This is a genomic window from Paenarthrobacter nitroguajacolicus, from assembly GCF_051027655.1.
GTDB classification, from domain to species: Bacteria; Actinomycetota; Actinomycetes; order Actinomycetales; family Micrococcaceae; genus Arthrobacter; species Arthrobacter nitroguajacolicus.
Genome location: NZ_CP073234.1, coordinates 2045981 through 2161323, shown reverse-complemented (window position 1 = coordinate 2161323; position 115343 = coordinate 2045981). Strand labels below are relative to the sequence as shown.

The 115343-nt window shown below is 60.6% G+C and carries 105 protein-coding genes and 4 pseudogenes (2 of these 109 running past the window's edge); 56 read left to right on the top strand and 53 right to left on the bottom strand.

Annotated elements, in window-relative coordinates:
- The 3 genes from KCX59_RS10340 to KCX59_RS10330 form a co-directional block, all read left to right on the top strand.
- Positions 1-935 carry the 3' portion of an Lrp/AsnC family transcriptional regulator gene (locus tag KCX59_RS10340; RefSeq protein WP_434122664.1) on the top strand. It extends 70 nt beyond the left edge of the window, so only the last 935 of its 1005 coding nucleotides appear in the window; its start codon lies off the left edge, out of view; it ends in the stop codon at positions 933-935.
- 45 nt (positions 936-980) lie between these two features.
- Positions 981-1874, top strand: a complete 894-nt coding sequence (locus tag KCX59_RS10335; protein WP_179018236.1) for a LysR family transcriptional regulator — start codon at positions 981-983, stop codon at positions 1872-1874.
- Positions 1875-2005: 131 nt separating this feature from the next.
- A complete protein-coding gene (locus KCX59_RS10330) occupies positions 2006-3376 on the top strand; it encodes an L-serine ammonia-lyase (protein ID WP_179018237.1) in 1371 nt (456 codons plus the stop codon).
- 491 nt (positions 3377-3867) lie between these two features.
- Here the strand turns inward: KCX59_RS10330 and KCX59_RS10325 are convergent, their stop codons facing one another.
- On the bottom strand, positions 3868-4686 hold the full coding sequence (locus KCX59_RS10325) for a carbon-nitrogen hydrolase family protein (protein ID WP_256871523.1): 819 nt from the start codon (positions 4684-4686) through the stop codon (positions 3868-3870).
- A 51-nt stretch (positions 4687-4737) separates the two neighbouring features.
- A complete protein-coding gene (locus KCX59_RS10320; RefSeq protein ID WP_370629214.1) occupies positions 4738-6057 on the bottom strand; it encodes an MFS transporter in 1320 nt (439 codons plus the stop codon).
- A gap of 198 nt (positions 6058-6255) precedes the next feature.
- On the opposite strand from KCX59_RS10320, the gene KCX59_RS10315 reads away from it, so the two are divergent.
- The 3 genes from KCX59_RS10315 (at position 6256) to KCX59_RS10305 (ending at position 8338) form a co-directional block, all read left to right on the top strand.
- Positions 6256-6939 (top strand): DUF2848 domain-containing protein, encoded by a 684-nt coding sequence (locus tag KCX59_RS10315; protein WP_179018238.1) that lies wholly within the window; start codon positions 6256-6258, stop codon positions 6937-6939.
- Between the two features lie 99 nt (positions 6940-7038).
- Positions 7039-7680 carry a GntR family transcriptional regulator gene (locus tag KCX59_RS10310; RefSeq protein WP_131134350.1) on the top strand — a complete coding sequence of 214 codons (642 nt, stop codon included), beginning with the start codon at positions 7039-7041 and terminating at the stop codon, positions 7678-7680.
- Between the two features lie 16 nt (positions 7681-7696).
- Positions 7697-8338: a GntR family transcriptional regulator gene (locus KCX59_RS10305; protein ID WP_179018239.1), complete on the top strand. Its 642-nt coding sequence runs from the start codon at positions 7697-7699 to the stop codon at positions 8336-8338.
- A 241-nt stretch (positions 8339-8579) separates the two neighbouring features.
- Here KCX59_RS10305 and KCX59_RS10300 read toward each other — a convergent pair whose 3' ends face one another.
- The 8 genes from KCX59_RS10300 to KCX59_RS10265 form a co-directional block, all read right to left on the bottom strand.
- On the bottom strand, positions 8580-10154 hold the full coding sequence (locus KCX59_RS10300) for an amino acid permease (RefSeq protein ID WP_179018240.1): 1575 nt from the start codon (positions 10152-10154) through the stop codon (positions 8580-8582).
- An 82-nt stretch (positions 10155-10236) separates the two neighbouring features.
- The gene (locus KCX59_RS10295) at positions 10237-10485 is read right to left on the bottom strand and encodes a hypothetical protein (protein ID WP_370629215.1); all 249 of its coding nucleotides are present in this window, start codon (positions 10483-10485) and stop codon (positions 10237-10239) included.
- Positions 10486-10496: 11 nt separating this feature from the next.
- Positions 10497-11315, bottom strand: a complete 819-nt coding sequence (locus KCX59_RS10290) for an alpha/beta fold hydrolase (protein ID WP_256871524.1) — start codon at positions 11313-11315, stop codon at positions 10497-10499.
- A gap of 35 nt (positions 11316-11350) precedes the next feature.
- Positions 11351-11653, bottom strand: a complete 303-nt coding sequence (locus tag KCX59_RS10285; protein WP_179018242.1) for a DNA-directed RNA polymerase subunit alpha C-terminal domain-containing protein — start codon at positions 11651-11653, stop codon at positions 11351-11353.
- A complete protein-coding gene (locus KCX59_RS10280) occupies positions 11650-12810 on the bottom strand; it encodes a pyridoxal phosphate-dependent aminotransferase (protein ID WP_179018243.1) in 1161 nt (386 codons plus the stop codon). Before KCX59_RS10280 ends, KCX59_RS10285 begins: the two co-directional genes overlap by 4 nt.
- Positions 12811-12822: 12 nt before the next feature.
- A complete protein-coding gene (locus tag KCX59_RS10275) occupies positions 12823-13413 on the bottom strand; it encodes an RraA family protein (RefSeq protein WP_179018244.1) in 591 nt (196 codons plus the stop codon).
- Positions 13410-14075 (bottom strand): RraA family protein, encoded by a 666-nt coding sequence (locus KCX59_RS10270; RefSeq protein WP_179018245.1) that lies wholly within the window; start codon positions 14073-14075, stop codon positions 13410-13412. The genes KCX59_RS10275 and KCX59_RS10270 overlap by 4 nt, the downstream gene beginning before the upstream one ends.
- Positions 14075-14740, bottom strand: a complete 666-nt coding sequence (locus KCX59_RS10265; RefSeq protein ID WP_179018246.1) for an RraA family protein — start codon at positions 14738-14740, stop codon at positions 14075-14077. The genes KCX59_RS10270 and KCX59_RS10265 overlap by 1 nt, the downstream gene beginning before the upstream one ends.
- A gap of 74 nt (positions 14741-14814) precedes the next feature.
- Between KCX59_RS10265 and KCX59_RS10260 the strand changes: the two genes are divergently transcribed.
- Positions 14815-15705, top strand: coding sequence for a LysR substrate-binding domain-containing protein (locus KCX59_RS10260; protein WP_179018247.1), 891 nt, complete (start codon positions 14815-14817; stop codon positions 15703-15705).
- Positions 15706-15778: 73 nt separating this feature from the next.
- On the opposite strand, the gene KCX59_RS10255 is transcribed toward KCX59_RS10260, so the two are convergent.
- Genes KCX59_RS10255 through KCX59_RS10240 form a run of 4 tightly spaced genes read right to left on the bottom strand, consistent with a single transcriptional unit; the run spans position 15779 to position 21234 of the window.
- Positions 15779-17524 (bottom strand): biotin carboxylase N-terminal domain-containing protein, encoded by a 1746-nt coding sequence (locus KCX59_RS10255; RefSeq protein ID WP_179018248.1) that lies wholly within the window; start codon positions 17522-17524, stop codon positions 15779-15781.
- Complete coding sequence (locus KCX59_RS10250; RefSeq protein ID WP_179018249.1) at positions 17509-19119, bottom strand: 5-oxoprolinase/urea amidolyase family protein; 1611 nt, start codon at positions 19117-19119, stop codon at positions 17509-17511. Before KCX59_RS10250 ends, KCX59_RS10255 begins: the two co-directional genes overlap by 16 nt.
- Positions 19103-20425 carry an MFS transporter gene (locus KCX59_RS10245; protein ID WP_179018319.1) on the bottom strand — a complete coding sequence of 441 codons (1323 nt, stop codon included), beginning with the start codon at positions 20423-20425 and terminating at the stop codon, positions 19103-19105. The genes KCX59_RS10250 and KCX59_RS10245 overlap by 17 nt, the downstream gene beginning before the upstream one ends.
- A gap of 47 nt (positions 20426-20472) precedes the next feature.
- Positions 20473-21234 (bottom strand): LamB/YcsF family protein, encoded by a 762-nt coding sequence (locus tag KCX59_RS10240; RefSeq protein WP_179018250.1) that lies wholly within the window; start codon positions 21232-21234, stop codon positions 20473-20475.
- A gap of 108 nt (positions 21235-21342) precedes the next feature.
- Between KCX59_RS10240 and KCX59_RS10235 the strand changes: the two genes are divergently transcribed.
- The 3 genes from KCX59_RS10235 to KCX59_RS10225 all read left to right on the top strand — a co-directional run bounded on the left by KCX59_RS10235 (position 21343) and on the right by KCX59_RS10225 (position 24983).
- Entirely contained in the window at positions 21343-22044 is a 702-nt protein-coding gene (locus tag KCX59_RS10235; protein WP_179018251.1) for a GntR family transcriptional regulator, read from the top strand.
- 240 nt (positions 22045-22284) lie between these two features.
- A complete protein-coding gene (locus KCX59_RS10230) occupies positions 22285-23370 on the top strand; it encodes a M20 family metallopeptidase (protein ID WP_256871525.1) in 1086 nt (361 codons plus the stop codon).
- Between the two features lie 11 nt (positions 23371-23381).
- Positions 23382-24983 (top strand): PucR family transcriptional regulator, encoded by a 1602-nt coding sequence (locus KCX59_RS10225; RefSeq protein WP_179018253.1) that lies wholly within the window; start codon positions 23382-23384, stop codon positions 24981-24983.
- Between the two features lie 28 nt (positions 24984-25011).
- On the opposite strand, the gene menC is transcribed toward KCX59_RS10225, so the two are convergent.
- Both menC and KCX59_RS10215 read right to left on the bottom strand, forming a co-directional pair.
- Entirely contained in the window at positions 25012-26127 is a 1116-nt protein-coding gene (gene menC, locus KCX59_RS10220) for an o-succinylbenzoate synthase (protein WP_434122662.1), read from the bottom strand.
- Positions 26124-26957, bottom strand: coding sequence for a GNAT family N-acetyltransferase (locus tag KCX59_RS10215; protein ID WP_179018254.1), 834 nt, complete (start codon positions 26955-26957; stop codon positions 26124-26126). Before KCX59_RS10215 ends, menC begins: the two co-directional genes overlap by 4 nt.
- A gap of 239 nt (positions 26958-27196) precedes the next feature.
- On the opposite strand from KCX59_RS10215, the gene KCX59_RS10210 reads away from it, so the two are divergent.
- The 3 genes from KCX59_RS10210 to KCX59_RS10200 are packed head-to-tail and all read left to right on the top strand — an operon-like array spanning position 27197 to position 29865.
- Positions 27197-28105, top strand: coding sequence for an ABC transporter substrate-binding protein (locus KCX59_RS10210; RefSeq protein WP_256871526.1), 909 nt, complete (start codon positions 27197-27199; stop codon positions 28103-28105).
- Positions 28106-28132: 27 nt separating this feature from the next.
- Positions 28133-29068, top strand: a complete 936-nt coding sequence (locus KCX59_RS10205; RefSeq protein ID WP_179018256.1) for an amino acid ABC transporter permease — start codon at positions 28133-28135, stop codon at positions 29066-29068.
- Complete coding sequence (locus tag KCX59_RS10200) at positions 29065-29865, top strand: amino acid ABC transporter ATP-binding protein (RefSeq protein ID WP_306294696.1); 801 nt, start codon at positions 29065-29067, stop codon at positions 29863-29865. The genes KCX59_RS10205 and KCX59_RS10200 overlap by 4 nt, the downstream gene beginning before the upstream one ends.
- Before the next feature lie 253 nt (positions 29866-30118).
- Here KCX59_RS10200 and KCX59_RS10195 read toward each other — a convergent pair whose 3' ends face one another.
- The gene (locus tag KCX59_RS10195; protein ID WP_179018257.1) at positions 30119-30328 is read right to left on the bottom strand and encodes a hypothetical protein; all 210 of its coding nucleotides are present in this window, start codon (positions 30326-30328) and stop codon (positions 30119-30121) included.
- 302 nt (positions 30329-30630) lie between these two features.
- Positions 30631-31425, bottom strand: a complete 795-nt coding sequence (locus KCX59_RS10190) for an IclR family transcriptional regulator (RefSeq protein ID WP_179018258.1) — start codon at positions 31423-31425, stop codon at positions 30631-30633.
- Between the two features lie 247 nt (positions 31426-31672).
- On the opposite strand from KCX59_RS10190, the gene KCX59_RS10185 reads away from it, so the two are divergent.
- The 4 genes from KCX59_RS10185 (at position 31673) to KCX59_RS10170 (ending at position 37006) form a co-directional block, all read left to right on the top strand.
- Positions 31673-33184, top strand: a complete 1512-nt coding sequence (locus tag KCX59_RS10185; protein WP_179018259.1) for a purine-cytosine permease family protein — start codon at positions 31673-31675, stop codon at positions 33182-33184.
- 2 nt (positions 33185-33186) lie between these two features.
- Positions 33187-34062 carry an alpha/beta fold hydrolase gene (locus KCX59_RS10180; RefSeq protein ID WP_179018260.1) on the top strand — a complete coding sequence of 292 codons (876 nt, stop codon included), beginning with the start codon at positions 33187-33189 and terminating at the stop codon, positions 34060-34062.
- A gap of 395 nt (positions 34063-34457) precedes the next feature.
- A complete protein-coding gene (locus tag KCX59_RS10175; RefSeq protein ID WP_179018261.1) occupies positions 34458-35582 on the top strand; it encodes a flavin reductase in 1125 nt (374 codons plus the stop codon).
- Between the two features lie 47 nt (positions 35583-35629).
- Positions 35630-37006 carry an LLM class flavin-dependent oxidoreductase gene (locus tag KCX59_RS10170; protein WP_218649515.1) on the top strand — a complete coding sequence of 459 codons (1377 nt, stop codon included), beginning with the start codon at positions 35630-35632 and terminating at the stop codon, positions 37004-37006.
- 2322 nt (positions 37007-39328) lie between these two features.
- On the opposite strand, the gene KCX59_RS10165 is transcribed toward KCX59_RS10170, so the two are convergent.
- From KCX59_RS10165 to KCX59_RS10150, 4 genes are read right to left on the bottom strand one after another with little or no spacing between them, the layout of a single operon-like run.
- Positions 39329-40159 carry an ABC transporter ATP-binding protein gene (locus KCX59_RS10165; protein ID WP_179018263.1) on the bottom strand — a complete coding sequence of 277 codons (831 nt, stop codon included), beginning with the start codon at positions 40157-40159 and terminating at the stop codon, positions 39329-39331.
- Positions 40140-41087 (bottom strand): ABC transporter permease, encoded by a 948-nt coding sequence (locus tag KCX59_RS10160; RefSeq protein WP_179018264.1) that lies wholly within the window; start codon positions 41085-41087, stop codon positions 40140-40142. Before KCX59_RS10160 ends, KCX59_RS10165 begins: the two co-directional genes overlap by 20 nt.
- 12 nt (positions 41088-41099) lie before the next feature.
- Positions 41100-42086, bottom strand: a complete 987-nt coding sequence (locus tag KCX59_RS10155) for an ABC transporter substrate-binding protein (RefSeq protein ID WP_179018265.1) — start codon at positions 42084-42086, stop codon at positions 41100-41102.
- A gap of 43 nt (positions 42087-42129) precedes the next feature.
- Complete coding sequence (locus KCX59_RS10150; protein ID WP_179018266.1) at positions 42130-43452, bottom strand: aspartate aminotransferase family protein; 1323 nt, start codon at positions 43450-43452, stop codon at positions 42130-42132.
- Between the two features lie 200 nt (positions 43453-43652).
- On the opposite strand from KCX59_RS10150, the gene KCX59_RS10145 reads away from it, so the two are divergent.
- Positions 43653-44375 carry a FadR/GntR family transcriptional regulator gene (locus KCX59_RS10145; RefSeq protein ID WP_179018267.1) on the top strand — a complete coding sequence of 241 codons (723 nt, stop codon included), beginning with the start codon at positions 43653-43655 and terminating at the stop codon, positions 44373-44375.
- 100 nt (positions 44376-44475) lie between these two features.
- On the opposite strand, the gene KCX59_RS10140 is transcribed toward KCX59_RS10145, so the two are convergent.
- Positions 44476-45441 (bottom strand): electron transfer flavoprotein subunit alpha/FixB family protein, encoded by a 966-nt coding sequence (locus KCX59_RS10140; RefSeq protein WP_179018268.1) that lies wholly within the window; start codon positions 45439-45441, stop codon positions 44476-44478.
- A gap of 14 nt (positions 45442-45455) precedes the next feature.
- Positions 45456-46235 carry an electron transfer flavoprotein subunit beta/FixA family protein gene (locus KCX59_RS10135; protein WP_179018269.1) on the bottom strand — a complete coding sequence of 260 codons (780 nt, stop codon included), beginning with the start codon at positions 46233-46235 and terminating at the stop codon, positions 45456-45458.
- A gap of 145 nt (positions 46236-46380) precedes the next feature.
- Between KCX59_RS10135 and KCX59_RS10130 the strand changes: the two genes are divergently transcribed.
- Genes KCX59_RS10130 through KCX59_RS10110 form a run of 5 tightly spaced genes read left to right on the top strand, consistent with a single transcriptional unit; the run spans position 46381 to position 50251 of the window.
- Positions 46381-46626, top strand: coding sequence for a lipoyl domain-containing protein (locus tag KCX59_RS10130; RefSeq protein ID WP_179018270.1), 246 nt, complete (start codon positions 46381-46383; stop codon positions 46624-46626).
- Positions 46623-47600 (top strand): thiamine pyrophosphate-dependent dehydrogenase E1 component subunit alpha, encoded by a 978-nt coding sequence (locus KCX59_RS10125; RefSeq protein WP_179018271.1) that lies wholly within the window; start codon positions 46623-46625, stop codon positions 47598-47600. The genes KCX59_RS10130 and KCX59_RS10125 overlap by 4 nt, the downstream gene beginning before the upstream one ends.
- A 5-nt stretch (positions 47601-47605) precedes the next feature.
- The gene (locus tag KCX59_RS10120) at positions 47606-48619 is read left to right on the top strand and encodes an alpha-ketoacid dehydrogenase subunit beta (protein WP_256871536.1); all 1014 of its coding nucleotides are present in this window, start codon (positions 47606-47608) and stop codon (positions 48617-48619) included.
- Between the two features lie 5 nt (positions 48620-48624).
- Positions 48625-49281 (top strand): 2-oxo acid dehydrogenase subunit E2, encoded by a 657-nt coding sequence (locus KCX59_RS10115; protein WP_256871537.1) that lies wholly within the window; start codon positions 48625-48627, stop codon positions 49279-49281.
- Between the two features lie 34 nt (positions 49282-49315).
- Complete coding sequence (locus tag KCX59_RS10110; protein WP_179018274.1) at positions 49316-50251, top strand: cytochrome b/b6 domain-containing protein; 936 nt, start codon at positions 49316-49318, stop codon at positions 50249-50251.
- An 18-nt stretch (positions 50252-50269) separates the two neighbouring features.
- Here KCX59_RS10110 and KCX59_RS10105 read toward each other — a convergent pair whose 3' ends face one another.
- A complete protein-coding gene (locus KCX59_RS10105) occupies positions 50270-50704 on the bottom strand; it encodes a FadR/GntR family transcriptional regulator (RefSeq protein WP_256871527.1) in 435 nt (144 codons plus the stop codon).
- 99 nt (positions 50705-50803) lie between these two features.
- A pseudogene (locus KCX59_RS10100) lies at positions 50804-50974 on the bottom strand (GntR family transcriptional regulator); the annotation flags it as partial.
- A gap of 245 nt (positions 50975-51219) precedes the next feature.
- On the opposite strand from KCX59_RS10100, the gene KCX59_RS10095 reads away from it, so the two are divergent.
- The 7 genes from KCX59_RS10095 (at position 51220) to KCX59_RS10065 (ending at position 58778) form a co-directional block, all read left to right on the top strand.
- Positions 51220-52830, top strand: a complete 1611-nt coding sequence (locus KCX59_RS10095) for a carboxyl transferase domain-containing protein (RefSeq protein ID WP_179018276.1) — start codon at positions 51220-51222, stop codon at positions 52828-52830.
- A gap of 7 nt (positions 52831-52837) precedes the next feature.
- Complete coding sequence (locus KCX59_RS10090; RefSeq protein ID WP_179018277.1) at positions 52838-55003, top strand: acetyl/propionyl/methylcrotonyl-CoA carboxylase subunit alpha; 2166 nt, start codon at positions 52838-52840, stop codon at positions 55001-55003.
- Between the two features lie 108 nt (positions 55004-55111).
- Complete coding sequence (locus KCX59_RS10085; protein ID WP_179018278.1) at positions 55112-56275, top strand: acyl-CoA dehydrogenase family protein; 1164 nt, start codon at positions 55112-55114, stop codon at positions 56273-56275.
- A 15-nt stretch (positions 56276-56290) separates the two neighbouring features.
- Complete coding sequence (locus KCX59_RS10080) at positions 56291-56818, top strand: MaoC family dehydratase (RefSeq protein ID WP_179018279.1); 528 nt, start codon at positions 56291-56293, stop codon at positions 56816-56818.
- Complete coding sequence (locus KCX59_RS10075) at positions 56815-57684, top strand: HpcH/HpaI aldolase/citrate lyase family protein (RefSeq protein WP_179018280.1); 870 nt, start codon at positions 56815-56817, stop codon at positions 57682-57684. The genes KCX59_RS10080 and KCX59_RS10075 overlap by 4 nt, the downstream gene beginning before the upstream one ends.
- A gap of 19 nt (positions 57685-57703) precedes the next feature.
- Positions 57704-58120: a carboxymuconolactone decarboxylase family protein gene (locus KCX59_RS10070; RefSeq protein WP_370629216.1), complete on the top strand. Its 417-nt coding sequence runs from the start codon at positions 57704-57706 to the stop codon at positions 58118-58120.
- A gap of 205 nt (positions 58121-58325) precedes the next feature.
- Positions 58326-58778, top strand: a complete 453-nt coding sequence (locus KCX59_RS10065) for a hypothetical protein (RefSeq protein WP_434122658.1) — start codon at positions 58326-58328, stop codon at positions 58776-58778.
- A 389-nt stretch (positions 58779-59167) separates the two neighbouring features.
- Here KCX59_RS10065 and KCX59_RS10060 read toward each other — a convergent pair whose 3' ends face one another.
- The gene (locus KCX59_RS10060) at positions 59168-59314 is read right to left on the bottom strand and encodes a hypothetical protein (protein WP_179018283.1); all 147 of its coding nucleotides are present in this window, start codon (positions 59312-59314) and stop codon (positions 59168-59170) included.
- 33 nt (positions 59315-59347) lie between these two features.
- Between KCX59_RS10060 and KCX59_RS10055 the strand changes: the two genes are divergently transcribed.
- Together KCX59_RS10055 and KCX59_RS10050 are read left to right on the top strand one after the other, a co-directional pair.
- Entirely contained in the window at positions 59348-60433 is a 1086-nt protein-coding gene (locus tag KCX59_RS10055; RefSeq protein WP_179018284.1) for an AAA family ATPase, read from the top strand.
- 340 nt (positions 60434-60773) lie between these two features.
- Complete coding sequence (locus tag KCX59_RS10050) at positions 60774-60956, top strand: hypothetical protein (RefSeq protein WP_179018285.1); 183 nt, start codon at positions 60774-60776, stop codon at positions 60954-60956.
- 29 nt (positions 60957-60985) lie between these two features.
- Here the strand turns inward: KCX59_RS10050 and KCX59_RS10045 are convergent, their stop codons facing one another.
- Positions 60986-61624 (bottom strand): LysE family translocator, encoded by a 639-nt coding sequence (locus KCX59_RS10045; RefSeq protein ID WP_256871528.1) that lies wholly within the window; start codon positions 61622-61624, stop codon positions 60986-60988.
- Between the two features lie 82 nt (positions 61625-61706).
- Between KCX59_RS10045 and KCX59_RS10040 the strand changes: the two genes are divergently transcribed.
- Complete coding sequence (locus KCX59_RS10040; protein WP_179018286.1) at positions 61707-62240, top strand: MarR family winged helix-turn-helix transcriptional regulator; 534 nt, start codon at positions 61707-61709, stop codon at positions 62238-62240.
- Between the two features lie 1238 nt (positions 62241-63478).
- Here KCX59_RS10040 and KCX59_RS10035 read toward each other — a convergent pair.
- Complete coding sequence (locus tag KCX59_RS10035) at positions 63479-63838, bottom strand: cupin domain-containing protein (protein ID WP_179018287.1); 360 nt, start codon at positions 63836-63838, stop codon at positions 63479-63481.
- Positions 63839-64382: 544 nt separating this feature from the next.
- Here KCX59_RS10035 and KCX59_RS10030 point away from each other — a divergent pair.
- Positions 64383-65759 (top strand): MFS transporter, encoded by a 1377-nt coding sequence (locus tag KCX59_RS10030; protein WP_434122657.1) that lies wholly within the window; start codon positions 64383-64385, stop codon positions 65757-65759.
- 356 nt (positions 65760-66115) lie between these two features.
- Here the strand turns inward: KCX59_RS10030 and KCX59_RS10025 are convergent.
- The 7 genes and pseudogenes from KCX59_RS10025 to KCX59_RS09995 form a co-directional block, all read right to left on the bottom strand.
- Positions 66116-67129, bottom strand: a pseudogene (locus KCX59_RS10025) (NAD(P)-dependent alcohol dehydrogenase); the annotation flags it as partial.
- 12 nt (positions 67130-67141) lie between these two features.
- Positions 67142-67336: a hypothetical protein gene (locus tag KCX59_RS10020; protein ID WP_179018288.1), complete on the bottom strand. Its 195-nt coding sequence runs from the start codon at positions 67334-67336 to the stop codon at positions 67142-67144.
- 12 nt (positions 67337-67348) lie between these two features.
- A complete protein-coding gene (locus tag KCX59_RS10015; protein WP_179018289.1) occupies positions 67349-67606 on the bottom strand; it encodes a hypothetical protein in 258 nt (85 codons plus the stop codon).
- Positions 67603-68718 (bottom strand): tartrate dehydrogenase, encoded by a 1116-nt coding sequence (locus tag KCX59_RS10010; RefSeq protein ID WP_179018290.1) that lies wholly within the window; start codon positions 68716-68718, stop codon positions 67603-67605. The genes KCX59_RS10015 and KCX59_RS10010 overlap by 4 nt, the downstream gene beginning before the upstream one ends.
- The gene (locus KCX59_RS10005; protein WP_179018291.1) at positions 68715-70262 is read right to left on the bottom strand and encodes an aldehyde dehydrogenase family protein; all 1548 of its coding nucleotides are present in this window, start codon (positions 70260-70262) and stop codon (positions 68715-68717) included. Before KCX59_RS10005 ends, KCX59_RS10010 begins: the two co-directional genes overlap by 4 nt.
- A 43-nt stretch (positions 70263-70305) precedes the next feature.
- Positions 70306-71583, bottom strand: a complete 1278-nt coding sequence (locus tag KCX59_RS10000; RefSeq protein WP_179018292.1) for an NAD(P)/FAD-dependent oxidoreductase — start codon at positions 71581-71583, stop codon at positions 70306-70308.
- A 29-nt stretch (positions 71584-71612) separates the two neighbouring features.
- Positions 71613-72287 (bottom strand): haloacid dehalogenase type II, encoded by a 675-nt coding sequence (locus tag KCX59_RS09995; RefSeq protein WP_179018293.1) that lies wholly within the window; start codon positions 72285-72287, stop codon positions 71613-71615.
- A gap of 360 nt (positions 72288-72647) precedes the next feature.
- Between KCX59_RS09995 and KCX59_RS09990 the strand changes: the two genes are divergently transcribed.
- The 7 genes from KCX59_RS09990 to KCX59_RS09960 all read left to right on the top strand — a co-directional run bounded on the left by KCX59_RS09990 (position 72648) and on the right by KCX59_RS09960 (position 79973).
- A complete protein-coding gene (locus KCX59_RS09990) occupies positions 72648-73583 on the top strand; it encodes an ABC transporter substrate-binding protein (RefSeq protein WP_144648869.1) in 936 nt (311 codons plus the stop codon).
- Positions 73584-73593: 10 nt separating this feature from the next.
- Positions 73594-74526, top strand: coding sequence for an amino acid ABC transporter permease (locus tag KCX59_RS09985; RefSeq protein ID WP_218649521.1), 933 nt, complete (start codon positions 73594-73596; stop codon positions 74524-74526).
- The gene (locus KCX59_RS09980; protein WP_179018294.1) at positions 74523-75290 is read left to right on the top strand and encodes an amino acid ABC transporter ATP-binding protein; all 768 of its coding nucleotides are present in this window, start codon (positions 74523-74525) and stop codon (positions 75288-75290) included. Before KCX59_RS09985 ends, KCX59_RS09980 begins: the two co-directional genes overlap by 4 nt.
- A gap of 2 nt (positions 75291-75292) precedes the next feature.
- On the top strand, positions 75293-76429 hold the full coding sequence (gene solA / locus KCX59_RS09975; RefSeq protein ID WP_179018295.1) for an N-methyl-L-tryptophan oxidase: 1137 nt from the start codon (positions 75293-75295) through the stop codon (positions 76427-76429).
- Between the two features lie 79 nt (positions 76430-76508).
- The gene (locus KCX59_RS09970; RefSeq protein WP_179018296.1) at positions 76509-77762 is read left to right on the top strand and encodes an aspartate aminotransferase family protein; all 1254 of its coding nucleotides are present in this window, start codon (positions 76509-76511) and stop codon (positions 77760-77762) included.
- Between the two features lie 25 nt (positions 77763-77787).
- Positions 77788-79242: an NAD-dependent succinate-semialdehyde dehydrogenase gene (locus tag KCX59_RS09965; RefSeq protein ID WP_179018297.1), complete on the top strand. Its 1455-nt coding sequence runs from the start codon at positions 77788-77790 to the stop codon at positions 79240-79242.
- Between the two features lie 38 nt (positions 79243-79280).
- Positions 79281-79973, top strand: coding sequence for a GntR family transcriptional regulator (locus KCX59_RS09960; RefSeq protein ID WP_179018298.1), 693 nt, complete (start codon positions 79281-79283; stop codon positions 79971-79973).
- A gap of 767 nt (positions 79974-80740) precedes the next feature.
- Here the strand turns inward: KCX59_RS09960 and KCX59_RS09955 are convergent.
- Positions 80741-81094, bottom strand: coding sequence for a cupin domain-containing protein (locus KCX59_RS09955; protein ID WP_179018300.1), 354 nt, complete (start codon positions 81092-81094; stop codon positions 80741-80743).
- Between the two features lie 104 nt (positions 81095-81198).
- Between KCX59_RS09955 and KCX59_RS09950 the strand changes: the two genes are divergently transcribed.
- The 3 genes and pseudogenes from KCX59_RS09950 (at position 81199) to KCX59_RS09940 (ending at position 84438) form a co-directional block, all read left to right on the top strand.
- The gene (locus KCX59_RS09950) at positions 81199-81444 is read left to right on the top strand and encodes a hypothetical protein (protein WP_179018301.1); all 246 of its coding nucleotides are present in this window, start codon (positions 81199-81201) and stop codon (positions 81442-81444) included.
- A gap of 97 nt (positions 81445-81541) precedes the next feature.
- Positions 81542-83682, top strand: a pseudogene (locus KCX59_RS09945) (amylo-alpha-1,6-glucosidase).
- A 618-nt stretch (positions 83683-84300) separates the two neighbouring features.
- Entirely contained in the window at positions 84301-84438 is a 138-nt protein-coding gene (locus tag KCX59_RS09940; RefSeq protein ID WP_179018302.1) for a hypothetical protein, read from the top strand.
- 230 nt (positions 84439-84668) lie between these two features.
- Here KCX59_RS09940 and KCX59_RS09935 read toward each other — a convergent pair whose 3' ends face one another.
- Positions 84669-85421, bottom strand: coding sequence for a FadR/GntR family transcriptional regulator (locus tag KCX59_RS09935; RefSeq protein WP_179018303.1), 753 nt, complete (start codon positions 85419-85421; stop codon positions 84669-84671).
- A gap of 81 nt (positions 85422-85502) precedes the next feature.
- Positions 85503-86528, bottom strand: a complete 1026-nt coding sequence (locus KCX59_RS09930) for a threonine ammonia-lyase (RefSeq protein WP_144648879.1) — start codon at positions 86526-86528, stop codon at positions 85503-85505.
- Between the two features lie 360 nt (positions 86529-86888).
- On the opposite strand from KCX59_RS09930, the gene KCX59_RS09925 reads away from it, so the two are divergent.
- The 4 genes from KCX59_RS09925 (at position 86889) to KCX59_RS09910 (ending at position 90645) form a co-directional block, all read left to right on the top strand.
- Positions 86889-87407, top strand: a complete 519-nt coding sequence (locus KCX59_RS09925) for a RidA family protein (RefSeq protein WP_179018304.1) — start codon at positions 86889-86891, stop codon at positions 87405-87407.
- A gap of 276 nt (positions 87408-87683) precedes the next feature.
- On the top strand, positions 87684-88418 hold the full coding sequence (locus KCX59_RS09920; protein ID WP_179018305.1) for an SDR family NAD(P)-dependent oxidoreductase: 735 nt from the start codon (positions 87684-87686) through the stop codon (positions 88416-88418).
- Positions 88419-88453: 35 nt separating this feature from the next.
- Positions 88454-89860, top strand: coding sequence for an NAD(P)/FAD-dependent oxidoreductase (locus KCX59_RS09915; RefSeq protein ID WP_256871529.1), 1407 nt, complete (start codon positions 88454-88456; stop codon positions 89858-89860).
- Between the two features lie 80 nt (positions 89861-89940).
- A complete protein-coding gene (locus KCX59_RS09910; protein WP_179018306.1) occupies positions 89941-90645 on the top strand; it encodes a GntR family transcriptional regulator in 705 nt (234 codons plus the stop codon).
- A 927-nt stretch (positions 90646-91572) separates the two neighbouring features.
- Here the strand turns inward: KCX59_RS09910 and KCX59_RS09905 are convergent.
- The 5 genes from KCX59_RS09905 to KCX59_RS09885 all read right to left on the bottom strand — a co-directional run bounded on the left by KCX59_RS09905 (position 91573) and on the right by KCX59_RS09885 (position 95479).
- Entirely contained in the window at positions 91573-91821 is a 249-nt protein-coding gene (locus tag KCX59_RS09905) for a hypothetical protein (RefSeq protein ID WP_179018307.1), read from the bottom strand.
- A 50-nt stretch (positions 91822-91871) separates the two neighbouring features.
- Positions 91872-92492, bottom strand: coding sequence for a 3-oxo-tetronate 4-phosphate decarboxylase (gene otnC, locus KCX59_RS09900; protein WP_179018326.1), 621 nt, complete (start codon positions 92490-92492; stop codon positions 91872-91874).
- 5 nt (positions 92493-92497) lie between these two features.
- Entirely contained in the window at positions 92498-93784 is a 1287-nt protein-coding gene (gene otnK, locus KCX59_RS09895; protein ID WP_179018308.1) for a 3-oxo-tetronate kinase, read from the bottom strand.
- A gap of 29 nt (positions 93785-93813) precedes the next feature.
- Entirely contained in the window at positions 93814-94494 is a 681-nt protein-coding gene (locus tag KCX59_RS09890; RefSeq protein WP_179018309.1) for an aspartate/glutamate racemase family protein, read from the bottom strand.
- Positions 94495-94576: 82 nt separating this feature from the next.
- Complete coding sequence (locus KCX59_RS09885; RefSeq protein ID WP_179018310.1) at positions 94577-95479, bottom strand: LysR substrate-binding domain-containing protein; 903 nt, start codon at positions 95477-95479, stop codon at positions 94577-94579.
- 168 nt (positions 95480-95647) lie between these two features.
- On the opposite strand from KCX59_RS09885, the gene solA (KCX59_RS09880) reads away from it, so the two are divergent.
- Together solA (KCX59_RS09880) and KCX59_RS09875 are read left to right on the top strand one after the other, a co-directional pair.
- On the top strand, positions 95648-96832 hold the full coding sequence (solA, locus tag KCX59_RS09880) for an N-methyl-L-tryptophan oxidase (protein ID WP_179018311.1): 1185 nt from the start codon (positions 95648-95650) through the stop codon (positions 96830-96832).
- A 54-nt stretch (positions 96833-96886) separates the two neighbouring features.
- Complete coding sequence (locus KCX59_RS09875) at positions 96887-97558, top strand: HAD-IA family hydrolase (RefSeq protein ID WP_144648895.1); 672 nt, start codon at positions 96887-96889, stop codon at positions 97556-97558.
- Positions 97559-97827: 269 nt separating this feature from the next.
- On the opposite strand, the pseudogene KCX59_RS09870 reads toward KCX59_RS09875, so the two are convergent.
- A pseudogene (locus KCX59_RS09870) lies at positions 97828-98973 on the bottom strand (IS3 family transposase).
- Between the two features lie 43 nt (positions 98974-99016).
- Complete coding sequence (locus KCX59_RS09865) at positions 99017-99658, bottom strand: LysR family transcriptional regulator (RefSeq protein ID WP_179017301.1); 642 nt, start codon at positions 99656-99658, stop codon at positions 99017-99019.
- A gap of 814 nt (positions 99659-100472) precedes the next feature.
- Here KCX59_RS09865 and KCX59_RS09860 point away from each other — a divergent pair.
- From KCX59_RS09860 to KCX59_RS09840, 5 genes are read left to right on the top strand one after another with little or no spacing between them, the layout of a single operon-like run.
- Complete coding sequence (locus tag KCX59_RS09860) at positions 100473-101492, top strand: VOC family protein (protein ID WP_179017302.1); 1020 nt, start codon at positions 100473-100475, stop codon at positions 101490-101492.
- Positions 101492-102436 carry a fumarylacetoacetate hydrolase family protein gene (locus KCX59_RS09855; RefSeq protein WP_179017303.1) on the top strand — a complete coding sequence of 315 codons (945 nt, stop codon included), beginning with the start codon at positions 101492-101494 and terminating at the stop codon, positions 102434-102436. Before KCX59_RS09860 ends, KCX59_RS09855 begins: the two co-directional genes overlap by 1 nt.
- Positions 102433-103461, top strand: a complete 1029-nt coding sequence (locus KCX59_RS09850; RefSeq protein ID WP_370629182.1) for a cyclase family protein — start codon at positions 102433-102435, stop codon at positions 103459-103461. Before KCX59_RS09855 ends, KCX59_RS09850 begins: the two co-directional genes overlap by 4 nt.
- Before the next feature lie 26 nt (positions 103462-103487).
- Positions 103488-104567 (top strand): amidohydrolase family protein, encoded by a 1080-nt coding sequence (locus KCX59_RS09845; RefSeq protein ID WP_179017304.1) that lies wholly within the window; start codon positions 103488-103490, stop codon positions 104565-104567.
- Between the two features lie 10 nt (positions 104568-104577).
- On the top strand, positions 104578-105579 hold the full coding sequence (locus tag KCX59_RS09840) for a fumarylacetoacetate hydrolase family protein (RefSeq protein WP_179017305.1): 1002 nt from the start codon (positions 104578-104580) through the stop codon (positions 105577-105579).
- 101 nt (positions 105580-105680) lie between these two features.
- Here KCX59_RS09840 and KCX59_RS09835 read toward each other — a convergent pair whose 3' ends face one another.
- Genes KCX59_RS09835 through KCX59_RS09825 form a run of 3 tightly spaced genes read right to left on the bottom strand, consistent with a single transcriptional unit; the run spans position 105681 to position 109348 of the window.
- Complete coding sequence (locus KCX59_RS09835) at positions 105681-107867, bottom strand: glycoside hydrolase family 3 N-terminal domain-containing protein (protein ID WP_370629183.1); 2187 nt, start codon at positions 107865-107867, stop codon at positions 105681-105683.
- A 46-nt stretch (positions 107868-107913) separates the two neighbouring features.
- Entirely contained in the window at positions 107914-108306 is a 393-nt protein-coding gene (locus KCX59_RS09830) for a C-glycoside deglycosidase beta subunit domain-containing protein (protein ID WP_179017306.1), read from the bottom strand.
- Complete coding sequence (locus KCX59_RS09825; RefSeq protein WP_179017307.1) at positions 108296-109348, bottom strand: TIM barrel protein; 1053 nt, start codon at positions 109346-109348, stop codon at positions 108296-108298. The genes KCX59_RS09830 and KCX59_RS09825 overlap by 11 nt, the downstream gene beginning before the upstream one ends.
- A 292-nt stretch (positions 109349-109640) precedes the next feature.
- On the opposite strand from KCX59_RS09825, the gene KCX59_RS09820 reads away from it, so the two are divergent.
- Positions 109641-111155 (top strand): GMC oxidoreductase, encoded by a 1515-nt coding sequence (locus tag KCX59_RS09820; RefSeq protein WP_179017308.1) that lies wholly within the window; start codon positions 109641-109643, stop codon positions 111153-111155.
- 93 nt (positions 111156-111248) lie between these two features.
- Here KCX59_RS09820 and KCX59_RS09815 read toward each other — a convergent pair whose 3' ends face one another.
- The 4 genes in view from KCX59_RS09815 to KCX59_RS09800 are tightly spaced (at most 36 nt apart) and all read right to left on the bottom strand, a layout consistent with a single transcriptional unit that may run on beyond the window.
- Positions 111249-112784 carry a family 43 glycosylhydrolase gene (locus KCX59_RS09815; RefSeq protein WP_179017309.1) on the bottom strand — a complete coding sequence of 512 codons (1536 nt, stop codon included), beginning with the start codon at positions 112782-112784 and terminating at the stop codon, positions 111249-111251.
- Positions 112781-113617 carry a carbohydrate ABC transporter permease gene (locus KCX59_RS09810; protein ID WP_179017310.1) on the bottom strand — a complete coding sequence of 279 codons (837 nt, stop codon included), beginning with the start codon at positions 113615-113617 and terminating at the stop codon, positions 112781-112783. The genes KCX59_RS09815 and KCX59_RS09810 overlap by 4 nt, the downstream gene beginning before the upstream one ends.
- A 6-nt stretch (positions 113618-113623) precedes the next feature.
- Positions 113624-114583: a carbohydrate ABC transporter permease gene (locus KCX59_RS09805; RefSeq protein ID WP_179017311.1), complete on the bottom strand. Its 960-nt coding sequence runs from the start codon at positions 114581-114583 to the stop codon at positions 113624-113626.
- 36 nt (positions 114584-114619) lie between these two features.
- Positions 114620-115343: the 3' portion of an ABC transporter substrate-binding protein gene (locus tag KCX59_RS09800; RefSeq protein WP_179017312.1), read on the bottom strand. It continues 686 nt past the right edge of the window; only the last 724 of its 1410 coding nucleotides appear in the window; the start codon falls outside the window, past its right edge — the gene reads right to left on this strand; the stop codon is at positions 114620-114622.

The following is a 115343-nucleotide window of genomic DNA, read 5'->3' as shown; positions in this document are numbered from 1 at the left end:
CATGGAGTGAACTCGCCCCCATGATCGGAGTCGACGCCGTAACCCTCGCCAGGCGCTGGGACTCCCTGAGGGAACGCGGGCTCGCATGGGTCACCGGCATCTTCCCCGGCGGAGCATCGGCACTGGTGGACATCACGTGCAAACCCCAGCAAACGGGCGAAGTGGCCCGCCAACTGGCACAGATCCCGGAAGTGATGACCCTCGACCACACCTCCGGCGGACGGGATCTATTGGCCACGGTCCTCGCTGACACCCCGCTCGCCATCTGGGACACAGTGACCAACCGCATCGGAAGTTTGGAAGGCGTCAGGAATACCCGGACCCACCTCGTTACCGAAGTAGTCATGGAGGCCTCAGATTGGAGGCTCCGTGCCCTCACACCACAAGAGGCAGCAAGGGTCCCCCGCCCTCGCCCACCACGGGCAAGGGCGCCGCGGACCGTGCACCCGGACGTCGAAGCCGCGCTCCGCCATTGCCTGGCCGAAGATGGGCGGCGCCCCGTCAGCCGGATTGCCGCAGAACATGGCCTAAGCGAGCAGCGCGTCGCGGATGGGCTGGCCCGCATGCGCGCCGATGGCATGCTGCGGATACGCACGGACGTCGCGCGGACGGTCACGGGTTGGCCCGTGTACGCCTGGTACTTCATGCGGACCGCCGCCAAGCACGTTCAGCAGATGAAAGGGCTCATGGCTAAGATTCCTGAAGCCCGAACGGCGCTGGCCGTCGCGAGCCAGTACAACCTGGTGGTGGCCGTTTGGCTGAAGGAAATGTCCGATGTCATGCGCTTCGAGGCTGCCATGGAAGCTGCAGTGCCGAGCGCCCGCATCGTTGACCGCAGCGTGGTGTTCAGGATGAGCAAGCACCTGGGCCGGCTCATCGATGAACAAGGGGCCGCGACGCTGGGATTCGTCCACCCGTCGTCGGAAAGTAGCTGAGACCGCAGTTCTGAGGTTAAGTGGTCCTAAAACCTGGGAGGTCCCGTGCTCGATATCCGACGCCTGCAAATCCTCAAGACCCTTGAGGTTGAGGGAACCATGACGGCCGTTGCCGCCAAGCTTCATATGACAACGTCGGCGGTCAGCCAGCAGTTGGCCGTGCTTGAACGGGAGGCCGGGCTGGCGCTCCTGATCCGCGCCGGCCGGAAAGTGCGGCTGACGGAAGCCGGAGTCATGCTGGTGAAGCATTTTGGCCGGATAGCTGCTGAAGTTGAGGCGGCCGAGGCGAACTTAAGGAAGCTTCAGACAGATGTCCGTGGACACCTCTCCATCAGCGCTTTCCCCAGCTTTTGCAGCACGGTGCTCCCCGCCGCCGTCATGTCCCTTCAGGCCAGCTACCCGCGACTCGACATCACCGTGTCCGACCTCGAACCATTCGAAAGTGTGGCCCAGTTGAGGGAAGGGCACATCGATGTCGCAGTGGTGGATGACCTGCACGACATCCAAGATGAGGGGCTCGTGAAGACTATTCTGGCCCGCGATGAAATCATCCTCTGCCTCCCCCAGGACCGGGAGGCACCGGACGCTGCGACGCTGGCCGACTACGCCGATGAACGGTGGATCCTGGACCAGGAAGGCAGCGTTTTTCAGCAATTCGTCCTGCAAACCTGCCGCGACGCTGGATTCGAGCCGAACGTCATAGCCCACTGTCGAAACCTGATGGCCACCCTGGGATTGGTCCGTGGTGGCCTCGGGGTCGCCTTGATGAGTGAACTGAACCTCGGCCGGGAAACGGAAGACCTGGTGGTGCGTCGAGTAGATCCAAGCTGCGGCCGCAACATCATTGTCTTGCACCGGGCGGCCAGCCGGGAATCGCCGGCAGTAGCCGCCGTCGTCGACGAACTGCGGAAAGCGACCGACGCCCGCCCGAAAGCTTGACGCGCGTTGGCGACCAGGCCAATTGTTAAGTTCTGCTTGACGTTCCGTTCAAAATTTTCCGATGGACGCTGATCGAGTTCGCACCCAAGCTGGTAGGAGACCCCACACCAAACCTGCTTCGGAGGTATTCCATGGCTTTGAGTGCCCTTGACCTTTTTTCGATCGGAATCGGCCCCTCGTCGTCCCACACTGTGGGGCCAATGCGCGCCGCCCGCTCGTTCGTCGAAGAACTGGAGAGGGAAAGAAAGTTCGACGTCGTTGATCGCGTTCACGCCGGACTTTTCGGTTCCTTGGGGGCTACCGGACGCGGGCACGGCTCGGACAAGGCGGTCATCCTTGGATTCATGGGCGAGTCGCCGGAAACCGTAGACACGCTGACGGCTGATCGCGTCGTTGACGAAGCCATAGACGCCAAGAAAATACTGCTTGGAGGGCGCCGAATAATCACGTTCAACAGAACCAAGGACGTGGTGCTCCACCTGCGCAAGTCATTGCCGGCGCATCCCAACGGAATGCGGTTCCAGGCTTTCGACAACCAGGGAACAGTGCTGAGCGAACGCGTCTACTACTCCGTGGGTGGAGGATTCGTCGTTGACGAGGATGGAGTTGGACAGTCGCTCCCGGAGACGGTGCAACCCCCCTACCCGTTTTCCAACGCCGAGGAATTGTTGGCACACTGCGAGCGTGAAGGCCTGGCCATCAGCGACATCATGCTCGCCAACGAGGGCGCCTTGCGCAGCGAGGAGGAAACCCGCGCGCAGTTGATGCACATCTGGGAAACCATGAAAGAGTCCGTGTCACGTGGCTGTAGCCGAACGGAAGAACACCTGCCCGGGAACCTGATGGTCCGCCGTCGTGCGCCCCGACTGCTGACGGACCTGCAAGCGGAAGACGACACCAGCGATCCCTTGCGTGCAGTGGACTGGGTGAACCTGTTTGCCCTGGCAGTGAACGAAGAGAACGCCACGGGTGGGCGCGTCGTCACCGCCCCCACCAACGGCGCTGCCGGAATCATTCCAGCGGTGTTGCATTACTACATGATGTTCACCCCCGGAGCCAACGAAGAATCAGTGATCCGATTCCTTCTTACCGCAGCTGCCATAGGTGTCCTTTTCAAGCAGAACGCCTCCATCTCCGGCGCCGAAGTGGGCTGCCAAGGGGAAGTCGGCTCAGCCTGTTCCATGGCAGCGGGCGCACTGTGCGAAATTCTGGGCGGCACACCCCGGCAGGTGGAGAACGCCGCCGAGATTGGTATCGAGCACAACCTCGGGCTGACCTGCGACCCCGTTGGTGGCCTTGTCCAAATCCCCTGCATCGAACGCAACGCCATGGCCAGCAACAAAGCCATCAACGCTGCACGGATCAGCCTGCGCGGAGACGGCGTCCACCAAGTCTCGCTTGACACCGCCATCAAGACAATGCGCGAGACAGGCGCAGACATGAAGAGCAAGTATAAGGAAACCTCCCGGGGTGGACTCGCCGTCAACGTGATCGCTTGCTGATGCCCGCGGTTGCCTCCCCCTTATGGGCGAGCTGGAGCGCCCGAAGCAGCCTCTGACTCTCAGTAAAGATTTCCGAAGGACTGCATACATTCGCTGCTGACCAAGCGCTTCTCTTCCGGGGCAGAGCGCTTCCAATGCCGACATCTGCATGCGGCTAGACATCGAAGCTGTAGAAGCTAATAACGCGGTCGCCAGTGCACTCGCACTGGCTTATCTACACGCCTAATAGCTTGCCAGAGACCATCAGCCGCAGCTCTGCACGTTTCACCGTGTCATCTACAGTCGGCTCACCGAGCACCGCCGATAACGGGGCATATGTCGGGACCGGAATAAATCGCACGCAGGACAGTCATCGATTGGCCCAGCGGCAGACGGCTTCCTAGGTCCGATGATGAAGCCCACCTCATGTGGATCCGACATTAGGAGGACCCCAACGCCCCACCCTGGTTAGCCATCTGCCGGCGTGGGGCGTTGGAAACCCATCAGCAAACTCAGACCGCAACGCCCAACCGACGGTTCGCCAGAACCGGGATCACCTGGCGTGCCTTTTCCACGGCCGCGACGTCTACCGTGACATCCAGCTGACCGACCTTTTCGTCGAGTTCTTGCAAGACGACCCCCATTGGGGAGACCACCAAGCTGTGACCCACGCCGAAGCGGGGGCCCGCCGGTTCTTGAATTCCGGCCGTGGAAGCATCCGCCTGGTCGCAGGCCACGACCCAGGTGGTTGAGTCGATGGCGCGAGCTTGGTTGAGCAGGCGCCACGCATCGATCTTGCCGTCCCCGGCGCCCCAATGGGCGGTGACGATGATGACTTGGGCGCCACGGTCGGCCAGTTCGCGGAAGAGTTCCGGGAAGCGGACGTCGTAGCAGGTGGCTACGCCTACCGTGACGCCGTCCACCTCAAAGGTGAAGGGTTCGTTGCCGGGTTCCACGTCGGCTGACTCTGAAAACCCGTAGGCGTCGTAGAGGTGGATCTTGTCGTATCCGGAGTGGATGTTTTCACCGGTAACGAGGATGGTGTTGCGAACGCGTCCATCAGCTGCTGGCTGGAAGGTTCCTACCAAGACAATGACGCTGAGGTCCTTTGCCAGTTGCTGGATGGCCGATGCCCATGGCCCGTCGATGGGTTCGGCGTGGGCCGCAGGCGCGGCCCCGAACCTTACTAGTGAGGCTTCGGGTAGGACGACGATGCGGGCCCCGGCCGCTGCACCGCGTCGAACGGCGTCGAGGACAAGCTCCAGGTTTTGTGCCGGATTGACCGTAGTGGCGAACTGCTGGACAGAGATGGACAGGCTTTCAGAAGACATTGATGTTCCTTTAGTGGTTGACGGTGCGTTTTGGAGGTACGAACTGCCGCGTCAGTAAATAGAGTGGCCAGCGACTTCACGGGCGTCCGGGTTCTTGGCGAGGCTTACGCCCACGAGGGTGATGATGGAAACGACGACGATGTAGAGGGCCAGGGGCAGCCAAGTGCCGTACGTCCCCAGCAGCCAGGTGAACAGGAGCGGTGCGATGGCGCCGCCAAAAACTCCGCCGATGGTGTAAGCGAGGGAGCTGCCTGCGTAGCGGAGCCGCGGGCTGAACTGTTCGGAGACGAGTGCGGCCTGGGGTCCGTACATGAGGGAGTTGCAGAGCAGGCCGAAGATGACGGCCAGCACTACTCCGATGAAGCCGATGCTCATGAGCGGGAAGAAAATGAACGGGAACGCGATCGAACATGCTGCGCCGATGGCGGTAACAAGACGCCTGTTCATACGGTCGGAGAGGTGTCCGGCGGCCGGCACCATGAAGACCTGGAAAGCGGAGCCGATCACGACGGCCAAAAGTGCCTGCCCCGGCTGGAGCCCGAACTGACGGGTGGCGTACGTGAGGATGAAGACGGTTGAAAGCGCATACATCACGTCGGGCGCAATCCGGGACATGGTGGCCGCCAGCAAGGCCCGGCGTTCTGTCCGGAATACCTCAGCCAACGGTGATTTCGGGGTGAGGCCTTGTTCTTTGATGGCTTCGAAGACAGGGGTTTCTTCGATTTTGAACCGGATCACCAAGCCAACCACAACCAGCACTGCGGAGAACAGGAAGGCAACGCGCCATCCCCAGGACAGGAAGTCCTCCTTGGGAAGCAGCGCGAGGAGCGCCAAGGCGCCGTTGGCCAGCAGGTTGCCAAGGGGCGGGCCGATCTGGGCTGCTGAGCCGAACAGGCCCCGCTTCCCGGGATCTCCGTGTTCGCTTGAGATGAGGACTGCTCCTGCCCATTCACCGCCGACACCGACTCCTTGGCATAGCCGGAGGAAGACAAGCGCGATAGGTGCGGCGACGCCGATGGTGTCATAGCCCGGCAGCAGACCTACCGCGAAGGTGGCGATGCCAATGAGGAGAAGAGTCCAGACGAGGACTTTCTTACGGCCGATGCGATCACCTAGTCGCCCGAAGAGGACGCCCCCCAGGGGCCTGGCGACATAGCCGACAGCGTAGGTGGCAAAAGCTGCCAGCGTGCCGGCGAGGGGGTCATCGGAGTGGAAGAAGACCTGGCCGAAAACCAGGGCCGAGGCTGCCGAGTAGATCGCGAAGTCGTACCACTCCAGGCTTGTCCCGGTCAGGGCGACGATGAAGCCCCTTTTGCCTTGGCCGGGCCTTGCCGGAGTTTTTTGTTGCGAAGTGGATATCTGTTCAGTCACGAGATGCCTCCTGAATAAGAGTGCCTTGAACGACAGAACGCCGGAAGGGCGAATGTCCTGTCACAAGCTGCTTCTTTGCCGAATCCCACAAGCGTATGGGTGGCGTATACAGAAGCGTATGGGCTGTGTATACTCACACTATACTGTGATGCAGATCGCAGCAATACCCAGCCAAATCAATTGTTTGAAGGAGTCCTCATGTCCTTGCAGTTCACTCTCCCCAGTGGTGAATCCCTCGATGTCGACGTCATCCACCTCCTGAACGGTGGATATGCAGGCCGCCACCAGGAACACGTCCGCGCCCATGTCGAGGAGCTCGCACTGCTGGGCGTTCCGGCCCCCACGGTCACCCCGACCATGTACCCGGTCTCGCCCTACCTGGCTCAGCAGGCGAGTGTCGTTCCGGTCCAGCACGGCAAGACTTCCGGCGAAGTGGAGTGGGCCATCGTCGTTGCCACGGATGGGCGGATTCTCCTGACCCTCGCGTGTGACCACACCGATCGCGAGCTTGAAGTCCACGGAATCGCCTGGTCCAAGAACGCTTCACCGGACGTTTTGGCGAAGGACGCCTGGCTGCTCAGCGAGGTGGAGGACCACATAGATGACTTAACGCTGACCGCATGGGTTACCAACAACGGAGTGGAAGAGCAGATCCAGAAGGCCACGCTTGGCGACTTGCTCCCACCGGCACACTGGGTCGGCGTACTCAAGGACCGGGATTTGCTGAACCCCGGCACTGTGCTTATTTCGGGCACAGTCAACATGGTGGAGGGCGTAAACCAGTTTGCCGATGGCTGGCGGGCGGAACTGACCGATCCCGTCCTGGGCCGGACCATCAGCCTCGCCTACGATGTAGTGCCGATGGCCACCCCGATCGGCTGACTTTCCGGTGGCGGCGGGGCGGGCTCCATCTGGCGGCACGCCCCCGCCGCTACTGCCAGCCGGTCCTTCCTGAATGTATGCGGAGAGTATACTTTGACTATGCAGACGCCAAGCCAGTCCAATCGCGACAGAGTGTACGACTACATCCGCGACACCATCCTCCCGGACGGCGCCTACCACGGCAGCTTCCTCACTGAGGAGCAGGTGGCCGAAAAAGTCGGAGGAACCTCTCGCACACCCGTCCGGGAGGCTTTTCTTCTCCTGGCTTCCGAAGGGCTGCTGCAACTGGTTCCACGCCACGGAGCGTTTATCCCGCCGGTCACCCGACAGGAGATCAGCGAGGCCCTTGAGTTCAGGACAGTATTGGAAACCAACGCCGCCGAAGTCGTGATGGAACGCGGCACCGCCCCACTCGACGCGATGAAGCTGGCGCTGAAGCACCAGCTCGAAAGCTCCGACGCCGGCCACGAACGCGAGTTCGTTGACTGGGACAGCGAGTTCCACATCGCCTTGGTCAGGGCCGTCGGCAACTCCCTCATGACCAAGTCGTACACGGACCTTCGCGCCCGACACATCCGCATTGGAATCCGGGCGCTCATGAACACCCCCGCCCGGCAAGCCGCCGTCATCGCAGAACACCAGGCAATCGTCGACGGGTTGGAATCCGGAGATCCCGAGCTGGCCAAGGCCGCACTTCGCAGCCACATTCGAACCACCGCATCAGGCCTCTCGGAAATCTGACCCACGAAAGGTTCCCATGGACCAACCCTCCCCTGCCGGGCTCACGGCACCTGAAATTGCGTATCAATGGATCACCGCTTTCATTGCCGGTCTGCCCCGGGACGAGGAGACCTTCCTGAACGAGGCCACGCTGGCGCAAGCCACGGGCACTTCCCGAACACCGGTTCGGGAGGCCCTTCTACGACTCGAAGCCGAGGGATTCATCAGGCGCGTCCCCCACAAGGGCGCTTACGTTCCACCCATCACGGACCAAGAGGTCCGGGCTAACCTCCAAGCCCGCTCCGTGGTGGAACGCTGGGCCGTCGACACTCGAGGGCACTTCGATCAGGCCACCCTGGATGTTCTGCAGAGCCTCATCGACCAGCAGCGACTGGCCGCCTCGGATCCCGGCAGGTTCATTGAGCTGGATACGGAGTTCCACAACACCATCGTCAGATCAGCTGGCAATCCAGTACTGTCGGATTTCTACTCCTCCTTGCGGCAGCGGCAATTAAGAATCGGGATCCAGGCCATCAGCAGAGGCGGCAGCCGAACGGACGAAGTCCTGTCCGAGCACCAAGCCATCGTGAACAGTCTCGGCGGAACGAGCCTGACCGCTACCTGCGCAGCCATCGACTCGCACCTGGAAGCGACCCGCCGAGCAACTATCGGCTACTGAAGTGCAATAGAACCGCCCCTCGAAAACACTCAGCCAGAGGGTTGCTCAGAGGCAGCCCCGCTGGTCTCCAACTCAAGTTTCCAGCTGACGCTGCTCCCCCGGAGCCCTGGCATAACGGCGCCCTTTTGCACGTAGCGGAACGGCACTGTTTCGCCGTCGGGCCGCCACCACCCGCTGACAGGAGCGTGATGCCCCGTCAGGACGAGGGCGGGTACGGTGGCGGCTCCTGGATAGCGCGATGTCACGGCGTACTGTTTCCCGCTGGTGCCCGGCCCTGATCGATCGCCGGACGATTCGCCAGCACGGGCAGGTTCCCTGTGTAGCCTTCGCGTTCCTTGGCCGCGGCAGCTATTCCCGCACGGGCAGCGAACCAACCGCCGATCAACAGCGGAATCAGCACCAGTAGCGAGGCCAGGATCCAGCGGCCCGTTTCGGAGAAGCCCATGGAGAACAGAACGAACACCAGGAACGTTAAGGTCAGGTAAGAGGTATACGGCGCGCCGAACAAGCGGAACGCTGGGCGCTTAATCAGGCCGGAACGCGAGAGCTTGTGCAGTTTCATCTGGCACAGGATGATGGTGGCCCAGCAGCCGATGATTCCCAGCGCGGAAATCTCCAGGACGATCTCGAAGGCCTGCGACGGGACGAGAGCGTTGAGACCGATGCCAAGCAGTGCCACCACCGTGGTGAACAGGATGCCGCCGTATGGGACACCTTTGCTGTTCATCCGTCCAGAGAATCGTGGCGCGGATCCATTGACGGCCATGGACCGCAGGATTCGGCCCGTGGAATAGAGGCCTGCGTTCAGGCTGGACAGGGCCGAGGTCAGCACCACGAAGTTCATGATGGATGCGGCCGTTGCACCCGCCTGCGGGTCGCCGAGGTGCGAGAAGAACGTGACAAACGGTGACTCACCGCCCTTGTAGGCAGTGAACGGCAAGAGCAGGGAAAGCAGCAGGATGGACCCGACGTAGAACACAGCGATCCGGAAGACGACACTGTTGATCGCCTTTGGCATGACCTTGGCTGGTTCCTTGGTTTCACCGGCGGCCGTGCCGATCAGCTCGATGCCGGCGTAGGCGAAGATGACCCCGCTGGCGGCGAGCAGCGGAGCTATGCCACCGTTCGGGAAGAACCCGCCGTTATCCGTGAACAGGACCAGGCCTGTGGGGCCGACATCGGTGGCGGCACCGCTGAGGAGGAAGACGACGCCGACCACCAGGAACGTGACCAGGGCAATGACCTTTACCAGTGCAAACCAGAACTCCATCTCGCCGAACAGCTTCACCGAAACCAGGTTCAGGGACAGCACCACTACCAGGGCGATCAGGGCCAATAGCCACTGGGGCGCTTCCTGCAGCGGCGGCCAATAGGGTGCCCAGAATTTCAGGTACAGGGCCGCCGCGGTGACATCGACGATGGAGGTCATGGCCCAGTTCAGGAAGTAGAGCCAGCCGGCCGCGTAGGCCATTTTTTCACCGTAGAACTCACGGGCGTAGGAAACGAAGGAGCCGGACGATGGCCGGTGCAGGACCAGCTCCCCCAACGCCCGGAGAATGAGGAAGCCGAAGAAACCGCAGACTGCATAGACCAGAACCAGTGCTGGCCCACTTCCGTTCAGTCGGGCGCCGGCTCCCATGAACAGGCCTGTACCAATGGCTCCGCCGATGGCAATCATTTGAATCTGCCGCGGCTTCAGCGACTTGTGATAACCGTGCTCCTCGCTGGAGAAGTCCCGGACGGCGGAGGCAACATCGCCTATACGCTCGCGTTCGTTTTCCAGTTCATCCGCGCGGTCGTGTGCGGGTTTTTGCATGTTGTTCTCCATGGGGAAGAACCGCACGTCATCGTGCGGCTGACAATAGGCCGCCCGGAGCACCGGGCAGGTGGCCAATCAGCTAACTGCTGACATTGGCCGAGGGTTTGGTGCGGAACTGCAGATCGCGGGGACTGATCCAGACCTCGTAGCCTTCCTTGCGGACGAAGGCACGGCGAGGCTGGACGCCATTGCTTCTTAACCAGAGCGCGGATGAGTCGGCCATGGCGTGATCCACGATCCCGGAGTGAACGGGTTCCCCGAGCTTGCGGATTTGCACGTGACCGCCGATCAGGGCGGTCCAGTCGTCGTACCGGATGAACTGGGGCACGTCCCGCCTTTTCATGACTGCTCACTGCCCAGGAAGAATGCTGTAAGGCGGTCCCACATTTCAGTGGCGTTTGAGTACATGGGGAAGTGCCCGCTGCGGGAGATCTCCGCGAGTTCAACGCCCTTTTCTGCCAGTAGCGGCAGGTAGCTCAGGGTGTTGTTCTGGACGCCGTACATGTACATCCGGGGAAATGGCAGCGCCAGGAATCGATCCATGAGGCCGCCGTGGTCGGACAGTTCCACCATGGATTCGAAGATGGGCCGGACCGCCCCGGGCCGGACCTTGTGGGGAAGGCTCGCTGCGTAAAGGCTGCTGGAGTAGAACCGGGACTTCCAGACCCGGTCCTGGAAATCCTTGAAGAAATCCTCGGGATCCGGGTGTGAGTGGCTGATGATCTGCCGGCTCAGGAAGCAGTCTTCCGGGGCCACGTTTCCTTCGATATCGGCGAAACTGAGAACGCGGGCTGGGTCCTGGTCCGCCAGCAGGAGGGCTGTGAGCCCGCCCATGGAATGGCCCACCAAGTGAAAGCGGTCGATGTTCTTCGCGGCCAGGACTTCCTTGGCGACCTGAACGAGGAAGTGCACTGAAATGGCGTTCAGGTCCGGGCAGATACTCGCGCCGCAGCCCGGGGCGTCGTAGGCCAGGACCGGGCGGCCAGCGAGAGCATCCTGCTGGATGACGTCCGCGTAATCTTCCTTGGTGGAGCCGAAGCCGTGCAGGAATACCAGCGGCGTACCGGAGCCGGCACGGTACATGCCGGCGATCTCGACGTGAACTCCGTCAATGTCGAGCGGGAGAGTGAAAGGCTCAAGCTTGGTCAGGCCAGGCAAGGAGTCCTCCTATCGGTTCATTAGGGTGGAGGGAATCATGCTTGCGGGGTGACCCATGCATGATGGTTCTTGATGTGTCTTTGGTTGGTACTGGCATGTGACTGCTGGTAGGTCCTGCCCGCGTCATACACAGCCAACTGGCGCCCCCTAACAGCCAGGGCTTCTTCGATGAGGTCCAAAGACCCCTCGCCGAGCCCGATGACCTGCCCCAGCAATTCCAGCCGGGACCACGTGACAAGCACCTCGATGCTCCGGATACCATGCCGGGCCAAAGCATTCTCAGCCCGGGACGGCAACCCCAGGCCGGAGACCGCAATTGTCAGTGCCGCCGTCGTCATCGCGGGAAGTCCGCAATAGTTGCGACAAACCGGTCAAGACCTTCCTTCAGGGTGGCGATGTCAGTGGCGAAGGAAAGCCGGACGTGTCCTTCGCCGGAGGGACCAAACTCGCTTCCGGATCGGACCAGAACACCGGCCGCAGCGAACCGGGCCACCATCTCATCTGAAGTCAACGAGGTGGATATCCGGGGAAACGCGTAGAAGGCGCCTTGGGGCGCGAGGATTTCGACGCCGGCAACTCCGCCCAGTGCTTCCAGCACCAGATCACGCCGATCCTGATAGGACGCTGTGAGGACTCGAAGGTCCTCTTCCGGGGTCTCCAATGCTGTCAGCGCAGCATCCTGCACGAAGGTGTTCAACGGACCGTTGATGGTGCGGTGGATGAGGTTGATTTTGTCAGCGAGTGGACCGAAGGCAACAACGTATCCAAGGCGCCAACCGGTCATGGCGTAGGTCTTGGACAGTGTGCTGCAGTACACCACCTGGGAAGAGACGTCGCTGAGGTCCAGGGCTGAAGCAAACGGGAGCTGGTCGAACACGATGCTGCCGTAGGCCTCGTCGGAGAGGAGCAGCAGGTCCGGGTGGTCGCCCAACACGGCGCCAACACCGGCGAGGTCTGCCGCCGAATAGATCCGGCCTGTGGGGTTGCCCGGGTTGCAAAGAATAATCATCCGAGCCGTGGCAGCCTCGTGCCGGAGCGCGTCCAGGTCCAGCGACCCATCAGTGCGCGCTGCTATCCAGACCACTTCCGCTCCGACCATGGCGGCATGGTCGGAGTAGAGGGAGTACGTCGGTTCAGGGATCAGTACCCGATCCCCGGGCTGGACGAGGGCCAGCATTGCGGCGGCCAACCCGGCGCTGCCGCCGTGCGTGAGCACCACCTCGCGCGTCGTGGTAGGGCGGGGGTGCCCGGCGGAGATCTTCCGCGCGAGCACCTCCCGCAGTTCCGGTGCTCCGGTCATGGGCGAGTACCGGGTCCGTCCCTTCACCAGGGAACGGACGGCAGCGTCGACTACCGCGGTGGGGGTCCCGGCGTCGGGCTCCCCCATCGCGAGTGAGATGGTGCCTGGTGCCGCCGCGCCCAGGGTGGCGGGGCGGCGGCTGGAGGCGGCGATCCGTTCAGGAGCGCCCAACTTTAGAGAGGACAAGGCTGTCATCGGTTCTTCCGTCTAAAAAGAGTACAACTCGAGGGTGGATTTGCCGTGGCGGATCTCGTCGAGGATCCGTTGCTCATCGGCGACGCGCTGGTCTGCCTTGTCCAGGACAGAATCCACGGCGTCGTATGGGAGGACGACGACGCCGTCGGAGTCGCCGACTATCAGGTCCCCCGCGCGGATGGTCAGGCCGCCCACGCGAACGGGCGAGGAGAAGTCGCCCGCGTAGTCCTTGGCAGTTCCGACGACGGTTACGCTGCGCGAGAAGACCGGGAAGTCCATCTCCGCCATTTCCTCGGTGTCACGGACGCCGCCATCGATCACCAGTCCGAGTATTCCGCGGTGCTGGGCGGCTGCGGCGAGGATTTCGCCCCAGTGCCCGTGCTCGGCGCCTTGCATGTCCACCACCAGGACGCTGCCCGAAGGCGCGTTCAGGACGGCGTGGTGCAGGGCGAGGTTGTCGCCGCCGACTCCGCGGACGGTGAAGGCTGGACCGGCCACCTTGGCTCCGCGCCAGGCCGGCTTCAGGCCGGGATCGCAGGCGCACGGGAGTTTGGCGGCTTCATAAAGGGTGGCGGAAGAGTGCCCGCGGGCGGCGTTGCTCATTTTTTGCCCCACTGGAGGTCGTGGTAGCCGAGGTCCTTGCGGGCCTGGACCAGGGTGGCACCGGCTTTCACGGCCGCGACAATCTTCGTTTCTGTGTCCTCGATCTTCTCAGCGAGGGCAGCGACTTCTTCAGCACGGGCGCTGGGCACTGCGAGGGCACCGTCCGCGTCGGCGCAGATGATATCCGCCGGCGAGATGCGGACATCATTGATTGTCACCTCGGTCTGGACTGCCACGAGTTGTACACGGTCCTTGCCGGTGCGCATGAACTTGCCGCGGCTGAACAGCGGGTAGTTCTGCTGCAGGGATGTAGAGATGTCACGGCAGACGCCGTTGATGACGGTTCCGGCGATGCCGCGTTCGGCGGCGACCTCGGTCATGATGCCGCCCCAGACGGTGACGTCCGTGCGTCCTTCGTTGTCAATGACAATCACTGCGCCGGCCGGGACGTCGTCGAGGAAGTCCCCGACGCTTCCGCGGGACTCGCCGGCCGGTGCGTACTGCACAGTGAATGCAGGTCCGGTGGCACGGAAATCATAGGTCAGCGGAGACAACCCGTGGAGGGTCCCGTGTAGGCCGAGGGCGTCCATGGCGTCCGAAATAGAGGCGGTGGGCAGAGCTGCCAGACGTTCGATGACGTTGGTTTCAGTGGTGGTGTTCATCAGTGTTCCTCGGTGATTCCAGCCAGGCGCGCGTCGCGCATGGCTTCGTGAAGGGCGAGGCCGGCGCGGAGATCGGCGGCGATGGATTGTTCGCGTGCGGCCACGCCCTGGGCGCGTTCCAATACCTCGTCGAGGTGGCTGCTGGGGACAACCACGACGCCGGTCTCATCTGCCAGGACCAAGTCACCCGGTGTGACGGTTACGCCGCCCAGCTGGACAGGTTCGCCGGTGGAGCGCTGCTGCAACCGGCCGCGGGCCGTGGCCGGGATGCGGCCCTTGGCGAAGACGGGGAAGCCGATCTCGCGGGCTTCGTGGACGTCGCGACAAGCGCCGTCGGCCACCACACCGCGCACGCCGTTCAGTGATGCACCCAGGCTGAGTAGCCCACCCCAACAGGAGACGTCGGTGCGTCCTTCGTTGGCCACGACGATGACGTTGCTGCTGTTGGCGTCGGCTACCGCGGTGGCGCCGATGTGTGCGCCGGAGGGACCCGGGATGTAGGGCTCAAGCTGGACCGTCACGGCGAAGCCGACGATCTTTGGGGTTCCCCAGACGGGGAGGAATCCAGCTTGCCCTGGAGGGAGGTCGAGGGCGTCGAGGGCGTCTGACACGGCGGCTGAATCCAGTGCTGTGTAGTGCTCCAGGAGTGTTTTTTGGGAAGTCATGCTTCCAGTAGACCGTCCTCGATCGATATAGTGAAGGTCTGGTTAGCTATAGGTGGAAGAGGTTTTGCGACTCAATGATCGAGGTACGCCAAGCCCGGTACTTTGTTGCTGTGGCGGAGGAACTGCATTTCGGCCGGGCCGCCGAGCGGCTCACCATGTCACAGCCACCCCTCAGCCAGGCCATCCTGCAACTGGAACGGCAGCTCGGGACCAGTCTGCTGACCCGTTCCAGCCGCTCGGTTCTTCTCACGGATGCGGGGAAACTCTTTCTGGACGAATGCCGTCTGTTGGTCCAGGCGTCCGAGAGGGCGGAGGAGGTGGCCGCCCGGGCGAAGTCGGGCAGGGCAGGGACATTGCGCCTCGGGTCCGTCACTTCTGCTTTCGATGGCCTGCTCCCCGACGTCCTGGACAGGTTCCGAAGCGCCTGGCCGGCGGTGGAGTTGGAAGTTTCGGAAATCGACACCCATCACGGACGCGACCGGTTGCTGCGGCGGGAACTGGACGTCGCCATCATCCGCCAGCCCGGCTTCGACAAGGGGCTCCGATCAGTTCCCCTGCGTCGCGACCGCTTTGTCCTGGCACTCCCGGGGACGCACGCCAAGGCCACAGACCAAAGACCGGCGGATCTGGCACAGTTCAGGGACGACAGCTGGATCTGGCTTCCACGCGCCATTTCGCCGGACTATCACGACGAGATGGTGGCAGCCTGCCGGCAGGCAGGATTCAGCCCGCAAGCCAAGCACTTCGCGAACTCCATCCAGTCCCAGCTGGCCATGGTTGGCTGCGGCCTGGGGGTCACACTGGTGCCGCTGTCATCCTTGGGCGCTCGACGAGGCGTGGTGGCATTGGAGTTGTCGCAACGCGTGGACCTCGTGGAACTATCGCTCGTTAGCCGGGCCGGCACCTCGGAGACCATCGCGGACCACTTCATCGAGTGCGCCAGGGTGGCCGCGGACGGCGGTTAAGACGCCAAGGCGAACGGACGACGGCGGGAGGTAACCGCCGTCGTCCGCTCGCCTTCTATTGGCCCCGCTGGGGTTAGCCGACCGTGAGCCTGCCGAGTTGCTCCCCTGCCTTGACCGTGCTCCCTGCCGGGGCCAGGACCTCCGCAAGAACACCAGACCCCGGGGCCGGAACAACGTTTTCCATCTTCATGGCCTCCAGCACAACCAGCGGCGCACCTTCCTTGACTGGCGTGCCGGCGTCGACGAGCCACTTGACCACTTTGCCGGACATGGGCGACTGGACCAGTCCTGGATCCACAACTTCCTCCTGGCTTGCTGAGTCGCCCTTACCGGCAGATTCCAGGCCAGCGGCGCCCAGCATGCGTGCCAGATTTCCCGGGAAGCCGACCATCACACGCTTGCCGTCGATGTCCAAGGGGACGGTCACGGTTCCAGTGGGCTCGGCCTGGTTCGGATCATAGGCCGGGTCCGGAGTGATGCAGTGTCGAAACTCTGTCTCGATCCATCGGGTGTGGATGGCGAACGAGTCTGTGAAGTCGGGCGATTCCAGCACTGCCCGGTGGAAGGGTACGAGGGTGGGCAAGCCGGAGATGGTGAAGTTCTTCAACGCCCGGCGGGCCCGCCGAATGGCCTGCTGTCGGTCCGCTCCGGTGACGATCAGCTTGGCCATGAGTGAGTCGAAATCTCCGGAAATCTCCGAGCCCGCAGCGATCCCGGAGTCCAGCCGGATGCCGGGACCGGTGGGGACGGTGATGGCCTCCACGGTCCCGGGCGTCGGCAGGTAGCCGCGACCCACGTCCTCGGCGTTGATCCGGAATTCGAAGGAGTGGCCGCGGGGTACGGGGTCTTCCGCGAGGGCGAGCGGCAGTCCTTGGGCAATCCGGAACTGTTCCTGCACCAGGTCCACGCCGGAGGTTTCTTCCGTGATGGGATGTTCCACCTGAAGCCGGGTGTTGACCTCCAGGAAGGCGATGGCGCCGGATTCGGACACGAGGAATTCCACGGTTCCTGCACCGGTGTACCCCGCCTCCGAACAGATGGCCCGGGCGGCCTCATGGATGGTGCGTCGTTGCTCGTCGCTGAGGAATGGGGCCGGGGCCTCTTCCACGAGTTTCTGGTGCCGGCGCTGCAGGGAGCAGTCCCGGGTCCCCACCACGATGACCTTGCCGAAAGTATCGGCAAGGATCTGAGCTTCGACGTGCCGGGGGCGGTCAAGGTACTGCTCTACGAAGCATTCTCCCCTGCCGAAAGCCGTGACGGCTTCGCGGACTGCTGAGTCAAAGGCTTCCTCCACGCCGTCCAGGTCCCGCACCACTTTCAACCCGCGTCCGCCGCCGCCGAAGGCAGCCTTGATAGCGATGGGCAAGCCCACGTCTTCGGCAAACCTCCGCGCTTCCGCCGCGTTGGCAACGGGTCCCTCGCTTCCGGCGACGAGCGGGGCTCCTGCACGGACGGCAATCTGACGGGCGGTGACCTTGTTGCCCAAGGCCCGAATGGCGTCGGGGCTGGGTCCAATCCACGTCAGCCCGGCGTCCATGACGGACTGGGCAAAGTCGGCGTTTTCGGAGAGGAAGCCATAACCGGGATGGATCGCGTCTGCCCCTGAGCGCTTGGCGATGTGCAGGATCTTGTCGACGTCCAGGTAGCTCTCTGCCGGGGTCCGGCCCGTCAGGCTGTAAGCCTCGTCGACGGCGGACACATGCAGCGCGTCGGTGTCACTGTCCGAGTAGACACCGACAGAGGCAAATCCGGCGTCGGTGCAGGCCGAAGCGACGCGCACGGCGATTTCTCCGCGGTTGGCAATCAGGATCTTGCGCATTGGTAGGAACTTTCTGTGGTGGGTGGTGCGTACTTGAAACGGACCCGGCCTCCGGCGGGGATTTGGGCTGCTTTGTCCAGGTCTTTTGGGGCTACGACGGCGATCACCGGGTAGCCGCCGGTGACGGGGTGATCGGACAGGAAGACCACCGGCTCCCCCGTGGGCGGAACCTGGATCACTCCGCAGATGGTGCCCTCGCTGGGCAGCTCGTCATGCCTGATCCGCTCCAGTGGTACACCGGAGAGCCGCATGCCGATGCGGTTGGAGTCGTTCGTGACTGTCCACTCCTGCGTCACCAAAGACTCCAAGGCGCCGGGCGAAAACCAGTCCATCCGCGGACCAGGTCCGAGCTCCAGTTCCACCGTTTCGTCCTCAGGAAAGACAGGCTGCGTTTCCGGGAGGCCGACAGCCTGTGCAGGCGGTGGTCCGACTGCCAGGAAGTCCCCCGCAGCCAGCGGCTTGGGGCCTAATCCGGCGAGGGTGTCAGTAGAGCAACTGCCCAGCACTCCTTCCGCGTCAATCGCGCCCCGAACCGCTAAATAGCTGCGTACGCCAACCGAGGGCGCCGAAAGCGTCAGCACCTCACCATCCATCAGCGCAAAAGGCGTGGCCACCTTAGCTGACCGTGAGCCGGACTCGGACGTGATTCGGTTTCCCGCCGGTGCTCCGGCGATGGCAAGCAGCTGGTCGCCTACAGCCTGAACGGTCAGGCCGCCGTCGACAATTTCCAAGGCAGCGGCACCTTCCGCGTTGCCAACGAGCCGGTTGGCTCGGCGAAGCGAGCCCTGATCGAGCGCCCCGGAACGCGAGACTCCAATGGCGGCATGGCCGGGCCGGCCGAGGTCCTGGACCAGGGTCAGCGGGAGGCTACGGAGCACTCTTAGACCGGCGCCAGCGCGGTTGTCATCTGCACGTGCCGTCGGCTCATTGACGACAACCTTGTCCCGCACTGCCCGGTAGCGGACGCTGGTACCGGGACTGACCAGCGCCGGTTCGGCGCGATCACTGTCCCACATGGCGCAGCTGGTGTGGCCAATGATCTGCCAGCCGCCAGGCGATTGCCGAGGGTAGACACCCGTATAGCTCCCGCCGAGAGCCACTGACCCCGCATCAACGCTGGTTCTTGGGCTTGGCCTGCGCGGAACAGTGAGGCTGTCATTTTCTCCCCGCATGTAGCCAAACCCGGGGACGAAACCCGTAAAGGCCACTGTCCACAGTTGTCCCGTGTGGGCGGCGACAACTGCTTCAACACTGATTCCAGCGAGATCGGCGACGTCCCGGAGGTCCTGACCGTCGTACACGGTGTCGATGTCCACAAGCTTCTGGCCGCTCTGGTGATACGGCGGAATGGCAAGCTTCTCCACCTCGGCTTTGATCCGCAACATCGCAGTGGGGCTTTCAGCGGTGATCAGCACGGTCTCGGCGGCCGGAACCACTTCCCGCTGCCCCGGGAATGGAGTACGGTTCAGCATCTCCGTCAGAGCGAGAACATCCTCGGGGGCGCTGAGTTCGGCAAGGACTCCGCGCTCCCCCACGGAACGCACTGAGGCGACCCGGGAAACCGTGCTTCCAGGAGACTCAGGCGTTGACTTCACGAATGAGCCTCAGGTCTTCTTCGGGCTTGGGGTCGCGGCCGAGTGCGACGCCGACGATTGTCACCACGGCACAGACGGCCAAGTACACGGCAATCAGATACCAGTTGCCGGTCGCTGCATACAGTCCGGTAAAGATCAGCGGAGCGATGGCGCCGCCGACGACTCCGGCCAGCGTGTATGCCAGCGAGCTGCCGGCGTATCGCAGGCGTGCCGGAAACTGCTCGGTGATGAAGGCAGCCTGCGGGCCGTACATGAGGCCATTGAAGATCAGTCCGCCCACGACGCCCAGGGTCAGGGTCACCACTGAACGGTCCTGGATCATGATGAAGAACAGCGGAATGTAGATGGCGCTGCCGGCCGCTGCGATGCCGTACAGAAGACGGCGGTTGAAGCGGTCGGTGAGGGCACCCGCCGTTGGAATGATGAAGATCTGCACCGCTGAACCGATCAGGATGGCCGTGAGAACGTTGCCCGTGCTCATGCCCAGTTCTTTGGTGGCGTACACAGCCACATAGACGGTGAACATGGAGTAGATGACATCCGGGCTGATGCGGGACAGGGCCGCTGCGATGAGGGCGCGGGGTTCGTTGCGGAAGACTTCACGCAGCGGTGCTTCGGAGCGTTCATTGTTTTCCACCAAGGCCTTGAAGACCGGGGTTTCTTCGAGCTTGAGACGGATGACCAGGCCGAAGACCACCAGCAGCGCCGAGGCGAGGAAAGCAACGCGCCAGCCCCAGGAGAGGAAGGCCTCGGTGCTGAGGGACGCGGCAAGGATCGCCAGGACGCCGTTGGCCATGAGGTTGCCAGCGGGCGGACCGATTTGGGCCGCTGAGGACCAGAAGCCGCGCTTGTTCGGGTCACCGAACTCACTGGACAGCAACACGGCCCCGCCCCATTCACCGCCGACGCCGATTCCTTGGGCCAGGCGCAAAAGGACAAGGATGGCCGGCGCCGCGGGACCGATCGCGTTGTAGTCAGGGAGAACGCCGATGAGGATGGTGGCCGCACCGATCAGCAGGAGCGTGACAACGAGGACGTGTTTGCGACCCAGCCGGTCGCCCAACCGGCCGAAGATCACGCCGCCCAGGGGGCGTGCCAGGTATCCGACAGCGAATGTGGAGAAGGAGAGCAGCAGGCCGACGAACTCGTCGTTTCCGGGGAAGAAGATCTTGGGAAAGACCAGGGCGGACGCCACGGAGTAGATGGCGAAGTCGTAGTACTCAAGCGATGTCCCGCTCAGGCTGGCGACATAGGCTTTGATGGCGCTTCGCCTGCGGCGGCGGTTTTCGCTGGCGGAAGCGGACATTGGCTTCTCCGGTTCGGAATGGTGGGTCAGGGCGTTCTCTTGGTGCGTCACTGGACAAAACTCCTTACGGCGATGCCGGCGGATTCGAGGGATTCCCGGACTGCGGAAGCGATCTGGACGGCACCGGCAGTGTCTCCGTGAACGCAGATACTTTCAGCATGGACTGTGATTTGTGAGCCGTCGATGGTCTCGATTTTGCCCTCACTCACCAAACGGACAATGCGCTTGGTGATGGCCTGAGGGTCGTGGAGAACCGCACCTTCGAGGCTTCTTGGGGCAAGGGCGCCGTCGCGGGTGTAAGCGCGGTCAGCGAAGGCTTCAGGTACTCCACGCAGCCCAGCTTTCTCCGCCCGGAGCAGGACTTCCGACCCTGCAAGGGCCAGAATCGGCAGCGAGGAGTCCACCGAGCGGACGGCGTCGACGACGGCCTGCGCCTGTGCGGGATGGTGGACGATTGCGTTACCCAGGGCGCCGTGTGGTTTCACATACTTCACCGTCGTGCCGGCGATCGCCGCCATTGCCTGCAGGGCTCCGATTTGGTAGGCAACATCGTCGGCGAGCTCGTTGGGGGCAATGTCCATGAACCTGCGGCCGAAGCCGGCCAGATCCCGGTATCCGGGATGGGCGCCCACGGTGACGCCGCGCCGCGCAGCGAGTTCGCAGGTTGCCCGCATGACGGTTGGGTCTCCGGCGTGGAAGCCGCATGCAACGTTGGCGCTGGACACGGACCGGAAGACGGCGTCATCGTCGCCCAGGCTCCATCGCCCAAAGGACTCTCCGACGTCGCTGTTCAAGTCGATCTGATGCATTGTGATCCTCATCTCAGGGAAAGGTGATGCACCCATCATTGCTTAACTTCGGGAATCGTTCAACGATTCTCAGAATGAAGGATGTTGAGAGAGTGTAGATTTCTTCTTATGGAAGCAGCTGGGGAACTCTTGGACGACGCGCACTACGAGCTCGGCCCCGCCGCAAGGCTCCGGGTTGCAGTTCCAGCCGTCGCATCCCGCGTCGCGGCCGAACTTCGCCGCCAACTCATCACAGGCAAGTGGGTTCCCGGCATGCGCCTCAACGAGCCCACGATCGCAGAAGAACTCGGAGTCTCCCGCAACACGCTCCGAGAAGCATTTGCTGAACTGGGCGCCGAACGATTGGTGGTCCGCCTCCCCAACCGGGGCGTTTTTGTGGCCGCGCCGGGCGCCGACGACCTCCGCGATTTCTACACCGTCCGCCGCGCGATCGAAGTCAGCGCAGTCCGGAACGGCGGCTCCGCAGAACGCATCGCGGCCATCCAGGAAGCCGTAGCGGAAGGCAGAAAGGCCGCGAAAGCCAAGGACAAGGAGCGCCTGGCCGATGCCAATCTCGGGTTCCACCGCACCATCGTGGAGATGGCCGAAAGCCAGCGACTCAACACCCTCATGAACCAAGTCCTCGCAGAGATGCGGCTGTTCTTCTTCAAGGAGCCGGTAAACGTCGAGTTCTACTCAAGGTATGTGGAAGAGAACGCAGAGATCGCCAAGGCACTTGCCGAAGCGCGCTTCGACGAGGCTGCTTCCCTCCTGGCTGACTATCTCGACCGATCCGAGCAGCACCTCTTCGAGATCTACGACGCTTCATAACTGAATTCGGCACGGGCGCTAGGCGTGTACTGCCAGGTCGGCCTCCGGCACCGGATGGAACGTTCGGACTTCGCCGAAGTTTGTCTGATCGGACAAAAATGAACGCGACAATTGTTGCTGACAACATCCGGCGCGGTGGCGAACCATTGGATGATGAGGGCAAATCCCTCACTGGAGGTCCTCTTGCCTGCTCGACTTACTGATGTTTTGTCCCCTCTTCAGCCCCGAATGCTGCGGGACTTGGAACTGCTTGTATCCTCGGAATCGCCCTCCGAGCAGCGCACACACCTCGGTATGGCCGCGGACGCTGTTTCCGCTGTGGGGAAAAGCCTTCTGGGCAGTGAGCCAGTTTTTATTTCCGGCGAGGGATGTGATCACCTGCTGTGGCGCTTGGGCAATAATCCCCGAGTACTCATCCTCGGACACTACGACACCGTTTGGCCGCTGGGCACAATCGAGCGGTGGCCTTTCTCTGTGGATGGCGATAAAGCCACAGGGCCTGGTTCCTTCGACATGAAGGCCGGGCTGGTTCAGGCCTTCTACGCTATTCACGCTTTGGGCTGCCCGGATGGAGTACAGATTCTTGTGACTGGAGATGAAGAGATCGGTTCTCCGTCCTCCCGTGTTTTGATTGAAGAAGTAGCGTCCGGGGTGGAAGCGGTACTAGTCCTTGAAGCAAGCCTGGACGGCGCCCTGAAGACGAGCCGCAAAGGGTGCGGCATGTATCAACTTCACATCCAGGGGCGCGCGTCGCATGCGGGCCTCGATCCGGAGGCCGGAATAAACGCAACCTTGGAGGCAGCGCATCAAATCCTTGTTGTCGATGCCCTTAAGGACACTTCGATGGGTACGTCGGTGACATCCACCACGCTGCGCTCCGGTGAAGCGTCCAATCAGGTCCCGGCGTCGGCCACGTTGGACATTGACGTCCGAGCTGCCTCAATAGCTGAACTTGAACGGGTCGACGCCGCCCTCAGGCGCTTGCAGCCGATGATTGAGGGCGCCACCCTCAAACTTCAGGGCGGGATCGACAGGGGTCCACTTGAGCAAACCATGGCCTCGGCTCTCTATATGCGCGCACGGGAAGTGGCCGGCAATTTGGGGTTGCCTCCCCTTCTCGAAGCGATGGCAGGTGGAACTTCCGATGGAAATCTCACCGCTGCCCTGGGGATTCCCACCCTGGATGGGTTGGGTGCTGTTGGATCCGGCGCACATAGCGAGGGAGAATGGGTCCAAGTCAGCACCATGCCCCAGCGGGCTGCATTGCTGGCGGGGCTCGTTGGCTCGCTATTGGTAAGCCCCATCGACAGCGCTGGAACCCTGTAGGAGTCCTTGCAATGAACGGACCTGCTTCACCCCCATATGTGTCGCTGAGCGAGCTGCTGGAAAGACTCGGTCCCCTGCTGATGAGGGCTCATAACGTCGGCGGTGACCTGCCATCAGTAGATCCCAGGGTACGGGCCGCTGTTGTATGGGATCCTTCGGAAACGGTCCCGCCTACTAAGGGCGGTGTTCTCCTCCTGACGGGCGCATCCCTCATGCCAGGATCGGCATCGTCAGCTATCCGCGAAGCGGCGGCGAGTGGGTACGCCGCCGTCGTCATGAAATCCCGCGACCTGGCCGAGGACGCAATCGACGTTTCAAGCGCGGGAGAGGTGCAGATACTCGCTGCCCCGAATGACGCGTCTTGGAACTCGTTGCATGAGCTGATCAACGACGCCGTTTCCACGACACCGGAAACAGCACCTGCGGCTTTGACAGGCATCGCGCCGGGCGACCTGTTCAGCCTGGCAAATGCAATAGCAGCCGTGGCGGGGACGGCCATCACCATTGAGAACGTCAACCGTGAGGTGGTGGCGTATTCGAACATCGCCGATCAAGGGACGGACGATAGCCGACGGGATGCAATCTTAGGCCGTGCGGTGCCGGATCTACCTTGGTATCTGGCGCGTTACAGGGCTGTGGCCATGGCGACCCAGCCAATTTTCTTTGGGCAGGAAAACGGCGCCCTGGACCGGGTCGCAATGCCGGTAAGAGTCGGATCCCGGCTGGTGGGCTCTCTGTGGGCTTTTGACGAAGGCGGCACCAGGAGCGATGACATCGCGAGAGTTCTCGCCGATGCCGCTCCCGTCACTTCCCTTCATCTTCTCCATGCCGACGGTGCGTACAACTTGCAACGCCACCGGCGTGGTGAGTTGCTGACGGCCGCACTCGGTAGCGGGCCGCTGGACCCCGGCGTCGCCCAGACACTGGCCAAACATATGCCGATGGTGCTCATCGGGCTGGCACACTCCGGCGAAACCGGGACAGATATTGACTTGGGCAGGGCTGCCGACATTGTGGCGTTGAACGCTGAAGCTATCCGAAGGACAGCGTCCTGCACAGTCATGGGAAACCGGGTCTTTGTGCTTATACCTGACGCGGAACAGCTGACGGATGAGCGAATCCTCAGCTTCCTGAATTCCTGTCAGCGTGCAGTTGCGGGCGCTGCGGGAATTCATCTCCGAGGCGCATACTCAGGTCTACTAAACGCTGTGTCCGACCTAAAGGGGGCCCAAACTGACATCGAGACAGCGTTCCGCTTTCAGACCGGCAAAGCTTCCGACGGTTCTCTCTCTGTGGCAAAAGACCGCCATAGGGTTCTTCTCCAAGAGCTCTCCGAGGGCACAGTTGCCGTCCCTGGACGGTTGCTGGAGTCTGTGCAAACGATGCTTGATTATGATGCTGACAACGGCACCGAATATGCCGGGACTTTGCTGGCATACCTGAACGCCTTTGGTGATAACCGCAGGGCGGCAGAGGAAATGATGGTTCACGAAAATTCGCAACGCTATCGCATGCGGCAATTGAGCAAAAAGTTCGGAATCGAAATGGACAACCCTGAGCAGCGTCTCATCGTCTGGCTGCAACTGCACTTGCAAGGGCGAAAAGGGCGCTAGGCGCCCTCCCCGCCTTTCGCAAATCCCTTTAATGTCCTACTCGGACATATTCATGGTCGACAGTGACCGACTCCAGGTAGTCGATATCCAGAACCACACCCGTACCCGGGCCTTCTGGAACGTTGATGGTTCCGGACTCCAAGTGAAACTCCTGGCCGATGTCCCTGTGGTAGTAACGCTTAGTCGCTGAAATATCCGACGGAAGAGTAAAACCTGGCAATGATGCCAACTGCAGATTCGCCGCCCGGCCAATCGCGGTCTCCAGCACTCCACCACACCAAACGGGAATACCCTGAGCCAGGCAGAGATCATGGATTGCCCGCGCTTCGAGGTATCCACCGACCCGGGCCGGTTTGATATTAATGACTTGTGCGGCACCCATCTGCAGTGCTGTAGCCGCCGACGCCAGGGAAGTCACAGACTCATCGAGGCAAAGGGGTGTTTTCACGTTCGATGCGAGCTTGGCGTGGCCTGACAGGTCTTCAGCGGCAAGCGGCTGCTCCAACAACAGCAGGTCGTAGGCGTCCAATCGCCGAAGTGTGTTCATATCGGCGCTCGTATAGGCCTGATTAGCGTCGACCTGAAGCAGCAGGTCGTCTCCGAACTCGCGTCTGACGGCACGGACAGGTTCCAGATCCCACCCCGGCGCTATTTTCAGCTTTACCCGTGAATATCCTTCCTGCAGATACCCTTCAACTTCACTCATCAGCGCACTCACAGACTCGAAAATGCCCACAGAAACACCCACCCTGACCTTCTGACGGGAGCCACCAAGATAGGACTTCATGGACATGCCGTGTGCACGCAACTCAGCGTCAAGGATGGCGCTCTCAAGCGCCGCCTTGGCCAACGGATTCCCTGGGACCTTTTTCATCTCAGTATGGGCAGTAGCCGCGTCAATCTTGGGCATCTTCGAGATCAGCGGAATCAAGACCTCTGCAATGAGCAGCCGTGCTGACTCAAGCCGTTCCGGGAAATAGACGGGATCGGCATCTGCTGCGCATTCGGCCCAACCTTCTGAGTCTTCGGTGATCCACCGGACCAGAAGCATCTCCCGCACCGATTCACGTCCCCGGGAAGTCCTGAACTCCCCGGCCAACGGCATGCGTACCCTTCGCAGTTCCACCTTGAATGGAGCGCTCACGCGGCGCTCACCTTATCCAGCACGTAGAACCCGGAAGCGGATACCGAAACTGGTACCAGCTTGTGGGACTCGGCCTCCTGAAGCACCTCCGCCATTGACACACGCCAACGCATTGCCAATTCGATGTCCTGAACGCGCATCGCCTCGATGTCACTGGGAATCCAAACCCGCATGCCGGGCTGCGGGTCGATACCGGTCAGCTGAGGGTTGCCGTTCTCCCCAACGCCAAGAGCGACCGGCCCATCGTCGATTGCCGGCGACTGCTGGGCCGCCGTGGCAAGATTCCAGCTCACGCAAATGCGGTCCGTGCGGTCCGCCCTGTTAAGGGAATCGTGCATGGGTGGGTAGAAGTCCGGAACGTAGTCCTGGACCTGCGCTCCCAAGCGAACCAAATTGAAGTGGGCATTCCTTCGGATGAGTGGGTCGTAGGTCCACAACATCCGTTGCGCACCCCTTTCAAGCGACCAAACACGCTGGGCGTATTTGAGGGCGATGCCCACCCCCCTGCCAGCAAAGCTTGGCTTTACTCCTGCAATGAGTGAATACATCACTTCAGACATAGGAGGGCCAGAGATCGCGACGGCCACGCCTACCACTTCGTTACCGGCGATCGCTCCGGTTACACAGGCGTCAGCGTGGCTCAGGCTACGGAGGAGATCAGAAGTGAGCGGAGAAGCGTCACGGCGGGTGCCCCAGATGCCAGCCAAAAGGTCAGAGGCGGCCGCGAATTCATCTTTGGAGGAGAGCGTACGCAAGGTCGTCGCTGCCCTGTCGGCCGATTTCGCCGCAAAGGCACGAGCAGATGCCAGAGGTTCCAAAACAGTTGTCATGGACCCAATGCTCCAGCGTGGCACCAGATGTTCCTTTGTCGTCCACGACTAATTTCTCGTCGATATTTGTTCCGCAGAACCACAAAACCGAGTTTCTCCGGTGTCAAGCTCATTTGCAACCGCACCATTAGTGGCCCAAGTCACCCCGACGCATGGGAGTGAAGAGGACCACCTTTTCAACGAATTCTCGCGGGTCCACATCACGAAAGGTTTATTCGATGCGACTTAGCAAAACACCAATGGCGCTGCTCACAGCTGCCCTGGTTGTCACGACGATCAGCGGGTGCACGACAGTTTCCCAGGGCGAAGGTACGACGCAGAGCGCGGCAGCAGGCCCTGCCTCTCCAGCCCCCGCATCCGGTGGCGTCAATGAGGAAGCCCGTGCCCTTCTCCCCCAATCCGTGCGCGACAAAGGCACCTTGGTGCTGGCCACAGACCCCACCTACCCTCCGTTTGAGTACTTCGACACCGACAACAAGACGGTCATCGGTTGGGATGTGGATATGGGCAACGCGCTGGCGTCAGCCCTCGGGCTGAAGGCGGAATACGTGCCCACAACATTCGAGACGATCCTGCCAGGTCTGGCGTCGAACAAGTACGACGCGGGCATGTCAGCTTTCAACGTCACCGAGGAGCGTCAAAAGGTGGTGGATTTTGTCCCTTATATCTCCGGGGGATCCGGTATGGCCGTTCTGCCCGGCAACCCCGCGAAGCTGTCGATGACAGCGGCCTCACTGTGTGGAAAAAAGATAGCTGCCCAAAAGGGCACGCACGAGTCCCAGGACATCCTGCCTACTATGTCGCAGGAATGTACGAGCAGTGGTTCGCCGGCCATCGACCAAGCCGTGTTTCCCACCCAAACAGACGCAAATCTGGCGCTGATCTCGGGCCGTGTTGACGGCGTAATGGCGGATAGCATTCCCTTGGCCTACCAGGGAACCCTGGCTGGGAACAAGTTCGAATTGGCCGCAGGCGGAGACTTCGAGCCCCGCCTTTCCGGAATAGCCCTGAACAAGGAATCGGGTCTACGACCGGCCATCACGGCCGCGATGAAGGCGATCCTCCAGAGCAGCGTTTACTCCGATATCAACAAGCGCTGGGGAATTCCCTCCGCGTCCAGCATCACCGCTGATCAGATCTCCGACTAAAAGTCTGGCAGACAAAAGGGAAAAACAATGGCAACAACAACTATGGTGGAGAAGCCTCGTAAGGCTCCTGATGAGTACACCACAGTCAAGGCAAAGTACCTCGGGCGTTGGATCTCGGGAGCTATTATCCTGGTTCTCGCGGCCTTGGCGCTGCAGTCAGTGGTGACCAATCCCCGGTTCGGGTGGGAAACGGTCGGGAAGTACATCCGTGATGTCTCGATCGTCAATGGCATTGCCGTCACTCTGATGCTCACGGCAGTTTCCATGGTGATAGGTATCGCCCTGGGTGTCCTGATGGCCGTGATGAGGCTCTCCGGCAACCCGGTTGTCCGGGCCGCGGCCTCGGCCTACGTAAACTTTTTCCGCGGTACTCCGGTGTTGGTTCAATTGCTGTTTTGGTACAACCTCGCGGCGCTCTATCCAGTCATCAGCCTGGGCATCCCCGGGGTGGCACTTGATGCCAACCAGTTCATCACCCCGATCACGGCAGCAATACTCGGACTTGGACTGAACCAGGGAGCGTACATGTCCGAAATTGTCCGCGCAGGAATTCTTTCCGTAGACACCGGCCAGGCTGAAGCCGCCGGCGCCCTGGGAATCAGCCGATTCCGCACCATGCAACGCATCATCCTGCCGCAAGCCATGAAGGTCATCATTCCACCGACAGGCAATGAAACGATCGGCATGCTCAAGACCACGTCGCTGGTGTCCGTGATCTCGGTGCCCGAGCTCCTGTACTCCTCGCAAATCATCTATGCCAGGACCTTCGAGACCATCCCGCTGCTGATGGTGGCCAGCATCTGGTACATCATCATCACCTCCATCCTGAGCGTCGGCCAGTATTACCTCGAACGGCGCTATTCCAAGGGCAATCAACGTAACCTCCCCCTGACACCGTGGCAAACCCTTGCCCGGTTCTTCAGCACCCACCACCGGCTGACGCGAAAAGGCGCTACACAATGACCATCACCGCAGCTCCAGACGTAACAAGCACCCACACCGGCACCATGGTCAAAGCCGAGCAGGTCGACAAACACTATGGGCCGCTCCACGTCCTGAAAGGAATCGACCTCGAGATCAACGCGGGCGAAGTCGTCTGCCTGATCGGCCCCTCCGGCTCAGGCAAAAGCACTCTGCTTCGCTGCATCAACCACCTGGAACGAATCGATGGCGGCCGCATGTGGGTGGACGGGAAAGTTGTTGGGTACAACATCAAGGGCTCAAAGCTTCATGAGCAAAAGGACGCAGAAATCCGGCGCAGCCGCGCGGACATCGGCATGGTCTTCCAGCACTTCAACCTTTTCCCGCACATGACCGTGCTGGAGAACCTCACAGAAGCTCCCCTGCAGGTTCTCAAACAGAAAAAAGCCGACGTCACACCACGGGCACTGGAGTTACTCGAACGGGTAGGCCTCGCGAGCAAAGCCGGCGCCTACCCACGCCAACTCTCCGGAGGCCAGCAACAACGCGTGGCCATCGCCAGGGCCCTGTGCATGGAACCCAAACTCATGCTCTTCGACGAGCCCACCTCCGCACTGGACCCCGAACTAGTGGGCGAAGTCCTTAAAGTCATGAAAGACCTCGCACAATCCGGCATGACCATGGTGGTAGTCACCCACGAAATGAACTTCGCCCGCGACGTCGCCGACCGCGTCGTCTTCATGGCAGACGGCACCGTCATCGAACAAGGACCAGCACAGCAAATCATCGGCAACCCGCAGAATGAACGCACCAAGTCGTTCATCAACTCCGTCCTCTAGATGGTGCGAGCCCCTGCGACACAAGGAAAGGGTGACCACCCGTTTCTTGTTTAGCACTCGCGGGCGCTGGTCGGTTGTCCAGCGCCCGCGCCTGGGCCCGCTTCTGGGCCCGCTTTTGGTAGCGATGTCGATTCGTTAGCATCCCCTTTGCAACCGGGAGAATCCGAAAGCACACGGCCGGGAGGATCGTAGTGCCTCGCGTGCCGGGATACTGGTGCCGTATCCACCTAGCTCAACGGGTGCCTCCACGCAATCATCGACCACCGCCAATCTCCGCGGCGCCATCGATTTCCAGCGGCCAACTGCGGGTGTTGCGACAACCCTGCATGTCCCTCTGCTCGGCGTCGGCTATAACGGCAGTGTCCAGCGCCACCGTAACGGCATCAGTGGTCATACCGCAGAGCACAGCGTCGATGACCGCAAGCAGCTCATCGCCATAGGTGACTCGAAGACTGTTGCTCAAGAAACGGGGATCTTTGCGAGTTCGGAACTACACAGCACCTAATCGCAAAAGGTTGCCCATTCCCGCTCGATCTGAATCACCAGAAAACGGGGCCTTCCCCACCCACCTTTTCTGGCCTGTAACGTGATCCGGTGACGCTCAGCAGACTGTACTCACACTGGTGCGGAGGTCGTAAGCCTTCTCTTGTTCGTGTAATGCCCCGCGCCCATAGACGGAAATGGAGACGTGGCTGAGCTTCGGATTCAGGCCAGGGCATCATCCGGCCCGTACCCAAGTCGTTCCACCGCACCGCCCCGCTGGGCTCAGTCGGTCAGTTCTCGGGCGCCGCGTTCGAGTACGGCTAAGGACTTGGCCTGTAGTTCAGGCGTGAAGCGGGCTGTGGGTAGATATATGGCCAGCATGGCAACAAGCTGTCCCTCGTTCCGGACAGGATAACCGAGGCCAGCAAGTCCTTCTTCGAGCTCGTCCACCACCACCACGTACCCCCGCTTGCGGATGTCTGCGATGACTTGGCTGAGCAGCGCCCGGTCCGCTGTGGTTCCTGAGGTGTGATGGACAAGGTCCATCCGGCTAATGATCTTGTCGGATTCCGCCTCGGGTAGCTCGGCTAGTAGAAGCCGGACGAAGCCAGAGGCCGAAGAGCTGATCGTTTCACCGGCCCACGGATCGAAGACGCCGACAAGTTTTCGCCCTCGGACTTCGTCGATGACCCGTGCAGTTGCCGGGCCGGTGGGTACGGCCAGCATCGAGGTCTCGCCGATCTCGGCGGTGATCCTCTCGAGTACCTCACGGCTGCGTTCCTGCAGGCCTGCAAGAGGCGCGACGGCGTTGGTGAGCCGCATGATCGTAGGTCCAAGCACCCATTTGCGGTGATTGCCAGGCCGGGAGACAGCGCCTGCGTCAAAGAGCGAGGCAAGCAGCCGGGACACGGTAGAGCGCGGGAGGTCCGAAGCGCCGCAAAGTTCCGCTATAGAGGCACCTTGGGGGTGCCGCGCGAGCAGCTCAAGCAAGTCAAAGGCACGCCGCAGGGACTCATTGCGGCCGGTCCCTGGCAGCAGGGGATTTGCCACCGTCGTACTGCCGTTCGCACCCGTCATCAGTTCGACCCCTCGTAAAGAATTTGCACTGTTCCGAGCATAGTCGATCCATATTCGACCTAATAGTGGTTGCTTTACAACCGCTAAGCGGTCATTATTATTATGAGTTGAATCACATTCCAAGCTTTCAGCAGGTCCGCCACCAAAGTGGCCAGCCCCCCACACGACACCCGACGGGGCCGACCGCAGTTCGTCCCCTATCCCCTCGCAGCGAAGCTGGGGATCATTAGATCGAGGAGCAAACTCAATGCAACAGGAAACCGGCCCTTCGTCTTCCGCCGAGCCCACTTCCAGGCTCGTCGAGAAACGCGCCATCGAATACATCCCGCTCCGGGAGCGCCACGGCAAGGCGTGGCACGTCACGCCCGTGTGGATAGCCTGCTCAGCAAACCTGACAGGCCTGGCCATCGGCGGAATCGGCATCGCCAGCGGACTCAATCTCGGCTGGTCGCTGCTCGCGATCGTCGTCGGCGGCTTCGTCGGAACCTTCTTCGCCGCATTCCACGGCACCCAGGGACCCCAGCTTGGTATTCCCCAGATGATCCAGTCCCGACCCCAGTACGGCTACGTGGGCGCTGTGCTTATCTACATCGTCGCGGTGCTGGCATACCTGGGCATCAGCATGTTCGCGATCCTACTCATGGGTCAGGCACTGGGAACACTCCTGGGAATCAGTCCGGAGGTCGGCATGGTGATGATGACGGCATTGGCCACCGGGCTGGCGATCGCCGGCTACGACCTCGTTCACAAGTTTTCCCGCTGGTCGACCATCGCCTTTGTCGTGGCGCTCCCGTTGCTCGCAATCGCTACGCCGTTTGTCACCAACCTTCCCACCGGAAGCGCGGCGTTGAGCTCGGACGGATTCAATGGGACCGCCTTCATGATGGAAGCCAGCGCGATGGCGGTGGGCACCCTCTCTTGGGCTCCGTACGTCTCGGACTACACCCGTTACCTTCCCCGCATGAGTACGAAGGCCGCTTTCTTCGGCACGTACCTAGGTATGTCCATCACAGGAATCGTTGTCGCGAGCGTCGGGGCCCTTCTGGCCGCAGGTCTGCCCGGGGTTGATCTCGGGCAGGCACTGGTCACGGTCGGCAATGGGGTCTTCAATGGCCTTGGCAGCATCCTGCTGATCATCACCCTCGTCGGCACCGCTGTCCTTGTCTGCATGAACACTTACGGCGGCGCGCTGACCGTGATGAGCATCGCCGACTCCGTCAGGCCCAGCAAGCCCCGTCCGATCGTGCGCCCAATTGTTGCCACCGCCTTCGGCGCTACTTCACTGATCCTGGCGCTCCAAGCCACGGGAGCGTTCGCGGCAAACTTCTACAACTTCCTAACGATCCTGTTCTACGCCCTCGCCCCTTGGACGGCGACCAACCTTGTCGATTATTTCTTTGTCCGGCGCGGACACTACTCCATCCGCGAAATCTTCAATCCGCGAGGGATGTACGGGCGTTGGAACTGGCGAGGCTACACCGCGTACGGCGTGTCCTTGCTGGCCATGGCTCCGTTCGCCCTTACTGCCTGGTGGTCGGGCCCGATAGGCAGCATGCTCGGATTCGACATCGCACCGTTTGTGGGTATGGCAGTGTCAGCCCTTGTCTACCTCGCCCTCGCGCGCAGCCTCGACCTTGAGGGGGAACGCCGGAAGATTATTCAGGCTGACGCCGGCCTCGAGGACTGGGCTGAGACGGGAACACCCATCCCTGCGAAAGATCCGGGCCTGACTTTGGCCACCAAGAAGGAAGGTATCTGACCTTGGAATCCATCAAGCTAGGCTCCCTCCAAACCGGCTATGACATAGCTGGCAGCGGACCTACGATCATCTGGGTTTCCGGCGGGGGTGGAGCATCTGCGGACTGGGGCACTTATCTGGCAGCCTTTTCCGACCGCTACAGGTCCATCTCCTTCGACAACCGGGGAACGTCCGGCACATCCTGCACGCAACCGCTCCCATGGACAATCGCGGACATGGCCCACGACACGGCCGAACTGATCGAGCAGCTCTCGGACGAGCCCGTGGTCGTAGTCGGCCACTCCATGGGAGCAATGATCATGCTCCAGCTCGCGACCGACCGGCCCGATCTGGTCCGGCTTGGCATCTCGCTCGCGGGTGCCGCTCGGGGCGATCAGGGATGGGTCGGGGACTACATGAGGGCGGAGATCGAACTACGCCAACGGGGCCAGCACCTCGACCCCGCGTTCTCGGCGGTGCACTACGCCGCCATGATGTATCCGGCGAAAGTGCTGCAGGACCAGCAGATGTGGAATGCTATTCGCCAGAGCCTGGGGTCCGAAGCGGTCGCCCAAAACACCGAGGACACAGTCATCGCGCAATGGCAGCCGTGCGTGGAATTCAACCTGGCCGCCAAGCTGCCATCGGTGACAGTGCCACTGGAGGTCGTGTGCTTCTCTGAGGATGTGTGCTCACCTCCGGCGTACAGCGCCCAGATTGCCGTACTCGCCCCGCACGCCAGACTCCACGAACTGGAGGGAATGGGGCATGGATCGCTGTTCGGCCACCGCCCGGACGAGGTCGCCGCGTTCATCCGAACCCTCATCGACGAGCACTTTGCCGGCACGCACCATCAGCCCTCTGTAGATCAGCAGCCTTCCTCCCGGCTCGCTTTCTAACCTTGCTCGCAGGCGGGCGGCGCCCTTGCGAGCCAATTCGTTTGCCGAGGACGCGGTGCCCGGGTTCCAAGCATCACGTCCTTGTAGTGTCCAGCTTCATCGTGCCCCGGTCCCCTGCGTCGCTGGCGGCAAGGACCCATCGAGATGTATTCACGAGGCTCCGGCCCTTCACCGTGCGCCCGCGTGCCGCCATTAGCGGCTGTTCACAACTCGAAATCGACCACAATATGGTTGAACTTAAACCGATATACGGTCACACTTAGAGGGTGAGCTGCATCATGGCAGGACGCGGTGACCCGCACGACAGATCCCTGATTGGTCTCCTCATACGCCACTACTCTCTTGACCGCGACGACTCCGATGTACCCGAATGGGTCGGAAAGCAGAACTTTAAAATGGATCAGAACCAAACCGTCCAAGGCACGAGCCCCGCCAACCCCCAGTGGTTCCGCCAAGTCATGGGCCGCTACCCGACCGGAGTCGCCCTGATCTCTTCCACGGAAAACGACGGCACGCCGGTGGGGATGGTCGTGGGCACCTTCACCTCTGTCTCACTCGATCCACCACTGGTCGCGTTCCTCCCTGCCCGCACCTCCACGTCGTGGCCCCGAATCCGCGCAACGGGTCGATTCGCCGTCAACATCCTGGGCGCTGGACAGGAAGACGTGTGTCGGGCGTTCAGCAGCAAGACGGGCAGCAAGTACGAAAACATGCCGTGGCACCCGTCCGCTTCAGGCGCGCCCTTCCTCGAACAGGCCGTGGCCTGGCTCGACTGCACCATAGAGTCCGTCATGGACGCCGGCGACCATGAGATCGTCCTGGGCCGTGTCGAGGCCATGGATATCGCCTCCCTCGACCTGCCTTTGCTGTTCTTCCAAGGCGGCTACGGACGATTTACACCGCACTCAATGGCGGTAGCGGGTCCAAACCTTGGCCGCGAACTCGCCCTCGTTGACAGCGCCCGCCCAGGCATGGAAACCCTCGCGGGAAGGCTCGGATGCGATTGTCTCGCCGGAGCGCGGTCAGGGGAGGAATTCGTCATACTGGCCAGCGCCGGCCCCGGAAAGACCCAATGGATCTCCTCGGCCGTCGGCCAGCGCGTCCCGGCCGCTGCACCATTCGGCCGCACTGCCATGGCCTGGGCCTACGACGCGGACATCGAACGCTGGATCGCCGCCTCCGATACGCTCACCCGACCGGAGGCCTACGCCATGCTCGACCGGATCCGGGCCAGAGGCTACTCCGTCAGCGTCGGCACAGGCGAGTTCGGCACAGCAGCTCCTTCAAGCGCCGTACGCGACGCCATGGATCCAGGGTCTGAGGCCCTCGGCGCGCGCGCCGAGGAGAAGGTCCATTCCATCTCGGCCCCCGTATTCGGCCCCGACGGGACCGCAGCCCTCGTCCTCTCGCTCTACGGACTCCCGCCGGAGCTCGACGCCGGCGGGGTAGAGCGGTGCGCCGCCGAGTTACTGGCAGCCACCCGACAGATCTCCGACGCCGCCGCTTACCAGACGCTCTGAACCACACGCCGAAACATTCACTGCACCGACTCCAGAACGGAAACATCATGGACACCAACAGCACTGCCGGCCGCCAGATGGTCCTTGGACTTCTGCTCTCGCCAGCCAGCTCACACATCGCCGGATGGCGCCACCCCGACGCGATCTCCAACGCCGGCTGGGACTTCTCCGACGTGCTTGGCGTCGCCCGCTCTGCCGAAAATGCCAAGCTCGACTTTGTCTTCCTCGCAGACGAACTATGCGCCCCCGAGGGCAACGCGCAAACGCTGAGCCGAGATCCCGTGGTCTACCGCTTCGAACCCCTCACCCTCTTGGCAGCCCTGTCCGTCAGCACAGACAGGATCGGGCTCGTCGCCACCCAGACCACAACGTATAACGAGCCGTATCACATCGCCCGAAAGTTTGCCTCGCTGGACCATCTCAGCCACGGCCGGACCGGATGGAACCTCGTCACCTCATATGTTGAGGCCGAAGCCCGGAATTTCAGTAGCTCCGAACATCTGAAGAACGCCGACCGCTACGAGCGCGCGGAAGAGTTCTTCCGCGTGGCCGCTGGATTGTGGGACAGCTGGGACGACGACGCCTTTGTCCTGGACAAGAGCTCCGGCCGTTATTTCGACCCGGAGAAGATGCACGTACTAAACCATCACGGCAAGCACTTCTCGGTCCGGGGGCCGCTGAACGTACTCCGTCCCCCACAGGGCCGCCCCGTCCAAGTCCAAGCCGGTTCCTCCGAGGCCGGAAAGGAGCTCGCCGCACACTATGCCGAGGTGGTGTTCACTGCCCAGAACAGCCTCGAATCGGCCTTGGCCTTTACCCTCGAACTCAAGGACCGCACCGAAAAGGCCGGCCGACCACGGGACAGCATACGAGTCATCGCCGGAGTGCAGACCATCATCGGTGACACCATCGAAGACGCCCAAGCCAAGTACCGTCAGATGCAGGAGCTCATCCACCCCGAGGTAGGCCTGGCCAGGCTCTCGCAACTCCTCAGCTTCGACGTGACCGCGCTCCCCCTGGATGAGCCACTCCCTGAGTACATACCCGAGACCGAGGCCTACAAGAGCCGCCAGCAACTCATCATCGACACCGCCAAAAGGGAGAACCTGACATTGCGCGAGCTCTATCGCCGAGTGGTAGGCGCCTACGGGCACCGCGTCGTCATCGGCACCCCCGACTCCGTCGCCGGAGAGCTTGCGGCCTGGTTCGAAGCGGGCGCCGTCGACGGCTACATCCTCTCGCCCGCGTACCTACCGGAGGGATTCGAGGAGTTCCAGAGCCGGGTCCTGCCACTCCTCCAGGAACGAGGACTGTTTCGCACTGAATACACCGGGACGACCTTCCGCGACCATCTCGGCCTTCCAAAGCCGGAACGCGACCAGGTCCAGGTCCAGCACCCGGCACAAACCGCAGCAGCAGTGTGATCCAGGGGGATCTTCCGAGTGTTGCGGCCAATCATGAGTACGCACGGGCCACACGCTCATCAGATTCCACCGCCTAATGGGGAGACTTTGCCGACTGTGTCCAGCGCGGTTGCCGAGGCTCTGGTCGAACGCGCAGGACGCCTCTTCGGCCTGATGAGCAATGGCAAGGCCCACCTGACCGGCCGGGGGTTGCCATTCACCTCTGCCCGGCACAAAGCCGCAACCGCGGCCATGTCGGACGCCTACTATCGCGCCAACGGCAGAATATCCGCCCCTTCAACCACGGATGGGCGGGATTCACCAACCCGTCCATTTCGCATCCCGGAGCCCCGTCCGATTTCACACCATCACCGGCCTGGAGTAGCTGCTCGAAGCCCGTCGAGAAGAGCTCTGACCGGACCCACGCCATGTTCCGGAGGCACCAATGGGATCAGTCATCTAAGTCGGGCCCGCGTCCGGCTTGATTTCGCCGTGCGCCTGCGTTGACACGGCCAATGCCCATTTGATGGCACTCGGCCGACCGTGGCCGCCCAAGGAGGGAAGAGCCAATGGCCGCAAGTAGTCACGATAAAGAAGATTCAAGTGTGGACAATGTCCACACCCCCTTTGGCCTGACAAAGCAGCCACCATCAACGTCTTCTCACTCGAGGAACAACCCAAAGTCAAGCTCGTTGACCAAGGATCCAGACGTCATGTCGTGCCCAGTCCCTCTACCCATGAAGAGGTGTAGGACAACCACGACCAACCGGACGAACCACGAGAGGAACCCATAGCCCCAGTTCGGAGCAGGCGGAGGGCTCACCAGCCACGACCCTGACCCCGCTCCCCCACAAGAAAACAGGCGACCCGCGGCGCCAGGCTCCCCCCGAGGCCAGTGTCAGAGGGACCTGACCAACCAGAATGTACACACTTTAAAGCAAAAACCCCCTCTAACGAGGGGGTATGCTGTGCCCGAGGTGGGACTCGAACGGGATTCCGGGGGTTGGAAACATTGGGAAGTGGCGGAAACATACGGAATACGGGTCAGTCCGGCGGCTGTAAGAGGCAGTCCGGGCCGGAAAGTGTGGACATTGTCCACACTTCCTTTTTGCTCGAACGAACACGGACAAAGGGCCGCTTGACGCGTCCCCGCGCACTCAAAGTCTGCGCCAGGAAATCGGCGCTGCCGCCTCTGCAGTTTTTCTGCTGGACGGTACCTCTTAGTCCGCGTGAAGCCTCCGGCCAAGATGAGGCCCGACCCCTAATGAATGACTCCCGGCGGTCGGTAGGACAACTCGAAACGCGACGGCACTCAACCCGCCAGAACGATGAATAGTTCGACACAGTAGCTGCACCTCCTTCATCTATTACATGGCGGAGACGACACCGAGCATCATGACAAGACCTCCCGGCCGGGCCGACGACAGAACGTCCGTTATCGGCTGTGAAGCTACTAGAGTGGAGACAACTACTGGAACTCCTCAACAACCTATTTTCCCTTGGATAGCATGTGGCTATAGTTGTCTGGGCGATCTGTGCAGCGAGTCAGTTCACTCGGGCGGTCCAGGTCGACCCCGACCCAGGCTACCCAAGTCCCGGTGCGGCACTCGACACCGCTCAGAGAGCGGCATGTGCGCGACGTTGCGCACGCCCACACAATGGAGCCTAGGCTGGCCCTTTTTGATTGCGCCCAGTCGCGGGTAGGTCATAGAGGGGGTCGTACGCAGGCAGTGTCCCGAGGGATGGCTGCTGGAGCATCCGCCAGGTGGTCGGCTCGCTTTTTGCTGGAGGCATCAAGGTGCCCTCGCTCAGAAACATCGTGCGCTGGCCTTCTGCATTGGGGCTCCACCACCCTGACGTAGGGCAATGTTCACCGGTCCGGGCCCAACGATTACTGCGCTTCTTCATTTCATTGCTCCTTTCTCGTCCGGGATTTGAGGCTGTGCGGCGTTTACGCAAACCCAAACTTCGTAGTCCTCGGCCTTTTCAAACATCTGTCGGGTGCAGGTGCCGTCTGCGGTCAGCCACATAACTTCCGAATCTGAAGTGGCTTCTTCGATGAAACCTCGTCGCACAACGTTGTCCCGACGTCTTACCTCCACGAAGTGACCTCGTAGGTGGGACCAGCCGTCATATCTGTACATCTCGATCATGAGTACTACCTGCTGTTAAAGGGCTGAAAGTCATGTGGCTTGCGGTGGCGAGCTCTCCGGGCGGGTCATAGTGCACGGCTCGAGGGCCTCTGGCGTGGTGGGCGCAGCCTCTACATGAGTCCTGCGCCCACCACCTGCGTTCATCTGGTTCGCGGTGTAGTTGTGCACTGAAACCGGAGACGGTATCCGTTCACGATGCGGTCAGCATTGTTTCGTCGGGTAGGGACTCCCCCGCGTGAGCGGCGAACTGTGCGGAGATTTGCTGGACGCTCTGGCGCTGCATTTCGTCCTTGTTCAGGTCCATGACTATGGTTCCGGCGTGCAGCATGAGCAGCCGGTCGGCGTGTTTGAGCGCGTGCGCCATGTCATGAGTGACCATGAGAGCTGTTGTTCCAGACTCTTTTACGATGCGCTCAGTGACTTCCTTGATTCGTTGGGCACTGTTGGGGTCGAGCGCCGCCGTGTGTTCATCGAGGAGCATTACAGCCGGTGAGCCAAGGGCGGCGATGGCAAGGGCGATCGCTTGCCTTTGGCCTCCGGAGAGGCTTTCTGAGGTCGCATGAAGACGGTTTTCAAGGCCCATGCCCAGCATTTCGATCTGCCTCACGGCCAGCTCTCGAACTGCCTTGTTTCTGGCAGGAGTCAGCCTGTATCTCTGGCGGGTGCCAGAGAGGGCCATGGCGAAGTTTTCCTCAACTGTGAGCGATGAAATCATGTTGTCTTGAGGATTCTGACGCACACGGCGAACTAGGGGAACCCGCTTCCAGGAAGGGAGGAAAGTTATGTCTTTTCCCCGGACTGAGATCCGTCCTGAGTCTGGCAGAACGGTTCCCGAGACCATGTTCAGAAGGGTGGATTTACCTGCACCGTTGGATCCCACGACGGCGACGGTGGTTCCCTTCTCGATGGTCAGAGAGAAATTTGTGATGACCTTGTTGACTTCTTTGCCAAGTCCTTTGAATTGCTTGGCAAGATGGACGATCTCCAGGTCGGGGGCTGAGTTAGAAGAAACTTGCAACACGGTCCTCCTCGTAGAATTTGACGCGTGACATTTGGAGATTGTTTCGTCCGCGTTTGGATGTAAGTCCGGTGAGCATGTTGCCGTTGTTTCGCAACCACACGACGAGCACAACCAGTGCTGCTGTGATCAGCTGTACAAGGTTTGGGTTGATACCCAGTTGGATCGCGTAGACCACAACGAGCCGGTAGATGAAGACCCCTAGGATGAGTCCGATGAGGACAAGGGTTGTCTTGTTGGTGCGGACAAGGCTGAGCCCAACCATCATTCCTGCGAGTCCGATGACGATGATTCCGTTTTGTATGGTGACGTCCATGAAGCCTTGATTTTGGACGATCAAGGCACCCGAGACGCCGGCGAGCCCGTTGCCGATCGCCAAACCGACGACCTGCCTGGATTCAGTTCGGATGCCCAGACCTCGGGCCGTCTGAATACTCTGGCCTGAGGCGATCAAGGAGACACCATACTGTGTGCGGAGGAAGACCAGAATTGCAGCGCTCAGAAGGATCGTGATGGCAGAGCCGGCGAGTATCGTCGACATCTGGGGGGTCAGCCCCAGACTCTGGAACCAGGAGAAGACGCTCTTTTTGCCCATCAGAGAGAGATTTCCGCTGCCCATGATGACGAGCGCCACCGAGTATGCGGCTGCCGAGACCAGGATGCTTGCCAGCAGGACGTTAAGTCGAAGCCACAAGTGCATCGCTGCGGTCACGAGGCCGGTGAGAGCTCCGGCAATCATTGCGACCAGGATTGCGACGAGTGGGTTCGCTCCATTAATCGCCAGGACGGCTCCCGTCGCTCCGCCGATGCCAAACGATCCTTGCATCGTAAAGTCGGGCAGGCTTAGGACGCCCATGGTGATGTAGATACCTAGGACAAGCGGGATGTATAGCAGCCCCACTTGGACTGCGATAGTGATTGATTCAAGCATAGAATTTCCGTTCTACTTCTTCTTCAGGAGCTGGTCTTTAAGCGAGTCAGGCAGCGTAAGACCGAAGGTTGAGAGTTTGTCGGTGGCAATGTCGAAGCCTCCGACATGGGGGATGACAACCGGGGTGGTTGCTGGGTCCTTCCCGTCCAAGATGCCCAGCATCAGCTTGGCGCCCTCGGTGCCTACGTCGACGTAGTTGTAACCGGAGGCCAGCACTGCCCCCGCGTCTACGGCCGACGTCGTCCCGCCGAAGACCGGGATCTTGGCAGCGTCTGTAACTGCAGTGATTCCCGCGGCGGCACTGATGGTGGTTGTATCGCCCGGGATCATGACTGCATCAACGCGGCCTACGAGACTTTGAGCCGCCTGGGTAACGTCGGCTCCGGTCGTAATGGTGGATGTGATGTTCTTGAGACCCAATGAATCCAGGTGTTTCTGCGCGGCTTTCGCCAGTGTGTCTCCCGCAGGGTCACCCGTCTTCCAGATCAGACCGATGGTCCTTATGGACGGATCCAGTTTGATCATGGCGTCGATATCGGGAGCTGGGTCAAGGACGTCGGCCACGCCCGTGACGTGCCTTCCCGGCGCATCCATTGATGCCACGAGGCCGGCTTCCACCGGGGTGGACGAAGCCAGGAACACGACCGGGATTCCGTTGGAAGCATTGGCCTGTAGCTGCGCTGCTGCAGTTCCTACTCCCCCGATGACATCGCAACCGCTGCTGATGAACTTCTGAGCAATGCTCTGCTCGGTGGCCGGGTCCGCGTTGGGATTCTCGATGACTACTTTGAGTCCTTTAGCCTTGGCGTCAGCCAAGCCGGTCTCCAGCCCGGCCATGATGTCCGTGATCGCTGTGGCCGTCGCATACTGGTCGATGCAGACGGTTTTGCCCGAATACGGATTTGAGCTCTCTGCCGGTGACGGACTTGAGCAGCCAGAGAGTGCTAAAACGGACACGCCGAAAAGGCCGGCGAGAGCCGAAGGCTTGATGATGCGCATAGTGAGTCCTTACTGGGGTTTTGGTGAAAAGGAAGGCAGGGAACTAGGCGAGACCTTCTTCTTGGGCGATCTGCATGATTGCAGCGGAGAGGGCGGCTACGGCTTCGTCGACGTGTTCCCTGGTGAAAATAAATGACGGGCAGACGCCAATCCGTTCGGGGTCCGTGGGAAGACTGGGTGCCCCGAAACCCGGGTTGATGAGCACTCCCCGGTCGCGGGTTGCTTTGCCGATCCTCGCTCCGATTCGCTTCGCTGCGGCAAAAGGAGTGCGTTTTGATCTGTCTGAAACCAGCTCAATACCTGTGAGCATCCCCAGTCCTGAGATTTCTCCGACGATCGGGCTTTCTGCCAAGGCCAGCCGGAGCGAATTCAGGAGGTATTGACCTGTCTCTGCGGAACGTTCGACCAGCTGGTGCTCGTTGAGGTAGTTCAGCACAGCTAGGCCAACCGCACACGAAAGGGGGTTGCCGCTGTATGTGTAGCCATGGTCGAAAAGTCCCGATCCTTGTGAGACTGCAGCGTAGATACCGTCAGTTGTGATGACCCCGCCCAAGGGGGTGTAACCGCTGGAGACGCCCTTGCCGAAGATGATCATGTCCGGTGTCACGTTCCAGTGATCAATCGCGAAGTTCTTGCCGGTGCGGCCAATGCCGCACAAAACCTCGTCGGCTATGAAGAGAACGTCGTACTTGTCGCAGATCTCCCTGACACGCTTGAAGTAGCCCTCGGGAGGTATCCGGGCAAGGTCGGCTGAGCCCACCACAGGCTCAGCTATGAAAGCTGCTATCTCATCGGGTCCTTCGTTGAGAATCGCAGCCTCGAGTTCCTCGGCTGCTGCCAGGTCATAAGCTGGCGAAATGTGCGGGAAATTACTGAGATACGGTGTGTACTCCAGCCGTCGCGCCGTGTAACCGGAGGCAGCAAGGGCCCCCAAAGTGTTGCCGTGAAAGCTCTTCCATCGGCTGATGATTTTCCACTTGGAGGGCTGGCCGATTTCGACAAAGTAATGACGGGCCAGCTTGATGGCAGTCTCTGTCGCCTCAGCTCCCCCCGATGTGAAGCGAACGTGGTTGAGGTCCCCGGGGGCCATGTTGGCAAGAACTCTGGCCAACTCCTCCTGTGGTGCGCTGGTAAACCCGCCGCAGAAGGTTACCAGGGCGGCCTGCTTCTGCATGGCGTCAAGGACCTCTTGTACGCCGTAGCCAATGTTGACAACGACGTTGAGGCCCGAAGATGCGTCTAGGAGGCGATTTCCAGCCTCGTCCCAGATATGCACGCCTTCAGCGCGCTCTACCCGGACGGGAACGTTGGTGACATCACGGTGGAAGACTCTGGTGTCCTCGTGAGTCATCGTTGCGGGGTCCACTCGAAAACCTCCTGATTGTGTCCTAGCCCACTAAGGGTCGATGAAACCCAGTCTAACCCTGGTGTTACCAATTTGTGGTCGGTATCACCAATTTTTTTAATTGGTAGACCGTGGTTGCTATGATTGGGGTAGATTCGACCGATCATCCAACAACTGGAGCTGCCCGCGGAGTGCGGGCCGGCTGGAGAGCTGAAGGGTTCATGTCACAACTGGTAGAACCGGCCTTGGAGCCGGCGAAAGATCCTTTTGACGCACTTGCTCAGGAAGACCCGCTCGTTGCTGCGCTCTCGGACATTGTTAAGAGCCTCAAGCCTGGCGATAAATTGCCGACGGAACGCGAACTCACCAAGCAGCTGGCCGTCGGTAGAACCGCGTTGCGTGACCGGTTGGGTGTCCTTGAGGGCTTGGGCATACTGGAACGTCGGCCCGGTTCGGGCACTTATGTGCAGGAGTTCAATCCGGCCTCCGTTTCGATGGCTCTGAATTTGGGCATCAGTTCCGCCCAACTCCCGCTCAAGGCGCTGGAGTCGGTGCGCATTGCGCTGGAGCGACAGGCGGCGATGGAGGCTGCGACGAGTGCTGACCCGGTGCTTGTCGCCTATATGCATCGCGCTTTGGACCTTATGGCGTCAGCGCAAGATCAGGCAACGAGGGATGAGGCTGATAGGCAATTCCACCAGGCGCTGCTACGGTCCGCCTCCAATCCCGCCTTGACCTTCTTCGCGGACGCCATAGCTGGCGTTCTTACTCAAGATGTCAAGACGCGCTCCAGCCAGGCACTTGCCGGAGAAGGTTCCCAGAGCTCCACTGAGTTTTTTGTGGATGCACATCGTGAAATCCACGAAGCTATTCTCGCCCGGGACCCAGAGCGAGCGATGGCGGCGGTAAACCATCATTTCATTCGCTTGGAGCCGGCCCACTAGCATCGCGACAGCCGTGACCGGAAAGCTGGCCGGTGCATTCAGGTTTGTTGTCCATCCGGCAGACTTCGAGAGGTGAAGCCTGCCGGATGGCGTTGTCCTTTCAGCGGCGGGAATTGATGGTCTCGATCAGCTTCGGAACCACGGAAAAGACATCTCCCACAACACCGAAATCAGAAATATCGAAGATGGGCGCATCCGGATCCGAGTTGATGGCTACGATCGTCTTCGCGGTTTGCATACCTGCCCGATGTTGGATCGCTCCGGAAATTCCCAGCGCCACGTACAGGTCTGGTGTGACACTGACTCCGGTTTGGCCCACTTGTGAGTCATGGCCGACAAAACCAGCGTCAACAGCTGCCCGGGAAGCGCCAACGGCAGCTCCGAGTGCATCGGCAAGCTGCTCGACGAGCAAGAAATTCTCTTTGGAGGCCAGACCCCGGCCACCCGAGACGACTTTTGTCGCAGCACGCAGTTCCGGGCGACTGGAAACTGTCATTGCAGAGGAGCCATCGATGACCACTGATTTACTCTTTTCGCAGAGTACCGTTGCCGTGGTCATGGCAGGAGTAGCCGGCCTTGCCTGAGTTTCGATTGCTCCTTCTCGGAGCGTGATTACCGGTAGGCCATCGGCAACCATGGACTCAACCGCGTAGGATCCTCCGAAAACAGAGTGCGTGGCAATTATGGTTCCGTCAGTGAGCTGCAGGTCGACCGCATCGGCGATCAGTCCGCCCTTCGTGCGGACTGTGAGACGGCCGGCGAGTTCCCGTCCTCCCGGAGTAGCGGCCAAAAGAACGGCTAAAGGCTCAAAATGTTCCACTGCCAGGTGCAGCGCCTCCAACTGAGGTGCCAAAAGGAGAGATTCGGCGTCCTCGCAGTAAGCCGCGAATACGTGTTCGGCTCCGAGGTTGCCCAGCTCCGCGACGACACTGTCCTCTATGGGTCTTGAAGCGACCAGAACGGCCACCGGCGAGCCTAGCTGCGAAGCCGCAGCGAGGACCTCCCGGGTGCTCCTGCTGAGTTTTCCTTCGGGAGAAGTGTCAACTGACACTAGTACGTTGGGCATCATCGCTTCCTCTTTCAAATGAGTTTGCTGGAGATAAGAAATTCGGCCAAATCGGTGGCGGCCGCGCCATCATCGACGACTTTTTTACCGGCAGTCCTGGCCGGCTTGGCGTTGGTGGACACGACAACGGATTGGCCGCTCCCGTTACGGTCCGATGCGACCAGGCCCAAGTCAGCGAGGGAAAGGTTTGTGATGGATTTCCGCTTGCCCGACAGGATGCCCTTAAAGTTTGGAAAGCGTACTTCAGGTGAGCGTTCTGTGACGCTCACGAGGGCCGGCAGCGTCGTATGCAGTTTCATGACTGTTCCATCTCCGTGGCGTTGACCGCTGACAAGATGTGCCGAGACTTCCACATCGTCGACGAAGCCGAGCAAAGGCAGGCTCAGGTACTCGGCAATCATGGCCGGCACCGCTCCGGTCCAGCCGTCTGTGGACTGGCTTCCGGCGATTACGAGGTCAAATGTCGAGTCGCGCAGAGCAGCTGAGATGACCTGTGAAGTCCACACTGAGTCAGCTCCGATAAGTCCGTCGTCGCAGACATGAATGGCTGAATCTGCTCCTGTGGACAGGCACTTGCGTAGTGCCGCGTTAGCCTGCCGCGGTCCGACCGACATCGCTACAACTTCAGTTTTTTTGTCAGCGTCCTTGAATCGCAGAGCCATTTCGAGCGCACGCTCGCTTATCTCGTCGACGACGCAACTGTCCGGACTTCGTTCAATGCGGCCGGTGGCCATATCGAGCGATCGTTCGTCGGAGGTATCCGGAACTTGCTTGATGAGCACGATGATCTTCAATGAACACTCCTTCGTGTATGGCCCGCGATGGCGTCGAGACGAGGCCCTTGACAGAAAGCTCACGTCTCGTAGAGTGGTAATACCAATTCGTCAGGCGGTGGTACCACTCTACACGCGGCGACTTCGAACGGAAAGGACGTGTCACATGAGTGCTCAGGTGTCTATTAATGACCTAGGCGACGGAGTTGAGGAGGCTGTATTCGCTGCTTGGCTGAAGGAGGTCGGGGACTCCGTCGCTGTCGGTGAAGCAATCGCTGAGGTGATGACCGACAAGGTCAACCTCGAAATCGAGTCAACCGTGGCCGGCGTGCTTGCGAGCCAGGATTGTGAGCCCGAGGACACTGTCCGCCTTGGCCAGGTCATCGGCTTGATTGATGTGCAGGCATCATGAGCTTTGACCACAGAACACCAGAGGGCCGAATGAACCTGTGGCGGGCGATGGTCCGGGGTCGTGCTTTCGATCAAGCCATGTGCCGGCACAACAACCATTGGCATGAGGCCCGCGGCGAAGAAGCGGTCTTCATCGGAGGTTTCGCCGAACTTGAAGCAGACGATATCGTCGCACCTCACTTCCGCGGTGCTTGCGCCGTTAGCCTCATGCGTGGCAGTGATCCGGCCGAGCTGGCTGCCGGGGTCTTCGGCACGGATGGAAGCAATTCGGGGGGAAACTGGCGCGGGGACATCTGTCCCACTCCCAGTGAGCGCTTTATCGGGATGTTCTCGGGTTCGCTCGGAACCACCGTCGCGTACGCAACCGGAGCCGCGCTCCATCTGCAGCAGCGACACCTGAATAACGTCGCCGTCTGTGCATTCGGAGACGGCACCGCGAACGCGGGCATTGTGGCTGAGTCAATGAATCTTGCATCCATGCTGCAGCTGCCGCTGATTCTCATTTGCCAAAACAACCAGTACGCCACCTCTCTTCCGGCGACCACTGCGATTGCCGGGGGGACAGTATCCGACCGGGCGAAGGCTTTGGGACTTGAGGTCGTTGACGTTGACGGCAACGATCTCGAGGCAGTGATCAGTGCCCGCGCGACCGCTGTGGCGCGGGCACGCGAGGGCGGAGGTCCTACTTTGATCCACGCGCTCACCTACCGGATGGGAGGGCATTACATGAATGATCCGGAGACATATCGAACAAGAGACGAAGTGGCCGCTTGGGAGAAGCTGGATCCCATTACACGCTTCGAGCAGAAGCTGATTGTTGCCGGCGAATTAGGGGCCGACGAAGCTGCCTCGGAGACGCTGTCCCTGATGGCGGAAATGAATGACATTGTTGCGGCGGCCAAAGATGCTCCGCCGACAGAGAACTTGGTACTGAACCCGTCGGCCTTTGCCGAGGACCGGAGAATCGCATCGTGACCAGGATGACCATCAGTGAAGCCATCGTTGCGGCGATCGGCGATGCAATGGACACAGACGATTCTGTGTACCTTCTGGGGCAGGACATTGGGATCTTCGAGGGTCCAATGCAGTCAACAAAGGGGTTGTGGGAACGCTTCGGTCCCGCCGGCCGACTCATTGATGCGCCCATCTCTGAGGCATCCATGGTTGGCAGTGCTGTGGGGGCAGCAATGGCCGGCAGCCGCCCCATTATCGACCTCATGTTTGCTGAATTCCTCGCCCTCACCATGACGCCGCTGGCTCTTGAAGGCGCCTCGGTGGCTTATCGCACCCGGTCCGGGGTTACCGTTCCCCTTGTCGTGAGGGCGAAATTTGGGATTGGGCCGCACCGCGGCCATGCCGAGTCGTGCATCGGCATGCTGATGGGCTTTCCCGGCTTGAAGATCGTCATCCCGACCACTCCACAGGATGCCTACTCCCTGATGCGCGCAGCTATTCAAGATGACAATCCGGTCGTCTTCCTCGAACACATGAGTCTGCTCCACGGAGCACGGGCAGAGGTGGACACACAGCTGAGCATCGAAATAGGAACAGCAAGCATACGGCGGCCCGGGAATGACGTCACTGTCGTAGCCTCAGGCTTGATGGTCTCCCGCGCACTTCGAGCTGCCAAGGCTTTAGCGGCCGAAGGCATCGACATTGAGCTTATTGATACCCGGTCGATGGCCCCTTTGGATATTTCCACCATTCTGAAGTCGGTGCAACGAACAGGCCGCCTGGTCATAGCCGAAGAGTCCTGGCCCGTCGCGGGTCCGGCGTCCGAAATTTGCGCACAACTGATCCGTGCGGTGGACGGTCTCCCAAGTTTCACTGTCGACTTCGTGGAGCCACCCCACACCCCCGTTCCCTTCGCGGCACAGTTGGAAGCGGCTTTCGTTCCTAGCATCGAAAACATCGCAGCCGCGGTCAGTAAGGCACACGGAAGGAACGCAATCGCCAGGTCCACTGCCGTTCCCGCAGAGGGAGGCGCAGCGTGACCGATATGAGTACGACGACGGCACCCGGGGAACGTCGCATCAAAATTTCGGGGATCCGCAAAATCATTTCAGACCGCATGGTCCTGTCACACACACAAATCCCGGGTGTCCACGTTGTCGAGGAATGTGACGTCACTGAGGTTGATCTCAGCAGGATCGTCGCCATCACCTGCTCGTCAATCGGACAACTTTCTGCCACGTACCCCTACTTCAACGCCCATGTCGTGGACTCGGAAATTGTCTGCTTCGACGAGTGCAACGTGGCCATAGCCGTTGATACCCCACGCGGCCTCATGGTCCCGGTGATTCGCAACGTAGGAAACCGAAAAGTCGACGATATCCAGGAAGAGATTCGACGGCTGGCGGCACTCGCACGCGACGGCAAGCTCACTCCAGCTGACATGACCGGGGCAACAGTCACCCTCACCAGCCCCGGGAAACGAGGCGGAGTCCTGGCAACTCCGCTCATCAACCATCCTCAGACTGCAATTATTGGGGTCCACCGGGCTGTCCAACGCCCTGTGGTCCGTGACGGTGCAGTGGTCGTTCGAACACTCTCGAACGTCACCGTAACGTTCGACCATCGTGTAATCGATGGAGCCACCGCAGGAGACTACACCTTGGAACTCTGTCGACTCATTGAATCCTCGGGAATACGCTAACTGCCGCGGTTCACGGAAGCACGGAGAATCTGTCATGTCCACTAAGTCCAAAGCCCCACCCACAGCCAGACGACGCTGGGTTCACATCACAGGCAAGGTAGCTCTGGCTCTCGGCATCCTGCTTGTATTCGTCCTGTTGGGACGGTGGCTCCGCGAGATGAGCCCGATACAAGATTTCATCGCGGCGTATCCCGGTGAGTCGCACCAGCCCGAAGGAACCCAGCCAGGCATTCCGGCGTGGGTCGGATGGCAGCACTTCCTCAACTCTTTGCTGATCGTACTGATCATCCGATCAGGGTGGCTTGTTCGAACTCGAAGCAAACCCCCTGCGTACTGGACACCCAAGAGACTGATTTGGTCGAAGAAGTCCCAGAAGGGGCTCACAAAGATCAGCCTGGACCTTTGGTTTCACCTCTCCCTTGATGCGCTCTGGGTACTCAACGGCGCCGTGTTTTTCGCTCTCATCTTCGCGACGGGGCACTGGATACGGCTTGTACCCACGGGGTGGGACGTCGTGCCCAACGCGGCGTCTGCTGCCCTGCAGTACATTTCTCTAAATTGGCCTGTGGAGAACGGCTGGAACAACTACAACTCGCTGCAATTGTTGGCGTACTTCACAACAGTTTTCGTTGCTGCACCTCTATCCATAGTGACAGGCCTACGAATGTCCCCCGCCTGGACAAAGGCCCCCGCCATATTGAGTCGCATTCTTCCCATGGAGATCTGCCGCAAGGTGCATCTTTGGGTGATGTTCTATCTGGTTTCGTTCATTGCTGTTCACGTGACTCTGGTTTTGGCCACCGGTGCGCTGCGAAACCTAAACCATATGTACGCCGCCCAGGACAGTGAAAGCTGGGTTGGTTTCTGGATTTTCTCCGCTTCCCTGGCGGCTATGGTCGCCGCGTGGGGATTGGCGCGACCTCTGTTCCTGCGCCCGGTAGCCGCTATGACAGGGTCGATCACCCGTTAGAAGCTGGCCAGGAATCCTTCAACTGATGCGAAGGGCGTCGAAGTGGTCATCGATTGCCTGCATCGCCGCAGAAGGATCGCCGGCAACGATTGCGTCATGGATCCTCTGATGGTGCTCGACCAACAAGGTTTGGACGGAGTCAGTGAGTCTCGTGCTGTTTAGACGCGCGCTGCGGTATGCGAGGTCTTGGGCGAAGACATCAGAGAGCGCCTCAGCGAAGAAGGACAGTGCGGGATTCCCTGCCGCCCTAAGAAGGGACTGATGAAATGCGAGATCGGCATCCATGACGTCTGCTCGGACATCTGTGGATGCCATCGTGTTAATGGCGCGCTGCATATAGGCAACAAGGACGGGATCCGATGATGTAGCCGCTTCACGGCCCGCTTGCCGCTCTAGCGCGATCCGGACAGATTCAAGAGCAGATACCGGAAGGTGCGACGAAGCAATGGCCAAGTTCAGAGCCAGTGCCAGAGCATCTGGGTTTAGAGTCTCAACAAATGTTCCCGACCCGGTGCGGCGCCGCAGGATTCCCAAACCCTCGAGCACCCCCAAACGGTCGCGTAACGCCGTCCTACTCACTCCCAGTTCAAGAGCAAGGTCGCGTTCACTAGGAAGTCGATCGCCAGGACGCAGTTCCCTAATGAGCCGCGCGAGAGCTTCAGAGACTGGGTCGTTCGCGAAGACGCTGGCGAGGGAGTGGACTTCCCTATCATGTATTGTCATCGGCCCTTACCTCATTCACCTCTTGGCGGACCCTCCGATTCTATAGGTAGTCACTTCAGAGCTCTTGACACCGGGTCCACAACTCGTAGAGTGGTAGTACCAATTTATAAAGCGGTGATACCGAAGTAGTTGAATATCAGTCGCCCCTCACAGCATCTCTCCGGAAAGCTCTCCAGTGGCTTTCGAAAAGACGTGAAGGAAGCCCCCATTTGGGGCAAGAAACCTATGTGGAATGGAAGATGTGCATGCATGCCTTGCAAAGCTCAGCAGATTTCGTCGATGCAACATATGCCACAAATCATGCTGCACAACGGGATCTCGTAGCCACGCTCCGGTCCAAGTTGGCCACGGCGGCCCTCGGCGGCCCAGCCAAGTCGCGTGAGCGGCACATCGCCCGCGGGAAACTGCTGCCGCGTGAACGAATCGACTACTTGCTCGATGACGGCAGCCCGTTCCTTGAGATCGCGCCTCTGGCTGCGAATGGCATGTACAACGACGATTCCCCCGGTGCCGGGGTTATTGCAGGCATTGGCCTGGTCCACGGCCGCCATGTTCTGGTGATCTCCAATGACGCCACCGTCAAGGGCGGCACCTACTATCCCATGACCGTGAAGAAGCACCTCCGGGCCCAGGAAATCGCCCTGGAGAACAAGCTTCCCTGCATCTACCTCGTGGATTCCGGCGGAGCTTTCCTGCCCAAACAGGACGAAGTCTTCCCGGATAAAGAGCACTTTGGCCGGATCTTCTTCAATCAGGCCAAAATGTCCGCCGCCAAGATCCCGCAGATCGCCTCCGTCATGGGATCGTGCACGGCCGGCGGTGCCTATGTACCGGCCATGAGCGATGAGACCGTCATCGTCAGGAACCAGGGCACCATCTTCCTGGGCGGCCCGCCTCTGGTGAAGGCCGCCATCGGCGAGATCGTCACCGCCGAAGAACTGGGCGGCGGCGACGTCCATTCAAGGATTTCCGGGGTCACGGACCACCTGGCCGAGAACGACCGGCACGCCCTGGAGATCGTCCGGGACATCGTGGCCACGTTGCCCAAGCCGGCGCAGCCGGCCTGGGACGTGTCCGACGTCGTCCTGCCGCCCGTCGTCGATCCTTCAGAGATCTACGGCGTGGTTCCCACGGACGTCAACGCCCAATACGACGTCCGCGAAGTCATCGCAAGGCTGGTTGATGGATCCGAATTCCACGAGTTCAAGAAGAACTACGGCACCACCCTGGTGACCGGATTCGCGCACCTGCACGGCCACCCAGTGGGCATCGTGGCCAACAACGGCGTCCTCTTCAGCGAATCGTCGCTCAAAGGCGCACACTTCATCGAGCTCTGCGATCAACGCGGCATTCCCCTGATCTTCCTGCAGAACCTCTCCGGCTTCATGGTGGGAAAAGACGTCGAACAAGGCGGCATCGCCAAGAACGGCGCAAAAATGGTCACCGCCGTAGCTACGGCACGCGTGCCGAAACTGACTGTAGTGATCGGTGGTTCCTTCGGCGCCGGCAACTACTCCATGTGCGGGCGGGCGTACTCGCCGCGGTTCATGTGGATGTGGCCGGCCGCCCGTATTTCTGTGATGGGCGGAAACCAGGCCTCCAGCGTCCTGGCCACGGTCAAAAGGGACCAGTACGAGGCGGCCGGCCAGGAATGGTCCACCGAGGACGAGGAAGCCTTCAAAGCCCCCATCAAACAGCAATACGAAGACCAAGGAAGCCCCTACTACTCCACCGCGCGCCTCTGGGACGACGGCATCATCGACCCCGCCGACACCCGCCGTGTCCTGGGGATGGCCCTGGACGTCGTCTCCCGCCAACAACTGCCGGAGACCTCCTTCGGTCTCTTCAGAATGTGAGCCCACAATGACTCATCCCTCACTCACCTCTTCCGCTCACAATCCCACCGGCATCGGCTCAACTAGACCCCTCTTCGAAACTGTGCTCATTGCCAACCGTGGTGAGATAGCCTGCCGCATCATCCGGACCCTGCGGTCCTTGGGCATCCAGTCAGTAGCTGTGTATAGCGATGCTGACTCCCATGCCCGGCATGTGCAAGAGGCAGATCGAGCGGTGCGGATCGGCCCCGCCTCTGTCACTGAGAGCTACCTGAACATTGGCGCCGTAATCCGAGCCTGCCGCGAATCCGGCGCCGACGCTGTGCACCCTGGGTATGGATTCCTCAGCGAAAACGTCGACTTCGCCCGTGAACTTCAAGCGGCCGGCATCGCCTTCATCGGTCCCGGCGTCGAATCGCTAAACGTCATGGGCGACAAAATCCGTTCCAAAAATCATGTTGCCGGTTACGGCGTTCCAGTCGTCCCAGGCATCGCGCAGCCCGGTATGACAGACGGAGAACTCATCGACGAAGCAGCTGCTGTCGGATTTCCGCTGCTGATCAAGCCCTCCGCGGGTGGTGGCGGCAAAGGCATGCACGTTGTCGAAGATCCAGCGGACCTGCCGGCTACCCTGGCTACTGCCCGCCGCGTCGCAGCCAGTGCTTTCGGTGATGACACTCTCTTCCTTGAGCGTCTGGTCCGCACTCCCAGGCACATCGAGGTCCAAATCCTGGCCGACAATCACGGCAACGTGATCCATCTAGGCGAACGCGAATGTTCGCTGCAGCGCCGCCATCAGAAAGTCATTGAAGAAGCCCCCTCGCCGCTGCTTGGAGGACTTCACGATGGGGAAGCCGTCCGCGCTCGGATCGGGGAAGCGGCCTGCCAAGCGGCGCGCAGCGTCGACTACAGCGGTGCAGGTACTGTCGAATTTATCGTCTCCAATGATGCTCCGGACGAGTTCTTCTTCATGGAGATGAACACCCGGCTGCAGGTGGAACACCCCGTCACGGAAATGGTCACCGGAGTGGACCTCGTCGAATGGCAGGTAAGGATCGCCGCCGGTGAAGAACTTACTTTGTCGCAATCCGATGTGAAACTCAAAGGTCACGCCGTCGAGGCCCGGATCTACGCGGAAAACCCCGAGCAGAACTTCTTACCGTCAACCGGCACGGTTCAGCTCTTACACGAACCGGCATCTTGGACGGCAGCTGGGGCAGAGGCGAAGGGTGAAGTTCGGATCGATTCAGCCCTGCTGCCCGGCCTTGAAATATCACCCCATTACGACCCGATGATCTCCAAAGTAATCGCCTGGGGCGAGGACCGTGAGTCGGCGCTCGATACCCTCGATGACGCACTCTCGGGCTACAAGCTGCTTGGCGTCGAGACCAATGTGGAGTATCTGCGCCTGCTGATCAACGACGCCGAGGTCCGGGCAGGAAAGCTCGATACGGAACTTATCGAACGCAAGATGCCGGGGTTCTCCTTCAGGGCAGCTGCCGACAGAGAATTTGTGGCGACAGCCCTGTACCTGGTCGCGATGGACGCCGGCCGACCGGCGTTGGAAGCCGACGTTTGGACCCAGCCCACAGGCTGGCGCTTGGGAGAGCACGCGCCACGGCGCATCAATCTAAGTGCTTCCAGTGGTGAGGTGAGGACTGTGTCAGTCACCCACGGGGACTGCATCGGCAGCGAGTTCGAGGTAAGCGTGGACAGCGGTCTGCCGCATACCGCTACTCTCTCCCAGCTGGGCGACGATGCCATTTTGCTGAGCTACAACGGCGAAGTCCGTAAGTACTCCATCGCTACCATCACCAACAGCAAGTACCAACAACAAGTAATCAACTACCCGACCGCGTTGTATCTGGGCGAACACGGCTGGGCCTGCCGCATGGATATTCTGACGCGTCAGGCCCGCCTCGACCGGATGCTAGGAAGCATCCAACGAGCGGAGGGCACGGTAGACCCCGAAGTCCGGTCCCCCATGCCGGGAACTGTCGTATCTGTAGCAGTCAGTACCGGCGAAGAAGTCGTTGCCGGCCAAGTCCTCCTCTCCGTGGAAGCCATGAAGATGGAACATCAACTACTGGCCCCGCACGACGGAACCGTCCAAATAAACGCGCACACCGGTGCACTGGTCAGGGCGAACCAGATTTTGGCGACGGTCCGCGGTCCACAAGCCGTTGACTCTTAGAACTTCACACCGGATGGCACTTCTTCCTTAGACGCAGCCGGACGCAACAGCTCAACTCACGCGCTGTAAACAAAACGCAGACAGAAGATATTAAGAAGGGAATCAAAAATGGTCGATTTTGAACTTAGCGAGGAGTACCAAGAACTCCGGAAGACGGTGGCGGACTTCGCCGATGAAGTCGTCGCTCCCGTATCAAGCAAGCACGACGAGGAACACAGCTTTCCGTACGACGTAGTTTCCCAGATGGCGGATATGGGCCTCTTCGGGCTCCCCTTTCCTGAAGAATATGGGGGCATGGGCGGCGACTACTTCGCACTCGCCCTTGCTCTGGAAGAACTCGCGCGAGTGGACCAGTCTGTAGCCATCACCCTGGAGGCCGGCGTCTCGCTCGGCGCCATGCCCATTTTCCGTTTTGGAACTGAAGACCAGAAGAACGAATGGCTGCCTAAGCTGACGTCCGGACGAGCACTGGCAGGATTCGGGCTCACAGAGCCGGAGGCCGGTTCGGATGCCGGCGGCACCCGAACCCACGCCCACCGTGATGGAGGCCAATGGGTGATCAACGGTAACAAGGAGTTCATCACCAACTCCGGAACGGACATCACCCGGCTCGTCACGGTCACCGCTGTCACCGGCCAGCGGGAGCGCGAGGACGGCACCACGAAGAAAGAAATCTCCACCATTCTGGTCCCCACCAACACTCCCGGGTTCACCGCCGAAAAGGCGTACAACAAGGTTGGCTGGAACGCTTCGGATACGCACCCTCTAACACTGAAGGACGTCCGGGTACCTGAGTCGAATTTGCTTGGAGAGGAAGGACGCGGCTACGCAAACTTCCTCGCCATCCTGGATGAGGGCCGAATCGCGATCGCTGCACTGGCCACCGGTGCAGCCCAAGGATGCGTGGACCTGTCCGTGAAGTACGCCAAGGAACGCAGCGCATTCGGACAGAACATCGGCAAGTACCAAGCCATCCAGTTCAAAATCGCGCGTATGCAGGCCAGAGCCCACACAGCGCGCCTTGCGTACTACGATGCCGCTGCCAGGATGCTAGCCGGCAAACCCTTTAAGGCCGAAGCTGCTATTGCCAAGCTGGTCGCAGGCGAGGCAGCCATGGACAACGCGCGAGATGCTACCCAGGTGTTCGGCGGCTACGGCTTCATCAACGAATTCGCCGTAGCTCGACACTACCGGGACTCCAAAATCCTGGAGGTAGGCGAAGGTACCACTGAAGTCCAGCTAATGCTCATTGCCCGTGAACTCGGTCTGTAGCCGAGCGATAGAACCATGACGCAGATCCCTGTGCCCTCACCCGGCCACGCTCCCCCACTCATTGAACAACGTGGGCTGTACTTTGATGAACTCGACCTGGGCGTCACCTATGCCCACCGCCCAGGCCGAACCGTCACCGAAACAGACAACGTGCTCTTTACCACCATGACAATGAATACCCAGCCTCTTCACTTGGACGCCGCATGGAGCGCCCAGCAGCCCCTTGGTCAAAGACTGATCAACTCCATGTTTACCCTGGCCACGATGGTGGGACAGTCTGTAACTCAATTAACGCAGGGAACAATCATTGCCCAGCTAGGGCTGACCGACGTTTCCTTCCCTCATCCGCTATTTCACGGGGACACGCTGTACACCGAGACCGTTGTCCTCGAAAAGCGGCTGTCCGCCACCAGGCCCGGGCAGGGGATCGCCGTCATGAAACACACCGGCAGGAATCAACACATGGTTGCTGTCGCCGTAGCGACACGAAGCGCCCTCATGTGGACTGAAGACGCTCACAAAGCTTCCAGGCGGCTTTCATGAATATCGAATTATCTACCGGCCCTGCACTCCTGTTTTGCCCAGCCGACAGACCTGACCGGTTCATCAAGGCCGCCGCCCGCTCTGACGCGGTCATTGTCGACCTCGAAGACGCCGTGGCATCAGAAGATCGGGTAGGTGCCAGGCGGGAAATCCTCTCCCGGCTTAGCGATCATGGACAATTCCACGGTCTGGAGCCCGACAGGACCATTGTTCGGATAAGTGGCGTAGGCACCGAAGACTTTGAAAGGGACCTGCAGTGGCTAGCACTCACGCCCTACCGCACCATAATGCTGGCCAAAACCGAGGACACCACACAGATCCGCGTCATGGATGGCTACCGAGTGGTTGCTCTGTGCGAGACCGCCGCGGGCGTGGCAAATGCCAACGCCATTGCTGCCGAGCCCAACGTAGTGGCCATGATGTGGGGCGCCGAAGACTTGCTGGCATCTATCGGTGGGACATCAAGCCGTCACCCTAACGGGAGCTACCGGGACGTCGCGGTCCAGGCACGATCCTCTGTGCTCATAGCAGCGGCGGCGGCTGGCAAGCCCGCAATCGACTCGGTCTACTTGGATATCTTCGACCTTGACGGGCTGGCCGTCGAAGCCGGCGATGCCGCCGCCTCGGGCTTCGGTTTCAAAGCGTGCATCCATCCGAACCAAGTAGATGTAGTGCGCGCTGCATACGCGCCCTCCGAAACTGAGGTTCTAGCCGCACAAAGGATCCTAGAAGCGGCGGCCAAGGCCGAAAATGGCGTGTTCCGGCTCGACGGCAAAATGATCGACGGTCCGATCCTGAAGCATGCCGAGGCAACCCTGCATCGGTTCAAACAAAGACAAACGACCGAGCAGGACCTCAGCAGCTGAAAAAGAAAAGGAGGATGCCGTGTCACAACGCGAGGAAAAATCACAGAGGTACGCGGAAGGTCTGGGCCTGCGAACAAAAGTAATGGGGAGTGCCCACGTGGAACTGGCTCTCAAACAAACCAGTGAATTTTGCCGTCCCGTTCAAGAACTTGTTACCGAGTATGCATGGGGAGAAATCTGGTCCAGGCCCGGACTTGACCACAAGACCCGCAGCTTGCTCAATCTGGCCATGCTCACGGCACTGAACCGTCCTCAGGAACTGGCAGGACACGTCCACGCAGCCCTCAACAACGGGCTCACGGAAGCACAAATCCAGGAAGTACTGCTGCAGACTTTGGTCTATTGTGGTGCCCCTGCTGCCCTGGCCTCGTTCCGGGTCGCCGAACAGGCGATCGCCGATCACCATGATGCAAGTTTCTCCACCAAACGGGCATGACGGGTGTATTACACCCACCCACTGTCGTTTGTCAGTCCGGTAACGAAAAGTGCCGTGTTGTCCATGGCAGTCTCTGCCGGATCACGGCACAGCAGGAAGGGCAGAGCCGGTGGGTGCTGTTGTTCGGGACGACTTAGTCCTCTCACGTGCGGTCGTCACAGCCGATGTGAGTGCGCCGTTGGCGCACGTCAATATAGAGCAATGGTTGAAAACCCAGCAGGCCCTTGAGTATCAGCAGCGCGCAGCTGGGCATAACAAGAACGCCGGCTACAGCGAAGCGATGTCGATCAATTCTGAGGTGATTGGAAAAGGCATCGTAAGCGAGCGATACCGCATGGAAGTTGGCACCCCCCACTACTGCAAGATGGTGTCAGTCCCCGATGCTTTCCCATCATCATCAGGGAGGGCCACTACACAGGTCATCTGGGAGCTTAGTATCGAGCAGCTGAAGGGTGATGAACTGAGGTATACAAACACCGTGACGTCGCACCCTACTGATGACTTCCTGACGATTATCTTCGGGAGCGGGCAAACGTTCGAGGATGTCGCTGCCGCCCGTCAGCGGGCCTTAGGTGAGCGCTGCCTACTGGAGACGCCTTACTACGCGCAATGCATTGCGGCGTTTGCCTCAGACCGCGAGTCCAGGGGTGTCAGCTAACTAACAGCAACTGAGGGCAGCTAGTGCCGAATCTGAACAGTGAAGTCTGCTCTCGGCCGACGGTCACGCATACTGAATTCGATCGAGGGAAACGCCCAGATCTCTTGGTGCGGACGGACTGCGCCGATGTGGCACGTTGTAATAGGCGCGGACACGAGACAGTCAAGGAAACCTCCGCCTACTTTCGTGTTCGCGTTCGCCGCACGGTCGTTCCTGCACTTCTGTCCCACGAAAACACGACATATGGGTGCTTATCGGCGTTTAGTAATGCTGCGGTGTAGGGTCCGTGGGCCGTTTCAGCGAAGGTACGGCGGGAAGCTGGCGTCGTTGAAGGGCTCAAACCAGCTCGATTTTCATGGGCGCCAGACTGAGCTGCAGGCTAAGGCCGGTCAGCCCTTGTCCCACGGGAATGCGTGCTCGATGTAGTTTTCCTCCTGTGTCATGGCCTCGATGCTACCGCCTTCCCTGTGGCGCTTGCTCGGGGCGAGGGGTTCGGCGTATGGTGGCAGGAGTTTCACCACTTTCACCACTTTCACCTAGTTTCACCTGAATGCGCCTTGGGAGGTGCCGTGCTGAATCCCTTCAAACCGACGGCCGGAGCGACCCCGCCTGAGCTTGTGGGACGGGCAGGGCTGTTGGACGAGTTTGAGTACGGCCTACAACAGGGCTCCGGGGCGCCGGGGCTTTTGACCATCATCACGGGCTCCCGGGGTATCGGCAAGACTGTGATGTTGAGCGAGGCGGAGGGGATCGCCCGGGACCAGGGGTGGGCCGTCATCTCCCGGACGGCGACGCCGGGTTTCCTTGCCGGGGTTGGTGATGACATGCTGCGCCTTCTTGATGAGTTCGGGGACGGGCCTCCTTCGCGGAAGATCACTGCCTTCTCCGCAGCTGGGTTCGGGCTCACAACCCAACTCCCTCCGGAACGGGCCGCGGACTGGCGAAGGACCGGGAACGAACTGCTGCGCCGGTTGTACGAAAAGGGCACGGGTCTGGTCATCACCATCGACGAGATCCACGCGGTCGACCGGACCGAAATATCCCAACTGGCCGCTGACGTCCAGCACTTCATCCGCGACGGACTGCCCATCGGCCTGATCTTCGCTGGACTCCCGTCAGCGGTGTCCGACCTCCTCAACGAGGGTGTCGCAACTTTCCTGCGGCGGGCCGACAGGATTAATCTCCACGAAGCGGCCGTCGCCGAAGTCACCGCATCCTACAGCGATCTCTTCAACCAGGGAGAGATCACCATCTCTCCGGAACTCATCAGCAAGGCGGCCGAGGCCACGGAGGGGTATCCCTTCCTGATCCAGCTCGTTGGGTACTATCTTTGGCTGGAAGCGGGCAAGGCAGGATGGACACTGGATGAGGCCAGCGTTCAGCGGGCGATCAGCGCAGCGGAGAGGCGTAACCGTCTGGTGGTCGTCGAATCGGCGCTGTCCGACATCTCTGACAAAGACCGCGAGTTCCTCGATGCCATGGCCGCCCAGGAAGGCCCCTCCGCGGCCGGGCAGATTGGTGCGATCCTCAATGCCAGACCAAATGTCGTGTCCAAATACCGGAAACGGCTCATCGCCGCAGGCCTGATCGAATCCGCCGGCTACGGGAAAGTCGACTTCGCAATCCCCGGACTTCGCCAATACCTCCACGGCTAGTGCGACATATTATCCATTATCGGCGTTAAACCACGGGAGTGGAAGTAGCTGCGAGAACTCCCGTGCATGAACGAATCCAGTTTTTCTGCAGATCAAGCAGGCTTTGTCGAATGCGGGCATGCTTCGCGTCCTGGTTTGGTGTTGCCGGATCCCTTGCGACTGTTCCCGCATCTAGTGCATGTTTCCAGGGTTCGCAGGAAATCCTGCGGAGAGCGCGATCACTCGGGTTTTTGGAGCACATATGTGTCATCTGTGTCCTCGGCGAATTCTTCCTACTGAGAGAAAAGAAGATGGCTTTCGAGCCTACGTGGAGGTGGTCGACGATGGCGCCTAGGACAACGTGAATTGGAAGCGTCTCCGCTATGCAGTTCGGCGCAATGTAGAGCATGCATTGGTCCTCTTTATCGTGAATGACACCACGTTGGGGCTGGGCTACCCGGTGTTGGTGGTGGATCTGGACGACCTGTCGCCCGGCCCTTCCGCTGCAGCGCAGGCCAACTCTGGAGTGGTGATAACAACTTGAACATCGTGTACATGGACTCACGGTTTGATTTACGCGGCAGCGGTCCTCGCGAGTTCGACCGCGTATAGCCCGGTCAGTACGATCCCCAGAACGCCGAGTACGACCGTCGCCGAGCGCATTGTTATTGTGTACGCCCGCGGGGTGAAACGATCGCGGAAGCGCGCGAGCAGCAGCGCCACGACCGCTTTCGCCCCGATCAGGGCTAGGTAAAACGCGGCAACCAGAGACAACGCGCCGAGCGATGCCGATTTCCACTCGCGCAAGAACAGTGGTCCAAGCACGGTCGCCCATGTGATCCAAGGGTGAGGGCTGAGCAAGTTCACCAAGGCGCCCTGGAGGAGAGTACGCCACCCGTCCGTCCGCGGAGGCGCGATATCAGACGCGACCTGCTCGACAGTTGCATTACGATGCCACTGCAGCCCGGCGGAGACGGCCAAGTAGACACCTCCCAGCAGCCCAATCACCGAGAGCGTCCAATACGGTAGTCGTTCGAGCGCGAGGACTACCAGCACCACGACGACCGCGTCCGAAAGCACCGGCGCCACGGCCGTCGCCATTCCTCCGCGCCAACCGCGGCGGAGTGTCTGTGCCACAACGAGAACGAGCAGCGGCCCGGGGCTGACGCCCGCCGTAGCGCCGAGCGACAAGCCGATTAGAAGCGCATCCATTGTTGTTTCCTCAAGTGGACTGTGAGCATGATATAAATTATTATGTCAGCATAATTATGCACGCACAACTAAAGGTTGAACGATGAAGATTGAGGATGCGGACGATCTCGGCACGCTGGCTGACCTGCTACTCGACGTCGCACGGCTTATTCGAATGGTCGAGCCTCTCGGCGAGGTACCAATCTTGACTGAGACGGAACAGATGGTCATGCGCGTTGTCGACCTCGCGCCAGGGTCGACGCCAAGCGAAATTGCGGACCGGTCCGTCCTCCAGCGGCCCAATGTCAGCGCTGCGCTCCGCAGCCTTGAGGCCAAAGGGCTCATCGATCGCACCGAACGGACCGGACGGAACGTCGTCGTCCGGCCGACAAAGGCTGCCGCAATCGCGCTCGAGCGGCTTCGGAAAGCACTGCGCGAGGTTATGATAGAGGCAACGGAGGAGGCCGATATCGAAGAATTGCTGGCCCTCATTGCACCACTGCGCGAGCTGGAGCTGAGACTCTTCGCACTCCGGCGGCCGACTCGGACGCAGATGAACAGGTCCGACCTTTCCGTAGCAGCGCCGCCCCGTAATTCCTCCGCATGGGCGCACTCGGACGAGCGCCAGGACCCATAAGAGCCAGTTCCTGGTCCCCGAGGTCACTAGCCAGGGAGACCTGCGTGCCCTTTGCCGTTCCGGGGAGCCTTGGGAATTGCCAGGCACTCTTATGTGCTATACCAATGATTGGGTTCACGATCGGGTCGGGACACCGAGGAGTTCCGAGGCGAGGGTGACATACGAGGCGGTGTCCGTCTCGTCCCTCAAGGGGCTGGTACGGAAGCGGCATGCACCCGTGATGTCTCGGCAGAAACACCCTGACGCCCGACACCTCGGGTAGGGAACGGGCTTAGGAGCCAGACTCTGCTGTAATTCCACTCACCCCGACGGGATGCACTTAAAATTTCGGCCGATACGAGTCCATGAGATGCTGGAGGTCGCGCGCTACATCGGCAAGAGCCCGTGTGCGCCAAGCCTGACGTGCTTGCTGGGGTTGCTTCCGGCCGATCTCAGTTCTCCTTGAACCTCTGCTTCTCGCTGCTGATGAGGTACTCGATAGGGGGCGGGATTTACTTCCGTCTAAAGGGTCGTAAAAGAGAAGCGCCGGGGCCGCAAAGTCATCGTTAATCATGATTGCCTTTCATTTTGACTTTTCAGCAGGCCGCCATGGACGATTGGGGGCCTCCTTCTCTCATATCGAGCCCAAGAGGCCTCGCCGACGGTAGTTCTTACTTGCGGGTCAACCTGCTTCAGCTGCAATGAAATGATTTGAACAGACGCTGTTGCAGCCAACGTGTCGGGTTCGCATGGGAAAAGCCAACCCGGCAAAATCGACATCAGCACGCGAGCGGCCCATTGCATCGAATTGCGCCGTCATGAACCGTCGGTGCAGGAAGTCCAGTTCAGTTACGAGGTTCTTTCCCCAATGATGACAGGCCGCAAAAGACAGCCTCCTCCCTGGTGCCATGATTGAGGTTCAACCTACGCCATCAGCCCGTGCATAGAGTCGGAACGATCGCTTCTTATCGCTCCTCCAGTATGTTTTCTGACCGCATATATGCTGACGCGCTCAGACCTAGTTTCCCAGTCTCGAATGCGTCCTCACTGTTGGCTGTTGCCCCGTCTAACGAAAGGGCTATTCAAGGCAGCGTACTCGCCCTCAGCACTGGCCATAAACTATTTAGTAGGCCCGCGTTGGTGAAGCGCAGTCAACAGGAAGCAGCCATGAGCGTTTTTATCTCAGAGTTGGGTGCAGGCAGTGAACGCGGGAGTAGCACTGAAATCCGTTAAGTCCGGCAGGCTTTCTCTCTTTCGGACTAGGCCGTCGTCGTCGGTACGTTGTTGACAACCCACATCTTGCGGACGGTTTCGTGGATAGTCCACGAGCCCTCCCAGCCAGCCGGCATCACGAACAGAGTGCCCGGACCAATGTCGAAGCTGGTGCCGTCCGCTTCAGTAATCGTTGCGGACCCACTCAGAATCTGGCAGATCTCGTCGTTCTGACGCACGGAATTGGATACTCCCGGAGTTGCCTCCCAAATACCCGTCTTGAAGTCGCCCCTGGCCCAAAGGCGGAAGTCCGCATCCGTCTGACCGGGTGTAACCGAATTCTTTTTGGGGGTGTGCTCCCCTAGATCGGCTGTTGTTGTGTCGCGCATAACGATGGCCTTGACCATAACTATTCCCTCTTTACTTTTCCTTATTGAACACCGTTGTCCCGCCTCGCGGTCGGCCTTTGAAGGGGCTAGCCCTCGGATTTGCAAGCGTACGCCACAAGAAGACGCCAATTAGGCCCTCAAGAGGCAAGGCAATGTTTCCAACAACGAAATAAGCGCGAGGCGAAGCCCGTAGGGCGCATCATTGCAGTCGCTTGCCCTCAACTTCACGCGCCGCTCCCCGGCACAGAAGGAAAGGGAACGTCGGTTTTCCCGCATCAACACGGGGCCCGCGGAGGCGGCTCACACTGCATGCCGGACCGTACTCATCGACCGGTTAATGTTTCTTTCCGGAAAAGAAACATTGCATTGCTTGGCGTGCAGCTAATCATCTTCTTCTTATCCCATACGCTGTTGGGGCATCTCATCGCACGCCCTGGAGGATCGCCTTGCACTTTTCCCACCTTTTGGAGGGTTTTCGGCGCAGCATTGGCTATGGCCGGCGCGCAGCGTCTCCGGGAGCCGTCTTGGCCGCGCTTATGGTTGCCAGATTTGCGAGCCACGAGTGATTTCGAACACGAGATTCCCAAGTAAGGCCAAGTCAAGCCGTCTAGGTAGACGTCGAGTTGAGGCTGCTCCGCAGTTGCTTCTAGGAAGCCAGCTGATTTTCAACATTGGTTTCTTTGCAGTGGTACCTTTTTTGGCTGTTGCGATGCGGAACGATTTCGGTCTGGGCGCGATGGCGGTTGGTGTTGTTCTCGGGGCGCGAACATTCGCTCAGCAGGGTCTGTTTCTCTTTGGTGGGGCGCTGGCCGATCATTGGGGGGCGAGAGAGTCGATGATCACGGGCTGCTTGGTACGTGTTTCTGGGTTCTTGCTCCTTGCGTGGGCCTCAGACTTTCCGATGTTTCTCTTCGGCGCTGTCGTCACGGGCATTGGTGGCGCGCTGTTTTCCCCCGCTATGCAGAGCCTTGTCGCAACAGCCGCAGAGAGCGGTCGGGGGAAACCGGACTATCGGAAAGAGCTGGTCGATACGGAGACATCCGCAACCCGGCCGAAGCGCGAAAGTTCCTCCCTCTTTGCTTTGCTTGTGGTTTGCGGCGAAGTGGGCACCGTACTCGGCCCACTCATGGGCTCCTTACTCCTAAACACTGGCTTTGACACCTCACTGGTGACGGGCGCCGGAGTTTTTGCGTTGATGGCAGCCGTCTTTTGGCTCTTTCTGCCCAGAACGCAGCCACGTGCCTGCAGAACCAGAGCCAACACACCGGGTAATGGCAGGCCCGCCGGTCTTTGGTCTTGCCTTCGGGAAAAGAGGTTCATCGGTTTTGCTGCCTTCTACAGCGTAAATCTGCTTGCAACCAACCAACTGTACTTTGGGCTCCCGATCGAAATGGAGCGCAGCGGGGTGGGCGTAGATGCCTTGGCAGTCGTCTTTGCCTACGCCTCAATCCTGACTATTGCCCTCCAATGGCCGATCGCCAGAATCATGGGTCGCTACGGGCCCAAGCTGGCACTCCCCCTTGGATTCTTCCTTCAAGCGATAGGTTTCGCTGCCCTCGCGGTGATGGCCGTGTTCCCTGCGCCATCCGCCATCCCCGTTATACCCGCCATTGCCCTGGTAACAGGACTTGCCCTCGGAAATATGTGCGTACTGCCCGTGGCGATGGGGCTCGTCCTTGAGTTCTCCGCAGGCCGCCCGACAGGTGCATATTACGGGCTATTGGCCAGTGCCGGCGGACTCGCCGTGGTCATTGGAAACGCCGCGCTGGCCCCGCTCTACGAACACGCCGCCACTCCGTCAGCACACGCCAGCGCACCGTGGCTTCTCCTGGCCCTGACTGCAGCCATCTCAGCCGTATCGATTCGACACTTCACACCGCGGCCCCTGGGCCCCGAATCGCGTTCATTCATTGCCCTAAATCAAAGCAAAGGAAGATGACGCAAGTGAGATATCGGTCAACACGGGAGTAGAAGTAGCTGCGAGAACTACTGTGTTTCGAGGAACCGGTTCCGCAGTGAGTCACGCTTAGCTGTGGTCCTCCCTAGCGCCTTCCGGCTATACGAGGCGTATCCGAAAACGCCATGCCCGTAAACCAGCAACTTCCGGGGGTTTACCCACAGGATCTCTGCACTGCAGGCGTTCTTATCCTTGGCTGTTCGGCATTGGGGTTTGCTGTGTCTACGGTATCGAGACCAAGCGGGCTGCATAACGCGCTCTAAGGCGAAGAGGCCACGGACCGCAGCTGAGTGGCAGCGACCCAGGCTCCCTGTCAACGCGTGGTGGCATCCAGGACAAAACCTGAACCGGACGTCGCTGGCCAAAACACGGTCGAAAGCTTCGTTGATGTGTGCACCGTCCGCCACTTCGACTTCCGCGCCAAGATTGTGGGCGGCACAAAATCCGGCATCTCCTGGGTTTGCCGGATTCCGCCCGTCTTGGATCCGCTGAGGTTTCGCCGGGCCGAGATCAGGGACGATGCGCGGTGTCTAAGCGGTTTGGACAGAAGCCCCACCAGGACCAGCGTGCCGCCAAACCCAGCAGAGAAAGGTATTGGTCCACATCGATCTCAGCGGAGACGGTGTTGATGATGAGATCGAACTTGTCCCGCAGCGCTGCGAATGTTTCAGGGTCCGACGTTGCGAAGAAGTGATCCGCTCCGAGCCGACGTGCGTCCTTTTCCTTCGTCCTGGACTGGCTCAGCACTGTTACTTCTGCTCCCATGGCAGCTATTTCAGCCCAGATGTACTAGGCCACCCATACCGACTATCGCCACCCGCTTGCCGGGTCCGGTCTTCCACTGACGTAACGGCGTATACATGGTGATTCCTGCGCACAGGAGCGGAGCAGCCCCTTGCAGCGGCAGTCCATCGGGGATGTTCAGTACGTAATTTTCATCCACGACGATACTGGTGCTGTAACCGCCGGCGGTCGGCAGCCCATCCGACCCAGTGGAGTTATATTTGCTTGTTGATCCCTTCAGGCAGTGTTGTTCTTCTCCGGCAATGCAGTTCACCCATTCCCGGCAGGAATCTACAAAGCATCCCACTCCGACGACGTCTCCAACGGAATGCCGCGTCACCCCTGCGCCTATGGACTCCACGACGCCGACGATTTCGTGTCCTACAACCAGTGGATATCGCACCTGAGACCATTCTCCCCGTGCGGGCGTGAATGTCGGAGTGGCAGATACCGGTGCAGAGGATGGAGATCAGCACCTCATGATCGCCGGGATCCCTGCGGATGATGGTCCCGGGACGAAGAGGCGAGGTGGGCGACTCAACGATGTCAGCCCTGGCCTGCGAAGGCATATGGGTGTCCCTTCAGCTGGAGGTATCTTCTGGTACCTTCGAGGCGCGCCTTTCCCCCGCATGCGTGGTCCAGGCCGCCGACAGTCCTCCCGCGCCGATCGTAAGGAGCAACAGCCCGCCCACTAGATTGAGTGCGCCGTTCGCGAAGATGCAGGTGGTGCCGCCGGTAACAGCCAGGACTGCCATCACAGTTGCAAATGCACGCATGTCAAGCGTGCCTTACCAATGGCATTCGTTTTCGCTGGCGCTTCGGCAGAACTGGCACGCGACGTTCTTTTTCAAATGGGTCCACGTCTCCGATGCCTGAGTGATGCCCCGGTTGTAGCCTTTCTGTATCGGAAAGCGCTTCTGTATCGGAAAGCGCTGACGGCCCTCTTGGATGATGTCCGCGAACAGGCAGGCGTGCGCTTCACCACCGCTGACGGACTGGCCGAAGTGATGGTTGGGGCGGATGTTGGTCGCTGTGTCGGTGCTCACGATGATGGCGATGCCGGTGCTGCCGCGGGGATCGCGGGGTCGACGGATGGAACGGCATCGATGGCGTCGATGGCGGCCAGGACCGCAGTGGTGAACTCGGAGGTGGAAGAGGTGCCACCAACATCCCGGGTTCCGAGTCCTTCACGGAGGACCGACTCGAAGGCCGCCTGAAGGTGCCTGGCTGCTTCCGGGTGGCCGAGGTGTTCCAGCATCATGGCTCCGGACCACATCTGGCCGACAGGGTTCGCAAGTCCCATGCCGGCAATGTCCGGCGCTGAACCATGAACCGGCTCAAAGAGCGACGGGAAGTCGCCTTCCGGATTGAGGTTGGCGCTCGGAGCTACGCCTATGGACCCTGTCACGGCGCTGCCAAGGTCAGACAAGATGTCTCCGAGGAGGTTGGATGCCACGATTACGTCGTAGGTCCACGGCTTCAACACCAGGTGGGCGGCCAATGCGTCCACCAGTTCGCTGGTGAGGGTAACTTCCGGATAGAGCCGTGCCGTTTCTTCAACAATCTCGTCCCAGAACGGCATGGTGTGGATGATGCCGTTGCTCTTGGTGGCGGAAGTCAGTCGTCCGCCCCGCGCGGAAGCCTGGGATGCCGCGTAGTGTGCTGCCCGGGAGACTCCCAGGCGGGTGAAAATCGTCTCCTGCACAGCGCTTTCGTGCGGCTGCCCGCGGTAGATGCGTCCGCCGATTTCCGAGTACTCCCCCTCATTGTTCTCACGCACAATGAGGATATCGATCGGTTCCTTCGACGCCAGCGGCGACTTCACGCCGTCGAGCGTTTTCACCGGACGCACGTTGATGTACTGCTGGAATTCACGGCGTATGGGGATCAACAGCCCCCACAGCGATTCCGCGTCGGAGACCTGCGGTGAGCCGACTGCGCCCAGGAAAATGGCCTCATGCTGTGCAAGCTGCTCAAGACCGTCTTCAGGCATCATTCGGCCGTGGCGCAGGTAGTAGTCCGAACCCCAGTCGAAGTGGGTAAATTGCAGGTCCAGGGAATGAAGCCGGGCGATTCGTTCCAGGCATTCCAGCGCAGCCGGGACGACTTCCTGGCCGATACCGTCACCGGCAATAACGGCGATTTTGTGGGTGGTCATACTGCTCCGTTCGTGGTTGCAGCGAACTGCTGCCAGCCTGAGGATGTTTCAGGCAATTGGATGATGGTGTTCTTTGGTTCGGTCATTTCGCGAACCGTGTGCTTGACGCCTTCCCTTCCTACGCCGCTGCGCTTGAAGCCGCCGAAGGGCATCGAATCGATCCGCACGTCACTGGTCTCGTTAATAACAACCGATCCCACGTGGAGCTTCTCCGCGATGGCCAGCGCTTCGCTGAACGATTCAGTGAAGACGCCGGCCTGAAGCCCAAACTCCGTGTCGTTGGCCGCATGAACGGCGTCCTGGACCTCGATGAATGGGAGAACGCTGACGACGGGGCCGAAGACTTCTTCCCGGATCACACGGCAGGTGGATGGGACGTCCGTGAGGACAGTTGGCGCATAGTGCGCACCATGCCGGCGTCCGCCGACGTGGACGGTGGCACCAGCGGCCTTCGCTTCTTCCACCCATTCCTCCACGCGCCGCGCCTCTGCTTCGCTGATGAGGGGCCCGATATCTGTTGTGCGTTCCAGCTTCGGTCCGGACCGCAGCGCTTTTGTTCCGCGCACGACGTCGTCAAGGACCCGGTCGAAGAGCGAAATGTGTACGTACACCCGCTGGACGGACAGGCAGTTCTGGCCGGCTACTCCGAAAGCCCCTGCCACGATTGCCTGCGCAGCGTCTCCTGCGTTCGCATCTGCGCAGACGATCGTGGCATTGTTTCCGCCAAGTTCCGAGAGGATTTTCTTGGCGCCGGCGGATGCAGCAATCCTGTCCGCCGTTTTTGGACCCCCGGTGAAAGAGATCAGGTCCACCTGGGGGTCTGTCACGAGGGCCTCGGAAACGCCCGGACCCGAAACAATTCCTGCCAGCCGCCCGGCAGGTACTCCAGCGTCCAGTAACAACTGAATGAAGGCCAGCCCCGTCAGGGGCGTCCGTCCGGACGGTTTAAGCACGACGCCGTTGCCTCCGATGAGCGCCGGGCCCAGCTTATGTGCAACGAGGTTCAGCGGATCGTTGAACGGCGTGATGGCTGCGACGATTCCTACGGGCTTGCGGTTATACCAGCCGAGCTTTCCGGCGCCCGCCAAGCTGTCTTCGAAGGCCAGGGTCTCGCCCTGAAGCTCTCCTGATGCGGCGGCGGAGAGCCTGAGAGTTTCGATGCAACGGAGGACTTCGCGTCCGGCTTCGTTAATCGTCTTGCTGCTTTCTGAAGCAATGATCCTGGCGAAACGCGCCGACTGCCCGCGTAGCACGGCAACGGCCTTTTCCAAAGACTCACGTCGCTGGCGCAGGGGCCAGTCAACCTCGATCATGTGCCGGTGGATGTGGGCCACGGCGCGGCGCACGTCCTCCGGTGTGGACGAACATACGGTTCCCAGCAGGAGCCCGTCTTCGGGATCCCGGACTTCGACGGTCCTGTCCACCGTTTGCCAGGTGCTTTCGAAGAAGGCGCCTCCCTGCAGGTCTGCGACCTGTGTCCGCTGGTAGGCGGTCTCTCCAGCGGATTTTGGCCGCAGCCCACCCACGGTTGTCTTTGTCGTCATCCGAAGCCTTACTGATTGATACTTGTGTTTGCCGGGAGTGGATTTACTTCACGCGGTCGATGATCTTGGCCGCGGCGCCGATGAAGGGCAGGAACCACGGCGGGCCGAAGTGGCCGGGCACCGGAGGGTTCTTCAAGTCGGACCAGACGTTGGCGGACTTGTCCCCGCCCATGTAATGGGCCATGCGTTTGCCCATGTGTGCAGCCATCTGGACACCATGTCCGCTGTAGTTGAGCGAGTAGAACAGTCCGTTGTGCTCCCCGGCGTGGACCATCTGGTCCATGGACAGGTCCACCAAGCCGCCCCAGATGTAATCGACCTTCGCGTTGGACAGGTACGGGAAGAGTTCGAGCATGGCCTTGCGGAGAATTGCGGCACTCTTGACGTCCGAGTCCGGGCTGGAGAGAGCGAACCTGGCGCGGCCCCCGAAAAGGAGCCTGTTGTCCGGGGTGATCCGGAAATAGTAGGTCAGCATCTTGCTGTCGGAAGCCATCCGGCGGTTCGGCAGGATTCGATTGACCACGTCTTCCGGCAACGGTTCGGTACAGATGATGAAGCTGCCAACAGGAATCACCCGGCGCTGCAGCCACGGGGTGACGTTGCCCGTGTAGCCGCTGGTTGCGACGAGCACCTGCTTGGCCCGCGCGATGCCGCGCGTCGTATGCACGTCATGGACCGTGCCCTTGACCCGCTTGAGTTCCGTCACGCCCGCGTTCTCGCAGATCTGTGCGCCGGCGTTGGCTGCCGCGCCGGCCAGGCCGTGGGCAAACTTGCCCACGTGCAGTCCGGCTCCCAAGGGGTCCATCATCGCGCCCTGGTAGAAGTCAGTTCCGATCTCGCTGTGGATATCCGACTTCGGAATCAGCGTGACATGGTGGTCCACGAGCCTGGCCAGCAACTGCTGGGACTTCTTGAAGCCGTCGTTGTGCGACTCATGATAGGCCAGCGAGAGCTTGCCGAAGCGGTTGAAGTCACAATCGATCGCGTAGTCATGGACCAGCTTCTCGATGCTGTCGATCGCGTCGTTGTACTCGCGGAAGTACTCCACGGCACGGGCTTCGCCGTACCGCTTGACCGCTGAGCTGAAACCGATGGCGAGCCCGGTCGTGGCCATTCCGCCGTTGCGGCCGGATGCCCCCCAGCCCACGGTGTGGCGTTCGAAGACCGCGACGCTCGCGCCCTGCCGGGCGAATTCAAGGGCAGCGGACAAGCCTGTAAAGCCGGCACCGATAACCGCGACGTCGACGTTATCCGGTACGGGCGTGCTGCGGTAGTCACCGGAAGGCTGGGCTGTGTCCAGCCAGTAAGGGATGAGTTTCACGGGGTGGCCTTTCGCCTCAGGGAATAGGGTTAAAGACCGAGGTGCTTGTTGATCTCGTCGAGGGACTTCACGCTGAACATGTCGTAGCCGGTGGTGACAGGGTCATAGCCACGGTCGAGCAACACAAGGTTCCGGAAGCCGAGGTCGTGCATCGGATGCACGTCATACCGGGTGTGCGAAGAAATGTGGAGGAAGTCCTCCGGCTTCGCGTTCAGGGTGTCCAGCATGTACTCGAAAGCCTGGTATCGCGGCTTGTAGGCCTGTGCCTGCTCCGCGGTCAGCACTGCGTGGAACTCCGCACCGAGCTTGGGGATGCTGATGTCCAGGAAGCTGTCATCGGCGTTGGAGAGAGCCACCAGCTTGTAGTTGTCGCCCATCAGCTTCAGCGGTGCCGGCACGTCATCGTGCGCAACCCAACCGCGCACGGCATCTGCAAACGCCGCCCCCGCACCTTCGGTGGGTCCGATTCCCCAACGCTTGCACACCCTGTCGAAGGAGTCCTGCAGGATCTGCTCGTACGGCTTGTAGTCACCAAGGACCTCGTCAAACCGGTAGCCACGGAACTGCCTCTTGAACTCCGGCCACTGCTCCTCGGAAATGCGACCAGCCAGCAGTCGACGTGTAGTTGGATCGATGTCGAAGTTGATGAGCGTGCCGTAGACATCGAAGGAGATGTACTTCGGGCGGAAGTTGGTCTCTGCCATGGGAATTTCCGTTCATTCGGGAGGCGGGGAGGATCTGCCCTGGATATGGACATGTTCGATGGGAGCGAACCAGACCGGGCTGGAGCGGCCACGGGGTTGCTGCCAGATACTCGACTGTAGAAGCGGAAATTGTCAATTGTCAACAGTTTTCGTCATTCAATCCCAAAATCTCAACGTAACATATCACCAAAAAGTTATCTGTGGATTGTTGACAATCGACCTCTTTGGAGGTTGCATTGCTCTTAGGTACAGGAGAGATCCTCATCACATTTCCGCTCCATCGAACATCGACGGGACGCACATAACTCTCCTGATGACTGTCAAATCCTCCCCCAGCTGAAACCCTCGAAGGGAAGCATCATGAAGACCATATTCAAAGCGCAGACTACGGCTGCAGGCATTGCCCTGCTGCTTGCTTTGAGCGCTTGCGGAGGTGCCGCCAACAGCGACTCCGCCAGCAGTGAGTCGGCGGACACCAGCCTGACCAACAACACCAGAGACATCTCCGAGGGTGTCCAGCCTGACCAGGCCGCGGTGGCACTGTTGCCGCAGTCGATCAAGGACAAGGGTGAACTGACGGTCGCCATGGACCTTCACTACCCACCCACGACGTTCCTGGCCGAGGACAACAGCACGCCGATCGGCTTGAACCCGGACGTCGCCCGGCTCATCGCCAAGAAGCTGGACTTGAAACTGAAGTTTGTGGACACGAAGTTCGACACGATCATCCCGGGTCTGGACGGCGGACGTTTCGACTTCACCGTCACCACAATGGCCAAGACGGAAGAGCGCCTGAAGGTCCTGGACATGATCGACTACTTCAAGGCCGGCAACTCGGTCGTTGTGGCGGCAGGGAACCCGCTGAACCTATCTATGGAGACCCTGTGTGGCAAGAATGTTGCAGTGACGCAGGGCTCCACCGGTCAGCTCAAGCGCCTTCCGGCACTGAGCGAGCAGACCTGTACTTCCAAGGGCCAGCCGGCAATCAACGCCGTGACGCTTCCCAACATTCAGGAAGCGCTCACACAGCTGCACTCGAAGCGCATCGACGGCATCCTCTATGACACAACCGCCCTCGGCTGGGCAGCCAGGCAGCAGCCGGACTCCTTCACTCTCCTGGGCCGGGTCAACGTGGGCTCCAGTGACCTATCTGCCGCCGGCCTTAAAAAGGGGTCGCCGCTGACCCCAGCTATGCAGGCGGCTATCCAGTCCGTCCTTGGGACCCCGGAGTATCAGGAATCTCTGAAGACTTGGGGCCTGGATTCAGGCGCCATCACCGACGCCAAACTGAACTAGCAGGTTCATCATGAAGCAAGCAACCCTTGACCGGAGCAGACAGACAGTGGACGGAATGGATTCCGCGTTGAAGCCGCGACTGAAGCGGCGCAGCACGTTCGAGTACGTGGCCTGGGCAGTTTCGATCCTCGTGGGTGCCGGCATGCTCTACTCCGTAGCCACCAACCCGAACTTTAAATGGGGAACGGTAGCGAAGTATTTCACGGCGGAATCCATCCTGCGCGGGCTGATGCTTACGATCTTCCTCACCATCGCGAGCATGGCCCTCGGTACCCTGCTGGGACTGCTCCTTGCCATCATGAGGGCATCAAGCATCAAACCCATCGCCATCGCCGCGGGCGCCTACATCACCCTGTTCCGTGGAACGCCTGTGCTGGTGCAGCTCATCTTCTGGTTCAACATCTCTGCCCTTTACCCGAATCTGTCAATCGGTATCCCCTTTACCGACATCGGCACCGCCATTGATACGAACGCCTTGATGGGTCCGATCACCGCAGCGCTGGTGGGTCTGACCCTGAACGAAGCCGCCTACATGGCCGAGATCGTCCGTGGCGGGTTCTCCGCCGTGGGCAAGGGACAGATCGAAGCCGCAGACTCCTTGGGGATGAGCGGTGCCATGAAGATGCGCAAAGTCATCATCCCCCAGGCAATGCCCTCCATCATCCCGGCCACCGGCAACCAGGTGATCGGCATGTTCAAGGAAACCTCCCTGGTCTCCGTCCTGGGCGTGGCCGAACTGCTCCAGAGCGCCCAGCTGATCTACGCCCGCACCTACGAGACCATTCCGCTGCTGATTGTGGCCAGCCTCTGGTACCTCGTCATGACCCTGGTGTTGAGCTACCCGCAGTCCAAGCTCGAACAGAAGTACTCGCACACCTCCGTCCGGATCCCCCGCAAATCCAAAAAAGTCACCTTGACCGCACCGGAAGGAATCGCACGATGAGCACCGCCGGTACCATCCAAGCCAGCCGCATCCGAAAGTCCTTCGGACCCAAAACTGTTCTTAAGGACGTGGACCTTGAGGTCGCCAGCGGTGAGATCTGCTGCATTATCGGCCCTTCGGGCTCGGGCAAGTCCACCCTGCTGCGCTGCATCAACGGCCTCGAAACGGTCGATTCCGGCGTCCTGAAAGTCAACGGCGAGAACTTCGGGTACTACGAAACCGATAATGCCTACCACGCCCTGCCGCCCAAGAAGCTGGCACAGCAGCGGACGCGGGTAGGTATGGTTTTCCAGCAGTTCAACCTGTTCCCAAACATGACAGCCCGCGAGAACGTCATGTCTGGCCCTGTGCTGGTCAAGCGGGCGGACAAGAAGGAATCCGCAAAACGCGCCCAGGAACTGCTCACCAGCGTTGGCCTGGGTCAATTTGGGGACCGCTACCCGGCAGAGCTTTCCGGGGGGCAGCAGCAACGCGTGGCCATCGCACGGTCCCTGGCCATGGACCCCGACATCATCCTGTTCGATGAGCCCACCTCGGCCCTCGACCCGGAAAAGGTAGGGGAAGTCCTCAGCGTCATGCAGGATCTGGCCAAGAAGGGCATGACCATGGTGGTGGTCACCCACGAGATGGGCTTCGCCCGTGAAGTCTCCGATTCCCTCATCTTCATGGACGACGGCGTCGTGGTTGAACGAGGCGATGCCCGCGAAATCCTCAGCAACCCCAAGGAACCCCGCACCCAAGCTTTCCTGAAGCAGGTCCTCTAACCATGACAGATGGAAAACTCGCCGTCATTGGCCTCGGCAGCATCGGGAGTATGGCCCTCTGGCAGGCCTCCCGCCTCACGGACTCCGTGACCGGATTCGAAGCGCAACATCCCGCCCATGGACGCAGCGCCGTCGGTGGTGACACGCGCCTGTTCCGCATGATCTATAAGGGCCATCCAGGCTACTACCCCATCATGCAGCGCTCCAAGGAACTCTGGGCTGAACTGGAGGCAGAAACCGGCCAGGACATCCTCATCCGCTGTGGCGGCCTCTCGATCGGAGCAGCCAACGGAGCCTACCTCGCCAGCGTCCTCGAAACCACCGGGATCACGGGAGCAGAGCACCATTTGCTGACGCACCACGAATTGGCCGAACGCTACCCTCAGCACAACCTTCGGGCAGACGACATCGCCGTCTTCGACCCGAACTCGGGCGCACTCCGAACCGATCGGGCCGTCACCGCGGCTACAGCAGCAGCAGAGGCAAATGGGGCAACGGTCCACACCAACACCGCCGTCGACAGCATCACCGAGACCGGGGACGGCGTCGTTATCACCGCCGGCGAGCAGTCCTGGACCTTTGAACAGGTTATCGTCGCCTCGGGCGGATGGTCCCGGCAGCTGCTACCGCCGTACGCAAAGGAACACGTCGAAACCCGGCGAGTCTTCCTTTCCTGGTTCGTGGCCCGGGAGCCTAAAGAGTTCACGCCGGAGCACTTCCCCGTTTTTAGCCGCATCTATGAAGACCGTTCCATGTATGGCGCGCCGACCGTGGATGGGGCCACCGTCAAGGCCACCCTTGACGGGCGCGGCCGGCCAGCCTTGGATCCCGGAGCCATAATCCGCGACCTGTCCGAAGAAGAAATTGCCGAAACCATGCAAACCGTGGCCGAGTTCTTCCCCGGCCTGGTACCCACCGTCGTTCGCTCTGATGCATTCCCCGACCTGTACACCAGTGACCGGAACCCGCTTCTCGGATTCGTTGGAGACAGCGGCAGGGTTTATGCGGCTACAGGCTTCTCCGGAGCGGGATTCAAAATGGCCTCCGGTTATGGCGAAATAGCGGCTGCCGAGGCACTCGGCAAGCAGATTTTTAACGGGTTGGAGTTCGTCCGGCCCCAGCGTTTCAGCCCCCGCTGAACAAACGCCACCACTCAATAGGCCATGGCATGCATCGCCTATTGTTGACAATCTACAGTTACTAAGAAGGTATGACGACATGGCAACTCTCAGCCCTATCCTGAAGCAGGCGACCCCAGTGGTGGTCGACCATGCGGCGGGCAGCTGGATCCACGCTACTGATGGCAAGAAGTACCTCGATTTCACCACCGGAATTGGTGTCACCAGCACCGGCCACTGCCACCCCGACGTGGTCGCCGCAGCCCGCGAGCAGGTGGGTAAAATCGTGCACGCCCAGTACACCACCGTGATGCACAAGCCCCTGCTGGAGCTCACGGAACTCCTTGGCGACGTCCTGCCCCAAGGACTGGACAGCGTCTTCTACGCCACTTCAGGCTCCGAAGCCGTCGAAGCATCCATCCGCCTGGCGCGCATGGCCACGGGCCGCCCGAACATCATCTCCTTTCAGGGTGGCTTCCACGGCCGAACGGTAGCAGCGGCCTCGCTGACCACAGCGGGAACCAAGTTCCGCTCCGGCTTCTCCCCCCTCATGAGCGGCGTCCACGTAGCGCCGTTCCCCCACTGGTATCGGTACGGCTGGGACGAGGCCACCGCCGTCGAATTCGCACTTAAGGAACTTGACCACCTTCTGATGACCATCAGCAACCCCAGCGACACCGCCGGCTTCATCATTGAACCGGTACTCGGCGACGGCGGTTACATCCCCACACCGCCGGCCTTCCTGCAGGGCCTCCGGGAAAGGGCAGACCGTCACGGCATCGTGCTGATCATTGACGAGGTCCAGGCGGGTGTCGGGCGCACAGGCAAGTTCTGGGGACACGACTGGGCCGACATTCGCCCCGACGTCGTCATTACAGCCAAGGGCCTGGCAAGCGGCTTCCCTATCTCGGCCATTGCCGCGTCATCCGAACTCATGGGCAAGGCCTGGCCTGGATCCCAGGGCGGCACCTACGGAGGAAACGCAGTTGCAGCTGCAGCCGGGGTGGCAACCCTGGGCGTTATCCGGCGCGAGAACCTCGTGGAAAACGCACTGCTCCGAGGCAACGAGCTGCGGGCAGGACTGGACAAGCTGCAAACTGAATTCGCCGTCATCGGCAACGTCCGAGGGCGCGGCCTGATGCAGGGCATCGAGTTCACAGCACCGGACAATACTCCCGACGCAGCAACCGCACTTTCCGTGCAGCAGGCGGCCATCACCGAGGAACTCCTGCTTCTCACCTGCGGTCCCCACGGCAATGTCATCCGGGTGATTCCGGCGCTCAATGTCACCGCTGACGAAATCCAGACCGGCCTCGCCAGGTTCACCCAGGCACTCAAAACGGCCACTTCCTGACTACCTGCTCACTGAAAGAAAAGGCATGAATCCCTCCTTTGATCCCAGCAACTTGCGGACAGACTTGTTCATTGACGGGACGTGGCACAAGGCCACGTCCGGGGCCACGTTTGCGGTGGAGAACCCTGCCACCAACGAGGTCATAGCGCACGTCGCCGACGGTGGCCCTGAAGACGCCGTCCGTGCTATTGAAGCGGCCGGACGCGCGCAGGAAGGTTGGGCCAAGTCCACGCCGCGCGCGCGGGCTGACATCCTGCGCCGGGCCTTCGAACTGGTCATCGCAAACACCGACAAGCTCGCGGCGATCATGACCGCTGAAATGGGCAAACCCCTGGCCGAAGCCCGCGGCGAGGTGGCCTACGGCGCCGACATGCTGCGGTGGTTCTCCGAAGAAGCAGTACGCGTCGGCGGCGACGCTACCGGTTCGGTGGACGGCAACACCCGGATCCTGGTCACGAAAGAACCCGTTGGACCTTCTGTCCTGGTCACGCCATGGAACTTCCCGCTGGCGATGGGGGCCCGCAAGATCGCCCCGGCGGTCGCGGCCGGCTGCACCATGGTCTTCAAACCGGCAGAACTGACGCCCCTGACTTCCCTGGCCCTGGTGGAACTCTTCAAGGAGGCCGGATTACCCGACGGCGTCCTCAACGTGGTCACCACATCGTCCGCTTCCGCCGTGGTCAGGACCTGGACGGACAGCGGAATTGCCCGGAAGATCAGCTTCACCGGCTCCACGGAAGTGGGTAAGGTCCTGCTGCGCCAGGCAGCAGACAACGTGATGCGCTCCTCCATGGAACTGGGTGGAAACGCACCTTTCATTGTCCTGGCCGATGCTGACATCGAGAAGGCTGTGGACGGGGCCATGAAAGCCAAGATGCGGAACATGGGTGAGGCGTGCACCGCCGCAAACCGGTTCTTCGTCCACCGCTCCGTCCTGACCGAGTTCAGCGAAAAGTTCGCCAAGAAAATGTCTGAACTGCGCGTCGGAAACGGAGCCCAGGAAGGGACTGATGTCGGACCGCTCATTGAGCAAAAAGGATTGGACAAAGTCCAAAGCCTCGTCGATGACGCAGTGTCCAAGGGCGCACGCGTACTTACCGGCGGCGGCCGCCCGGAGGGACCAGGGTATTTCTACTCCCCCACGGTGTTGGTGGACGTTCCCACCGCCGCGGAGCTGATGAGCACCGAAATCTTCGGCCCCGTCGCGGCGATCACGGCCTTCGACAGTGAAGAAGAAGTCCTGCAGCAGGCCAATGACACGGAGTGGGGTTTGGTGGGCTACGTCTTCACCGAAAGTATGGACAAAGCCTTGAGGTTCTCCACCGAACTGGAAGTCGGCATGGTGGGAATCAACACCGGGCTTGTCTCCAACCCTGCAGCTCCCTTCGGCGGTGTCAAGCAGTCCGGACTCGGTCGCGAAGGCGGGAAGATCGGAATCGATGAATTCCTGGAGTACAAATACACGGCCATAGCGGTCTAGTAGATTCAGTGTGTTAACTAACGAGATGAGGGGATGTCATGGCGGCACCGGAGACGATGTTCGTATTGGAGGGCCGGCCTACTGCACAGTTGATCGCCGATCAATTAAGGGAGCTCATAGTCCTGGGAGCGTTCAGCCCTGGACAACAGGTCAATGAATCTGCGCTGGCCATCCAGCTCAGCACTTCCAGGGGCCCTCTTCGGGAGGCTTTGCAGCGGTTGTGCCAGGAAGGAATTCTGGTCAGCAAACGGAACCGCGGGGTGTTCGTTGCCGAACTTTCCGAAGACGACGTACGCGAAATCTATGCGGTGAGGGAGGCTGTTGAGCTGGCTGCCGCCAATACGCTCCTGGACGCGGGACAAGACAAAATTTCCGACACCTGCCGTGTGCTCAAAGGCATCATCAAGAACATGGCCAAGCAGGTAGCCGCTTCCGACTGGCAGGCACTGGCACGGCTGGACATGGAATTCCACACAGCCTTTGTCTCCGGCACGGGGAACACGCGGCTCATCAGGATCTACCAGACGCTCGCAGCGGAGACGCGGATGTGCATCCTCAGCCTTGAGGTTGCCTACCCCCGGATAGATGTGCTCGTCCAGGAACACCAGCTGATACTTGACCATTTGGAGGCCGCGGATCGCCAGGGCCTGCAAAAGGCCATCAAACGGCACATGCAGAAAGCTGTAGAGGACCTCACCTCAAAGCCCGAGATCACGGAAATTACGGCTTAGCAACTCCCACCGCGGAACACTGAGGTGTGAGCGGCCAAACTGAGCCTTGGAAGGGCCTCTGCCTGGTATCGACCGGGCAGAGGCCCCTTTTTCGTCAGCCCCTTAGCGTTCACTTTGGAACTGTAGAACTGTTCACCTGCACGGGATCCGAAGCCAACGATTTGGCCATGCGGGTGGCCAAATACGTGACCGGCAACCAGGGCATTATCGTCACCGCCGGCGCGTACCACGGGCTAATCGTGGAGGTGCCGTCATTTTCGCCATCATTGGGTGTCGCGCTTCCGCTGAGCCCAAGCGTCCGGGTCATTAATGCGCCGGATGTCCTGCGATACTCATCCGACACAGTCTCCCTGGAGGATCACATGAGCGAGCAGGTGTGCACTGTCATTGCGTTTTCGCTCGCCCAACCGGCTTCCTCCGACCGGCATTCGAGGGAATCCAAGCGGTGGGCGGCTTGTACATCGCGGACGACGTGCAGCCGGGTTTTGACCTCACCTAACCGAAAAGCAGCAACGGAAATTGTGAATTCCCTGCGACGGGATCGGATCCTCATCTCCGCGTGCGGCGCCCAGGGGAACGTCCTGAAACTCCGCCCGCCGATGCCGTTCCAGCAATGACGCCGATCGGCTCCTGGAAGGTATGGAGAAGGCTTTCACGACTTTGAGATAGGCCTCCGCCACTGATGATCCCCTCCAGCGCCAGAACCCACGGATACAGACACAACGGCCCGGCTCCTTTTCGGAGCCGGGCCGTTGTGATTGGCGCAGTTAGGCGGGAAGATCCGCGACCACCCACATCTTGCGAAGAGTCTCGTGGATGGTCCAGGTACCGGTCCAGCCGGCCGGCGTTACGAACAGCGACCCTGGACCCACTTCGAAACTCGTGCCATCTTCCTCGGTGATGGTGGCCGTGCCACTCAGAATCTGGCAAATCTCGTCATAGCCAGGCCGGGTGCTGGTTGATACACCTGGAGTGGCCTCCCAGATTCCTGTCTTGAGGCCGTCGCGAGCCCAAAGCCGCAGCGAGACTTCGGTCTGTCCGGGCGTAATCGAGGTGGGTTTGGGAGTGTGTTCTCCCGGGTTGACGGTGTTTGCGTTGCTCATGACAGTGGCCTTGACCATGCCGCTCCTTCCGGGCGCTTTGCCCCGATAAACCGTGCCCCGCCGTCGTTGGAAAGGCACTATCCCATTCTAGCTATTGTCAACAATTGACGATAGCCTTGAACATGACTCTTTTTGATTCTCCCAGCGCCCGAAGCCGGCGAACCGCGCTTTGGACCTCGCTGGAACCGGGCGATAACGTACTGCTCCGCATGCACGGCTTTGTTCATCTTCGAGGCACTGTGGATGACCGCACCGAGGACGGATCCACTATTTGGGTTGTGGACCGGCTTGGGGATCGGCGCTTGTTCCACATTGATGATGATTTTGAGCTTGACCTGGCCCCCGTGCCAGGTCCCTTCCGGCCCTAGCGGAGGGATTCGCGCAGGAGTAGCGTCTGGATGAGATACCGCACCCCACCGCGTACATCTCCCTGATGTTTGCGGCACGCCCCGGGAGGTAAGACCAATGGCGGGATGGAACGCTGACACTGCAGCGGGACCGCTTGGGCCGGGAACCGTCACCTTGGTGGAAGGTACGTCTTTCTGCATCTCCTTACCCAATGGCGACATCCAGGCTGATCATCCGCACGGCCTCTTCTTTCAAGACACCCGCGTCCTCTCCGAATGGCGTCTCACCGTCAATGGGCAGCGACTTGAGCCGCTCACAGCGCAGGTCCCAGAGCCTCACCGGGCGGTCTTCGCTGCCCGGGTCACCCGCGCAGAAGGCTACGCCGACAGTCCCCTCGTGGTGGAGCGCATCCGCGAGCTCGGTTTTGGCATCGCGGAGCACATCACGGTGCACAACCACTCGACCGAGCCTGTGGAATGCCGGGTGATGGTGGAGGCCTCCGCCGACTTCGCTGATGTCTTTGAAGTCAAGGAAGCGCGCGTTCAGAGGCAGTGGTCCGGGAGCCGGCATGTTCAAGCAACAGGACTCAGCATCAGCGCCGAGTGGCAGCAAGTCCGGAAGTCCGTCGTCGTGAGCTCAGACGCCGCCGCGGCCGCGCCGGAAGGCTTGCACGTCACCGTCACTATTCCACCACGAGGGTACTGGAGCGCCAACTTGGAGGTAAGGCCGGAGGACAGCAACAGGCCCGGGGAACCTCGCCGGACCAGGGCGGCCTGTCTCCCAGCGACCGGCGCAGGCAGGAATGGGTAGCGAGAATCCCCATCCTTCGCATGGGAAACCACGGCATCGAGCGGACGCTTCGGCGCAGCTATGACGATTTGGGCGCCCTGCGCATTGAAGACCCGGCCCACCCGGAACGAGTAGTGGTAGCAGCCGGGGCGCCTTGGTTCATGACCCTCTTCGGCCGGGACTCCCTGTGGGCCTCGGAGATGGCAATGCCCGTTGATCCCTCCCTCGCGTTGGGCACACTGAAGACATTGGCCGAACGTCAAGGAACCCGGGTTGATCCGGTCACGGAGGAAGAACCCGGAAAGATCCTCCACGAGGTCAGGCTGGACGTTTCCAGCAACCTGGCCCTTGGTGGAAAATCCACGTATTACGGGAGCATCGATGCAACTCCTTTGTTCGTCGTGGTGCTGGGATCGGTCAGCCGTTGGGGGTTCGCCAAAGAGACCATTGCCGAACTCCTGCCCCACGCCGACAGGGCCCTCGAATGGATCCGCGATTACGGAGACAGGGACGGGGACGGATTTGTGGAGTACCAGCGCCTGAATCCCGAAGGGTTGATCAACCAAGGGTGGAAGGACTCATGGGACGGCATCAACTTTGCGGACGGATCCCTGGCTGAGACCCCCATTGCGCTCTGTGAAGTCCAGGCTTACGTTTACGACGCCTACATGGCGCGGGCTTGGATGGCGTACGACGCCGGTGACTCGCCATTGGCTGCCGATCTCGCCCAGCGCGCCGCCGACCTGAAAGCCAAGTTCAACGAGCAGTTCTGGATGCCCGACCGTGGTTACTACGCCGTTGCACTGGATGGCAAGAAGCGCCAGGTGGACGCATGTGCGTCCAACATGGGGCACTGCCTTTGGGTGGGCCTTGTGGATGATGACAAGGCCCCCAAAGTTGTTGAACGGCTCATGTCGCCAGAGATGTTCAGCGGGTGGGGCGTTCGGACCCTGGCGACGGACATGGGTGCCTACAATCCTGCCAGCTACCACAACGGCTCAGTATGGCCGCACGATAACGCAGTCATCGCAGCCGGGTTAATGCGTTACGGATTCATCGAAGAAGCACAACGAATCGCCACTGCGCTCTTCGAGGCAGCCGACTATTCAGGAGGGCGGCTCCCTGAACTCTTCTGCGGCTTCGGCCGGGACAAGTACGGCGAACCAGTTCCATACCCGACTGCCTGCTCGCCACAGGCCTGGGCCGCCACCACTCCCATCCAACTGATCACGAGCCTCATGCGCTACGACGCCCACGTCTCCCGCGGCGGGTTCTGGCTGGACCCGCACCTCCCACCTTCCTTCGGCGATCTGCACATCACCAACGCGCCCATGGCCGGAGGACGAATGAGGATCGACATCACCGGCTCCATGCCCGAAGTACGGGGGCTGCCCGACGGCATGGTGTTCCACCAAGGACACCGCCCATGGCTGGCTGAGCTGGTGGAGCAGGCATCACACAAGTATTGAGGACGGGCTTGAACTGCTCTAGGAAACCGGGGTCAGAGCGCGCCGGAGCGCCCAGGTGCCGGGGCGGGCTTGAGGATCCACAGGACAGCTGTCCCACCCACTGCCGGCATGATTTCACCTTTGACTATCAGCCTGGGCATTGCGTTGCTTCCAGCGGCGGTCCACCAACCCGATACAGGGCAATAGTGCCCTGTTCGCGATGTCTCGCTTCGTGTCCCGAGCATTCCACACACTGGCCGCTTCTTCATGGCAAACCTTTCGTCTACGCGGGCCCGAACCCGCTGGCTTCGGAAGTGCTCCCATTCTAGCAATTGTCAACAATTGACGATAGTCTTTCGGTTGGAATACGTGTTTGCGCGAGGCGTGCACCTTAGGGCTGCACTATTTGCCTGGGTACCAATAACGCGCCGATTCTGCCGGGGCAGACCTCGCATGGAGAGCGGCGGACCCGGTCGGGCGGCGAGGGATCCAGGCGTGCAAGACCACGCCTGGGCCAGAGCGCGAATCAACTGTGTCGAGGACGAGGGTGCGGAGCAGTGGATCTGGTCCGCCGTTCGCTGGCCAAGAGAGACTAACTCGCCTGTTTCATCTGCCACGCGCCCGCGTCACCCTAACCAGATGGCCTGTTTCGCCGAGAGCCGCTGGGCCATCGAGGAAACCTTCCAGACTTCGGCAGGCGAGGCAGGGATGGACGACTATCAGGTCCGCCAATATACGGGCCACTTCCGGCCTAACACCTTCTCGATGCTCGCCTAAGAATTCCTCACCGCAGTCAAGGGCAAGGAAGGTGCCCGCAATCGGACTGGAAGGGCCTCGGAACACTCTCTTGCCCCAAGCTCCGGCGTCGTACCACTTTGCCTGAGCAAGCATCCCCCAGACCCCGGATCCGTCCTGCACCGCTCACAGTGGCGCCGAAAACATCCAACACCGACATGCGAACACCAGTACCGTAAACGACAAACGTGCCAATACACGCGACTGTGGTACTAGTTCGAGACGGTTCTAGTGAGCGGGCCCGGTTGGGGACCGAAGCTGGGCAGGGTTGCAGCGTCCCGGAAGAGCAGGGTCTTGTAATCGGCATATTCCGGTGTGTCGATGTAGTCGAAATGTGTGCGCATCGCAGCTCGGGCAAGGTCGGCGTCACCGGATTCGAGGGCGGTCACGATTGGTTCGTGTGCCTCCACATCCCACATGTCGGTTTTGTCGGTCTCGGGAGGCAGTGAACTGCCGAGGATCAGCCCTTGGAGTGGGGGCAGGATGAGTTCCAGGACCGGCAGGCGGAGGGCTTTGACGATGGCCAGGTGGAAGTTCGAATGTGCGATGTGCGCATCTTTCCACTGGGAGTTCTTAACCGCTGTTCGAAATTGCTCGAAGAAGCCACGAATCCTCGCGAAATCGTCGGGTGTTCCTATGTGGGCGGCTTCCGCGGTGATGGCCCCCTCAATCACGCGCCGGGCTTCCATGACCTCGCCCATTTTCAGATCTGATCTGTGTAGTCGCAGTGCGAGGGCACGGAGCAGCTGATTATCGTCTGGGCTGGTCACAAAAATGCCATGACCTTGGCGAACTGCGATGAGCCCCAGGGATGAGAGAGTGCGCAGTGCGTCGCGGACAACGGACCGGGAAACTCCCAGACTCTCGCACAGCTCCGCTTCTGTTGGGAGCCGACTGTCCGCAGCGTAGTCGCCGCGCACGATGGCACGCTGCAAGTGATCCACGATCTGATCACTGAGCTTCATATGTACCTCTTCACGTGTTCTTGTGCGGTCCGCCCGCCTGGGGTGGTCGATCATAAGCCTAATGGTCACCGTAGTGGCGTATCAGGTGCCCACTATCGAAACGAACGTCTCTAAGTCGATGTTGCCTCCGGTCGCCACCGTAACGGTGGTCCCGGCTGGGAGTTTCTGAGAGTGCTGGAGAACGGCGGCGGTCGCGACTGCGCCGCTTGGTTCGACGATTATTTTGGCGTGCTCTGCCAGCCAGCGCATGGCAGACACGATGGAGTCATCGGACACGGTGACCACATCATCGACGAGGAATTTGATGTGTTCCCAGGGCAGATCGCCGACCATTGGAGAGCGCAGTCCGTCAGCGATTGTCCGCCGCGTCTGTTCCCTGGTCCAGGCCACTCGTCGGCCCACAGCAAAGCTCTCTGCGAGATCTCCCGCCAGCTCTGGCTCTACGACGATGACCTTCGCGCTGGGGCGGTGCTTTTTTATTGCCGTTGCTACGCCGGCGGCAAGTCCGCCACCTCCGACGGGAACTAGGACTACATCCAAACCTTCGACCTGCTCCAGTAGTTCCAGTCCGATTGTTCCTTGGCCGGCAATCACCTGCGCGTCGTCAAAGGGAGGGATAAAGGTCATCCCACGTTCTGCAGAAAGATGCTCCGTGTGAGTCACTATCTCGTCGGGGGGCAGAAGTAGGACGGTTGCACCCTCGGACTTGGTCTGGCGGACTTTGAGCATCGAGGCTGTCTCGGGCATGACCACGGTTGCGGGAATCCCCGCGCGCCGTGCAGCAAATGCCAGCGCGCGCCCATGGTTTCCGGCGGAGTAGGTAATGACGCCCTTGGTTGACTCGCTGGAGTCAAGTGCTGCAATGGCGTTGGCGACGCCGCGAAGCTTGAAGGAACCCGTTCGCTGCAATGCCTCGGCTTTCACCCACAGGGCATCCCCGGTGGACGGATTTGGCACCGAAAGGACCGGGGTGCGCAGACATGCTCCGCTTATACGCTGTCGAGCTTGATTGAGGTCCTGCACGCTGATAAGCGTCTCAGGCCATTCCGCCCCCGGCACCTTAGCGGTCTGGGCTTGAACGCCGCCTTGAGACTCAAAGTTGCTCATGTCCTACTCACCCTCTGCTAGCTCGCAATACCTAATACGTATGATTGTTGACTATTCAAGATAGGAAAACAACTAGCAGATTCGAGCACTGAGCAGTCTTGCGGAGCTTTTGGGATAAGGGTACGCTGATTGAAGATTGTCAACAATCATACATATCATCTTGGACTTGTCTTCTTGAAGACGACTGAACGGGCTGGCCAGAGAGGGTCTTTAGGTTCATGTCTTAACAACCCCAGCCAACGATCTCGTTCAACTGCACTGGAGGAGTGCTCGGACGATTGACTTCGTGCCGAAGGGCTTACGGCTACACCAAGCTGGAGCAGGACTTTCAATCATGATTCATAGAGAGGTGGTTACAGCATGAGCCCTCCATTACCGCAAACGGTCAAGGGTGACACTGCCGTGGAAAGGTTGGCTAACCTCGGACTGGAGCTACCCCTAGTGGCTGCCAATGCCTACTACGTGGACCACTACACGGTCGGGGAAAGCATACACATTTCGGGCCAACTGCCCTTCAGGGACGGCAAGCTGCTGGGTCAAGGCATTGTTGGCCGCGACGTGGACCTGGAAGTAGGCAAAGAGTTGGCCCGTCATGCCGCGCTGAATTGCCTCGCTGCCGCTGTCCAGGCAGTAGGGGACCTTGACAAGGTCCGGGTGGTTCAAATGTTGGTGTTCGTGGCCAGCCTGCCGGACTTCGGTCTACAGTCCAAGGTCGCGGAAGGGGCGAGCGAATTGCTCATCGAGGTGCTGGGCGAGAATGGACGGCACTCCCGCACCGCCATCGGAGTCGCTGGACTGCCTTTGAACACCCCTGTCGAGATCCAGATGATCTGCGCGGCCGCTTCTCAGGGCCCAACCTGCTCTCCCGAGTCTGGATAAGGCTTCAACAGGCCTTAGAAAACTTTGTTCGCCAGAAAGTGCGTCAACTCGGACCCGAGATCAAGGAAGGGGGCATAGGAATCACTGCAGGCAATCTGGCGGTGCGGAAGTGTTCGCCTCGGCCGGCTTTGATGTCATCTTCATCGCTTTTTCACCCGGGGTCTTGCACAGGTACCACCTCGGAACGCGGGACCCGTCGAAGCCTGCGGCTAACCACATCGGGTACGACTCCCCTGAGTCTGCCCAACTTGAGAACCCCAACTAGGAGAATCAGACATGAGACTCGATAAAGTAACGGCCTTGGTCACAGGTGCCAATAGCGGAATCGGACAAGCGGTGTGTTCCCAATTCCGACGCGAAGGGGCACGCCTTCTGCTCACCGGTCGCAGGGAACAGATCGATGGTGCGCAACCCGGGGACCTCTATGTCCCTGGAGACCTTAATAACGAAGTTTTCGTAGAAAGCCTCGCGCGGGAGGCCGCCGAGACCTACGGCACCGTTGACGTCGTCGTGCTCAACCATGGCTTGCAGGTCAGCGGTCCGCTGACGGAGATGTCCTATGAGGACGCGAAGAACACGCTTCACAGCAACCTCTTGAGCTCGTTCCTGGTGATGAAGCACTTCGCACCGCTGATGCCCGCCTCCGGTGGTTCGTTCGTCCTGATCAGTTCACGGCTCGGCATGGTGGGGAAGCCCGAGGAAGTCCTGTATTCCGCGGCTAAGGGCGGGCTGATCATGCTTGCCAAGGGTGCGGCGATCGAGTGGGCTGAGCGGAATATCCGTGTGAACGTCGTCGCCCCGGGACTGACCGCCACCCCGATCATTGAAGAGTCCTTCCAGCGCAGGGAAGACCCTGAGGCCTACCGTCGGCAGCGCGAGGGGCAGATTCCACTTCATCGTCTCGCCACACCCGAAGAGGTAGCAAACGCCGTTGTCTTCATGGCGTCATCGGAGTCCTCTTACATCACCGGGGCGGTCTTGCCCGTCGACGGCGGATACACCGCTGCCTGAACACCTCAACGCTTCAACAAACAATAAGGACAACAATGACAGCCCTTGCAGCAGCACCCCGGAACGGAGAGCTCGGCTTTTGGATGGCCGGACTCGCGGACAAGAGGCCCTCATACCCCCGTTTCACCGGGGACGGCTCAGTAGACCTGGCCATTATCGGCGGCGGCTACACGGGACTCTGGGCAGCGTACTTCGCCAAGAAGCTCGAGCCCTCACTCTCGGTCGCGGTTTTTGAAGCGGAACAGATCGGCTACGGCGCGTCCGGCCGGAACGGCGGTTGGCTCTCCGCAATGCCAGCCGGTAACCGTGCCAAGTTCGCCCGCGCGTCCGAAGGCGGCATTGAGGCGAGCCGTGCACTGCAGCAAGAGTTTATAGCCGCTGTCGATGCCGTCATGGAAATCCTTCACGCCGAAGGCATTGATGCGGATCAGATTAAGAGCGGTGCGCTGATAGCCGCCCACACCAAGGCCGGGCTCGGCCGATTGGCTGCCAGGCGGGACGCCGAGCGCAAGTACGGATTGACCGACGAGGACGTCTACCTGCTCACCCGTGAAGAATTCCAGAAGGAAGTCAACATCTCCACAGTCCACGGCGGAATGTTCTACAAACATTGCGCGCGGATTCATCCAGCGAAACTCGTCTACGGACTCGCTGACACCATTACCCGCATGGGAGTGAGCATCTACGAGGGCAGCCGGATAGGAGCCATAGACGGCCACAGTCTAACTCTGGACGGCGGTCGGGTCACGGCCGCCAAAACGTTCGTTTGCACCGAAGGGTACTCCGGACAGCTGCTCGGGAGCAGGAGTCTCATTCCGATCAATTCTTCGATGATCGTGACCAAGCCGTTGCCAGACGAGGCGTGGCATCAGATTGGCTGGAACGGGCCGCAGAACCTCAACGACTCCGCGCACACCTTCATCTATTCACAGCGAACGGCTGATGGCCGGATCGCCATCGGCGGCAGGGGCCGGCCGTACCGCTACGGCTCCGGCACAGGGGGCGCAGGCGCAACTGCCCAATCCACAATTGACCTGCTGACCACCAAGCTTGGCGCCTTCTTCCCAGGCATCAACTTCGAAGTGGACCATGCCTGGTCCGGAGTCCTGGGTGTCACCCGCGACTGGAACGGCGGTGTGCAATGGGACTCAGCATCCGGAATAGGGTCCTCGACAGGCTACGCAGGACACGGCGTGACAGCGGCCTATCTGGGCGCTAGGACGCTGGCCGAACTGGCCTTTGACAGGACGACGGAACGAACCTCACTTCCCTGGGTGGGATATCGCGCACCGAAGTGGGAGCCCGAGCCCCTTCGCTGGCTGGGAGTCCACAGCATGTACAGTCTCTTTGGCTTCGCAGACCGGTGGGAAGAGCGCAGGGATTCCACAGAGACCTCCCTTCTGGCCAAATTCGGCAGCAGGCTCGCCGGACTCCACGAATAGCGGTCCGCGCCCAACGGTTCATCCCGGCAATGCTGTTAAACCAAAGGCAGTACGCATTCGCTGAAACGAGGAGGCTATCAATGGCCGCAACGAAAAGACGGTTTGCGCTGGAAGGGAGACCGACGGCGCAGCTGATTGCGGACCACCTGCGCGAACAAATCGTCCGAGGAACCATCCGACCTGGACAACAGATCAATGAATCCCTCGTGGCGAGCCAGCTCAACACGTCCAGGGGTCCCCTCCGGGAAGCACTTCAACGTCTGTGCCAGGAAGGGATCCTTATCTATCGGCGCAACTACGGGGTATTTGTCCTGAAGATTGAACCGGAGGACCTTAGGGAAATCTACTCGGCCCGGGAAACTATTGAGTCCGCCGCGGCCTGCATCCTCTTGGATCGTGGCCCGGGACGCGTCCTGCACGCCATCGAAATTCTAAAGAAGATTGTAGGCGGTATGGCAAAGCATGCGGCCGATTCCAACTGGGAAGCCATCGCCGGTCTGGACATGCAGTTCCACTCATCTTTCGTTGCCGCGGCGGGGAATTCCCGTCTGGACCGCATCTACACGTCGCTGGCAACTGAATCACGGATGTGCATCCTGAACCTGGAAGTCTCCTACCCCAAAATGGAAGTCTTGGTGGAAGAACATCAAAACATCCTTGATCTGCTGGAAGCAGGTGACAGGGAAGGCCTTCTCGCATCCATCAGACGACACATCCAAAAGGCAGCCGAGCACCTCATTGCTGCCCAAGCAAGGCAAGACAGCCCCTTGGACCGGACATCGTGAAACGCAGTTGGCTGCACCTCCAAACGTCTTGCCCAGCCGCGGCTGAACCCCCGCCAAGGTGAAGGGGCCAGTTTTGTAGTTTCGACCGAACGCCGAAGTCATCGCTTCTCTGCCCAACCACCTTGGATCTGGCGGCTCCAATTGCTACCTAGTCCCAAACCTCATGCACGACAACAGCAGTTGCAGGCCGGGATCAGCAGCTGCGCAGAACGTATCACCGGCTGGATCACAAGTGTCGTTGCCAGCAACACCAAGCGCGTCGAGCTACTGATCATCAACGAAGTCGAGCGGCTCACCAGCACCATCCTCTCGGAACTCAGAGGACACACGACTGCAGCAGCTTCGGGTGAGATTGCGGCCCGCTTCGCCGAGGTATTCGGCGCTCGGGATTCCAAAGTGCCATCTCGCGCATCACTGAGAGGGTCATCGGCGACATGATTGAGTGGTGTAACCGGCCACAGCCGGGGCCGCCCGATGTTTGTTGATGCTGTGCACCACGAGGTCAGCGACAGGCAGCGCACGTACCGGCAGGTCTACGTCGCTTCGGCGTCAAGGTCAACGGAGAACTGGACATACCCGGCTGTGCGGCGGGCACGGCAACGAAGAGGCAAAGTTCTGACTCTCTATACTGACCGTAAGACTCGAGCGTGGAGGACGTATGCATCACGGTCTGCGACGGGCGCAAGGACCTGCCGGTGGCCATCGCCGGTCTGGTCCCTGACGGCGGTCAAAACCTGCATCATTCACCTGAACTGGGTCCCTTCCGTTACCCCCGCCCGGCAATACTGGGACGAAATGTCTCCTTCCACCACACCCCCAGAGGTAGCAGCAAAGAACCACTCGAGGAGTTCTCCACAATCTCGGCTGACATACACCATAGTCATCGGCTGGGGCGAACGCCTGGAGCGAGTTTGTGCCCTGACTAGGCTAGACGTAGAAATCCGCCGGGTCATCTGCACCACCAGCGCGAGCGAATAGGTCAAGGACCACGACCATGGAGCCGAACGATGGCAGCCGGCCCTGAATGCCTTCGCCAGCGCCTTCGACGGAAGAATCACCTAGCTGCCTGCAGCAGATGCCACCAAGATCGGACAATCCTGCACGATGCTGTACGACGATGGCTATGTCGTCGTAGTTGAGACATATGAGTGTTCCCCTGAGATAACCCTCAGCCATTAAGCCATCTTTCCACCGGATCAGGAGATGTGATCCGATGCGCACCCTTCCTAGGTGCTGCTCGCGTGGAGTTGGGCCACATGGGCTGGTTGGAGGGGTCGTGTGGCGTGGCCCTGAAGGAGAAAGAACAGTCGTGCTGTTTCTTCTACTTCCTCAACGGCGTCCACTGCCTTTGCCAGGGAAGGCGCGGAAACGATCGGTCCGTGGTTGGCCAGCAGCAGGGCACGGCTCGATGCCGCGGCTTTTTCGGCTACCCCTCCCAGTCCTTGGTCTCCCGGTGCAAAATATGGCAACCGGACAAGCCGTCCAACCCTCATTACAAAGTACGCCGTCAAAGGTGGCAGAACGTCACCCTCGTCCAGGTCCTCTAGACATGAAAGGGCAGTGGCATAGGGGGAATGCAGGTGGACTGCGGCCTTGTCCTCAGGCCTGGCTCGGTACATCGCCAGGTGCAGGAATGCCTCTTTTGAGGGGCTGGCGCCGGACATGTGTTCGCCGGTGTCGGAGACCCTGGCCAGATTGTCTGTTCTGAGGTCACCGAGGGAGGCGTTGGTGGGGGTGATCAGCATTCCTCCGTCCACGCGTGCGCTGAGGTTTCCGGAGGTTCCTCGGGTCAAGCCTCTTTGGTGCAGGGACCTGGCCAGTCGAACGAGTTCAGTGCGGATTTCCATTTCGGTCACCGGTTGTGCTCCCACGCATCAAGGAAGAGGGTAGGCGTTCCGAGGTTTCCGGATTTGAGGAGGATGGACAGCCCCGGCCCGGTTTTCGTTGTCAGCCATGGCACGCCTGGAGAGACCTCTTTCCCGACACGGGCCGTGGTGATGCCGAGCCTGCGGACTACAGCGCCGGAGGTTTCTCCGCCGGCGACTATGAGTTGGCGGACACCCACGGCGACGAGTCCTTCGGCGATAGCGGAAAGGCTGTCTTCGGTTATCTGCGCCGCCCGGGCCTGGCCCAGTTCCTCTTGAGCCCTCGAGACTTCCTGTGGAGTGGTGGTTGAATGGATCAGGATGGGTCCGTCCGCGAGATTTTCGCGCGCGAACAGCAGCGCTTCCCCGACGACGTCCCGTCCTTCTGCGACGGCCACGGGGTCCACCAGGAAACAGGGGCGGAACTGCCGGAATGTGTCGATCTGGGCGTTCGTCATCTCAGAGCAACTGCCTGCGATGATGGCGGCCGGGCCTGCTGGCCGGGCGGTGTGCAACGAGGTAGGCTTGTCGCGGAGCCCAAGGGCAACTGCAAGTCCTCCGACGAGCCCTGACCCGCCGGTGACGAGCGGATGTTCCAGGGCTGCGGCGCCGAGCACGGCGAGGTGGCGGTCAGTAAGTGTGTCGATGACGGCGTAGTGAACACCTTTGTCGCTCAGGCTCCGGAGTCGGGATTGAACTGCCGAAGTACCGGCTTCCAGCACGCTGTAACCGATGTGCCCCACGACGTTTCTAGTTTGGGCTTGGAGCAGCCTTGGCACGCTTGAGTCCGTCATCGGCGTCAGCGGATGGTTGCGCATGGATGATTCCTGCAAGAGGTCCGTGCCTGCGAACAACACGCCGTTGTACACGGTCCGCTGTAGTGCCGGGGTTCCGGGAGCGACGACAGTGATCTGGCCTGCGGGAACGAACTCATTGCGAAGGGCATCTGCTACGGGGCCGATGTTGCCTTCGGGGGTTGAGTCGAACGTGGAGCAGTATTTGAAGTAGAGCTGCTGAACGCCTCGGGACCTGAGGGCACGTGCCGCCACCAGCGACTCTTTCACTGCCTCAGCGGCGGGAACGCTGCGGGTCTTCAGGGAAACCACTATGCAGTCAACGTTGTCCAACTGCATCAAGGAGTCGGGGATGCCGAAGGTCTGTACTACCCGCATTCCGGCGCCGGCAAGAGTGCCGGCCACATCCGAGGCTCCTGTAAAGTCGTCGGCGATAACTCCCAACCATGGGGCATCCGTATTTATTTGAGTGGTTGACATGGTGATGTCCTTCTCGGGTAGGGACGGTGCTACGAGTCTTTGGAAGGAAAAAGACTACTGAGCTGGGCCACCCCGGAGTCGGGGGAAGCAAGAACAGTGGGTCCGTCGGGCGAGACCAGGGTTTCGTTAAGGACCCGGGCCATTGACGCCTGGGCGAGAACGACGACGTCGCACTCCCCTGCCAGCTCAGAGAACGCGGCGAGCACCAAACTGTCGTGTTTCCCGCGGTCACCTGCGCGCAGGGCGTCGAAAGCGCCCCCGACTATCCGGGGGTTGATAGTGGGCTTTTTGTTCTGCTCTTTGGCTGAGTCTTGCACGAGCCTGGTGGTCGGTCCCAGTGTTGCGGACAGGGTCGCGAGCACGCCTATCCTCTCGCCGGTCAGTACGGCCTGCTTTGCCATTGGAGCGTCAATGCGCAGGACAGGGATGGAGACGAAGTCAGTGGCGGCGGTGGCCGCTTCGCCGATGGAGGAGCAGGTCACCAACAGGGCCTGGGCGCCGGATTCTTCGGCGTAGCGAGCATAGTTGACCAGCCGGCGCCGAACATGTCCGGGCGTTGTTCCAAGGGCAATCGTGTCGTGGAGCAATGACTCGTCTACGTAGTGCATGACCCGTAGGCCGGGAACGGCATCCTTTGCCTTGGCTTCCATGTCCGGTACCAGGCCGGGCACCGTGTGCAGCATGGCAATGGTGTTCAGGGGCAGGTTCATGTTTTTCAGAATAGGACACAAGAAGATGCCAATTAAGGGAGCTTGGTAGAAGGCATTGTTTCCAATAGGGCAAGAAGAATGTTTATGCGCCTATTCTCGCGGCGAGGCCGTGTCGGAGGTGCTCAATGGCTGCAGCGATCCGGCGTGGGGTCCTGTCGGTGGAGGGATAGAGGGCGTAAATATCGGCGCTGGGTGTGGGGACATCCGGGAGGACCTGCTGCAGCACTCCTTGGTGAATCAACGGGTTGACGTGCCAAGTGGAACGCATGATCAGGCCATGTCCTTGCATACACCAGTCGGTCACCACATCTCCGTCATCGCTGATCATGCTGCCGCTGACGTCTACGTATTCCTGCCCCCTCTCCCCAAAGCGCCACAATGAGTAGTCGCCGTTGTTTTCCCGTAGGACGATGCAGTTGTGTCTTTCGAGGTCCCGGGTAGTCCGCAGCGGTGCGGCGTTGTCCAGGTAGCTGGGCGCCGCACACACAATCCTGCGGTTCCGCGCAAGAAGCTTTGCCTTGAGCCTGGAGTCCGACAGGCCTCCAACGCGAATGGCGATATCGAAGTTGGTACCCGAAATGTTCAACGGCAGCGCAGAGAGCTCCAGGTCTATCCGGACCAACGGATGCTGCCGGGCGAACTCCCCCAGCAGCGGCGCAATATGCTTACGTCCAATCCCCAGGCTCGAATGCACAGTGATGCCGCCTTTGAGCTCACCATGCTGAGTGGACAGTGCTTCTTCAAGATCAGTCTTCTGTTGCAAGATGGCCAAAGCGCCTGCCGCATAGAGCTGCCCCTCTTCAGTGAGGGTCAGCCGGCGGGTGCTGCGCCTGATTAGTTGTACCCCCAGGCGCGCTTCCAGTGCACTGAGGCGTTTACTCACCGCTGACACTGACTTTCCCCAGTTTCTGGCAGCTTCAGTAAGGCTCTGGGAACGGGAGATTTGTTCAAAAAAATCCAGATCGTCGATCGAGGTGAGGTCCATGACTACTTCTTTCGTTTTTGGAAACAATGTATTCCCTAACGGCCTATTAATCATAAGCTTCTTGTGTCATATGCTGATCTGACTGGAAGCACAGCCGAGGTAGCGCCCTCCAACGGGACACCACGAATTGGCATTACGGCGTGCAGTATGGGAAGCAAGGTATAACGCGTGAGTACACTCGAAACGGACGTCGTCATCGTCGGAGTCGGCTCGGTAGGGAGCATGGCAAGCTGGCAACTCGCCTCTCGTGGTCAGCGGGTTATCGGAGTAGACAGGTTTTCCATCCCTGGACCGTTCTCTGCCTACGCTGGCGAATCGCGCATGTTCCGCAAGATCTACGCCGAAGGCGGGCATTACACACCACTTTTGCAAAGGTCACAGGATCTGTGGCGAATTCTTGAAGAAAACACCGGAACCCGCCTGCTCAACACTACCGGCGCTGTCACGATCTACGACGAGCACAATCCACGGTTGGCCTCGCTCCTTGCAGCAGGAAAGAACAATGGCCTTGACTACGAGGTGCTCCGGGGCGACGAGGCCAGGACAAAGTATCCCGAACATGTATTCAGGGACACTGACGTCACCATCTTCGACCCTGATGGCGGGTATGTAAGTTCAGAGAAGGCCGTGACCGCCGCACTCACCGAAGCCACCCGGCTTGGTGCCAAATTCCTGGGGGACCGGAAAGCCCACAGCGTTGAACCCTACGGTGACCGGTACATCGTGCGCACCGATCGAGAAGAAATCATCGCTTCCCGGGTAGTGCTCTCGCAGGGAAACGGTGCCGGCCCAGTATGCAAGGACCTCGGTGTTCACCTTTCAGTCCTGCCACAGATCCTGACGTGGTTCCCCATAGTGGACCCGGCTGCGTTCTGCAGGGCAGACATGCCGGTCTTCGTAAGGAGGGCAGAGGAGAAGGGCAGGTCGGACAAAACCCAATTCTACGGTTTCCCCAGCGCAGATGGTTGGACGGTGAAAGTCGTCGCGAGCATATTCCTGGACGAGGTTGAATCCATGGAAAAGCCCCCGACGTGGGATCCCCGGCACTTGGATACGATCCGGGCGTGGGTCCGGGAATTCATGCCGGGACTGATTCCGGACCCCGTAAGGGTTGCCACATGCGCGGACGGTCATTTACCTGATACGACCGCGTTGTTCGGCCCAGTACCCGGGATGGAAGGCGTCATCGTGGCCGCTGGATTCTCCGGCCACGGCTTCAAGATGGCTTCCGGGCTCGGAGCTATCGCAGCCGAACTCCTGCTGGACGGAACAACCGCAACAGACGTCAGCTTCATGAACCCCGGCAGGTTCCTCGGACCGGATACCCGACTCACCTCCTTGGCTCTGAGCTGAGGAAAACCGGTTCGACCACGAAAAGTAACAGCAACAACAACGAACGGATTAATCATGGCAAACACAAACTTCCGGCCGAAGTACATCTCTTACGACGTCTACGGCACGCTGATCAATTTCACCATCTATCCCACAACACAGCGCCTGCTCGATGGCCGGATACCGGACGAGCAGTGGCTTGCCTTCAAGAAAATCTTCCGCGCATACCGCTTCGACGAGATCAAGGAATACAAGCCCTACGAGCAGGTCCTTCAGAATGCCTTTGACCGCGCATGCAAGCGATTTGGCATTGGACCGACCCCTGGTGCCGGCGCAGCCCTCGCTGAGGCTGTTCGGAACGCCGTAGCCCACGAGGATGTACCGGCGCCCCTGAAGCTCCAAGGCGACAATTTCAAGCTGGTGGCTTTGTCCAACGCCGACGACAGCTTCCTGGACATCAGCATTCCCAAACTCGGTGCAGATTGGCACGCGGTCTTTACCGCTGAGCAGGCCGGGGCCTACAAGCCACGCCTCCAGGCGTTTGAATACATGCTGGACACCCTGAACGCCAAGCCTGAGGACTTCCTGCATGTCTCCGCGCACCCGCTGTATGACCACATCCCGATGTACAACCTGGGCTTCCGAGACCTCGTTATGCTGGACCGCGGCGCTGAACCCTTCACGGAAGGCTACAACATCTTCACAGTGAAGTCCCTGGACGAGTTGAACAAGCACCTCGGTCTCTAGACTCCCTTCGCCGCAAACTTTTCGAACTTTCTACATAACCGGGCCTGTTGGAGCAGCTCCAACAGGCCCGGTTGCTGTGTCTCCACGACCAGCTACACGGCAGGCGTTCCATGGGCTAGAGAATCAGCTGCGTCCGAGTGTTCTGTCTCATAACAGTGGAATTCGTATAACCAAGCACGGACGGTCCAGCTAATCACTTCAGATCGACCACACAGCCGCTCGGAGAAAGACACGAACGGGACTGCCCCGGCTTTTGTTGACTCGGGGTCTTAGGCCGCTGTGAGCGCGGTCCGGTTGATTGTTTCATATTCGATGGGCGTGAGTTTTCCCAGCCGTCGTTGGCGTCGCCGGCGGTGATAGGTTCTCTCGATCCAAGTCGTGATCGCCAGTCGGAGGTCTTGCCGGGTGAGCCACCGCTGGCGGTCCAGGACGTTCTTCTGCAGCAGCGAGAAGAACGATTCCATCGCGGCATTATCCGCACACGCACCGACCCGGCCCATCGACCCCGTCAGCCCCTGGCGCCGGAGTGATTCAACAAAACGGCGGGACCGGAACTGGGACCCGCGATCCGAATGCACCACTGTCCCTGCAGGTTTGCGTGCCCGCACCGCGTTCTCCAGTGCGGCCACGGCCAGCGAGGACTTCATTCGCAAGTCCATCGAGTAGCCGACGATCCTCCCGGAATAAACGTCCTTTACGGCGCAGAGGTAGAGCTTGCCCTCGGCGGTGGGGTGTTCGGTGATGTCCGTCAGCCATAGCTCGTTCGGTGCCGCAGCGGTGAAGTCCCTCTCCACCAGGTCGTCATGAACCGGTGGCCCGGGTCTGCGGTTCAGGCCACGCTTCTTCGAGAACACCGACCAGATACCGTGGTCACTGCACAGGCGCTGGACCCTGTTCTCGCTCGCCGCGATGCCCTTCTCGGAAAGTTCGTCGGCGATGAACCGGTACCCGAAGGCCGGGTCGTCTGCGTGGATGTCAAAGGCGGCGTTGACCAGGTGCGCATCCACCCAGTCCCGTTCCGTTACCGGGCTGACTCTCCAGCGGTAGTAGCCTTGCTTGCTGAATTTCAACACCCTGCAGGTCACCGCCACTGGAACACCGTCGGCGGCAAGATCCGTGACCAGCGGGTAAGTCATTTTGGGTTGATGTCCCTGGCCAGATAGGCAGCAGCGCGGCGCAGAATCTCGTTCTCCTGCTCCAACAAGCGGTTACGCTTCTTCAACTCCCGCACCTCGGCCGACTCACTCACTGCCGGGCCGGCCCCGGAATCCTTACGTTCAGCAATGGCAATCCAACGCTTCAACGTCGTGACCGACAGCCCGAAATCCTTCGCAATCTGCGCCAGCGGCGCTTCGCCCTTGCGGGCCCACATCAATAACATCCTGGCGGAACTCCGCCCCATAAGCCGTGGGCATGGTCAACATCCTTCCACGAGCACAAGCTCGCTAGATCAAGGAGTCAACAAAACTGGGGGCAGTCCCGGATGTTTGGGTCCAGCCCCGCACTGGAAAACATCATCATCGTGTTTTCGCGGCTGGGGTTGACGTCCAAAAGAATCATCGGCTCGTCAGCGACATCCTCCAGCCCCAGCGTCGGATGACTGGCGAGTGGGTGGTCAGCGGCCAAGACGATGGCCGGCGTAGTGTCGAAGAGCCGTTGGCCCCGCAGCCCATTGGGCAGTGACAGGTCGTAGGCGATGGCCAGGTCCAACGTTCCGGACTTGAGCCCTTCCTGCACGTCTGATTGCGGGCCGACGAAAAAGTCGAGGTCGACGTAGGGGTGCCGCCTACTGTAGTTGTCGATGAGCGCGGCCAGTACGGTAGGCGCCAGTGTCCCGTAGCAGCCCAACGTCAGGGACCCGCGTAACTCAGCTCCGGCGTCGGCGGCGTGAAGCTCCAAATCGGTGGCCGCATGAAGCAGCCCTTTGGCGCGATCCAGGACGTAACGTCCGGCCGCTGTCAGTGCCACGCCGTGAGCCTTGCGTCTTATGGTCAGCTGCGCTCCGAAGGCGTGCTCAAGTGCGTTGATTGCTCCTGCCACTGCCGATTGCGAAATGAGCAGGGTGTCCGCGGCTGCCGTCATGGTTCCGTGATCCGCCACGCTCACAAAAATTTCGAGCTGCCGCAGTGTATACCGAGCCACCTCGCAGCAATCGCCCCTCCGCGCTGCTCGCCCTAGGGATAGTCACCCCTGGGCGTTAGGGGCAGAGTCCGGACTGGAAAGCCGCCACCCAGGTCCGGGAGTACGGATGTAGAGGGTGTGCAGTCGTTCCTGCGGTTCTCTCCAGTGAAAACTCCCTATCTACCGCGGCAGTACCATCGAACGCACCAACCAGGGCTCATGGCCGACATCCCCGGCATCAACGAACCACCCCAGCACATCCTCTTCGCCCAACCGAAACTGCGCCTAAATGGTCACGCGTCGAATGGACCCATCAGCTCCTCCTCCACGCATACACCAGAACCAGCCCACAACACGCAACGGCCATCCTCACCACGATCAGCCACATCAACTGGTGGGAGGGCCGAGGATCCAAAAGCACACCGATACCTCCAACTCGCACTCGATACCGACCTCGGCTACCGCTTCGCCAGACTGACCCATCACAGGCTCGGAGCCGGCATCATCGCAGGCTGGAACACCACAAAGACACCGTGTACAAAACCCGCCAAAACATGCCCCAGCGAAACTAACGTGGGCGTCGGGTACGCAGGTGCTCTGTCAGAAGTCACTTTGCGAGGCGTGTTAGGGGTGTGGTGGTTGAACACCTGCGGAAGCAAGATGATGGGGTATTCATCCAACGAATATGTTCTATCAAAAATCGTTTCTTCCCCAAATAGATGATCTGAACCATGGTGGTTACAGGACCTGCAGACAACTGTCCGAGACACCAGCACATCAGAAGGAATTCATCGTGGAAACTCCCCTCTCCCATCTTGCCCACCTCGAGATCACCGCCCCGGACGTCGAAGCCTCGGCACGGTTCTACGAGGAGAAGTTCGGCATGCGCATCATTGACCGCGTGGATGGCAACGTGTACCTGCGCTGCTGGGGCGACTACTACCGCTACAGCCTAGTCATCACTGAAGGCCCCGAAGCATCCCTCGGCCGGATGGCATGGCGCACCAACTCCCAGGCCGCGCTCGAAGCTGCAGCAGCCCGCGTTGAAGCAACCGGGGTGCAGGGCACCTGGACTGCGGGCGGCCACGGCTTCGGCAAAGCCTACGAGTTCACGGGTCCTTACGGCCACCACATGCGCCTCTTCTACGACGTAGAGAAATTCGTCGCCGAGCCCGGCTTCGAATCCACCTACCCGGACCGGCCCGAACGTCGCAGCAGCCACGCAGCTGCTCCCCGCTTCCTGGACCACGTCACGGTCGCTTCCACCGACGTCCGCGGCTTCGCCAAGTGGTACAACGAGGCACTGGGCTTCCGCGTCATGGCCTTCGTCGACCTGGACGAAGCACCCATCACCGTCTTCTCCGTGCTCACCACCAACGAGAAGTCCCACGACCTCGGCGTCGTCCTGGACACCTCCAAGCGCGCCGGCCGCGTCAACCACATCGCCTTCTGGGTGGACGCCACCGAGGACCTCCTCCGCACCGCCGACGTGATGATGGAAAACGGCACCCCCATGGAATACGGACCTTCCATCCACGGCGTCGGCGAGCAGAACTTCCTCTACTTCCGCGACCCCTCAGGCCTGCGCGTGGAGCTGAACTCCGGCGGCTACCGCAACTACGTCCCGGACTGGGACGCCAACACCTGGAAGCCTTCGGAAGGATCCAACAACTTCTACAAGAATGGAGCCATGCCACACTCCATGACAGAATCCTTCCCGCCGGCCGAAGGTTTCACCGCCACGGAAGAAGGCGCCTCCGCCGAAATGAAGGAAGCCCTCCTGAACCCCTACGCAAAGCAGGGCCGCGGCTAATGACGCAGCCACACTACGCACTGGTCCGCTTCCAGGAGCAGGGCGCAGACAAGGCACAGACCGGACTGCTGGTTGGTGACCGTGTGCTGCCCCTGGACAGTGATATCAACTCGCTCATTCGGCACTGGGAAACCACAGAAGGTGAGCTCGACCAACTGGCCGCATCGGTTGGCGGGGAGACGGGCCTGGCGCTGTCCGTCGTCGAGGTCCTGGCTCCGGTGGAACCCGCCCAGGTCTTGCAGACCGGCGCCAACTACCGCAAGCACGTCATTGACCTTGCCGTGGCACACCGGGAATCCGGCCAGGACGCAGAAGAGGTACGCGCCAAGACGGCCGCCATGATGGACGAACGCGCTGGCCAGGGAACGCCGTACTTCTTCATCGGTCTCCCGACGGCGATCGCCTCGGCTACGGACGACCTCACCCTGCCGGGCTACAGCGAATCCCACGACTGGGAACTGGAACTCGCCGCCGTCATCGGCAAGGAAGCATTCCGGGTAACCCCGGAGGAAGCCCTCGGGTACGTATTCGGGTACACCATGGTCAACGACATCACCACGCGCGAGTACGTCTTCCGCAAGGACATGCCCGCCATCGGTTCGGACTGGTACCGCGCCAAGAACGCACCGGGCTTCCTGCCCACCGGTCCCCTGCTGGTGCCGGCCAAGCTCTTCGGCGACCCGCAGGACGTCCAGGTCACTCTGAAACTCAACGGCAAGGCCATGCAGGACGAATCCACCCAGGACATGATCTTCGGTGTCGCCAAGCTGGTCAGCGAAGCATCCCAAATCATGCCGCTCCGGCCCGGCGACCTGGTCCTGACCGGAAGCCCTGCCGGCAACGGCCAGCACTGGGGACGGCTCCTGCAGGACGGCGACGTCATGGAAGGCACCATCACCGGACTAGGTACCCAAATGATCCACTGCAAGGACGAAGTACGGTGAATTCGCAGCAGACCGCTCATGCGGACGACACGGTTACCGGGGAATCAGCTGATTCCCCGGTAATCCGGCGTGAAGACCCACTGGGTACCATTACGGCGGCGGCTGCCAAGTACAACAACTGGGGACGCTGGGGGGAAGACGACGTCCTCGGGACGCTGAACTTCATCGACGCCGGCAAGCGCGTCGAGGCTGCTGCGTTGGTGACCACCGGGGAAGCGTTCTCCTTGTCGCAACCGTTCGACACGGACGGCCCGCAGAAGGGCTGGCGACGCCGCACAAACCCGGTACACACCATGACGGACACCGGGGTGGATGCCGAACGCGGCAACCAGGGATTCCCCCACGGCTTTGGCGGTGCGGATGACGTCATCGCGATGCCGTTGCAGTGCTCCACGCAATGGGACGGGCTTGGCCACATCTTCGACCGCGGCAAAGCCTGGAACGGGAGAGCCGCTGGAGATGTGGTGACCTCTATGGGCGACCTTGTCACCGGGATCGAAACCGCGTCGGCCAAGATCGTCACCCGTGGTGTCCTCCTGGATGTTGGCCGCGCATTGGGAGTAGATGGTGAACTGCCCGATGGCTTCGCGATCACCCCAGAAGATCTTGCACGCACTATTGAGCTGCAAGGGACCAGCTCCGCAGTTCGCCGGGGCGACATCGTGGTGATCCGGACCGGGCAGTACACCCGCGTTCGGCGTGAAGGTTGGGGCGACTATGCAGGTGGGTCCGCTCCCGGGTTGTCCTTCAGCACTGCGGCCTGGTTACACGCCTCGGAAATCGCCGGGATCGCCACGGATACATGGGGTTTCGAAGTCCGACCCAACGAGTTCGAGGGCGCATTCCAGCCCCTCCACCAAATCGCCATCCCCAATCTCGGTCTGTTCCTCGGCGAAATGTGGGACCCCGACCAACTCGCTGAAGCTTGCGCGACCGACGGCAAGTACGACTTCATGATCACGGCAGCACCGCTCCCCATCACCGGAGCTGTCGGTTCACCGGTCAATCCCATCGCCGTCCGGTAGCAGTGAACCACGTTGAAGGAAGTCTTATGAATAACAACGCCACAAGTCAGCAACCCACGGTAGACGTTCACGCCCACGTTCTCATTCCGGCCTTGCAACACACAGTTGCGGAGAACGATCCGGAAGGTTTTGCAGCTCTGCAGGCTCTGGAAGTCCGCCGCAACGGGCGCGAATCCATGGCGAACTCCGGCCTTATGATCAAGGAACGGTGGCCGCAGCTCACTGCCCTTGACCGTCGACTGACGGACATGGACGCCCAAAGAGTAGACGTTCAGCTGGTCTCACCCTCGCCGTCGCACTTCTACTACTTTGCCGGCGAGGACCTCGCACTGACCTTGGCCAAGCAGGCCAACCGGGCAGTCCGTGAGTTCGTGGACGCGGCTCCGGACCGATTGAACGGACTCGGTCTGGTACCCCTGCAGCACCCGCACCTCATGATCGAAGCACTGGATCATGCAGTCCTGGAATGTGGCCTGCTGGGGGTGGAAATCGGTTCCTTCGCCGCTACGTCTGGTGACGCCGACCGCAGCACGGTGGAACTGTCCGATCCCCGATTGGACCCCTTCTGGAACCGGGCAGAGGAACTGGGCGCCATTGTCTTCCTGCATCCCTTTGGCTGCTCTCTGGACGAACGTCTTGACCGTTTCTACCTGGCCAACACCGTCTCCCAACCCGCCGAGAATGCCGTTGCCCTTTCGCACCTCATCTTCAGCGGGGTCCTGGACCGATATCCGAACCTGAAAGTGCTCGCCGCCCACGGAGGCGGTTATCTTCCCACGACCATAGGCCGTTCGGACCGCGCGTGGAAGGTCAGGCCGGAGGCGCAGCGGTGCGCCGAACCGCCGTCGTCCTATCTCCGCCGGATCTTCTTCGATTCACTGGTCCACAGCGGTCCTGAACTACGTGCCCTCGTGGATGCGACCGGCCCCGGACAGGTGCTGCTCGGCTCGGACTACCCCTTCGACATGGGTTCCGACAACCCGGTGGGCGAAGTCCACACTGCCGGGCTTGCTGAGGCCGACGCGGCCGAGGTTCTGGGCGGCAATGCCGCCGCCCTCGGCATCACCGCTGCTGCTGCAGCCCTCATCGCCCGACCCACCGCTTAAGGAAGAAGATATGGTCAAGATCGCCCGCTGGAATCACGACGGCGGTACTCACTCGGGGTTCGTGGACGGCGAGCAATGCTTCGCCTTGCCTGAGGGACGCACGGTCACTGATCTGTTGGCCGCAGGGCTCGAATCGACACTGGAGATCGCCGCTGAAACCATGGGGTCGGCGGACCCGTTGGCCTTGGCCGACGTGCAGCTGCTGGCGCCCTTGGAACCTGCCACCATCCGGGATTTCGTGGCGTTCGAAGAACACGTGGAGGGCGTCAGGAAGAGCATCGATGGAGTGGCCGGCGTGGTTGCCGAATGGTATGAGGCACCCACGTTCTACTTCACCAATCCCCACACAGTGACCGGCACCGGCGAGGTCATAGGAATCCCGGCGGGCTGCACGGACTTGGACTTCGAGACCGAGGTCGCGGCCGTCGTCGGGCGTGTTCCGGGAAGCGACGGCAGGAACCTGTCGGCGGCAGACGCTCACCGGCACATCTTCGGCTACACCATCCTCAATGACTGGTCGGCGCGGGACCTCCAGCGGCGCGAGATGAAGGTCAGCCTGGGCCCATGCAAGGGCAAAGACTTCTCAAACACCTTGGGTCCTTGGATTGTGACTGCAGACGAGTTCGAGCACCTGCACGATGACGAGGGCTTCCTGCCCATTTCCATGGAGGTGGAAGTCAATGGCGAACGGGTTGGCCAGGATCTGCTCTCCAATATGGGGTGGCCGTTCGCCGAACTCGTCGCGTATGCATCGCAGGACTCGGTAGTGCGCCCGGGCGACGTCCTCGGATCCGGAACATGCGGCCGCGGCTGTCTGGCTGAACTGTGGGGAAGGAACGGGTCGAAGACTCCACCGCCGCTCAAAACGGGCGACGTCGTCCGGATGGCTGTGGAGGGAATCGGATCGATCGAGAATACGGTGGGTGAACGGCGCGTCGCTGCAACCCGGGCGCCTGCGAGGACACGGCCCCGCAACCGGGCGGTCGCAGCACTCATTCCCAAGAAGGGCTGACAACCTCCCCGGTATAGGCGATCCGAAAGGGGAGTCGTCGCAAAGGATTATTCAAATCCTTTGCAACGACTCCCCGATCTTGTTTAACCGTAGGAGCCAGCTTATGGACGGACGCGAAGCTCGCCTACAGCTGTTCCGTCGAGCCCACCACCTACATGAATCTCAAAGTCCCCATCCTCTACGACGTAACGACCATCGTTGTCCCAGAAACCCAGATCATTCCAGCCAAGTTCGAAGTAAAGCGAACGTGCCTCACCGGGTTGCAAACTGGTGCGCGTGAAGCCGCGCAGACGGCGAATCGGTTGGGCGAGCGACGCAATAAGGTCGCGGATGAAGACCATCGTGACTTCGTCCCCCGCTCGCGCGCCGGTGTTTCTGACAGTGATTTCCACTCCTACTGACTTACCGGCTCGTAGATCCGCCACGGAGACCTCCGGAGCTGAGACCTTGAGCCCACCATATTCGAACGAGGTATAGCTGAGCCCATGGCCGAAGGGGAACTGGGGGCCCAGGTCCAGATCCTTGTACTTTGATGTGTAGTGATCATCAGTATTGCCGGGTCCCATGAGCGCAACATCAAGCGTGCCGCCGTCAATTGTTCCAGACACCGTGGCCGGACGACCTGTGTTCTCGTGATCGTAGTAGATAGGTACCTGGCTGGAGGAACGCGGGAACGTCATAGGCAACCGGCCTCCGGGGTTCATCGAACCACTCAATGCCCGTGCCACGGCCCTGGGCCCTTCCAACCCCGCATGCCACGCCTCCAGTACGGCAGGTACGGAATTGACCCAGGCACTCGTAACCAAAGGCCGACCGTTGAACATGACCACAGCCATAGGCCTGCCAGTCTCAGCAACGGCTCGTATCAACTCTTCCTGGGCACCAGGAAGTCGGAGATCGCTGCGGGAACTCGCTTCACCTGTCAGTGCGGAAGGCTCCCCGACAGCAACCACCACTGCGTCATAACCCGCAGCGTCAGCCACGGCATCAGCGATCAGGCTCGCATCACCTTCGAAGAAGCCGGTTCCTTCCTTCACCGCAAGCGACCATTCGGGGCACTCCTGCCTGATGGCGTCCGCCAAAGACCCAGCGGGTGCTGCGAAAGACTGCACCCACGCCCCGAGGTGGTCGGTGCTGTTGGCGTATGGACCCACCAGCAAGACTCGTTTCCTCTCGGGGCCTAATGGCAGGACTGATTCGTTCTTGAGCAGAACCAGCCCCTTCTCGGCCGCCGTCAAGGCCACCTGACGACTGGCCCGCGAAGGGGCAGTCACCTCGAGGTCGGGTTCCCTGTAAGGATCATCGAAAAGACCCAAGGCAAGCTTCAGGCTGAGGACCCGACGAACAGCGTCGTCTACGCGCGCCAAAGGCACGTCGTCCGGCCTCAGGCGGGCGCCGCCGTCGGCTGTTAAGACGTTTCCGCCCATTTCGACGTCGAGACCGGCAGCAAATGACTGCCGGAGTGCGTCCGGCAAGTCCTCTGCGATGCCGTGATCCAGAAGGTTGACCACGCCTTCGGCATCGCCGACCACCACGCCGTTGAACCCGAGTTCCTCTTTGAGGATGGCCGTCAGCAGGAAATGGTTGGCGTGGGCAGGGCGCCCGGAAACCGTGTTGAAGGCCGCCATGACCGTGGCCACGCCGGCATCCACAGCTAATCTGAAGGGTTCAAGATAGACATTCCTCAGCCGCTGTGCAGACACGTCCACCGTGTTGTAGTCACGGCCGCCCTCGGCTTGGCCGTAGGCCACGAAGTGCTTGGCGCACGCAAGGATGGAATCCCGATCACGCAGCGACTCACCCTGGTAACCACGCACTTTCGCCGCACCGAACACAGCGTTGACGTAAGCGTCCTCTCCGAAGCCTTCGACAACGCGTCCCCAGCGCGGGTCCCGGGAGACATCTATCATCGGAGAGAACGTCCAGTTGACGCCCCCGGATGCCGCCTCCTGCGCGGAGATGCGGGCGTCCGTCTCAGCCGTCTCTGGCTGGAAGCTCGCGGCCTGGGCGAGGGGAACCGGGAAGGTGGTCCGCTGTCCGTGAATCACATCCAGACCCACCAAGAGTGGAATTCCGTGAGGTGTCTCTTCGCGGGCTATCCTCTGAAGTTCATTGGTAGCTTCGGCGCTTCGTGGCCAAAAAACAGCTCCGATGCCGCTGCGGACCAGCTCCGCAGCATCTTCTAGCCGCGGACGGAAGGCTATTTGGAGTTGGGCAAGCTTTTGCTCCCACGTCATGGCTTCAATGAGGTTTTCCACGAGCTCGTCGTGTGCCGGCGCCAATGTCACCGTTGGTCCTTTCGTTTGATGGTGGATATTGCGCCGGCTTTGCCGTTCACTCCCGGAGTGTCAGCATCTTCTGGTCCGCGCCCCCACCAGGCACGGGCATGTAGGAGATTCGCAGCCGTTCGCGCACTGCTACCTCGTGCTCGCCCCCAGCCAGGCCACCGGGTTTCTCGACGGATATGGTTGCAACCTCCCCCATTTCCCAGCGGTCGTCAAAGACGTCGGGGAGGTCGGCCAGCTTGTACGTGTTGCCGTGGACCATGAGTGAGACCGATTCAGCTGGGGCCGTTTCGCCGTCGACGGTGACCTGCACGTCCTCCACCATGGAGAGCCCCAACCCGCGGTAGTACGGAAGACGTACCCCGAGTTGAAAGCCTGTGATGTCGTCGCCGGCCATAACATTTCGGAGGGTGTCCTCGACGATGATGTATTTATCGAACATCGTTACCACCCTCGGCAGAAACGCCGACCGTGGGCACGGAGTCGATCGTTGGTTCTTCACCGAGCAGGCGCACGAACATCCGGTGCTGCCTGCGGACTTGCTCAACGCTGTCGACGTTAAAGATGTCCTGGATATGCCGGTTGCCCTCGTACTCGCTGGATAGGTAGCCGTCATAACCGCCTTCGATGAGCACCGGCATGATCTTGTCGTAGGGGATGCTGTACTCCACGCCCGCATCGGTCATTTCATAGAACTTGGCTTGAATGTGGTGGATCAGCGGCATGTGTTCAAGCAATACCCCGGGGTCATTCCAGGTAAGGAACGTCGCTAGCCGGGCGATGCCCTGCTCCACAGGGTTGGCACCCATGTAGTTGAACGTATCCATGAGGCCGTGCACGTCCCCGTGGTTGTTGTAGGTCTCCACGGCGAGCTCCACGAAGTGCGGCCGGGCACCGTCGCGAAGTGCGCGATCCGACATGACCCGGGGGAAGCGTTCAACGAAAGTTCCCATGTCGGGCATGAACCCCAAGGCCGGCGATTCCAGCCGATGCATGACTTCCAGGTGCCTGATGATCCACGGATGTTCGTAGTGGAAAGGCGCATGAACTTCCAGAAGAAGCTTCAGGCCCAGCTTCTCAGCGTATGGGGCGCTTGCTTCCATGACCTCCGGTGGCGTGTTGATGATGGCGCGGACGTACGTGGCGCCGAGCCTTCTTGCGATGTCCAGGTCTTTGCGCACGGACTCCGTCATTTCATGGAGTGTCATCACTCGGCCGGGATAGCGCTTGGTGTCGAGGAAAAGGTCCGTGGCAACGGTGGTGGTGCCGTACTTTTCCATCCATCCATCCCACGTGCGGTAGAACGCGTCTCCCGGCTTGGGGTAGCCGGTGATCGACTGTTCGGGGATGATTTCGACGCCAAAGGCTCCTATGGATCCGGCCTCCCTCACGCAGTCCTCAAGGGACATCTTCTTCAGGAAAAATTCTTCCTGGTAGCTGTAGAAACTGACTCCACGCTTGATCTGATGGGCGGTATTCAACACCCAGCTCCTCGTGTTTAGCGCGCGCAGTGAGCGCGACATTTCGCACCGACCTACGACGGGCGTATTCCCACGCTACTGGCGTGGCCACTCAAAGGGCAGTGCCGGAAAGATCACGAACACCAATGGCGCCCATCCACAGATCGAATGATGGGAACCCCCAGCGCGCCCCATCCAAGCGGTACCGTCAATTCAGGTGCCTGCATCGCTGACGTACGCTTCGTACGCTGATGCTCCCGGGCACCGTGCCCTGGCTCACCACCCGGGCACTGCGTAATCCGTGAAGGATTCCCCCGTGAATACCCAATCTGAGAACCATGGCCGAGCGTACGACGTCGTCATTGTTGGCAGCGGCCCCTCCGGCGCCGCCTATGCCCGCATCCTTCACGAGGAGGCCCCGCAGTTCCGGGTCCTGATGGTTGAAGCCGGCCCGTTGTTGTCCGAGCAACCGGGCGTGCATGTAAAGAACCTGACGGATCCACAGGCACGAGGGGCTGCGCAGCTCGCATCCCAAGGGCCGGTGACTTCCCTTAGCCCCGCCTCACCAACGCCCGGTCCGGGACGGCCGGGCACTTTCCTGTTGCGTCCCGACGGACTGGCTCCCTTCGCCGGGATGCCGGCGGCAGCGATGTCCAGCAACGTCGGAGGCATGGGCGCCCATTGGACCTGCGCCTGCCCTCGACCCGGAGCATCAGAGCGGATCGCCTTCCTCGACGACGGCACCCTTGACGCCGCTCTTGCCGACGCCGAGCGACTGCTCGCCGTCACCTCAGAGGCTTTCGTGGACGCACCGTTCGCCGAGGACGTCCGACGCCGACTTGAGGACGAGTTTCACCGTACGGGGTCGGCGGCCATACAGCCGATGCCGCTGGCTGTTCAAAAGCACCCGGATGGCACCATCATGTGGTCCGGGACCGACGTCGTTCTTGGTCCGCTCGCTGAACCCGCCACGCCCGGCGACTCCTTTGAGCTCCGTGACCAGACACTGTGCCAACGCGTAACGCTGGACGCCGGACGCGTCACCGGAGTGGAATTGAAGGACCTCGCCACCGGAGCAGTCACCATGGTTCGCGCGCCCGCAGTGGTGGTGGCGGCCGATGCCCTCCGCACACCGCAGCTTTTGTTCGCCTCCGGCGTACGACCGCGGGCACTGGGCCGGTACTTGAACGACCAGCCACAAGTGATCAGCGCTGTCCGTTTGCCGGCCGATGTTGTGGAGGACGGAGTTCACGTTGCCGCCGCCGGAACCGCGTCGCACAGTGGTGTGTCCTGGGTTCCCTATACGGACGAGGAACCCGTCCATGGCCAAGTGATGCAGCTTGATGCGTCGCCGCTACCACTGGCTGAAGACGACCATGTGGTGCCCGGATCTGTGATTGGCCTCGGCTGGTTCTGCGCCACCGAGACCGTGGAGGAGAACCGAGTGGAGTTCGACGAAAACCTTATGGACCACTACGGGATGCCTCGCATGGCTATCCAGTACAACCTGACGTGGAAGGACCTCCGGGTCATCGAGGAGGCCAAGGAGGCAGTGACCCGCGCCGGCAAGGCGTTGGGAACGTTCCTGGACGGTCGGCCGCCCTTCCTTCTCCCGGCCGGTTCGTCGCTGCACTACCAGGGGTCCGTCCGCATGGGACAGCACGACGACGGCCGCTCCGTATGCGGTCCGGACAGTCAGGTGTGGGGTACTGAAGGGCTGTATGTCGCGGGCAATGGCGTGATCCCTACATCCACCGCCTGCAATCCAACCCTGACGTCCGTGGCGCTCGCGGTCCTGGGAGCACGGTCGTTGGCCCGGAGCATTCAGTAACCCGGAGGTCCCCCGGCACCTGGCAGTGCTGCGCCAAAAAGGCGGGTCCACCATGATGGTGGACCCGCCCTTTTCGTGTCTTTGTGGTGAGCGTCAGCCCTCAAGCGCCCGGTATTGGAAGTTCCTGAACCGCACGTGGCCGGAGCCGGTGGCGAACAAGGCCGGCCGCAGGCTCAGGAGCTCGCCGGCCGTGTTGGTGTTGTAACCGGACATCTCGTGCCGAAGCCCGTGGCGGGTCCAGTTGACCCCATCGGTGCTGTAGTACTGCGTGACGATGTGTGCGTCATTGACAATGCGCAAGTGGATGGTTGACGAGGCAGGTGCAGGCTCCCGCCAGTAAGGAATATTGATTCCTGCGCGGTAGCTGCGGAGCCGGTCCCCATCGTGGCCCATCCCGCAGAACAACCGATCGCTGTAGTAGAGCAGCAGCCCGCCTTCGGCGCCACCGGAAAACTCAGCTTCAACAGAAACCTCGTAGCGTCGGTCCCCCACGATGCAGGTCAGCGGCGAGCTGTTGGAAGGATCGGTGCCGCTGGCTGCGAGAACCAAACCATCGTTCAACGAAACCCGCGAGTACTCATCTTTGGCAGGAGCGTGGAAGGACCACTGAATGCCAAAGCGCTCCTCTGCGAAGTCATCAGAAAGCTGCATTCCGTGGCTGGTTCCTCCCGCTGCCGAAACGCCTGGAACAGGCGCAGGCAACGGCTGAGACAGATCCCCGCCGGTCGCTCGCGGCCACCCGTCGCTGTCCCACTCGATGGGCTCCAGCAGAGTTTGGCGCCCCAAGGTGACGTAACCGTTTTCGTAACCGTGGTAAATACTCCACCATTGACCGCCCGGGCCCTCAAAAATCGTGGCGTGCCCTTTGCTCCACCACGGTTCCGAGGCATCCCAGGTACGGATGATGGGGTTGGCAGGGCAGTCTTCCCATGGTCCGTGAACCGAACGGGACCGGGCTACGGTGACCATGTGCCCGGTGGGCGGACCGGACGTGCCGCCCACCGCCGTCGTCAAGTAAAACCATTCGCCGCGCTTGGTGATTTTGGGTCCTTCCAGGGCGTAAGCCTCGGTCACCCAATCATCCGGGTAACGCCAGCCGTCATAGACATGCTCCAAGGGGCCGTCCGTGGACAAACCGTCCGCGCTCAGGCGGACGCGGCTGACACCGCTCAGGAAAAGGTAGCGGTTGCCGTCCTCGCCGACCACGTGGCCGGGATCGATGTGACCGGTGATTCCCAGATTGACCGGTTCGCTCCAAGGCCCGGACATGGAGTCGGCGTGGATGACGTAGATCTGTGCTGGAGCACTGGGATCAGGCGACACGGAGGTAGAAATAACGGGAACGTAGATGTAGTACCTGTCGCCCACTTTGCACATGTCGGCTGCAAAGACGTTGCCAATGGGGGTGGGCAATGCGGGACCCAAGGGTCGCCAATTGAGGAGATCCGTGGAGTGCCAAATTATCAGCCCTGGAGTGGACTCGAAGGACGAAAACGTCACGTAGTAATCATCACCGTCCCGAAGAATAGTGGGGTCCGGGTGGTCGCCGGCGAAAACCGGGTTAATATATGTCCCGTCTCCCAGATCGGCGTGACGTTGGCCCTCTGTGAGAACTTCAACCGAGCTCAAGATTTAACGCCTCCTGTAAAGCCTTGGATGAATTGCTTTTGTGCCACCAGGAAAAACGCCAGGATGGGGATCATGGAGATGATGATGGCTGCGAAGATCACGTTCCATTGGGAAACGCTCTCGCCAACGAAGTTGTAGATGACTACTGGCAGGGTGACTGCGTCTGAACCGTTAAGGAAGATCAGGCCCGTGAAGAAGTCGTTCCAGACGATGAGTCCGGTGAAGATCGCCACCGTACCTGTGGCCGGCGACAGCAGCGGAAAGATGATCTTCCGGAACACGGTGAAGCGGGAAGCACCATCAATCTGGGCGGCTTCCTCATAATCCCGAGCGATGCCATTGGTGAACCCCATGTACAGGAAGATGGAGATGGGCAGCAGTGCGCCTGCGTACATGATGATGGTGCCGGCATGTGTACCCACCAAGCCAACGTTTCGCATGCCCACGTAGATGGGGATGATAGCGGCCTGCGCGGGCAGCACCATGGTGACAAGGATGAGCCCCATGGCCACTTTGCTCAGCTTGCCGGTCCGGCGGCTCAGTGTGTAGGCGGAGATCGACCCAACAGCTACCAGCACCAACACGCTTCCAGCGGTGATGATAATACTGTTGAGCATGCCATCCATGAGTGTGGCTTGGCGGCCTCCTTGGAGGGCTTGACCGAAGGCATCCAGTGTCGGATTCGTGACCAGTTCCATCGCCGACGTTGTGAGGGCGTCGTTGCCGTTCTTGAAGGCCAGATTAATGAGGAAGTAGAACGGCAGCAGGAAGATGAGGGCCACCAGAATCAGGAGTGCCTCGCGGAGGAAGGTCTTCTTCGTGTAACGGAACATGGCTGGCTAACCTTTGGAATTGGTACGGAGGAGGAGGCGCTGGGCCACCGTGAGGATGATGATGATCACGGACATGACCAAGGCGAGTGCAGCACCAAAGCCGAAGCGGCCCATCACAAAGGTTTCCTTATAGATGGTCACTGCGAGCGTTTCCGAAGCCCCGTAGGGACCGCCGCCCGTCAGGGCCTGGATCTGGTCGAAGACGCGGAGACCGTTGATCAGCATGAGTGTCATGGCGATGACCACGGACGGCATGATGGCTGGCAGAACAACGTAGTTGAACCTTTGCCAAAGGCTTGCGCCATCGAGCGACGCTGCCTCTTCGAGTTCCGGAGATACGGTGGCCAGGCCTGCCAGGTACATGACCATGACCAGACCGACGTTCTGCCAGACCATGACGATGATGATCGCCGGCAGCACGGTTGATGGGTCGCCAAGCCATGTCCGCTGCAAGGATTCCAGCCCGATCGAGGCCAAGAACTCGTTGAGCGGTCCGTCTTGTTCGAAGATGAACTTCCAAATGTATGACGTCGCCAGCGAACTCAGCACCACCGGAGCGAAGATCAGCGTGCGGATGACATTGCGTGATTTCACGGTCCGGTTAAGGCCAAGGGCCAGCAACAAGCCGAGGACGTTCGTCAGCACCACGAAGGAAATACCAATGATGAAGGTGTTGATGAGCGCCGTGGTAGTCGGGCCACCTTCAGCTATTGCTGCGAAGTTATCCCAGCCGACAAACTGCCATTTACCGATGCCTTTCCAGTTGGTAAAAGCGAAGAATGCCCCAATAGCGCTCGGTGCGTAGTGGATGAGCACCAGGGCCAGCAGTGCAGGGGTAAACCACCACCAGGTGGCGAAGCGGCGCTCAGTACGGCGATGGTCGTTGCCGCTGCTCGGTTTGGAGGAGCGGGGCTGGCGCCCGGTGGCCCGGGCGCCCTCCGTCTTCTGCTCTAGTTGTGCGGTCATGGGATGTTCTTCCAATCAGAATTGCGTTGCCGTGGGCTAGGCGCCGCGGTCGTACTGCTCGTCCATGGTCTTCAGGACCTGGTCAGGCGTTGCCTGCCCGGTGAGGAGTCCTTGGATGCCGGTGCCCAGAGAGTCGTAGACGCCGCTGTTGGGCCAGAGGTAATTAGGCTGGGTGACGATCTTCTTCTCGGGCTCGGTGAAGTAGGGTTCCAGCAGGGGGAACTGCGCGGGTACTGTGCCCGAGACTGCCGCGGTAATCGAAACATTGCCGTTGGCTTTCGCCAGGGCGTCCTGGTTGGCGGGCTGGGCTAGGAACTCAAGGAACTTAAGGGTGGAGCCCTTGTGCTTGCCAGCCGCGTTGACGGCCAGAGCATTGCCGGGGCTCGCAATCAGCCTGGAGTCTTCGGCTTTCTCACCAGGGATCACTGACACGTCGAAGGATCCGTCCTTGACCTGTGCACGCAGGGCAGCCACAGCACCGGCCGGAGCAAATACGGCTGCTACCTTGCCTTGGGCAACGGACGGGAACAGCTGATCGAAACCGGCACCTGCTGCACCATCCTGGTAGCAGCCGGCGTCCTTGAACTTGACGATCTGCTCCAGCACCCTTTTCCAGTCAGAGTCAGCGAACGTGGTTTCTTTTTTTGCGCGCTTGGCATCCCACTGCGGATCTTTGGCGTAGACAAAGGACGCTGCAAGCTGCATTGCCTGAAGGCCTGTGTTGGCGCCGGAGGTTCCTGCGACGGCGAAGAACGATTTG

Coding starts and splice junctions, on each gene's coding strand:
- KCX59_RS10330 (WP_179018237.1), top strand. CDS start 2,006: ATGGCTTTGAGTGCCCTTGACCTTTTTTCGATCGGAATCGGCCCCTCG.
- KCX59_RS10325 (WP_256871523.1), bottom strand. CDS start 4,686: ATGTCTTCTGAAAGCCTGTCCATCTCTGTCCAGCAGTTCGCCACTACG.
- KCX59_RS10315 (WP_179018238.1), top strand. CDS start 6,256: ATGTCCTTGCAGTTCACTCTCCCCAGTGGTGAATCCCTCGATGTCGAC.
- KCX59_RS10310 (WP_131134350.1), top strand. CDS start 7,039: ATGCAGACGCCAAGCCAGTCCAATCGCGACAGAGTGTACGACTACATC.
- KCX59_RS10305 (WP_179018239.1), top strand. CDS start 7,697: ATGGACCAACCCTCCCCTGCCGGGCTCACGGCACCTGAAATTGCGTAT.
- KCX59_RS10300 (WP_179018240.1), bottom strand. CDS start 10,154: ATGCAAAAACCCGCACACGACCGCGCGGATGAACTGGAAAACGAACGC.
- KCX59_RS10285 (WP_179018242.1), bottom strand. CDS start 11,653: ATGACGACGGCGGCACTGACAATTGCGGTCTCCGGCCTGGGGTTGCCG.
- KCX59_RS10280 (WP_179018243.1), bottom strand. CDS start 12,810: ATGACAGCCTTGTCCTCTCTAAAGTTGGGCGCTCCTGAACGGATCGCC.
- KCX59_RS10275 (WP_179018244.1), bottom strand. CDS start 13,413: ATGAGCAACGCCGCCCGCGGGCACTCTTCCGCCACCCTTTATGAAGCC.
- KCX59_RS10270 (WP_179018245.1), bottom strand. CDS start 14,075: ATGAACACCACCACTGAAACCAACGTCATCGAACGTCTGGCAGCTCTG.
- KCX59_RS10265 (WP_179018246.1), bottom strand. CDS start 14,740: ATGACTTCCCAAAAAACACTCCTGGAGCACTACACAGCACTGGATTCA.
- KCX59_RS10260 (WP_179018247.1), top strand. CDS start 14,815: ATGATCGAGGTACGCCAAGCCCGGTACTTTGTTGCTGTGGCGGAGGAA.
- KCX59_RS10255 (WP_179018248.1), bottom strand. CDS start 17,524: ATGCGCAAGATCCTGATTGCCAACCGCGGAGAAATCGCCGTGCGCGTC.
- KCX59_RS10245 (WP_179018319.1), bottom strand. CDS start 20,425: ATGTCCGCTTCCGCCAGCGAAAACCGCCGCCGCAGGCGAAGCGCCATC.
- KCX59_RS10240 (WP_179018250.1), bottom strand. CDS start 21,234: ATGCATCAGATCGACTTGAACAGCGACGTCGGAGAGTCCTTTGGGCGA.
- KCX59_RS10235 (WP_179018251.1), top strand. CDS start 21,343: ATGGAAGCAGCTGGGGAACTCTTGGACGACGCGCACTACGAGCTCGGC.
- KCX59_RS10225 (WP_179018253.1), top strand. CDS start 23,382: ATGAACGGACCTGCTTCACCCCCATATGTGTCGCTGAGCGAGCTGCTG.
- KCX59_RS10215 (WP_179018254.1), bottom strand. CDS start 26,957: ATGACAACTGTTTTGGAACCTCTGGCATCTGCTCGTGCCTTTGCGGCG.
- KCX59_RS10210 (WP_256871526.1), top strand. CDS start 27,197: ATGGCGCTGCTCACAGCTGCCCTGGTTGTCACGACGATCAGCGGGTGC.
- KCX59_RS10205 (WP_179018256.1), top strand. CDS start 28,133: ATGGCAACAACAACTATGGTGGAGAAGCCTCGTAAGGCTCCTGATGAG.
- KCX59_RS10200 (WP_306294696.1), top strand. CDS start 29,065: ATGACCATCACCGCAGCTCCAGACGTAACAAGCACCCACACCGGCACC.
- KCX59_RS10190 (WP_179018258.1), bottom strand. CDS start 31,425: ATGACGGGTGCGAACGGCAGTACGACGGTGGCAAATCCCCTGCTGCCA.
- KCX59_RS10185 (WP_179018259.1), top strand. CDS start 31,673: ATGCAACAGGAAACCGGCCCTTCGTCTTCCGCCGAGCCCACTTCCAGG.
- KCX59_RS10175 (WP_179018261.1), top strand. CDS start 34,458: ATGGATCAGAACCAAACCGTCCAAGGCACGAGCCCCGCCAACCCCCAG.
- KCX59_RS10170 (WP_218649515.1), top strand. CDS start 35,630: ATGGACACCAACAGCACTGCCGGCCGCCAGATGGTCCTTGGACTTCTG.
- KCX59_RS10160 (WP_179018264.1), bottom strand. CDS start 41,087: ATGCTTGAATCAATCACTATCGCAGTCCAAGTGGGGCTGCTATACATC.
- KCX59_RS10155 (WP_179018265.1), bottom strand. CDS start 42,086: ATGCGCATCATCAAGCCTTCGGCTCTCGCCGGCCTTTTCGGCGTGTCC.
- KCX59_RS10145 (WP_179018267.1), top strand. CDS start 43,653: ATGTCACAACTGGTAGAACCGGCCTTGGAGCCGGCGAAAGATCCTTTT.
- KCX59_RS10140 (WP_179018268.1), bottom strand. CDS start 45,441: ATGCCCAACGTACTAGTGTCAGTTGACACTTCTCCCGAAGGAAAACTC.
- KCX59_RS10130 (WP_179018270.1), top strand. CDS start 46,381: ATGAGTGCTCAGGTGTCTATTAATGACCTAGGCGACGGAGTTGAGGAG.
- KCX59_RS10125 (WP_179018271.1), top strand. CDS start 46,623: ATGAGCTTTGACCACAGAACACCAGAGGGCCGAATGAACCTGTGGCGG.
- KCX59_RS10120 (WP_256871536.1), top strand. CDS start 47,606: ATGACCATCAGTGAAGCCATCGTTGCGGCGATCGGCGATGCAATGGAC.
- KCX59_RS10115 (WP_256871537.1), top strand. CDS start 48,625: ATGAGTACGACGACGGCACCCGGGGAACGTCGCATCAAAATTTCGGGG.
- KCX59_RS10110 (WP_179018274.1), top strand. CDS start 49,316: ATGTCCACTAAGTCCAAAGCCCCACCCACAGCCAGACGACGCTGGGTT.
- KCX59_RS10095 (WP_179018276.1), top strand. CDS start 51,220: ATGCATGCCTTGCAAAGCTCAGCAGATTTCGTCGATGCAACATATGCC.
- KCX59_RS10090 (WP_179018277.1), top strand. CDS start 52,838: ATGACTCATCCCTCACTCACCTCTTCCGCTCACAATCCCACCGGCATC.
- KCX59_RS10085 (WP_179018278.1), top strand. CDS start 55,112: ATGGTCGATTTTGAACTTAGCGAGGAGTACCAAGAACTCCGGAAGACG.
- KCX59_RS10080 (WP_179018279.1), top strand. CDS start 56,291: ATGACGCAGATCCCTGTGCCCTCACCCGGCCACGCTCCCCCACTCATT.
- KCX59_RS10075 (WP_179018280.1), top strand. CDS start 56,815: ATGAATATCGAATTATCTACCGGCCCTGCACTCCTGTTTTGCCCAGCC.
- KCX59_RS10045 (WP_256871528.1), bottom strand. CDS start 61,624: ATGGATGCGCTTCTAATCGGCTTGTCGCTCGGCGCTACGGCGGGCGTC.
- KCX59_RS10040 (WP_179018286.1), top strand. CDS start 61,707: ATGAAGATTGAGGATGCGGACGATCTCGGCACGCTGGCTGACCTGCTA.
- KCX59_RS10035 (WP_179018287.1), bottom strand. CDS start 63,838: ATGGTCAAGGCCATCGTTATGCGCGACACAACAACAGCCGATCTAGGG.
- KCX59_RS10020 (WP_179018288.1), bottom strand. CDS start 67,336: ATGCGTGCATTTGCAACTGTGATGGCAGTCCTGGCTGTTACCGGCGGC.
- KCX59_RS10010 (WP_179018290.1), bottom strand. CDS start 68,718: ATGACCACCCACAAAATCGCCGTTATTGCCGGTGACGGTATCGGCCAG.
- KCX59_RS10005 (WP_179018291.1), bottom strand. CDS start 70,262: ATGACGACAAAGACAACCGTGGGTGGGCTGCGGCCAAAATCCGCTGGA.
- KCX59_RS09995 (WP_179018293.1), bottom strand. CDS start 72,287: ATGGCAGAGACCAACTTCCGCCCGAAGTACATCTCCTTCGATGTCTAC.
- KCX59_RS09990 (WP_144648869.1), top strand. CDS start 72,648: ATGAAGACCATATTCAAAGCGCAGACTACGGCTGCAGGCATTGCCCTG.
- KCX59_RS09985 (WP_218649521.1), top strand. CDS start 73,594: ATGAAGCAAGCAACCCTTGACCGGAGCAGACAGACAGTGGACGGAATG.
- KCX59_RS09980 (WP_179018294.1), top strand. CDS start 74,523: ATGAGCACCGCCGGTACCATCCAAGCCAGCCGCATCCGAAAGTCCTTC.
- solA (WP_179018295.1), top strand. CDS start 75,293: ATGACAGATGGAAAACTCGCCGTCATTGGCCTCGGCAGCATCGGGAGT.
- KCX59_RS09970 (WP_179018296.1), top strand. CDS start 76,509: ATGGCAACTCTCAGCCCTATCCTGAAGCAGGCGACCCCAGTGGTGGTC.
- KCX59_RS09965 (WP_179018297.1), top strand. CDS start 77,788: ATGAATCCCTCCTTTGATCCCAGCAACTTGCGGACAGACTTGTTCATT.
- KCX59_RS09960 (WP_179018298.1), top strand. CDS start 79,281: ATGGCGGCACCGGAGACGATGTTCGTATTGGAGGGCCGGCCTACTGCA.
- KCX59_RS09955 (WP_179018300.1), bottom strand. CDS start 81,094: ATGGTCAAGGCCACTGTCATGAGCAACGCAAACACCGTCAACCCGGGA.
- KCX59_RS09950 (WP_179018301.1), top strand. CDS start 81,199: ATGACTCTTTTTGATTCTCCCAGCGCCCGAAGCCGGCGAACCGCGCTT.
- KCX59_RS09940 (WP_179018302.1), top strand. CDS start 84,301: ATGGCCTGTTTCGCCGAGAGCCGCTGGGCCATCGAGGAAACCTTCCAG.
- KCX59_RS09935 (WP_179018303.1), bottom strand. CDS start 85,421: ATGAAGCTCAGTGATCAGATCGTGGATCACTTGCAGCGTGCCATCGTG.
- KCX59_RS09930 (WP_144648879.1), bottom strand. CDS start 86,528: ATGAGCAACTTTGAGTCTCAAGGCGGCGTTCAAGCCCAGACCGCTAAG.
- KCX59_RS09925 (WP_179018304.1), top strand. CDS start 86,889: ATGAGCCCTCCATTACCGCAAACGGTCAAGGGTGACACTGCCGTGGAA.
- KCX59_RS09920 (WP_179018305.1), top strand. CDS start 87,684: ATGAGACTCGATAAAGTAACGGCCTTGGTCACAGGTGCCAATAGCGGA.
- KCX59_RS09915 (WP_256871529.1), top strand. CDS start 88,454: ATGACAGCCCTTGCAGCAGCACCCCGGAACGGAGAGCTCGGCTTTTGG.
- KCX59_RS09910 (WP_179018306.1), top strand. CDS start 89,941: ATGGCCGCAACGAAAAGACGGTTTGCGCTGGAAGGGAGACCGACGGCG.
- KCX59_RS09905 (WP_179018307.1), bottom strand. CDS start 91,821: ATGGCTGAGGGTTATCTCAGGGGAACACTCATATGTCTCAACTACGAC.
- otnC (WP_179018326.1), bottom strand. CDS start 92,492: ATGGAAATCCGCACTGAACTCGTTCGACTGGCCAGGTCCCTGCACCAA.
- otnK (WP_179018308.1), bottom strand. CDS start 93,784: ATGTCAACCACTCAAATAAATACGGATGCCCCATGGTTGGGAGTTATC.
- KCX59_RS09890 (WP_179018309.1), bottom strand. CDS start 94,494: ATGAACCTGCCCCTGAACACCATTGCCATGCTGCACACGGTGCCCGGC.
- KCX59_RS09885 (WP_179018310.1), bottom strand. CDS start 95,479: ATGGACCTCACCTCGATCGACGATCTGGATTTTTTTGAACAAATCTCC.
- KCX59_RS09875 (WP_144648895.1), top strand. CDS start 96,887: ATGGCAAACACAAACTTCCGGCCGAAGTACATCTCTTACGACGTCTAC.
- KCX59_RS09855 (WP_179017303.1), top strand. CDS start 101,492: ATGACGCAGCCACACTACGCACTGGTCCGCTTCCAGGAGCAGGGCGCA.
- KCX59_RS09845 (WP_179017304.1), top strand. CDS start 103,488: ATGAATAACAACGCCACAAGTCAGCAACCCACGGTAGACGTTCACGCC.
- KCX59_RS09840 (WP_179017305.1), top strand. CDS start 104,578: ATGGTCAAGATCGCCCGCTGGAATCACGACGGCGGTACTCACTCGGGG.
- KCX59_RS09830 (WP_179017306.1), bottom strand. CDS start 108,306: ATGTTCGATAAATACATCATCGTCGAGGACACCCTCCGAAATGTTATG.
- KCX59_RS09810 (WP_179017310.1), bottom strand. CDS start 113,617: ATGTTCCGTTACACGAAGAAGACCTTCCTCCGCGAGGCACTCCTGATT.
- KCX59_RS09805 (WP_179017311.1), bottom strand. CDS start 114,583: ATGACCGCACAACTAGAGCAGAAGACGGAGGGCGCCCGGGCCACCGGG.